Consider the following 115343-nt stretch of genomic DNA (forward strand, 5'->3'; position numbering starts at 1 on the left):
AAGTGAAAGTTTACTCATTTTCCCACCATACCTTATTCATAATAAAGGGTCAGTGGTATGATATTTCCACTGACCTAAATAATTATTCACTTTTCCATTTATATCCGACTTTATAAACGGTTTCTAAATAATCCTCGACTGGAAATCCTTTTTTACGTAATTTATCACGGATATTGCGAATATGCGAATCAATCGTTCTATATTCGATGTCTGTTTCATAGCCCCAAATTTTTTCGATTAAATCATCTCGGCTGTAAGCACGGTTTGTATTTTGTAAAAACAGTCCAAGTAATGAAAATTCGATAGGAGTTAGTGAGATTTTTTCGTCATACACTGTGACAGTATGTTTCGTTTTATCCCACTCAATACCATTGAAGCTAACAAAGCCATCTTTCTTTGTCCGGCGTAATATAGCTTCAATTCGTGCGACTAATACATGCTCATCAAATGGTTTTGTGATATAGTCGTCTGCTCCCATAGTAAGGCCTTTAACCATATCGTAATTTTGATTACGAGCTGTTAGCATAATGATTGGAACGTTGGAAATTTGACGGATTTGATAGCAAGTATCCCATCCATCCATATTTGGCATCATAACATCTAATAAAATAATATCGAATTTTTTTTGCTCGATTAATTCCAGCGCTTCAAGGCCAGATTTAGCTTTCATACAAAAATAGCCGCGAGGGCTTAAGAAAAGATCTAGCAATCGTAACATACGTTCTTCATCGTCTACTAATAAAATTTTTACCATAATCTTGTGCACCCCAAACTATTCATTCTACTTGTATAGTTTACATGAAAATAATAAAAAACTCTTTTTATGTGATTGAATGGATGGCTGATTTTTTCGCTCAGGGCAATTGACATAAAAAATGCACTAGTTTTGCACAACTATTATTTATAATAGAAAACGTAGCGACACAAATACCCTATGTTGCGACATAACGTCATGTCATTTTATTTATAAAATGACAATTCCATTCTATTGTGTATGTGAGATAGAGAGGGTTTTCGTATTCACCTCGCATCGGATAAGAAAAATTTCCTATCTCACACTTTTTTTAAAAGGAGATAATACACATGAATCCAAAAGAAGAAATTTCAAAAAAAGAAAAGCAAGATCGTAATACGGTTGTAATGTGTGTTGCCGTATCTATGATTATTATTATAAGTTGCGTAAATAAAATTTTGGGGATTTTATAATATATAAAAGCTGATTACTTGTTAACAAGCAATCAGCTTTTTTTATTTTATCCGATTGGTGTGGAGTAATAACTAGTGGGGGAATGACTTCCTGGATTAAAGTTCTACTTTATCAAGAGGCATATTTTTATATAATAAACCAAGGTAAAATTGCTAATCCAGAAGTTACCATTGCTGTAGCACATATTAAAAAGATAGCTCGTTTTTTTTGTTTCATGTCACATTCTCCTCTACATATCAATTGAATGCTGTTCGTTCATTTTATATTTTTAGTATAATGAATGGAAAGGATTGGTACGATCGATAAAGGTGACATGAAGATTACATTGTTGTAATGAAAAAAGCATCTTTCTTAATAAGAAGATGCTTTGGGAAAACTATCCCGCTATTTGTGGATTAATAATCAGTGGGGATAGACACCCCCACCAATTAAAGTTTCACTTTATATTGAAGTATTAATCATTTAAGAATAAAACCATATGTTCTTCGTCCCAATATTGACCGTTGTGCTTTAATGAACGTTCTTGCACGCCGTAAGTTTGGAAACCTAATGACTCATATAGTTTTTTTGCGGCATCGTTACCAACTACAACATCGAGCATAAGTTGTTCTACATGTAATTTATCGGCATTTTCAATAATTGCTTTAATTAGAGCTCGTCCTGCCCCAAGGCCACGTGCTTTTGGGGAAACAAAAACGGAGCCGATTTTTGCTTTATGTTCTTGTTTAATGAATGGTTTTGTTTCTAAAGTAGCAATACCAATCAAATCGTTATCGTTGAAGACACCTAGAGTATACTTATCGGGATTGCTTAATCTTTTTGCCATAGCAGCTACAGGATTTTCATGTTTAAGAACATCTTCATAAGAAGAGCTAAAAGCTTCCGGGTTCTTCGTTAAACCTTCCATACAAACTTTTAAATATATTTCTGCGTCCTCTGTTGTTAATAAGCGAATTTCCATAGTTGTAACCTCCTTGGTGGATTTCAAATAAATCCATTACTTTTATAAGATTGAGTATGCGTTTTTTAGCAGTCTCTTTTAATTTGTAAAAGAATGAAAAGATATATGCTACAATGTTTTGATTTAATTGTGTAATGAAATTATATATTAACTTTATTAACTATTCAAGTCCTTAATATATTACATTTTTATAACTAAAATAACTCCTCGATCGAGGAGTTATTTTTTAAACATTCAATTGATAGCCATCAATTCGTTTTGGATGTGTGTAAATATTACAAGAGTCATTTCTAATAAATCCTACGACTGTAATGCCTAAGTCATGAGCAAGTTGCAAGGCTAGTTTTGTTGGAGCGGATTTGGATAGAACAATTTCACAGCCGATTTTTGAAACTTTGAGTAAAATTTCAGATGAAATACGTCCGCTAAATGCGATAATTTTTCCTTTAACAGATATATCATTACGTAAACAATAGCCGTATATTTTATCTAATGCGTTATGTCTTCCGATATCCATTCTTGATATAAGGATATTGTTTCGATCACATAGCGCAGTATTGTGAACACCGCCGGTTTGGCGAAATGTAGTGGAAGATTGTTGTAAGGCATTCATTAAGTAAAAGCATTCTTCAGGAGTAATTTTTACATGTATATCATGTAAATCTTTTGCTTTTGCGGCGTCGTTTACGAAAATAAAACCTTGTCTACCTTTTCCGCAGCAAGAAGTGATGTATCGTTTATTATATAAAGTTTGATAGAGTGGATTCACTTTTGATGATTTTACATGGACAATTCCGTTCTCTTTTTGAACCCATATTTCTTCAACATCTTTATAGGAAGAAATAATTCCTTCAGAAATTAAAAAACCAACTACCATATCTTCAATGTAATTTGGTGTGCATACAACTGTTACGTATTCTTCACCATTTAATTTAATAGTAATAGGAGATTCTGTAACAATCTCATCAACTTGTTTTGAAAATGAGCCAGATTGATAGCGTACAATCGTATATGTCTCTTGCGTAAACTCCATATTAAATTCCCCTTTTATATGTATTTTTCTCCCACATTTATCATAAAACATTGAAAAAATAAAAACACCTATTAGCAGGGAAATCACAGATTATTTTGGTTATTATTGTATATGTACGATATAATAGAACTGTAGAATAGTGACATTTTCAAGCTTTCGTAGTTATACCTTATAACATCAAGAATCGACTTCATAAGAAAAGGATTTCAGCAGAGCGTTTCAAAAATATGTACAGTAACTTGTTTTTTGAAAACGGATTCATAAACGTGTTGTACAGTTGGTTGTAAGGAGTGGGGAAACTATGGCAGAACAGACAGTCCGTGTAACCGTTGATGGTAAAGAATTTGCTGCATCAGGTGAAAAGACGATACTACAATTATTTAACGAGAGTAACTTGGAACATCCTCAAATTTGTCATGTACCAGAAGTAGATCCAATTCAAACTTGTGATACATGTATTGTAGAAGTAGATGGGAAGTTAATGCGTGCTTGTTCAACGCAAATAGAGAACGGTATGCATATTGAAAGACAGTCGCAGCGCGCAAAAGAGGCGCAGACTGAGGCGATGGATCGAATATTAGAGAACCATTTATTGTATTGTACTGTTTGTGATAACAATAATGGTAACTGTAAAGTGCATAATACAGTGCATATGATGGAAATTGAAGAACAGAAATACCCGTATGAACCGAAAGTAAGTGCGTGTGAAGTGGACATGTCACATCCGTTTTACCGGTATGATCCCAATCAATGTATTGCTTGTGGACAGTGTGTAGAAGTATGTCAAAACCTACAAGTCAATGAAACTATATCGATTGATTGGAATTTAGACCGCCCGCGTGTTATTTGGGACAATGGTGTAAGTATAAATGACTCGTCTTGTGTGAGTTGTGGGCAATGTGTAACAGTTTGTCCATGTAATGCGTTAATGGAAAAAACAATGCTAGGTGAAGCTGGGTTTATGACAGGATTAAAACCAGATGTGTTAGATCCGATGATTGATTTTGTAAAAGATGTAGAGCCAGGATATAGCAGTATTTTAGCAGTTTCAGAAGTGGAATCTGCGATGCGCAAGACGAAGGTTAAAAAGACGAAAACAGTTTGTACATTTTGCGGTGTAGGTTGCTCGTTTGAAGTGTGGACGAAAGACCGTCATATTTTAAAAGTACAACCTGTTTCAGATGCACCGGTTAATGGTATCTCTACATGTGTAAAAGGCAAATTTGGATGGGACTTTGTAAATAGTGAAGATCGCATTACAAAGCCATTAATTCGCCAAGGAGATATGTTTGTTGAAGCTTCTTGGGAAGAAGCTCTTGAAGTTGTTGCATCTAACATGCAGCATATTAAATCAGAATACGGCAGCGATGCATTTGGGTTTATTTCTTCTTCGAAAGTAACGAATGAAGAGAATTATCTTATGCAAAAACTAGCTCGTCAAATATATGGAACAAATAATGTAGATAACTGTTCCCGTTATTGTCAATCTCCAGCAACAGACGGCTTATTTAAAACTGTCGGTATGGGTGGGGATGCTGGAACAGTGAAAGATATCGCTGAAGCAGGTCTTGTTATTATCGTTGGTGCGAATCCGACAGAGGGACATCCTGTACTTGCGACGCGTGTGAAACGTGCTCATAAATTACACGAACAAAAATTAATTGTAGCAGACCTTCGTAAACATGAAATGGCTGAGCGTGCGGATATATTTGTTCATCCGAGTCAAGGAACTGATTATGTATGGCTTGCTGGTATTACGAAATATATTATCGATCAAGATTGGCATGATAAAAAGTTCTTAGCTGAAAATGTAAAGAACTTTGATGAATATAGCAAAATGTTAGAAAAGTATTCGCTTGATTACACAGAAGAAATTACGGGGATTTCTAAAGAGAACCTGAAAGAAATGGCTCGTATGGTATATGAAGCAGACGGTACTTGTGTACTTTGGGGAATGGGTGTAACTCAAAATACAGGTGGTAGTACAACTTCAGCTGCAATTTCAAATTTATTACTTGTTACGGGTAACTACCGTCGTCCTGGTGCAGGTGCATACCCATTAAGAGGACATAATAACGTACAAGGCGCTTGTGATATGGCGACCTTACCGAATTGGCTTCCAGGTTATCAAGCGGTATCTGACGATACGCTCCGTGCTAAATTTGAAAAAGCGTACGGTACGACGATTCCGAAAGAGCCAGGATTAAATAATATTGCAATGTTACTTGCGGCGGAAGAAGGAAAACTGCGCGGTATGTATGTTATGGGTGAAGAAATGGCTTTAGTAGATTCAAATGCGAACCATGTGCAACATATTTTAGAGAATTTAGATTTCCTTGTTGTTCAAGATATGTTCTTATCAAAAACAGCTCGTTTTGCTGATGTTATTTTACCGGCAGCACCGAGCTTAGAAAAAGAAGGGACGTTTACGAATACAGAACGTCGTATTCAAAGATTATATGAAGTATTGAAGCCGCTTGGTGATTCAAAACCAGACTGGTGGATTTTACAAAAAGTAGCTCGTGCACTAGGCGGAGATTGGAATTATGAAAACCCAAGTGAGATTATGGATGAAATAGCATCGCTTGCACCGTTATATTCTCAGGCAACATATGATCGTTTAGAAGGATGGAATAGTTTATGTTGGGGTAGCCATGATGGTAGCGATACACCGCTATTATATGTAGATGGATTTAACTTCCCAGATAAACTTGCTCGTTTATCATTAGATGAATGGGTACCACCAGTTGTGGCGCCGGATGAGTATGATTTACTATTAAATAATGGTCGTATGCTAGAGCATTTCCATGAAGGGAATATGACGAATAAGTCGGCTGGTATTTTATCTAAAGTATCTGAAGTATTCGTTGAAATTTCACCTGAACTTGCTAAAGAGCGTAATGTGAAAGATGGTGGTCTTGTAGAATTATCATCGCCGTTCGGAAAGATTAAAGTACAAGCACTTGTTACAGACCGTGTAACGGGAAATGAGTTATATTTACCAATGCATGCGACAGTAAATGAAGAGGCTATTAATATTTTAACAGGAACAGCGACAGACATTTATACGTGTACACCAGCTTATAAACAAACGATGGTGAAACTGCGCGTATTACGTGAAAAAGGAAATCGTCCATTACCATCTTCAAACCCGCGAGATAAAAAACGCCATCCACAAAATGGTGTTGAAATTCAGCAAAAGTGGCAAAGAAAACAATACGTATCACTTGTGGACTAGGGGGCGGAGATAGTGGCAAAAGAAATTACGTTAATTAAAAAGAAAGTTGTAACAGAAGAAGAGAAGAAACAGCAATTAGCAGAGGAACTGTTCACGGAGTTAGCGAATAACCGTGAAGCAGTCGAGGAAACGATGCAATTACTAGCGCAATTACAGAAAGCTGGTATTTTAGATGCGGCAATTAGTTTACTTGCTGCGAAAGAAGATGTTTCGAAAATTGCTGTTGAGCAATTAAATCGTGAACCAGTGAAAAATGCACTGAACAATATGATGGGGGCAGGAGAGGCTTTATCTTCAGTTGACCCAGAGGTAACAAAACAAATCACATCGAGTTTAGTTACTGGATTGCAATTTGCAACAGATGAATTAAATAGTGGTAAAAAAACAAAAGTGATGGATTTCTTTAAAGTATTAAAAGATCCAGATATCAATAGAGCAATTACATTCGGTTTTAGCTTTTTGAAAGCATTTGGGCAAGGATTAGAGAAAAAATAGAGTAGATGAAAAAGTGATGGGAAATAGCCATCACTTTTTTCATTGTATGTATAAGAGTGTTCATGTTAAGCGGAATATATTATTATTAAAAAGATGGATTAGAAATGGAAATGTGGAATCCATCTCAAATATCGTTTTAGAATGTGGAGGAATATATGCAACACCGTAAAAGACTATCTATACCAGGAGTAATGAGCCATTCCTTTCAAACAGTAAAATTTGCTTTTTGGAATGTATTAACCTTTCAACTTGCTTATAAATTGTTAGCAGCGATTGTGTTTGTTCCACTGTTTGGGATCATTTTTAATAAATTATTGTATTTTGGTGGTTACGCAAATGCGACAAATGATGAATTATTAGCATTTTTGAAAACACCATACGGCATTTTGGCAATCGTAATTTTATCCTTGTTAGCACTGTTTCTTATCTTTACGGAATTTGCGGTGCTTATTATTATTTCGTATTTCGCTCATAAAAGACAAAAGGTGAAATTACGCCCGATTTTATATAAAACCGTAACGTACTTACCTACGCTTTTCACATATTGCTTACCAGGATTTATTTTATATGCTGTCGTATTATTACCTCTTTTAAATATGGGATATGAAACGGCATTAATTCCGCAAATCCAAATTCCTAACTTTATTACAGGAGAACTGTTTAAAACGACGATGGGACAAGTAGGCTATTACACGTTCTTTGCCGTAGTTGCGTATTTGAACCTTCGCTGGATTTTCGTTCTACCTATTGTCGTTTTAGAACAAAAGCCGTTTCGCACAGCAGCGCGTAAAAGTGCAGCTTTAGTAAAAGAAAGCTTTTTTAAAGTACTATTCTTTTTAGTAGGATTTTTCATTTCAATAGGGATTGTTTATATTTTGTTTTTTGGAATATATTTATTGTGCCTATGGGGTGTGTATGAATTTACAAACCCGGAAGGAACATTTGCGTTATTAGCCGAATCAACGATTTCTGTATTCCTAACAAGTACATTGTATTTATTTAGCTTTATTGTGACACCATTTTATATTATGGCTATAACAAGATTGTACTTACAAAAGGTTCCGGTTGAAGATGTGTTATTAGAAGAAGGATTAGATTATTCGAAAACGAAAGCAGATAAATGTTTCTTTCAAAAACATCGCTGGAAATTTATTAGTGTATATATTGTAGGGATTATTACGGCCGGAATGGTCGTTGCCTTCATTGTAACGTTTATTTCAAATTCGTATAAAGAACCGATTATTATGGCGCACCGCGGATATATATCAAAAGGGGTAGAAAATACGAAAGAAGCTGTGCAAGGTGCTATTGATGCAAAAGCAGACTACGCTGAAATAGATGTATTACAAACGAAAGACGGTGAGCTAGCGGTTATACATGACTTGAAGTTAAAACGTCTTGCAAATGCCAATGTGCATGTGTCAGATTTAACGATGGATGAATTAAGACAGCTTACTCTTAGTCAAGATGGATTTTCAGGACAAATAAGTACACTTGATGAAATCATTAAGCTTGCAAAGGGGAAAATCAAACTCAATATTGAAGTGAAGCTTCATGGGGGCGAAAAAGACTTTGTAAATAAAGTATTAAAAGCGATTAAAGATAATGAATTTGAGAAGCAATGTGTAATTCAAACGTTACACTATCCACTCATTAAAGAGTTTAAGCGTGCAAATTCAGATATAAAAGTAGGATATATACTGTATGCAAGTAGAGCTAACTTAAAGAATGTAAAAGCTGACTTTTATGTAGCAGAAGAATACATGTTAAATAAGAAATTAGTAAAAGAAGCAAGGAAGTTAAATAAGCCAATTTACGTATGGACAGTAAATGATATGGAGAGTTTAAAGGCATATTATAAGTTAAACGTAGATGGTATCATTACCGATTATCCTGAAGATGCACGTGAAACAATTAAGGAGTTAAAAGAGCAAGAAGCGGAAGAAAGTGATCTGTTTGATAAAATTACTGAAACAACAGATGATTTGTTTTCAAAGTTATTTATAAGTTATCCAGCTGCTGGCTAAATGCCAGCAGCTGTTTTTTGTAAAAAGAATATATTTCTAAAATATTGTGTAAAGTAATAACTGTATATGTATACGTCTTCATTTGGAGTTTTTACATTGTTATATTATTGTCAAATAATAAATGATTACTGCTTATTTTGAAGGGATATAATAAAAATAGAGTAATAGATAATGAAATAGAACGAACTTCCTAATAGAATCAATGTTTTATATATTTACACTATTCTAAATATATAAACTTTAGAAAAATGATATGTTAGCGTTTTCATAAATTTTAAGTTATGCTAGAATAAGGACATAAGTTATTAATTATTACAAAAAGAAAAAAGACTTTCTTTTTTCTGTTAATTATAAGGGGGCATTTCATTATGCGTATTGGGGTACCAGCAGAAATTAAAAACAACGAAAACCGTGTGGCAATGACACCGGCTGGTGTTGTACATTTAATTCGTAACAATCACGAAGTATTTATTCAAAAGGGTGCAGGTTTAGGATCTGGTTTCACAGATGCTCAGTATGTTGAAGCTGGAGCAAAAATTGTTGATACAGCTGAAGAAGCTTGGAACATGGAAATGGTTATGAAAGTTAAGGAACCAATTGAAAGCGAATACAAACACTTCAGTGAAGGTTTAATCTTATTCACATACTTACACTTAGCTCCAGAACCAGAATTAACAAAAGCTTTAATCGAGAAGAAAGTAGTAGCTATTGCGTACGAAACAGTACAATTAGAAAACCGTTCATTACCATTACTTGCACCTATGAGTGAAGTAGCTGGTCGTATGGCTGCACAAATTGGTGCACAGTTCCTTGAGAAAAACAAAGGCGGTAAAGGTATCTTACTTGCAGGTGTTCCAGGGGTTAAACGTGGTAAAGTAACAATTATCGGTGGTGGACAAGCTGGTACAAATGCTGCTAAAATTGCAGTTGGACTAGGTGCGGATGTAACAATCATCGACTTAAGTGCAGAACGTCTTCGTCAATTAGATGACATTTTCGGAAACCAAGTAAAAACTTTAATGTCTAATCCTTACAATATTGCAGAAGCTGTAAAAGAGTCTGATCTTGTAATTGGTGCAGTATTAATCCCAGGTGCAAAAGCGCCAAAACTTGTAACAGAAGAAATGATTAAATCAATGGAACCGGGTTCTGTTGTTGTAGATATCGCGATTGACCAAGGTGGTATTTTCGAAACAACTGACCGTATTACAACTCATGATAACCCAACTTACGAAAAACACGGTGTTGTTCATTATGCAGTTGCAAACATGCCAGGTGCGGTTCCACGTACATCAACTCTTGCATTAACAAACGTAACAGTACCATATGCAGTACAAATTGCTAACAAAGGCTACAAAGCTGCTTGCCTAGGCAACACTGCATTATTAAAAGGTATTAACACATTAGATGGCTATGTAACATTTGAAGCTGTTGCAGAAGCTCACGGTGTAGAGTACAAAGGTGCTAAAGAATTATTAGAAGCAGAAACAGTATCTTGCTAATAGAAGCATTATACAAAACAAAATCGAACAATATATAAAACAACATGATAAGAGCTAAGAGATAATACCTCTTAGCTCTTCTTGGCAAAAGGGGGCATTCATCGTGGCCAACCTATTTAAAAAGAAATCCGTTACGCAATTGTTAGGGGAAAGTAAAAGTAAAACTTTAACGAAAACGCTAGGGGCATTCGACCTAACAATGCTAGGAATTGGTGCGATAATTGGTACAGGAGTTCTAGTATTAACTGGATTAGTAGCAGCAAGAGATGCTGGTCCAGCAGTTATTTTTTCATTTATGATTGCAGCAATTGTTTGTGGATTTGCAGCTTTATGTTATGCGGAAGTTGCATCTACACTCCCTGTTTCAGGTAGTGTGTACACATATTCGTATGCAACAATTGGTGAGTTTGTTGCTCATTTAATGGGATGGACATTGTTATCCGTATATGTCGTAACGACTGCCGCAGTAGCTGGCGGATGGACGGGTTATTTCAATAATTTAGTGAGTGGATTGGGACTTGAAATCCCAAAAGCATTGCTAACGATTCCAGCGCAAGGTGGTATGGTAAACTTACCGGCAGTTATCGTTACGTTAGTGATAACTTGGCTATTATCACGAGGTACAAAAGAAAGTAAGCGTGTGAATAACATAATGGTATTAATTAAAATTGGTATTGTTGTTTTATTCATTGCAGTTGGTGTATTCTACGTGAAACCAGAAAACTGGATACCATTTGCACCTTACGGTTTAAGTGGAGTGTTCGCAGGGGGAGCAGCAGTATTCTTTGCTTTCTTAGGATTTGATGCATTAGCAACTTCTGCTGAAGAAGTAAAAAATCCGCAACGTGATCTACCAATTGGTATTATTGCCTCGTTAGTTATTTGTACAATCATTTATGTTGTAGTTTGTCTCGTTATGACAGGTATGGTTTCTTATAAGGAATTAGATGTACCTGAAGCTATGGCATATGTGTTAGAAGTTGTAGGACAAGATAAAGTGGCTGGTGTAATTGCTATTGGAGCTGTAATCGGTATTATGGCTGTAATTTTCGCTTACATTTATGCGACAACACGTGTATTCTTCGCAATGAGCCGTGACGGTTTATTACCAAAATCTTTTGCGAAAATTAACAAGAAGACTGAAGCGCCAACATTTTCAGTTTGGTTAACAGGAATTGGTAGTGCTTTAATTGCTGGATTTATCGATTTAAAAGAATTGTCGAATTTAGCGAATATTGGAGCGTTATTAACATTCGCCATGGTTGGTGTAACTGTTATCATTCTTCGTAAAACGCATCCGAAATTACAACGTGGATTTATGGTACCACTTGTACCGATCTTACCGATTATTTCAATTGCATGTTGTCTATTCTTAATGGTAAATTTACCATTAACAACATGGATATACTTCGGTATTTGGTTAGCAATTGGAGTAGTTGTATACTTTGTTTATTCGAAAAAACATAGTCATTTAAAAGACGATGGAAGTTCGCAGGATAATTTAGATCAAGCTAATTAAAGGGATATAAAATAGTAAGCCTTGTGCGTCTAGGGAGCGCACAAGGCTTTTTCTTTTGGATAAGGAAGGAAATAAATGTTAAATTGTCGAATTTTTATGTCGGAATATGAAAAAAGGGGAGGAAGAGGAATGCTAGAAACGAAAGTGGTTGTTGGAGCAGAGGAGTATAATAATAACCCTGGTTGGTTACATACGAATGAAGAAGAATTAAATTTATTGCGAAGAGAAACTTGGCTTGATAAATTTCAACCTAATTCTTTATCAGCAATTTTAGCGGAACATGTATGGGAGCATTTATCGTACGAAGAAGGAATCGAAGCTGCAAAAATTTGTTATGAGTTTTTAACGGAGGGTGGATATATTCGTTGTGCAGTGCCAGATGCATTTTTCCCAGATGAAGAATATCAGCAAGGTGTACAAGTAGGTGGACCAGGGCCATTAGATCATCCAGCAGCAAGTCATAAAATCGTTCATAACTATAAAACAATCACGTCCATGTTTGAATCGGCAGGTTTTCAAGTTAGGACTTTAGAATACTGTGATGAGAATGGTAAGTTTCATTATAATGATTGGAATGAGAAAGATGGTTTTATTTATCGCTCGAAACGTTTTGATCATAGAAATCAAGATGGTACATTAGAATTTGCTTCGTTAATTGTGGATGCAGTGAAACTTTAATCAGTGGGGGTTCTTCATCTCCTGTTGATTATTAGCCTTCAACAATCGGGCTTTTACGGGTAGCTAATGTAGGGGAAATAAGAGAAGGATGCACGATAGTTTTCGTGTATCCTTTTTGTATGAAGAGTATGATAGGTGTGGAGAATATTGATATGTATATGTTGAAATATGAATGGAATTGTCAAAAAAATCTTTCGGATTTTATTGACACATATGAGTAGGCGCTCATATAATAAAAATATAAGATATATGAACAGTTGTTCATATGTTCAATTAAAGAGGTGAGCTATAATGGCTGAAAATAAAGTAGAAACACCGCAGGAAACTTGTTTTCAAACGGTAATTCATGAGGAAGTCGTGGATCAAGTGAAGCAAACAATTCCGACTGATGAAAGTTTAAGTAAAGTAGCAGAACTATTTAAAGTATTAGGTGACCGTACGCGTACGAGAATATTACATGCATTATTTGAAGCTGAAATGTGCGTTTGTGATTTAGCTTACTTATTAGGAATGACACAATCGTCTATTTCACATCAGCTACGTGTGTTAAAGCAAGCGAAACTTGTAAAGAATCGTAAAGAAGGAAAGGTCGTTTATTATTCGTTAGCTGACCAGCACGTAATTCATATCTTCGAGCAAGCGTTTGAACACGTAAACGAGGAAGAATAAAAACGCGAGGAGGGAGAACGATGGCAGAAGCATTAGTGAAAAAGAAACTGATGTTAGAAGGTTTAGATTGTGCGAACTGTGCAATGAAAATTGAAAAAGGCGTTGGGAATATAGAAGGAGTAAATTCTTGCTCTGTAAACTTTGCAACAAAGACGATGGTTTTAGAAACAGCACAAAATAAAGAAAATGAAGTTGTGACAGAAGCAAAACAGCTTGTTACAAAGTTAGAACCACATATTAAAGTGCAAGAAGAGCAAAAAAATAAAGCTGCAAAAGAAGTTTTTATATTAGAAGGTTTAGATTGCGCGAACTGTGCAATGAAGATTGAAAATAAAGTTAAGGAAATGCCGACAGTTTCAGAAGCAACTGTTGATTTCGTATCAAAGAAATTACGAGTAGAAGTTGCGAATAAAAGAGAGTTAGAATCGACTGTAGAAGATATAAAGAATGTCGTTCAAAAGTTAGAACCAGATGTGAAAGTTGTTCGTGAAGAAAAGAGCGGCCATGACCATGGACATAGTCACGACCATGGTGAAGCAAATGTGAAAAAGATGATAGGGCGATTAGTAGTCGGTGGAATTTTGACAGGAATTGCTGCCTTAGCTGATTTACCACAAATGATAACAATTCCATTATTCGTCCTTGCGTATTTATTAATAGGTGGAGATATCGTTTGGAGAGCGGTAAGAAACATAACTCGCGGCCAAGTATTCGATGAAAACTTTTTAATGGCAATTGCAACTGTAGGAGCTTTTGCAATTCAACAATATTCAGAAGCTGTTGCGGTAATGCTATTTTATCAAGTAGGGGAACTATTCCAAAGTATTGCAGTAAATCGCTCTCGAAAATCAATTACTTCATTAATGGATATTCGCCCTGATTATGCGAATGTAAAGGTTGGAAATGAAACGAAACAAGTATCACCGGAAGATGTACAAATCGGCGATTATATTATCGTAAAACCGGGTGAGAAAGTACCATTAGACGGAAAAGTAGTCGAGGGAACATCAATGATGGATACTTCAGCACTTACAGGTGAATCTGTACCGCGTGAAGTAGAAGTTGGTAATGACGTATTAAGTGGTTTTGTAAACCAAAATGGTGTATTAACAATTGAAGTTACAAAAGAATTTGGTGAATCTACTGTATCAAAAATTTTAGATTTAGTTCAAAATGCAAGTAGTAAAAAAGCACCGACAGAAAACTTTATTACGAAATTTGCGCGCTACTATACTCCTGTTGTAGTTATTACAGCAGCGATCATGGCGTTTATTCCACCGCTTATTTTAGAAGGTGCTACATTCTCCGAGTGGATTTATAGAGCGTTAGTATTCTTAGTTATCTCTTGTCCATGTGCGTTAGTCGTATCCATTCCTCTTGGATTCTTTGGAGGTATCGGTGGTGCATCCAAAAGTGGGATTTTAGTAAAAGGAAGTAACTATTTAGAAGCATTGAATGATGTGAAATATATCGTCTTTGATAAAACAGGTACATTAACAAAAGGTGTCTTTAAAGTTACAAAAATGGAGCCAAGTGAAGGTACTACTAGTGAAGAACTGTTAGAGTATGCAGCGTTTGCAGAAGTATATTCAAATCATCCAATTGCACAATCTATTCGAAATGCATATGGAAAATCAATCGATGAAAATGCTATTGAAGACTATAGTGAAATTTCTGGTCATGGTACAGTTGTAAAAGTACAAGGAAAAGAAATTTTCGCAGGTAATGCTAAATTAATGAGAAAAGAAAATATTGAATTTAAGCAACCAGAAACAGTAGGTACATTAGTTCACGTTGCTGTAGATGGTAAATACGCAGGTTATATTGTTATCTCAGATGAGGTAAAAGAGGATTCAAAACAAGCGATTCAAAAGTTAAAAGAACTAGGTATCAAGAAGACAGTGATGTTAACTGGGGATGCAAAAGCAGTTGGTGAAGCTGTTGGAAAAGAATTAGGTTTAGATGAAGTTCACGCAGAACTACTACCACAACAAAAAGTAGAAGAGATTGAAAAAATTGATGCGGCTAAGCGTGGAAAAGAAAAAGTTGCTTTCGTTGGTGATGGTATTAACGACACGCCAGTATTAGCACGAGCGGACGTTGGTATTGCTATGGGTGGCTTAGGATCGGATGCAGCGATTGAAGCTGCAGATATCGTTATAATGACTGATGAACCTTCAAAAATTGCAACAGCTGTTAAAATTGCAAAACGCACAAGAAGTATTGTATGGCAAAATATTATATTTGCATTAGGTGTAAAAGGATTAGTTTTATTACTTGGTGCTTTTGGTATAGCGACAATGTGGGAAGCTGTTTTCTCAGATGTGGGTGTGACGTTAATTGCAGTATTAAATGCAATGCGTGTACTACGAGTGAAAGATTTATAAAAAGAGGGCGCAATTGCGTCCTCTTTTTTATCGGTTATTTTGTTGAAAGTGACTCAATAAAATAATATCAAATATTATTTTAGTTTTTAATAACGCAATATTAAATTTTACAAATAAAAAATATTCACCTTGTTATTTTAATATATTTTTTACAAATATTCATATAGTATTGAAAAAACAGAGAAGGAGGAAACTTCTCTGTTTATTTTTGTATGTTTTTTTCAACTTGTTCACGAACAGTTTGAATATAATTCATTTTATGATCCCAGCATTCTTGGCTTAAATCGACAGGATACTCTTCGGGGTTTAAAGTTCGCATGTATTCTTCCCAAAATAGAGCGAGACTCTGTTCGTTATACTTTTGAATATCTAATATACTTGGTAGTTCGTATGTTCTTTCACCGTTAACGAAAATGTCTTTATGCAGTTCACGTGCTTCAAAGTTTGTTACGAATTTACTTATGTATGTGTGAACAGGGTGGAACATTTTTAAGCGTTCTTCTTTTTCAGGCTCTTCAGAATCTAACGCAATATAATCGCCTTCAGCATGATTATTAACCCTGTTGACTATACGATAAATTCGTTTAAGCCCTGGAGTTGTAATCTTTTCAGGGTTAGATGAAATTTTAATCGTGTCATTTAATTTCCCGTCAGTATCTTCAATCGCAACTAGTTTGTAAACAGCCCCTAATGCTGGTTGTTCAAAGGATGTAATTAATTTTGTTCCAACACCCCATACGTCAATTTTTGCACCTTGAGATTTAAGGTGCATAATTGTGTATTCATCTAAATCGCTAGAAGCGATAATTTTTGTATTTGTAAACCCAGCCTCATCTAGTAATATTCTTGCCTTTTTAGACAAATAAGCCATATCACCACTATCAAGACGAATGCCATAGAAATCAATACGATCTCCAAATTCTTTTGCAACACGAATCGCATTTGGAACACCAGATTTTAATGTGTCATATGTATCGACGAGAAAGACACATTTTTTATGAGTTTCAGCGTATTTTTTAAACGCGACATATTCATCGCGATACGCTTGAACGAAAGAGTGAGCATGTGTGCCGGCTACAGGTATCCCGAAGCGTTTTCCAGCACGAACGTTGCTTGTAGATGAGAAACCGCCAATAAAGGCAGCGCGTGTTCCCCAAAGGGCAGCATCAAATTCATGAGCACGTCTTGTGCCAAACTCTAAAAGTTCATCGTTATTTGCAGCATGCTTCATACGAGCAGCTTTTGTTGCAATTAATGTTTGGTAATTCACAATGTTTAAAAGGGCAGTTTCAATAATTTGTGCTTCACCGAGTGGTGCATCAACACGTAATAAAGGCTCGTTATTGAATACAACTTCACCTTCTTGCATACCACGAATGACCCCAGTGAATTTCATATTTTGTAAATAATGAAGGAATTCTTCTTCAAATTGTAATTCTGCTAAATAAGCGATATCGCTCTCGGTAAAACTGAAATTTTCTATGTACTCTACAATTTTTTCAAGACCAGCAAAAACAGCGTAGCCATTCTCAAATGGAAGCTTTCGAAAATATAAATCAAAAACAGAACGGCGATTATGAATACCATCTTTCCAATATGTATAAGCCATGTTGATTTGATATAAATCTGTATGTAAGGCATAACTATCGTCTTTATAATAATTCATTGCGAAAACACCTCCGTAATTTGGTTATAGTATACCAATTTTACGACGTTCGTAGCAAAGAAGAGATATTGATGTGAAGTCAAGAGAGAAAAAAATGAAATAATGCATATTTTTTAGAAAATTAACATTTATCAATTTATATTTCTTTAAATTTTATGTATTATTAGAGTAATGGGGGTAATGAGAATGGAGGAGGACAATGCAACAAACATTAGAAAAAATAGGCAAACAAGTCTTTTATAAACGGCTACAGCAAAAAATGACACAAGAAGAATTATGTCAGGGCATTTGTTCTGTCTCATACTTAAGTAAGATCGAAAATGGAAAGATCGAAGCATCAGAAGAAATTCTACAATTGCTCTGCGCAAGATTAGAGATTGCTGTAACGGATTTAAGAGATGTAGAAGAAGATGTGAAGGGGAAGCTGGATGAATGGTTGAATGCACTAGTTCATTTGGATAAGCAACAAGTAGAACGCATATATGAAGAGTTGCAAGGTGAAATGAAGCATGTTTTGGATTTTGAAATTATAAATTATTATAAACTGCTGTATACACGTTATTTAATGATGAAGCGGGATCTCCCTGCTGTTGAAGAAGAATTGGACGGATTGAAGAAAGTGTATAAGAAATACTCGCCTTTTCAGAAGATGTTATATACGTATAATAAGGCATTATTATATTCTGTGCAGTACAAATATACGCAAGCGTTAGAGTATTTGTTAAAAACAGAATCGATGGCGAAAGAGTTAGGATATTATGAAACAGGAATATATTATAATTTAGCATTGACATATAGTCAGATGGAAATAGATCATATGACATTATACTTTGCTAATGTGGCATTAGAAGGTTTTAAAAGCGAATATAAATTTAGAAATATAATTAATTGTAAGTTTTTAATTGCGTTTAGTTATACTAGAAAAAAACAATATAATGAAGCTATGGAAATCTATAATCATATCATAAGAGAAGCAACTTCTTTTGCTGATAAAGATAATATTCTTTCTATTGCTTTAAATAATATTGGTTATCTGTACTACCGACAAAAAAATTATGCCAAGGCGAAAGAGTATTATATAGAATGCTTAAAATATAAAAAAGAAGAGGATATGAATTATATTGATGCCATGTATGAGCTCTCGTTGCAGTGTATTCAATTAGGAGAACTTGAGGAAGCGGCTGAATGGATTGAAAAAGGTATCCTTGCTGCAAGGAAAGATGAGAGATACAAAGGGATGTTATATTTATTGTTAAATTTAAGATATAAATATTTTGAAGAAAGAGACCTCTATAAAAAATTTCTAGAAACAGAAGTAGTTCCTTTCTTTAAAACAGAGGAAAATATAAAAGATTTAAAGAAAGTATACTTAGAACTAGCTGAATACTTAGAAGAATGCTCAGATTTTAAAGAAAGTAATCGCTATTATAAATTAGCAATTACTTTATTAGAAGAATAAAGAGGAGGGATAGTATGAAAAAGTTAATTGCAGGAACATTTGTAGTTATGGCAATTGCAGCTGTAGTATTGGATATTCAGTATGCTTGGAAGCCGGATACTCTAGGGCAAGAAGCTAAAACAGTTGAACAAATTAATTTATAAAAAAAACCCTTTCCTAACGGAAAGGGTTTTTTCAATATTTGTTCCTCAAAATTCTACAAAACTTGAGAAAATAATTATTTGAATTTTTAGTATATTAATAGTGGAAACATAATGCTAATATGAAACTACTCTTTTTCAAAAAAATTTTTATTAGGGGGAAGGTTCATGAAAAAGAAAAGTTTAGCGTTAGTGTTAGCGGCAGGAATGGCAGTTACTACATTTGGAGGGACAGGCTCTGCGTTTGCAGATTCAAAAAATGTGCTCTCTACGAAGAAGTACAATGAGACAGTGAAGTCGCCTGAGTTTATTTCTGGTGATCTAACTGGAGCAACTGGCAAGAAAGCGGAATCTGTTGTGTTTGATTATTTAAATGCAGCAAAAGGTGATTATAAGCTAGGGGAAAAGAGTGCGCAAGATTCTTTCAAAGTGAAACAAGTGAAAAAAGATGCTGTAACTGATTCAACAGTAGTACGTATGCAACAAGTTTACGAAGGAGTACCTGTATGGGGTTCTACTCAAGTAGCTCACGTAAGTAAAGATGGTTCTTTAAAAGTATTGTCTGGAACAGTTGCACCTGATTTAGACAAGAAAGAAAAGTTGAAAAATAAAAATAAGATTGAAGGCGCAAAAGCGATTGCAATCGCGCAGCAAGATTTAGGTGTAACACCGAAATATGAGGTAGAACCAAAAGCGGACTTATATGTATATCAAAACGGTGAAGAAACAACATATGCATACGTTGTAAATCTAAACTTCTTAGATCCAAGCCCAGGAAACTACTACTATTTCATTGAAGCAGACAGCGGCAAAGTGTTAAATAAATATAATAAACTTGATCATGTAACAAATGAAGATAAGTCACCAGTTAAGCAAGATGCTCCTAAACAGGAAGCAAAAGCTGCTGCAAAGCCAGTAACAGGAACGAATAAAGTGGGAACTGGTAAAGGTGTATTAGGAGATACGAAATCGCTTAATACAACGTTATCTGGGTCATCTTACTACTTGCAAGATAATACGCGCGGGGCAACAATTTTCACATATGATGCGAAAAACCGTTCAACATTACCGGGAACATTATGGGCAGATGCAGATAATGTTTTCAATGCAGCGTATGATGCAGCAGCAGTAGATGCTCATTTCTATGCTGGTAGAACATATGATTATTATAAAGCTACATTTAATAGAAACTCTATTAATGATGCAGGAGCACCATTAAAATCAACAGTTCATTACGGAAGTAAGTATAATAATGCATTCTGGAACGGTTCACAAATGGTATACGGAGATGGTGATGGTGTAACATTCACTTCATTATCTGGTGGAATTGATGTAATTGGTCACGAATTAACGCATGCTGTTACGGAAAATAGCTCGGATTTAATTTATCAAAATGAATCAGGAGCGCTAAATGAAGCAATTTCTGATATCTTTGGTACTTTAGTAGAATACTATGATAATCGTAATCCAGATTGGGAAATTGGTGAAGATATTTACACGCCTGGTAAAGCAGGAGATGCACTTCGCTCTATGAGTGATCCAGCGAAATATGGTGACCCAGACCATTATTCTAAGCGTTACACTGGTACTAGTGATAACGGTGGGGTTCATACGAACAGTGGTATTATTAACAAGCAAGCTTATTTATTAGCAAATGGCGGTACGCATTCTGGTGTAACTGTAACTGGTATTGGTAAAGATAAATTAGGTGCGATTTACTACCGTGCAAATACACAGTATTTCACGCAATCTACTACATTTAGTCAAGCTCGTGCTGGTGCAGTACAAGCTGCAGCGGATTTATATGGTGCTAGCTCTGCAGAAGTAAATGCAGTGAAGCAATCATTTAGTGCTGTTGGTGTAAACTAAGGATTTAAGGGATAGATATTAATAAAATACTTCAAAAATAAAGAAGGAGCATAGGCTCCTTCTTTATTTTTTTCTCCATTTTTTCCACAAATAGAACAATCCAATGCAACCTGCGATTGTTACAATCCACTTCGCTTCATTTGTTCCGTTCATAACATGATATGCCGAATATACTTCAATCAATAAGGCCGGTATTTTACCTATTGTACTGGCAATACTGAAGGAGAGTAATGACATTTTCCCTAGAGCTGCAAATAAAGTCACGATACTTGATGGGATGAAAGGTATCAATCGAAACGATAGAACGAGTAGAAAGGCCTCTCTACCTTCTACATAAAGAAGACGCTCTACCTTTGGATACTTATTTACTTTATCGTGAGTGAACTTTTGAAGGCCTATGCGATAAATATAAAACGAGATAATAGCGCCTAATGCTTCGCCTGCGATCGAAATGAGTGTGCCATTTGTAACGCCAAATAGCTGTATATTAATGGCGGTTAAAAAGATGCTAGGGATAAAACCTAAAAGACTGATGATGATATTGATTAAGATACTAAGTGGAATTGCGATTGAATAGTATTCTGTTAGGAAATTTTGAATCGTTTCTGCCATATTATAAAATCCTTTATCTTTTTTTGCATTACACCATATTTCGAATGGATAGGCAAGGAGAAATTTACATAATGTAGAAAACGTTGACAGAACGGCATTTGTATACGGTATATAGGTATTGGGTATAGAAAAAAGGGGGTATATTTTAATTTGTTGAAAAACACTACATAAACCTTGTTTTTAAAGGGTTTATGTAGTGTTTTAAATGGTATTTTAATTCGGGAAATAATTAGAAAATCACAGGGGTATATTTTAAAGTAGGTGAAAAATAGTGGTTTGATGAAGATAGAGTGGTAAACATAGCAAAATAGCTGAAGGGTTTAAAAAATGTATGTGTTTTTTCGTTGTGAAATTGACTTTTAGTGAAGTTACGATAATAATCATGGAAGAGGTGATATGATGAAACGAATAAGTAGTCTTTTCTTCAGTAGTTTACTGGCATTGATGCTGATCTTAAGTGGATGTGCAGGAAAAGAACAAAAAACTGAGAAACAAACAGGGAATCAAGGTACGTCAGTAGAAAAAATTAGTGATAATATTTTAGATGAAATGGAAGGGGCGCCTAAAAATGGTCATACGATTGAAAGGCATGTAGGTAAATCAGAAGAGGATTTGAAGAATCGTTTGAAGACAGATAAAGTATCAGCGGCAAGTACATATTATGATAAAGAAACAGCGACGAAAGCTGTAAAAGATAGTTTGAAGCAACATGATAAAGAAATTCAAGATTGGTTAAAAAATTCTAAAGAGGCTCGTCTCGTATTAAATACAACTCATTCATTCCCGGTCGGGAAAACGGTAATAAAGAAAAATATGAATGTAAAAGATAAGTTAGTAAAAACTGTTACTGTTTTAGCGAGAGATAAGTCAGGAGATTTAGGATATAAGATTATTACTTCTTATCCATCTGACAAATAAGAAGGGGGAGTACATATGTATACGACATTACAATACTTTCTTAAATCATACTGTACGTTAAGTATTCATGAGGATGAAATAGTAAGCGTGATGGCAGAGTTTATAGAGCAAGAAGATGAAGAAATTGTTTTGAAATTACGCGATGAATTAGTATATATGAAGAACAAGAACGCGTGGGAAGAAGCGTGCGTACTGGCTGCGAAGCAAGGGAATCGTATATGGTCTTTAGAAGAAACGAAGGATCATCTTGAAACTTTTTTACTATTACTGCAAAAGAAAAAGGCGTGAGTAGATCACGCCTTTTTCTTTATGCTTTTTGAAATTTGTCCGTTTGATAGTATCTCATTGTTTTGGGGCACTTTTATATACGCTTTTTGAAATTTGTCCATTTGATAGTACTTCGCCGTTTTGTGTTACTTTTTTATACGTAACCGCTGTTATTTTATCATTAGTTCTACTAATTACTTGAGAAGAAACTTCAACATTTTTACCAGTATTTGTACCGAAAATGCGTGTAGTAATACTCCCTCCATTTGAAAATGCTTGAATATAAATATGATTACCTGTATTGTTTTTAAATTTTAAATCCGGACCATAGTCTGCCACTGCTGCATCTTGCCCAAGTGGTAAATAATTTACGGGCATAGAATGATTACTTCGAGAAACAATTCCTAAATCTGCCCTTAAAGCTGCGCTATATAAAGTACTACTGACTTGGCAAACGCCTCCGCCTGCACTTTGTATAACTTTACCTTGTGAATATACTGCGGCAGATTTATAACCATGTGCAGCATCAGTTACACCAACACGGCCATTAAAACTAAACGTTTCATCAGGTGCTACAATAACTCCACTTAAAGTATTAGCTGATTTATTTACGTTAAAGGATTGATTACCATTACGGCCAGCCATTGGAGTAGAGTACTCAGCAATGACTTCTTTAATTCCCATTTTCTGTATATCTCCTGTAGAACGTTCTGGTTTTATTAATGTAACCGGTAATGTAACATCTGATTTACCAGTAGTAATAGCTTCGTTTGTTAAATCGCGTAGTTTGCCTTTATCAATTTTTTCTCCGTTTTGACTTTGGCTAACATTTACAGTAGAGCCTTCAATACTTAATTCTGCATTAACAGGATTTTTTAATGTTTCATTATATTTATCTTTTATAAAGGTTTCATAAGCTGTTGTATTTAATTGTGGTGTTAATTTATAGTCACGTTTTAATTCATCGTTTTCAGCTTGCTTCCGCATTTTGTAACGACTCATTACGTTTCCTTCTTGTTCTTTAAAGATTTTGTTTACAATATCTTTCTCTTTATAATTTATACCTAAATCTTTCCATATGTAAGTTTGTTTATCATCTTGGAATATGTAGGTAAGAGATTTTTGATCTAATTCATTTATTTTTTGATTAATAATTGCTTGAATATCTGCTTTATTTTTTCCAGCAAGAGAAATACCTTCAAACGTAGTATTTGGTAATGCGGTGTTATTTAATTGATTATTTAATTTGGATACATATTGATATCCACCAATACCGCCTACACAAAGTAATATGCCCCCTGCAATTGCAGAACCGATCAGTATTTTACTTAGCTTCATTTATTTCCCCCCAGAAATTTGTGTATAAATATATGTATTACATTTTTTGTATAAAAATGATGAAAATAACAGTATGTAAGTTCTAGTATACTATTATTTCCACTGTGTGTGTAATGTTTTTATAAAAAATGTTACACTGTTGTAATAATTGTCTCTTTTTGTCATAATATGCATGAAAAATTTGTTGAAAATTATAATAAAAAGGCTGTCTAGAAAAATCTAGCAGCCTTTTTATTATAATTTTTTATGCTCATTTTTATTCGTAACACCGAGATGTTCTTGAAGTGTTGTCGATATATTATTGACGCTTTTTTCGTTTGGAACGTAATAATAAATACCATCTATATATTTATCTGTACCTTCCACTTGAAATTTGTCCATTTTTAAACTTGAATCCATTGAATTTTTTGCAATTGTCATCATATCATCAAAAGTTAAATTTGTTTTTAAATCATTATCGACAGCATCTAGTAGGCCACCGATTTTATTAATGGAATTAAGAGATAGTGCTTTTTCGGCAATAGCTTCTAAAACAAGTTGTTGTCGTTGACCACGCATATAATCGCTATCGATGTGACGAGTTCTAGCTAGTGCAAGTGCCTCTTCTCCGTTTAAATGTTGACGTCCTTTTTTAAGATGAATTGCATTTGCTTCGTCTTTACTATTTTGTTCTGTAAACTCAACAGGAACATCGACAGTAATACCGCCAAGGGAATCAACGATTTTGATAAAGGATTTAAAGTTAAATTTTACGTAGTAGTCAACAGGAACGTCTAAAAAGTTCTCTACTGTATCAATCGTGCTGTCTACACCGCCGAATACGTGTGCATGTGTAATTTTATCGTATTTATCACGTGACTTAATGTAGACGCGTGAGTCACGTGGAATGCTTACAAGTTTAACGGATTTATCGTTTTTATTAATTGTTGCAAGTAATAGCGCATCCGTACGAGTTGCTTTTCCATAATTTTTTTCTCTAATATCACTTTCATCAACACCCATAATAAGTACGGAAATGTTATCAGTCATAGGTTTAACTGCTTTTTCACGTTTGTTGGATTTATCTCCTCGACCTAGTTCAGAATAAGCGTTATTTAAAATGGATTTTGCTTTACTGTATATATGGAAGGAGTAACCTCCTGCTCCAAGTGCTACAATTAGTAATGGAATAAGAAGGAACCAAAGTAGGCGTTTTTTCTTTGAGCGTCCTTTTTTGGCTCGCATATTGTTGTTTGTGTCGGATTTCATCATTTTTTCTCCTTTAAAACTATCAAAGTGTATACATCTAGGTGTATTAAAACACATAAAAAATATTTTACGCTAAATAAAAGCGATTGTACATGTATAAAAAATAGATGTCTTGATTATTTATCCCGCATTAACGGGCAGTAAAACTCCCACCTCAAAGTCCAGCGAATGCAAGGAAGTTAGGTGGGAGTTAACTGCCCGTAAAAGCCCGATTGGTGAAGGCTAATACTCAGAGGGGGATAGTCCCCTCTGAGTAAAGTTTCACTTTATAAGACACCTATTCGTTATTGTATACAAAAGATAGGGATAAGAAAATGATAAAATTTTACCTAATTACAACATAATACTTACGATAATTGCAGATAAAATACTAACGAGAGTAGCTCCATATAGTAATTTAAGCCCAAACCTTGCCACAACATTTCCTTGGTCTTCGTTTAACCCTTTTACTGCACCGGAAATAATTCCAATAGAAGAAAAGTTGGCAAAAGAAACGAGGAAAACAGAAATGATACCAACTGTACGGGGAGAAAGGCTATTGGAAATTTTACTAAGATCCATCATTGCTACAAATTCATTCGTTACAAGCTTCGTTGCCATAATGCTACCAGCTGCGACAATTTCAGAACTTGGTACACCGATAAGAAATGCAATAGGTGCAAATACGTAGCCGATTAATTGCTGAAAAGTGATGCCGAATATAATGAGGAATAGGTCATTAATGCAGCTAATCAATGCTACGAATCCGATGAGCATGGCGCCAACGACAATGGCTACTCGGAAACCATCAAGAATATATTCGCCAAGCATTTCAAAGAAACTTTGCTTTTCACCTTTTATTTCCAAAATATCTTCTTCATCTTTAACGTCGTAAGGGTTAATGATGAGTATGATAATAAAACCGCTAAATAAATTGAGAACGAGTGCGGTTACTACATATTTAGGTTCAATCATCGTCATATAGGCACCTACGATAGACATAGATACTGTTGACATGGCTGATGCACAAAGTGTATAAAGACGGTGTTTTGGAATTTGTGCTAATTGCTTTTTTACCGTAATAAACACTTCTGATTGGCCGACAATAGCGGAAGCGATGGCATTGTAAGATTCTAATTTCCCAAGACCATTTATCTTGCTAAGAAAGAAACCAATCCAATGAATAAAAAATGGTAGTATTTTGAAATGTTGTAATATACCAATTAAGACGGAAATAAAGACAATCGGTAATAATACAGTAAGGAAAAATGACATCTCACCTTTATTTGCAAGACCGCCAAACACAAAGTTTATACCATCAGCAGCATACTCGAGTAGCTTTGTGAAAAGGCTGGAAATGAACCGAATAAGTATGAGACCAATTTCTGTATTTAATAATAAATAGGTTAAAATTAACTGTATAATAAGCATGATGAAAATAGGTTTGAATTTAATGTGTTTCTTATTATTGCTAGCAATATAAGCAAGGAAGAAAACGACGATAAGTCCGACAAAAAAAGTGATAAATTTCATAGTAAGCCCCCTAAAAGAGATGTTCTGCTATATATGTTTTTCATTTCAAGGGAGAATATGCATCTTTGGTAAAGAAAGGAATAGAGAAATCATGAATATATGTAAAGTGCATCACGTTGCAATTATTTGTTCGAATTATGAAGTGTCAAAGGATTTTTATACTATAATATTAGGTTTTAAAGTGATAAATGAAGTATATAGAAAGGAACGCGATTCTTATAAGTTGGATTTATGTGTAGGAGAAGAGTATCAAATAGAATTATTTTCATTTCCAAGTCCGCCTGAGCGCCCAAGTTTTCCAGAAGCAGCTGGTCTTAGACATTTAGCATTTGCAGTTATAAATATAGAAGAAGCTGTGACGCATTTAAATCAATGTGGTGTTGAGACGGAATCGATACGTATTGATGAAATAACGGGGAAGAAATTCGTCTTTTTCCAAGATCCTGACGGTTTACCTTTAGAATTATATGAGGTTTGAAAATTGGTGAATTTTATATAGGGTTGCTTTCTAATAATTGAAGAAACTAAAGTGAAACTTCTTTTTAAAAGGAGGTGTAACTTTAGCTAAGAAAGCTAAAGGGCATATGTGGATATTTTAAAATTATTGATGGTAGCCATTCTTATTGCATTAACAGCTTTTTTTGTGGCTGTTGAGTTTGCAATTATTAAGGTGCGTAGCAGTCGCATTGATCAACTCGTTACTGAAAAACGACGAGGTGCATTGGCTGCTAAAAAAGTAACTGCAAATTTAGATGAGTATTTATCAGCATGTCAGTTAGGTATTACGATTACTGCGTTAGGGCTCGGGTGGTTAGGAGAGCCAACTATAAAACATTTACTCGAGCCATTGTTCTTAAAGTTACAATTATCTCCTGCCATTGCTAGTACAATTTCATTTATTATTGCCTTTGCAGTGATTACATTTTTACATGTTGTTATTGGGGAACTTGCCCCAAAAACATTAGCTATACAAAGGTCAGAGCAAGTTAGCTTATTATTATCAAAGCCACTTATTTATTTTTACCGAGTTATGTATCCGTTTATTTGGGCTTTAAATGGTTCAGCAAGGCTTGTAACAGGTTTATTTGGATTACATCCAGCTTCTGAACATGAAGTAGCTCATTCAGAAGAAGAATTAAGGTTAATCTTATCGGAGAGCTATGAGAGCGGAGAGATTAATCAAAGGGAATTTAAATACGTAAATAATATTTTTGAATTCGATAATAGAGTAGCAAAGGAAATTATGGTACCTCGTACGGAAGTTGTAGGATTATATGAGGACGAGCCGTTTGAAACACATATTACAGTAATTGCGCAAGAAAAATATACGAGATATCCTGTATTTGGTGAAGATAAAGATGAGATTATCGGAATGGTTAATGTAAAAGATTTATTTATTCGTTATATGGATGGTAATCGAGAGGAAGAGTGCTCGATTACACCATATACAAGGCCAGTTATTGAAGTATTAGAAAATATCCCAATTCATGATTTGCTATTACAAATGCAAAGAAGGCGAATTCCGTTAGCTGTATTATATGATGAATATGGTGGTACAGCAGGCATTGTCACGCTAGAAGATATTTTAGAAGAAATTGTTGGAGAAATTCGAGATGAATACGATGAAGATGAACACCCGCCTATCGAACACATAAGCGAAGGATGTAAAATTGTAGAGGGAAAAGTGCTTATTAGTGAAGTAAATGATTTATTTGGCATACATTTGGTTGCTGATGATGTAGATACAATTGGTGGTTGGATCATGGTACAAAAACAAGTCGTTGCTGAAGGGGATGTTATTGAGAAACATGGTTTTTATTTTAAAGTCCTTGAAAAGGATATGCATCAAATTAAACGAGTTGAGATAAAGAAAGTAGAAGAATGATTTTCTATAAACTTTAATAAAAAGGATATATAGAAAATTAAATGTTTGCGCTTTCAAAAAAGGTGCTATATAGTGAAGGTGGATACTGAAAAATTCTTCTGAATAATACTCGTATTTTGAGATGGCGGATTTTTTAGATAAGGATTTAGAATGAAAAAGTATAGGTGATGCAAATGATAGCAACGAAGGATATACGTATAGAAAAAGATTTTTTAGGTGAAAAGGAAGTACTAAGTGTAGCTTATTATGGTGTACAAACATTACGTGCCGTAGAAAACTTTCCAATTACAGGATATCGCATTCATCCGTCACTCATTACGGCAATGGCAATTGTGAAAAAGGCGGCGGCACTTGCGAATATGGATACCGGTTATTTAGCTAAAGATATTGGGCAAGAAATTGCGGAAGCAGCACAAGAAATTGTTGATGGAAAGTTCCATGATCAATTTATTGTGGATCCAATTCAAGGCGGTGCTGGAACTTCCATTAATATGAATACAAATGAAGTAATTGCGAATAGAGCATTAGAACGTATGGGATACGAAAAAGGTGAGTATGCGAAAATTAGCCCAAACACGCATGTGAACATGGCTCAGTCAACAAATGATGCGTTTCCAACGGGAATTCATATTGCAACTCTTATGATGTTAGAAGAGCTTCTTATTACAATGGAAGAACTTCATGCTGCTTTCCGTACAAAGGCAAAAGAGTTCGATCACGTCATTAAAATGGGACGTACACATTTACAAGATGCAGTGCCAATTCGCCTTGGACAAGAATTTGAAGCGTATAGCCGCGTGCTTGCGCGTGATATAAAAAGAATTAAACAGTCTCGTCAACATTTATATGAAGTGAATATGGGGGCGACAGCTGTTGGTACGGGATTAAATGCAAATCCTACGTACATTGAACATGTGGTAAAACATTTACGAACATTTAGCGGATTCCCACTTGTCGGCGCAGAGCATTTAGTTGATGCAACGCAAAACACAGACGCATACACAGAAGTATCTGCAGCATTAAAAGTATGTATGATGAATATGTCTAAAATTGCAAACGATCTTCGTATTATGGCGTCTGGGCCACGTGTCGGATTAGCAGAGATTCAATTGCCTGCACGCCAACCAGGTTCATCTATTATGCCAGGTAAAGTAAATCCAGTTATGGCAGAAGTAATTAATCAAGTTGCTTTCCAAGTAATTGGTAATGATCATACAATTTGCTTGGCTTCAGAAGCAGGACAATTAGAATTAAACGTAATGGAGCCTGTGCTTGTATTTAATTTAATTCAATCTATTAGTATTATGAATAACGGATTCCGTGTATTCCGAGAATACTGTATTAAAGGAATTACAGCAAATGAAGAATTGCTGAAGCAATATGTTGAGAAAAGTGTTGGAATTATTACAGCAGTTAACCCGCACATTGGTTATGAAGCAGCATCTCGCATTGCTCGCGAAGCGATTGAAACAGGGAAATCTGTTAGGGAGTTATGCTTAGAACATGGCGTACTGACAGAAGAAGAATTGGATATTATTTTAGATCCATTCGAAATGACGCATCCTGAAATTGCTGGTGCTTCTTTATTAAAGAATAAGAAGATGTAATGTGAAAAAACACCGATCTATTTGGATCGGTGTTTTATTTTTAAAAGATATTAAATACAGCATTTAATTGAAGTAAGCTAATAATAGCTAAGAAGATTAAACTATATTTCATCACTGTTTTAAATAGAGCAGATTCTTTACCAACTAGTCCAACTGCCGCACAAGCAACTGCTATGGATTGTGGTGAAACCATTTTTGCTATTGTGCCACCAACTACGTTTAATGAAACGAGAGTAGATGGGACGATGTTTAATTGATCGGCAGTTACTGCTTGAAGTGGTGCGAATAGTGAACCACTAGATACTACTGAACCAGTAATGAATACGCCAATCCATCCTAAGATTGGAGAAAGAATAGGGAATACATTTCCAGTAGAAGAGAATGCAAGTCCAAGTGTAGATGACATACCAGAGTAGTTCTCTACGTAAGCTAAAGCGATAACGCTACAAATTGTATATACTGGAACCTTTAATTCTTTTATTGTTTCAATCATTAATTCTTTAATCATTTTGCCGTTTACACGGTAGACGATAAGTGAAACGATAATTGCTAATACAATCGCAGTAGTTGTAGAAGAGAATACATCTAGTTTGAAAATCGCTGCGAAAGGTATATCAGCTTTTGTGATTGGTGCAGTTTTTATAACTTGATTATGAAGACCAGGGAATTGAATGTTAAATACTAAGTTTGCTAATGGACCATCCGGAGCAAATAAAGCTTTAATTGGTTTTAAATTAAAGATTGTTACAAATGCAGTTAAGAATACGAATGGAGACCAAGCATATAAAATTTGATTGAATGTATGAGATTCTTTTTCTTCTTGTTTTTCTTCTTTAGCAGAAGATTTTGGTTGCCAAACACGTAAGAATAATGCAAGAGCGACCATACTTATGACTGCTGCGAAAATATTAGTAAGTTCAGCGCCTAAGAAGTAAGTTACAACGAACTGAGTAATTGCGAAAGAAACACCACTTACAAGAATACCTTGCCAAGTTTCTTTAATGCCTTTAAATCCATCTACCATTGAAACAAGTAAGAACGGTAAAACAATGCTAATGAATGGCAAAATGTAAACTGCTTGACGACCGACAGTTAATGCATCTATTCCAGTTAATTGTGCAGGTACTGTAACTGGAATACCCATAGCCCCCATAGCACCACCAGCGATATTAGCTACTAAGCAAATGCCCGCTGCTTTTAATGGATTAAAGCCCATACCTACAAGTAATGCAGCTGTAATAGCAACCGGAACACCGAAACCAGCTGCGCCTTCTAAGAAAGCGCCGAAAGAATAAGCGATTAATAATACTTGTAAACGTTGATCATTTGTAATACTTGAAATGCTATCACGAATGACATTGAATTGTTCTGTTTTAACAGTTAATTTGTAAAGGAAGATAGCTGCGATAACGATAGTACAAATTGGATAAAATCCAGATAAAACACCAAATCCGGCAGATGCTACTGCTGCAGTTGTAGGCATTTTATAAACAAATATAGCAAGAATAATAGCAACAATTACACTGTAAAGCCCAGCCATGTAACCTTTCATTTTGAATCCCACTAAACAAATAATGAAGCAAAAAATTGGAAGTGCTGCGATTAGTGCAGATAACCAAATGTTGTTTAATGGGTCATAAATTTGTGTCCAAGTACTCATAATAATGACAACTCCTATCTATTATATGTGAAGAAATTCACATTATTTGTGAAACAATTCACAATCAACTTACATGCTTAGTATATTCTCCTTCAACACTATTGTCAACGTAAAAAAGTATAATTATTCTATAATAGTGTTAAAAGAAAGCTTTGTTCATAAAGTAGACAAAAAGCGCACTTAAATGTATTTGAGTGCGCTTTTTAAAGTGAAACTTTATTCAGTGAGTATTTTGTTCATATGTCATTGTCCCAATAGGTGTATAGTAGATGCCGTCTTTTGTATCGAATATAAAGTTTGATATATTGCACTTATCTGTCCTGTTTGATCTAGTTGGGGAAGGAGTGGTTTATTTCATTATGAGGTTTTGAATAACATTCCAGCCAAATGTAATATGAATAAAAAATAAGAAGCAAATTCTTAATACTAGAGCATCTCTTTTTACTGAAAATTCCTTTTAGTGTAACAAAGAGGTTAAGTATACTCCAACTACTTTACGGAAGTTTATCAATTATAGACGGTATTTTACAATATCATTACTTTGCGTTTCAATGAGGTGAAAATATAACAAAAAGCCTGATAAAACAACGTTTGCAAGCAAAGTATTTGTAGCCCTTTGTTTTGCTTTTTCGTTATATCATATAGTATAATATTCAAAATCAGTAAGGATTTTTTCCTGAATTCTATGCTGATAAAGGTGGAAAAAATTTTCAGCGTTATAGGTTGATAAAGTTATGTCGTAACAGGAAATATAAGAACAGATATATAAATAAATAAAAAGAAAATAAAAACGAAAATGAGGGGAACTTTATGAGCCAAAATCAATTCGAATGTCGTATTTCAGAAGAAGATGTACAAATGTTAAGAGCGTTAGCGCATCCGTTGCGTCTACGCCTAGTAATGGAACTAATGCAACGTGGAACGTGTAATGTAACACAACTACAGGAAGTATTAGAAATTCCGCAATCAACGGTTTCACAACATTTAACGAAGTTAAAGCAAAATAAGGTAGTGCGCTTTGAGAGACGAGGATTAGAAGTGTATTATCAAATCCATAATGATAAAGTAAGTGCAGTAGTAAAAACATTATTTTCTTAAAATTTGAATATTATGGAAAAAGACGTGTGGAATATACGTCTTTTTTTATTTGTCAGAAAGGTAGCGAGAGAGTAAATATTAACAAGTGAGGAAGAAATGACTATCAATCAACATGCTGCCTTACGGAATATATTCTAAAAGGAAAAGAAAAAATAGAAAGGAGTGTAGTAAGCAAAAGGAGGGATAGTAGTATGGATGTGCAACGTGTGAAACAAATCTTATCTTCTTCAAGTAAAATTGACGTTACATATGAGGGCGTACCAGTATGGATTGAGAGCTGTGATGAGCAGAAGGGGAGTGCCCAAGTGTATGACGTATCTAATCCTGGTGAGAGCGTTCATGTGGACGTGACGGCTTTAGAGGAGAAATAATAAAAAAGACGCTTCTAATTTTAGAAGCGTCTTTTTGTTATTCCATCATATGTGCAATTTTCTTAGAGAACATAAGAAGTACTAATCCTAGTACGATTACGATAACACCTATGCTTGCAAATACTTCTAAATATCCTAAAGATTGAGTGAAAGCAGCTAATTGTCCTGCTAATAAGTTTGCAAAGCCAGTACCAGCTAACCATACACCCATTAATAATGATGCTAATTTAACAGGAGCGATTGCACTTACCATAGATAATCCAATTGGTGATAAGAATAGTTCACCGATTGTGTGGAACATGTAAGTGAATACAATGAATAGTAAGTTTGCTTTCATTGTAATGTTACCTTCATCGCTACCAGTTTTTAGAACAGCTAAAGTTAAAACTAAGTACCCGACTCCTAGTAAAATCATACCAAAAGCCATTTTTGTAGGGATTTTTAAATCACCATTTTTTGTTTTTGAAAGTTTAATCCATAATGCAGAAACTGGTAATGCTAATAAGATAATGAATAATGGGTTTACAGATTGGAACCAAGGTGTTGGAATTGTAAATCCACCAATTGTACGATCTACGAACTTATCTGTGTAAAGTGTTAAAGAACTACCAGCTTGTTCAAATCCTGCCCAGAAGAATACAACGAAACAAGTTAAAATTAAAATTGCAACAGTACGTTTTTTCTCTTGTGGTGTTAAAGGTTTTTTCTCAACAGCTTTTGCATTGTGTTCTTTAGATTTTTTCCCCACAACTGTTGTTCCAGCTGATCCTAAGTAACGAGGTGCTAATAAGTTAAATGCAATCTGCCCAATAATCATACCGATACAAGCTGTTAAGAAACCGTATCTGTAATCTGCGAAGTAACCGCAAATGAATGGAGCGATAAGAGCTCCTAAGTTGATTCCCATGTAGAAGATAGTGAAGGCACTATCACGACGAGAATCGTTGTCGCTATATAATTGACCTAATAAAGTCGAAATATTTGGTTTGAAGAATCCGTTACCGATAACTAATAATCCTAATCCTAAAAATAGTCCAGTTTTCGTATTCATTGAAAATAGTACGAAGTTACCAATCGCCATAATGATACCGCCAATAGTAATGGCGTGTCGTTTCGTAATGAAATGGTCAGTTAACCAGCCACCAATAATAGGTGTGAAATATACAAGCATTGTGAAAATACCGTAAATTTGAACTGCAACTGCTTTATCAAAGCCTAAACCGCCGCTTACTAAGCTCGTTGTTAAATAAAGAACTAATAAGCCACGCATTCCGTAATAACTAAATCTTTCCCATGCTTCTGTAAAGAACAACAAGTATAACCCTGGTGGATGTTTTTTTGGTGATTGTTGCTCTCCAGCTTTGTCTAATTTTAAAGCTGCATCCATTTTTGTTTCCCCCTAATCCTGTATAACGGATATTTATGTAATCATTTTAATTTACAAAATATTTAGAAGTCAATAGAATTATATGGAAATAGAAAGAAAATTTCTGAAAAAGTTCTATTTTCTTCAACCGTTATTGTATTTTGCCCTGAAAACTCGATAATAAGCGTTTTCAAATGTAGTAATTGAATTCTAAACGAATTTAAAATAGTGATTAATCAGAAAATTTAGATTAAAATATTTATTCTGATATAGAGAAAATATATTCTATTTACTTTTATAATATAACATATTGGGAATAAAAATACAAAATGAAATAATGTGACACTTCAGTGAAATGAAAAAACCAGCTCCATAAAAGAGGGGAGCTGGTTAGAATAAATTTATTTAACGAAGCGTTTTTCAATGTCGTCTAGTAGCAAGTTAGCAGCCATTACACCGCCAGCTGTATTCCAAATAACATCGTCAACTTTGTATGCTTTTCCGTTCTTTACTGCATTTAAGTTTTTAAATAGAGGATCGTTTATATATTCTTTTTCTAGTTCAGAACCTTTTTTCTCATTGCCTTTATCGAATGTGAAGTAGAATAATACATCGCCATCCATTGCCGAAATACGTTCTTTAGATACGTTACGCTCTGCAAAATCATCTTTATTTTGATCACCAGGACGTTTAAATCCAAGTTCTTTTAAAATAACACCAGAGAATGTATCACCGTGATAAATACGAACATCACCAGGCATAAAGCGTACCATAGAAATTTCTTGATTTACTTTATCACCAAGTTTGCCTTTTAAATCTTTCATACGTGTTTCGTAATCAGCTAAAACCTTTTGGCCTTCTTTTTCTTTATTTAATGCTTTTGCATAAAATTTGAAGTTATCTTTCCATTCACCACGTAATGTTTCTGAGAACACAGTAGGTGCAATTGCTTTTAGTTGTTCGTACACTTTTTCGTGGCGCATTTTGTTACCAATAATTAAGTCTGGTTTTAAAGAAGCAATTGTTTCAACGTTAACTTGTCCTTCATCACCAACAACTTTTACATCTTTCATTTTATCCTTAATATGTGGATACCATGGGTCACCAGTCCAAGACTTTACAGCACCAACTGGTTTCACACCTAATTCAAGTAAAGCTTCAGTTCCTTCATTTGTTAAGATAACTACACGTTTTGGATTAGCGGGAACTTCTGTTTTACCCATTGCATGTTCTACAGTAACCACTTCTTTTTTATTATCTTCTTTTGTAGATTCTTCTTTGTTATTTGATTTTCCACAAGCACTTAAAAGCATTGAAAATACTAGTAAAAATACAAATAATGTAAACGATTTCTTCCGCATGAAATTCATTATGTACCCCCTACATGTTGAGAATATTTTTCAATAGCAAGCATGATATTAAGCCTTTATCTTTTGATTGTCAATACATATGGATGAAAATAATTCTCATTTCCGTTGACAATGAGAATTAAGTTGAAATACACTAACAACGTATCATTATACATTGAAGGGGAAACGCTGCATGTTATTAAAAACAAATCGAGCAAAATGGATTGGATTATTTGTTGGAATCATTGCAGTCGTTATTTGTATTTGGGGAAGTATTATTTTTGGATATACAAATACGAGTTGGAAACTAGCATTGGATGCTTTTTTCCATTTTAATGGTTCCAATGAACATATTATTATTCAAAATGTACGTCTGCCTAGGGCGTTAATCGCAGCTAGTGTTGGTGCTAGTTTAGCCATTGCAGGCTGTCTTATGCAAACTTTAACTAAGAATCCACTTGCTTCACCAGATTTTATTGGATTAAATTCAGGCGCTGCGTTCTTCATAGTTGTAGCAATTGTTATCTTTTCTGTGACGTCATTATCGGCTTTCACGTGGATTGCCTTTTTAGGAGCGGCAATTGCAGCTGTACTTGTATTTGCTTCTAGTTCTTTAGGAAAAGAAGGGACGACTCCTCTTAAGTTAACATTAGCAGGTGTCGCGATAAGTGCTTTATTTTCATCATTAACACAAGGGTTGCTTGTTTTAAATGAAAAGGCAATGGAAGAAGTATTGTTTTGGCTTGCCGGATCTGTACAAGGAAGAAAAATAGAAATTTTACTATCTGTATTCCCGTATTTATTAGTAGGATGGATTGCATCTCTTATGATGGCAGGAAAAGTAAATACATTGATGATGGGAGAAGATGTTGCAAAAGGTCTCGGACAACGAACAATTTTAATGAAATCATTCGTACTACTCATTATTGTATTGTTGTCGGGTGGTTCAGTTGCGGTTGCTGGCCCAATAGGATTTATAGGAATTGTAACTCCGCATTTTGCCAGATTTCTTGTTGGAGTTGACCACAGATGGAGAGTGCCATATAGCGGATTGTTAGGTGCAATACTATTAATCTTAGCGGATATAGCCGCAAGATATGTCATTATGCCACAAGAAGTACCAGTAGGGGTTATGACAGCATTTATCGGGGCCCCATTCTTTATTTATATTGCACGTAAGAGAGGGCTTAGCAAATGAAGAAGTATATCCCGTTTCGTATAGGAAAAGATGGATTCTCGTTTTTAATGTATAAACGAGCTAGTCTCGTCTTGGTGAGTTTATTAGTAATTTTAATAGGATTATTTTTTGCAAGTGCAGGTATGGGAGATATGAAGGTTGCTCCTTATGACGTATGGCAAGCGATTACTGGAAATGGCGATGCGATGTCAAATATGGTTGTAAATAAGTTTCGTATGCCGCGTATTTTAATTGCGATCCTTGTAGGAATTGCACTTGCTGTAGCAGGTTGTATTTTACAAGGGCTCGTTAGAAATCCGCTTGCTTCCCCTGATATCATTGGAATTACAGGTGGTGCAAGCGTAGCAGTTGTACTCTTTTTAGCTATATTTAGTGATAAAAACAATGCGTTAACAGTAAGCATTCATTATATGCCGCTCGCAGCTTTTGCTGGAGCGACGATTGTAGCGCTTTTTGTATATTTATTTGCATGGAAAAATGATGGCTTATCACCGATTAGTCTTGTTTTAATTGGTGTTGGATTTTGGGCGTTAACGAAAGCGGCAACAACGTTATTTATGTTATTAGCACCAATTTATCAAGCGAGCCAAGCAAATGTATGGATTACAGGTACTGTTTACGGCTCTTCATGGCAAAATGTGATGGTACTTGCGCCTTGGGTTCTCATTTTAACGGTAATATCCTTTATCGCTGCTAGACATTTAAATGCACAAGAGCTAGGGGATGATATAGCGGTAGGACTTGGTGTTCCTTTAACGAAGTCGCGTGTATTTATGTTATTACTTAGTACAGCTTTAATTGGTGGGGCGGTTGCCTTTGCCGGAGGGATTGGGTTTGTTGGTTTAATGGCACCTCATATTTCGCGAAGATTAGTTGGTTCTTTATACGGTGCATTACTCCCAGTTGCAGCTATTGTCGGTGCAATTTTAGTACTCGCTGCGGATTTAATTGGGCGCACAATTTTCACACCACTTGAAATTCCAGCAGGGGTATTTACATCAGCAATTGGTGCACCTTATTTTATTTATTTACTTTATAAAAGTCGGAATTCATAAAGGGAGATGAATATGCAAAAAGCATTGGAGACAAAACGTTTGACGCTGTCCTATGGTGAAACAATTATTATCGATGAGTTGGATTTAGAAATTCCAAAAGGTGAAATTACAATCTTCATCGGTTCTAACGGTTGTGGAAAATCAACTTTATTACGTTCACTAGCTAGATTATTAAAGCCAACAAATGGTGATATTTTGTTAGATAATCAAGCGTTACAAAGTATGCAAACGAAGCAAATTGCTCGTCAAATGGCAATCTTACCGCAAGGACCCCAAGCACCAGAAGGGCTTACAGTATTGCAACTTGTAAAGCAAGGACGTTATCCATATCAAACTTGGTTAAAGCAATGGTCAGAAAAAGACGAGGAAATGGTACAGAAGGCACTTGCAGCAACAGGTATGACAGAATTTGCTGAGCGGGATGTGCATGCTCTTTCAGGTGGGCAACGTCAACGTGCTTGGATTGCAATGACGCTTGCACAAGATACAGACATTATTTTACTGGATGAGCCAACTACATATTTAGATATGACTCACCAAATTGAAGTGCTAGATTTATTATTCGAATTAAATGAAACAGAGCAACGAACAATTGTTATGGTATTACACGATTTGAATTTGGCATGCCGTTATGCAGACAACATTGTAGCTATTCAAGATAAACGAATATATGCACAAGGTAAACCAGAAGAAGTTATTGACCAGAAGTTAGTTCGGGATGTATTCCGTATGGAGTGTCAAATCAGTACGGATCCGTTGTTTGGAACACCACTATGTATCCCGCACGGAAGAGGAAGACGATTAGTTAAAGAAGTTGCTCAAGCAATGAGATAACGAAAAAAGACGATGGGGATTCATCGTCTTTTTATTTTTTGCAAGAAAATAATAGAAAGAGGGGAATTCGTAAACGTCGTTCATATTCCTCTTCACTTTGAAAATAGGTTTGATTTGGTGTAGCTTCTTTTAGATTTATAATGGTAAATCCGGCTTGCTGTAATAATGTGAAATACTCTTCCGTTGTACGATGATATTTAATAACTTCTTGGTCAATCCATGGTTCAACCCGTTTGCCTAGTTTAAAATAATCATCGACGAACCAGCTCGTTCTTTTACCACTCGTTTGCAAGCTTTCAAATGAAGAGGTAATAACAGGATGTTGAACGCTAAAGATGAAGGTTCCATTTGTTTTTAAAGTTTTGTACACATTTTGAAAAATGATATGAAGATGTTCAATATAATGTAAAGCGAGTCTAGATGTGACTAAATCAAAAGTGGATGGGGAGTATGTATAATCTTTGAGGTTTATCAAATGAACAGATCCATTTTTATTTTCTAGTTGTTTTTTAGCTTTTTCATACATAAGCTGAGAGCCTTCAATGCCAGTGTAAGAGTGGCATCCGTTTTCTAATAATTCCTCGCCAAACTTAGCATCGCCACAACCTAAATCGAGAATTTGTTTTCCTTTTACATCACCAATGAGTTGAAAGAATGCTGGCTTTTCAATGGATTCATTGGGGCTATTTTCGCGGTATCTTCGTTTCATATATTGCTCAAAAAACGCTTCGTTATTATATACATCAGATTCTGTAAATGCCATGTTTGAAGCCTCCCTAAATATTTTTTTAATTCTATCAAATATGGAATGTAAATGATAGATTTCTTGTAATGAATCATATATAATTAAAATTTGTAAGCGGTTTCTTTAAACTATTTTTCTATAATAAATTCTGAAAACGTGTTAAGCTAGTAGAGGGATTATTAGAACTATTAAGACAATAATCCGCTTACATGAACGATGGGAGGCTTCACGATGTCTAGTAAAACACTTGCGAAATTTTTAGAAGAAAATTTAGAGGATTTAAAATCAAAGGGGCTTTATAACGTAATTGATCCGCTTGAAAGTCCAAATGGACCGATTATTACAATTGGCGGCAAAGAATATATTAACTTATCTTCAAACAACTATCTTGGATTAGCGACTGATAATCGCTTACAAGAAGCAGCGATTGGTGCAATTCATAAGTACGGTGTTGGAGCAGGAGCTGTTCGTACAATTAACGGTACTTTAGATTTGCATATTAAATTAGAAGAAACAATTGCAAAGTTTAAACATACAGAAGCAGCAATTGCTTATCAATCAGGATTTAATTGTAATATGGCAGCGATTTCAGCTGTTATGGATAAAAATGATGCAATTCTTTCAGATGAATTAAATCATGCATCTATTATTGATGGTAGTCGTCTATCAAGAGCGAAAATCATCGTTTATAAACATTCTGATATGGAAGATTTACGCCAAAAAGCAATCGCGGCGAAAGAATCAGGTCTTTACAATAAATTAATGGTTATTACAGACGGTGTTTTCTCAATGGATGGAGATATTGCAAAATTACCAGAAATTGTTGAGATTGCAGAAGAGCTAGATTTAATGACATATGTAGATGATGCACATGGTTCAGGGGTACTTGGAAAAGGTGCAGGTACTGTGAAGCACTTCGGTCTTTCTGATAGAGTTGATTTCCAAATTGGTACATTATCAAAAGCAATTGGGGTAATTGGTGGATATGTAGCAGGGAAACAAAACTTAATTGATTGGTTAAAAGTTCGTTCACGTCCATTCTTATTCTCTACAGCATTAACACCAGCTGATGCAGCAGCTTGCATGAGATCAATTGAAATCTTAATGGAAAGCACAGAGTTACACGATCGTTTATGGGAAAATGGTCGCTATTTAAAACAAGGGTTAAAAGAACTTGGCTTTAACATCGGAGAAAGTGAAACGCCAATTACACCTTGTATTATTGGTGATGAAGTATTAACACAAGAATTTAGTAGACGTCTAAATGAAGAAGGCGTATACGCAAAATCTATCGTGTTCCCAACTGTAGCTAAAGGAACAGGACGCGTTCGTAATATGCCTACAGCAGCTCATACGAAGGAAATGCTAGATGAAGCAATTCTTAAATATGAAAAAGTAGGGAAAGAAATGGGCATCATTTAAGTAACGACATCTTTTGAATAGCTTGCAAATGAGGAGTGGGGAAAATGAAAAAAATTCTAGTAACCGGTTCTTTAGGGCAAATTGGTTCTGAACTAGTAATGAAACTTCGTGATGTATACGGCGCATCAAACGTTATTGCAACAGATATTCGTGAAACAGATAGTGAAGTAGTAACGTCTGGTCCATTTGAAACGTTAGATGTAACAGATGGGCAAAAACTACATGATATTGCAAAGCGTAATGAAGTAGATACAATTATTCATTTAGCAGCTTTACTTTCAGCAACAGCAGAAAAAAATCCGTTATTTGCTTGGAATTTAAATATGGGTGGACTTGTAAATGCATTAGAAGCAGCTCGTGAATTAAACTGTAAGTTTTTCACGCCAAGTTCTATCGGTGCATTCGGTCCATCAACGCCGAAAGATAATACGCCACAAGATACAATTCAGCGTCCTACTACGATGTATGGGGTAAACAAAGTAGCAGGAGAACTACTATGTGATTATTATCATCAAAAGTTTGGCGTTGATACGCGCGGTGTACGTTTCCCAGGCTTAATTTCTTACGTAGCTCCTCCAGGAGGCGGAACAACTGACTATGCAGTTGAAATTTATTATGAGGCGATTAAAAAAGGTGCATACACCTCATACATTGCTGAAGGAACGTACATGGATATGATGTATATGCCAGATGCTTTACAAGCGATCATTTCATTAATGGAAGCTGATTCAAGTAAGCTAGTGCATAGAAATGCGTTCAACATTACAGCAATGAGCTTCGAGCCAGAGCAAATTGCAGCATCAATTCGTAAACACATTCCGACGTTTACAATGGATTACGCAGTAGATCCAGCTCGTCAAACAATCGCTGATAGCTGGCCAAACTCTATTGATGCAACAGCAGCAATGAAAGAGTGGGGCTTTAAAGCAGAATACGATTTAGACAAAATGACAACGGACATGTTGGCTAAGTTAAAAAAAAAGCTCACAGCTGAGTTAGTGATGAATTAATAGGAAGGGTCGATTCTTAGGAATCGGCTCTTCATTCTTTTTGAGAGGGGGAAAATAACATGCAAAGAGTTGATGTCGTATATGCACTAATACATGACGAAGAAACAGATAAAATATTAATGGTACATAATGTAGAACAAAACGTTTGGTCATTGCCAGGCGGGGCTGTTGAAAAGGGTGAAACGTTAGAGGAAGCTCTAGTAAAGGAAGTAAAAGAAGAGACAGGTTTAACTGCTATGGCAGGTGGACTTGTTGCAATCAATGAAAAATTCTTTGAAGAATCCGGGAATCATGCACTACTTTTTACATTTCGAGCGAAAGTACTAACGGGCGAGCTACATGCAGAAGATGAGGGAGAAATTTCTGCGATAGAGTGGGTGGAGCGAACAATCGCAAATGAACGATTCCCATTCTACGATGGAGGATTCGAGTCATTGTTAGAAGTAGCCATTCCATACAAGTTTCAACCAGAAACAAAGTAATTGAACGAAAAAAAGGAGCCAAAAGGCTCCTTTTTTCTATTCAATCGTCTTCAGTAATAGCTTTTTCAGTAGTGGTTTAATCTTCAATCTTAAATCTTCAGCATGATTTGCAACTAAGAAGTGATGATTATAAATGTTTTTCATTAATTGATAAGTCGCTTCTTTCGCTTCGCCTTCTTCGATGAAGATACCGATTACTTCCATACCACTTTTACGAGCGAGTTTCACAGCTTCATGCGTATCTAAAATTCCGTCTTGTTGATAGTCTAGGGCAGAAGGTTCACCGTCTGTGAAGACTAATAGAAATTTATGTTTTTCTGGTCTTTTCGCAAGCTTTTCAGAAACGATACGAATAATATATCCGTCGCGGTTATCTTCTTCTTCACGAAGCTGCATAATTTCTGGACCAACGTTTGGTAACGTTGAGTTTTTGTAATTTACAACCTCATGGATAACGTTCGGTTTATCTTCAGGTTTAGCACTAGAAGCATCTTCCCAAAATCCGCTAATAGCGTGCGGGATCTTTAAAGATTTCAACGCTTCATGGAATAAGACAACACTCTTCTTCGTTTCTTCCATTTTGTTATACATAGAACCAGAACAATCCACTAATAGTTGGAATGCAACGTCGAGCTCTTGCGATTCTTGTCCTTTTTTATAAAACATGCGCGGCTGCTTTTCAGTATAAATACGAAGGAATTTCTTCCGAAGTCTTCCGTAGTATTTATCACTATTTGCATTCGTTTTATTTTCAATCGTTTTTTCGATAATTTTCTTTAATTCTTTTACATCTTTATTAACGACTGATTTGATAGCTTGGTAATCTTTTTTCTCGTCAGGATTTGATTTGCGAGCTTCTTTAAATGTATGAGAGGCACCTACATTATACTTACCATATGCACCCTCGCTTTGGCTAGAAGCGTGTGAAGCTCTTGCTTCTTCTGTATCAGCACCATCAAAGTTGGATTGTGTACTTTTTTGAGAAGTACCTTGTACAGAACCAAGTGCTTGATCGCCATCTTCTGATTCACGAGCAGTATCACCCATCATGTTTGTTTTTGTTCCGCTTTCTAATTCAAAGCGTAAAAAGTTCTCGTTTTCGTTATTTTTATTTTCACGATGCCATGTGGAGAAGCTTTCATCCATTTTGTTTTTATTGTCATCGTCATCTATGAGCTGCGTATCATCATTTGCTAAATCTTCAACGCGGCAGTTCTTTTCATCTGCAATGACAGATAAATAAAGCGGAGCATGTCCGAAATAATTGTTAAGCATATCATTTTCAAGAAGCTCCTCTAAGCGGTAGCGAATTTTCTCAACGATATACATAATATCTTCGGTATTATGGGCTTGGAATGTCTCATGCAAAATTACTTCAATTTGCTCGAAATATTCATTAGTAAACATTTCATATTTATCGCTCGTTAATGAAAGGTAACATAGACAAAATAGACGATCACCGTGATAGTTACGAACGCGGTTTATTTCATTTTGTGAGCCGAAGTAATTGCGGTACATTTCTTTTCGGCGTTTAAAAATATGTTTCGTGCCAGGTCGTAAGTTTTTTACGATTTCCTCGACACGTAAATCTTCTAATAGAACAAATAATTGTGTTAAGAACTTCTTTAGGGGCGATTCTTGTAATTCAATCGCGTAAGAACGAATTAAAGCCATGTCCGAGTAATGTTTATTACCAAGTGCTTTTAAGAACACTTCGCTTTTTAATCCGATTACTGTATCTTCTTCTTTTCGATCATCCCAAAAGTGACTAATGACAACCTTTTTTTCAATTTCGTCGTAGTATGCTTTATAGCCATATTCAAGATAGGCATCGTCTTCTTTTAGAAGGGCATACATTAAGTTTTCCATTTGTAGAAACAGCGACGCATCAATTTTTTTGTCACTAAAAATTTGTCTCATGAATTATCCCTCAAAGAAATAACTTTCTGCTAATTCACGGACAGTCATTTGTTCTGTTTCATCATTTAATTTCGCAATAATGCTTCGCTCAATAGCGCGCATAACAGGAATATATACACCTAAATCGCATGCGTCGATAATACCACGAATACTTGCTGCTTCTTCACTTACACGCCCATCACGAGCTAAAGGCATAAGGTCGCTTGCAAATGCAACGAACTTTTCAATTGTTGCAACATCATTTAATTTTGATTCAGATAGTAATAGTTCTTTTAATGTGTCACCTTGAATATAAGGAACTTCAATAATAACAAAACGGTTTTTTAATGCTTCGTTTAGTTCACTTGTCCCAACATAACCTTCGTTAATCGCAGCAATTACGCGATATTCGTCATCACCGTATACAACTTCTTGTGTAAATGGGTTTGTAATCATTTTACGGTAATCTAGTGCACCGTGAAGAAGTGGTAACGTTTCAGGTTTTGCCATATTGATTTCATCAATATATAGGAAGTGACCGTTCTTCATTGCTTTCATAAGAGGACCGTTAACGAACGTAACTTCAGATGCTCCGTCTTTCGTTTGTAATGTGTTGTATCCTAAAATACCTTCCACATCTAAATCGACAGAACAGTTAATGCTATGCATTGGTTTTTGGAATAAAGAAGAAAGAGTTTCCGCTAGTACCGTTTTACCACTACCAGTTGGTCCTTTTAATAGAATATTTTTGCCAAGAAGAAGTGCCGTAATAGCATCTTCGATAATGCTGTTATCAGATGCTTTATATATTTTAGTACCGATTAAATGAGCATTTTCACCAGCTTCTTGTTTATTCTTTTCATGAATTGTAGAAAGCTGCTGTTTTAAATCAGAATGTATATGAAATTGTTCTAACATGTATTTCCCACCTAACATTATTTTCATAAAGTAATACATCTTATGATAACTTGTTTTAATATGGTATGCAAAGAAAAGGAGAAGGGGGAAATATAAAAGAAAAAGCAATCAATATCACATTGATTGCTTATAGTAAAGGAGAAATCAGTCGCATAAAGGACTCTAATATTCTTTTTTTGATACTTCTTTTTTGGAATGAGTTCCATTTAATTTCAGTAGAGTGTTTAAAGTCTTCTTCAAAATCGCGTTTAATATCATGAACGGTTTCTGATTCATAGAGTACGCTAATAATTTCATAATTTAATTCAAAGCTACGTACATCCATATTTGCTGTTCCGATTGTTGCAATTTTATCGTCAACGAGTACAATCTTTGCGTGCATAAATCCATCTTTATAACTGTAAATAGAAGCACCGGCTTTTAAAAGTGGAGTGAAATAGGATTGAGATGCTTGATCGCTAATAATACTATCACTCTTACCAGGATATAAAATGCGTACATCTATGCCAGATATTGCACTTAAGCGTAATAATGTTAAAGTTTCTTGATCCGGAATAAAGTATGGTGTAGCGATCCAAATAGATTTTTTGGCTGAGCCCATAACAGCTAGTAATGTATTACGAATACTTTTATCATCTGAGCTTGGTCCACTTGCTACGATTTGCACCGCACCTGTTGCATCCAGAATTTCTTTTCCTGGGAAGTATTGTCTATTCATAAATTGATCCCAAGAATAAGTATTCAATCCACTAGACGCATAAAGCCAATCTTCTAGAAAGATGGCTTGTAATTTATACAATGCTTTTCCTTCTATTTTTAAATGACTATCACGCCAAACAGGGAATTTTTTTGAGCGACCAAGATATTCATCACCTACGTTAAGCCCTCCGGTAAAACCAATTTCTCCATCTACAATGACGATTTTACGATGATTACGATAATTAACTGTCTCCAGTAACCAAGCTGAAAAAATAGGGTCAAATTCGACAATTTCAATTCCAGCTTTTTTCATAGGTTGTAAAAATCGTCGTCTTAACGTATTACTTCCGAGTCCATCATAAAGGAAGCGTACAATAACACCCTCGTTTGCCTTTTGTATTAAAGCATCTCGTACTTTTGTACCAATCTCATCAGATTTATAAATATAGTATTGAATATGTATGTGATGTTTTGCATTCTCGATTGCTTGCAAAATTTCTGAAAAGGTTTGATCGCCGTTTGTTAAAAGTTTTGTCGTTGTTCTATCTGCGGCAGGCCCGCCTCCAAATTTTTGTACGACTTCTGTTAAATGTATGGAACGTTCATGTAATGGGACTGTGAGTGATAATTCTAGTCGTCTTCCTTCTAATATTTCGCGGAATAATTTTCTTTGTTCTTCTGAACGATGGAGATGTTTTTTTCTTCTCCAACGGCTACGCCCGAAAATAGAGTATAAAAGTACACCTACAACGGGAAGAAGTGCTAATACTAAAAACCAAGCTAAAGTACTTTGGGGAGATCTATTTTCTATAAAAATAACGAATGAAATTCCTACGATTGTGATGGACCATAGAGCACCGACAAACGTATATAACGAAATAACCGATGTATTTAATAGGAAAAGAACGATAGATACGATTGTAAATATTAATAATAATTGAACGATAGGTTTCTTCATTTCTATATAATTCCTCTAATCTTTCTTAAATATAGACTTCTTAAATAGAAGATATAATCTGACATCCTTATTATAAAGTGTTTTGTTTTTTTTACAAAATATAGACATTTGTCCTATACTTTCCGCATTTGTCCTACATACAGTATATTGTTACGTTGTTATCCCATTATTTGCTGGGTAGTAAAAATCCCATCTCAAAATTCGATGAGTGCAAGGAAGTTAGGCGGGAAATGATTGTCCATAAATGCCCGATTGATTTGGGCTAATAATCAGTGGGGGAGGGACAAAGCCCGCGCCGATTAAAATTTCACTTTATATAGCAAAAGGGATGAATAAAATGTATGGTCGTCCAATTGGAGGATTTGGTTATCCATATTACTCGAATTATGCTTATTATCCAGATTACCAACAAGATCCGTATTATTCATACAATATTAAAGTGAGGAAATTGAAAGGGAGAGGTGAATAATGAATTATATAGAAAATAACGGAGTGTATTATCGCAATCATCATGGAGGACACCATCATAATGGAGGACACAACCATTATGATCATCACCATCATCATCACGGTGGTGGATGGGGCTGGGGTGGAGGCGGCTCATGGGGAGGCGGAGTTTTCCCAGGAAGTTTTGCGGGAGGTATGTTAGGTGGGCTTACAGCAGGTGCATTAACGGGTGCAGCAAGTGGAGGTTATTATCCAGCACCGTACCCAGTAACATATCCAGCACCATATCCAGTTCCATACCCAGGTTATCAGCAAATACCATATCAGTATTAAACAAAAAAGAGGTTATCCTCTTTTTTGTTTAATACTATATTTATTTATGAAATACTTCCAAAATAAAGGTAAAAATATGTTAATATTTTATTATTGTAATTCAAAAACATATATACCAATTTAAACTTTTATATTATTATTCGTGAATAGTTATATAGTATGTTCTAATGTCTATTTTGCTATTAAAAAGCATAGAGGTTAGACGCGAGTGGAATGAGTAGGAACAAGGGTTGCATAGAGCAAGTTAAAGGAATGCGGTATAATAAGGCAAGCTAATTAGGGAGATGAGAAGCTACTAATTATAATTGGAACGGTATTATATTGCTTTTTTTTACAAATAATATTATGTTATTTTAATCGGCATAATTCAAAATGTGATGTATGTAAAGGGTTATTATTAGAAAATGAAATATCTCTATTTCTATGAAAAGAAACAAGTTGTGTTTTAGTTAGATAGGAAGCAAGGAGAGATGCGCATGCTAGAACAAAGAGGTCATGCATTATATGACTCTTCATTGCGAGATTTAAAGTTAGCATTAGATGAGTCTTCAATTGTTGCAATTACAGACCGAAAAGGTCTTATTACATATGTAAATGATAAGTTTTGTGAAATCTCCAAATATAAAAGAGAAGAGTTAATAGGAAAAGATCATCGTATTTTAAATTCAGGATATCATCCGAAAACTTTTTTTCAAAACTTATGGAAGCGTATTTTGAATGGGAAAGTATGGAGAGGTGAAATCCAAAATCAAGCAAAAGATGGTACATATTATTGGGTTAAAACCACAATTGTTCCATTTTTAAACGAGAAAGGAGAGCCGTATCAATTTATCGCGATCCGAAATGACATTAGTAGTAGAAAAGAAGCAGAACAGAGATTACGATTGAGTGAAAGCCGTTATAGGGAACTTGCATATCATGATGCTTTAACGAGTTTACCGAACCGATTACAGCTAATAACGACTGTTAATGAACTGATTGCAGGGAAAAAGGAATTTGGCATAATATACTTTGACTTAGATCGTTTTAAATTAGTAAATGATACGTTAGGTCATATGATAGGAGATTTACTTTTAAGCGAAGTTGCTTCACGGTTGCATTATGTGTTAGGAGAGAAAGATGTTCTGGCTAGGCTAGGTGGCGACGAATTTGTGCTGTTAACAAATGAACATACACAAGATGAGATGCGGCAGTTAGCGACATCGGTATTGTCATGTTTTCAGGCACCATTTATGCTTGAAGGTCATGAAGTATACATTTCAGCTAGTCTAGGACTTTGTTCATATCCACAAGATGGACAAGACGTGGAAACACTATTGAAAAATTCGGATTTAGCTATGTATAGTGCGAAAGAACAGGGAAGAAATGCGGCGTGTTTCTTTACAGATGAGTTACGTGCAAAAATAAATCGTAGAATGAAAATCGAGTTTGCTTTGCAAAAGGCAATTCGTGATGAAGAATTAGATGTAGTATTACAACCTATCATTGATTTGAAAACGAAGAAATATACTGGCATTGAGGCTTTAGTGCGCTGTATGACAGAAGAAGGGCCTATTTCACCAAGCGAATTTATTCCAGTAGCTGAAGAATCTGGACTTATTATAAAATTAGGAGATTGGGTATTAGAAAAATCGTGTCGCCTGTTTAAAACATTACCGGATTACCAAGAAGGATTAAGGTTATCTGTGAATTTATCCATACAACAATTAATGCAGAAGCGTTTTATTTTGTCTGTACGTAGCATCTTAAGGAGAACTGGTTTTCCTCCGAATCGTTTAATTTTAGAAATAACGGAAAGTATTGCTGTTCGCCATTTTGATTATATTATCGCTACATTACAAGAATTAAGAAGTATGGGCGTATTAATTGCTTTAGACGATTTTGGAACTGGCTATTCCTCATTGTATTATTTAAAACAATTGCCACTTGATATCGTAAAAATTGATCGTAATTTTATTCGTGAATTTCATTATGATCATGCACAGCCAGAAAGAACGATTGTAAAATCTGTTATTGAAATTGCCCATAGTTTAAATTTAGCAGTAGTTGCTGAAGGGGTAGAAACGGTAGAACAAGAAAGTTTATTACAATCCATGGGCTGTGACTATGTACAAGGATTTTATTATGCAAAACCTTTATCCGTAGGAGAGTTAAAAGAAAAGTTAATTACGGATTTTTAATAGAAAAGAGAAGCTAAAAGCTTCTCTTTTTTTAATTCGTTTTTTGTGAGTTTTTCATTAATACGGGATAAAGAATAAGACCTAATATAAACAATCCAATTCCTAAGAAGAACGTTTTTAAATCAGCAGTTCCCGTTTTGATAACCCAAATAGAGTATACAAATGCTAATGTAGTAATAACCCCGTCTTTTATTCGAGATCCTGGCATTATATCATATGTTTCTCCTGTAATAACCAATTTAAATTGGTACAGAGTAGAAACAAGGTATGGAATTAAATAAGCTAATGTTGCTACAACGATAGCGAAATTATATGCTTCTGAAACAGTGCCAGAAATCGTTGAGAATAAGAAGATTTGTGTCATCACATTTGTAATAAATAATGATTTTGAAGGACTACCCTTTTTATTTGTTTTACTGAAAAACTTAGGGAAAAGTCCATTTTTGGCAGCCTGGTAAGGTACTTCTGAACTAACAACAATCCAGCCAACAGTAGATCCAAATAAAGATACAAGTGCTAGTAACGCCATTATATATGCGCCTTTATTGCCGATTGCTAAATTTAATGCGTCTACTAATGGTTTTTGAGACTCTTTTAAAGCTTCTTGCGAGAGAGCTCCCATTGTAAGTAAAGTAATTGACATGTAAATAATAAGAGCAATAATTAGGCCGAAAATTGTAGCTTTTTTTACATCACGCTGTGATTTTGCGCGGTTAGAAAGCATAACCGCTGATTCGATGCCGATAAACGCCCAAAGTGTTGCAATAGCAGCTGAATTGATTTGTCCACCTAACGAGATGGATTGTCCAGCTTCATTCATAAATGTTTGACCGTCTCCGAAATTAGAGGCGTTGAAAATGAATAATGTAATCACAATAAACATTGTAAATCCGATAATTTTTGCAATGGTAGCAAGAAGATTCATATTTCCAGCTCGATCAATATTTTGAGAAAGAATATATTGAATTCCCCATAACATAAGGCTACATAATAGAAAAGTTAACCCTTTTCCTAGTTCTAGTGAAAATCCATTTATTGAAAAGAGAATTTGCTTACTTTGTAAAACTGGAAAAAATGTTGATAAATATCCAGCAAAGGAAATAATAACAGATGCTGTTGCTGCCCAGTTCGCAGCCCAATATCCCCACGCCATACTATACCCTGCAACTTTACCTGCTTTTTTTGAAGGAAACATCGCTTGAGCGTAACTTTGTGGTCCTGCTTTTAATTCTGGTTTTCGAATTGCTAAATTTCCAAATACGAGTGCAATCATAAATACGCCAAGTCCTGTAATACTCCATGCGAGTGTAGAACCCATTGGACCTGATACTTGTGCTAAATTTGCTGGGAGCATAAATACGCCACCGCCAACCATATTCCCGATAACAAAAGCTGTTAAAACCCATAATCCCCATTTTTTCGTTTCCATTTTTGTTAACTCCTTTGTAGTAAGATTTGCTTAAACATCATTTTTTACTAGCTTTTTGGCAATAAAAAAAGAGCCATGTAGATAAAAAATACCTACATGGCTCTTCGCCAAAGCGTAGGTACAACGGGAATAACCCTTGTACCTACGCGTAAATTTTCCGCTAGGTTTCAAGGGTTACGTATGATGATGATGTTTTTGTGCAAATGTAACTACAATTGTTGTATAAGTAAGCATAGTTCTTTGCTCCCTTTCTCCTCTGATTTTGAAGTTAGTATACTACATGTTTTTTTGAATGAAAAGAAAAATATAAAAACTTTTATAAAAATACGTTTTAGAGATTAAATATTTACCTATATTTTTCTTGTACTGGAAAATAAGTGAGAGATTGGCAGAAGAGTGTAGCATGGTATAATACATATAGAATTAGAAGGTGACAAGGGGCTATTGTAGATGATGAGTAAGTATGAGCAAATTTATATAGAAATCAGTAAGTCTATTGATAATAAGCACTTAAAAGAGGGATGCAAAATCCCATCAGAAACAGAATTAATGAAGCAGTATGAGGCAAGCCGAGGTACTGTAAGAAAAGCAGTAGATTTATTGCAAGAGCGTGGATATGTGCAAAAAATTCATGGAAAAGGTGTTTTTGTATTAAAGCGAAAAAATATTGAGTTTAACTTCGGTGGCATTGTAAGTTTTCAAGAAGAAAATGAGCGTCTAGGACGTCATTGTATTACAGAAGTCGTGGAAATGGAGAAAGAAGAAGCGACAAAAGAGGTTGCAAAATTATTAAACGTGAAAGAAAAAACAGAAATAGATCATATTAAACGTGTACGAAATATTGATGGAGAAAAAGTAATTTTAGATATAAATCATTTTGTATCTGAGTTTATTCCAGGATTAACGAGAGAAATTGCAATGGCATCAATTTATAAATACATTGAGAAAGAATTAGGGCTACATATTAGTTATTCGCAGAGGGTAATTGAAGTGCAGCCGTGTACAGATGATGACCGAAAGTATTTAGATTTAAATGGCACAGATTATGTTGTCGTTGTGAAAAACTTTACTCATTTATATGATGGGAGTCAGTTCGAATATACGGAATCACGTCACCGCTTAGATATTTTTCACTTTTCGGATGTGGCGCGAAGAAAGTAAAGAGGTGAAACGAAATAACGTTTCATCTTTTTTTTTATAAAAAAAACATCAACTCATATATACGAGTGTTGACTAACTTATATATACGAGTTAATATGTAAGTGTAAACGGTATCAAAAAAAGAAAAGAGGGACGGGAATATGGGGAAAGACTATCGTAAAACAGCAGAGGAAGTGTTGCAGTACATTGGTGGGAAAGACAATATTGAACAAGCTGCGCACTGTGTAACGAGGCTCCGTATCGCTTTAAAAGATGAAAGTAAAATAGATAATGATAAATTACAGTCTGTTTCATTAGTAAAGGGAGCGTTTCATAATGCTGGGATATTTCAAATTGTAATTGGTCCAGGGGATGTAGATCGTGTTTACGCTGAATTGATAACGCTTGCAGGTATGAAGGAAGCGACAGTGGCTGACGTGAAAGATTCTGGAAATCAAAAGTTAAATCCAGCTCAAAAGTTTGTAAAAGTATTTTCAGATGTATTTATGCCGATATTACCAGCAATCGTAACAGCTGGTTTACTAATGGGGATTAACAATTTATTAGGGGCAAAGGACTTATTTTTTGATGGTAAAAATTTATTAGATGTTTATCCGAATTTAGGTGGGCTTTGGGATTTAATTAATATGATGGCCAATACAGCATTCGTATTCTTACCAGCACTTGTCGGTTGGTCAGCAACGAAGCGTTTTGGTGGTAGTCCAATACTAGGTATTGTTATGGGCTTAATGCTTGTGCATCCGGCCTTATTAAACGCCTGGGATTATGGAAAAGCAGCGACTGGTTTAGAGGGTCAAAAGATTGAGTACTTCAATATTTTAGGATTGTTCCAAATTGAAAAGGTAGGATATCAAGGTCAAATTTTACCGGTGTTAGTAGCAGCATTTGTATTGAGTAAAGTAGAGATTTTCTTAAAGAAACATGTACCAAATGCAATTCAATTATTAGTTGTACCAATTACAACAATCGTTGTAACAGGTGTATTAGCATTAGGAATTATCGGTCCAGTTACACGTCATATCGGAGATTTATTAACAGCTGGATTAGTAGGCGTATATGAAACAGTACCAGTAGTTGGAGCAGTATTATTTGGAGCATTGTATGCACCACTTGTAATTACAGGTATGCATCATATGTTTATTGCTATTGATCTACAATTAATTGCACAACACGGCGGTACATTTATTTGGCCGATGATCGCTCTTTCTAACATTGCGCAAGGTAGTGCGGCACTTGCAATGTTCTGGATTTCTAAAAATCAAAATGATAAAAGTATGGCATCGACATCAGCAATTTCCGCGTACTTCGGTATTACAGAGCCAGCGATGTTTGGTGTGAATTTACGAAATAAGTTTCCGTTTTATGCAGCAATTATAGGATCTGCTGTGGCAGCGATATTCATTACATTAAATGGTGTATTAGCACCTGCTATCGGAATTGGCGGATTGCCAGCATTTATTTCGATCATTCCGAAATCGATTCCAATGTTTATTGTAGGAATGATTATCGCAGTTGTAATCCCATTTACGTTAACATGGTTATTTGCGAAAAGAGTTAAACAGAAGTAGGAGGAAGTTAAACATGAAGGATTGGCATAAAAGTGTAGTCTATCAAATTTATCCGAAGAGCTTTAATAGTTATTACAATAAAGAAACCGGTGATATAAAAGGGGTTACAGAGAAACTAGATTATTTAAAAAAACTCGGAGTGGATTATATTTGGTTAACACCGATATACCAATCACCACAAAATGATAATGGGTACGATGTAAGTGATTATTATAGCATTGATCCATCTTACGGAACGATGGAAGAGTTTGAAGAGCTTCTAGAAAAAGCGAAAGAACGTGACATTGAAATTATGCTTGATATCGTTGTAAACCATAGTTCGACGGAGCATAAGTGGTTTAAGGAAGCAAAAGAAGATAAAAATAGTCCATATCGCAATTATTACATTTGGCGTGATGAAAAAAATAATTGGCAGTCTAAGTTTGGAGGATCCGCTTGGAAGTACGATGAAAAGACTAAGCAATATTTTTTACATTTATTTGATGAGACACAAGCAGATTTAAATTGGGAAAATGAAAAGCTTCGTGAAGAAGTGTACGATATGATGCGCTTTTGGCTTGATAAAGGGGTAACAGGATTCCGCCTTGATGTTATTAACTTAATTTCAAAAGACCAACGTTTCTTAAGCGATGACGGAAGTACCGCGACAAGTGATGGACGTAAATATTATACGGATGGTCCGCGTGTTCATGAATATTTACAAGAGATGAATAGAAATGTATTTGAAGGGAAAGAGGTAATTACAGTTGGAGAAATGTCATCGACGACAATTGATAATTGTATTAAATACTCAAACCCTGAGCGCAATGAACTGAGTATGACGTTTAGTTTTCATCATTTGAAAGTAGATTATCCGAATGGTGATAAGTGGACGAAAGCTGATTTTGATTTTATTAAATTAAAAGAAATTATGTCTAACTGGCAAATTGAAATGCAAAAGGGCGGGGGATGGAATGCATTATTCTGGTGTAATCATGACCAGCCTCGCATCGTGTCACGCTTCGGGGATGATGGGAAGTACCGAAATGAATCTGCGAAAATGTTAGCGACAGCTATGCACATGCTGCAAGGAACACCTTATATTTATCAAGGGGAAGAAATCGGTATGACGAATCCTAAATTCGAGTCCATCGAGCAATATCGTGATGTGGAATCGTTAAATATATATGATATAAAGCAGGAAGAAGGCTTATTAAAAGAAGAGATTATAGGGATTTTAAAACAAAAATCTCGTGACAATTCTCGTACTCCGATGCAGTGGAATGAAGAGGTGAATAGTGGTTTTACAACAAGTACCCCTTGGATTTCAGTAGCTGAAACCTTTAAAGAAATAAACGTAGAGAAAGCATTACAAGATGAGGAGTCTGTATTTTATCATTATAAAAAGTTAATTGAACTTAGAAAAACTTACGATGTTATTACAGAAGGAGAATATGCTATTTTAGATGAAAATCACCCTAAGATTTGGTCATATACACGTACTGTAAATAATGAAGTATTACTTATTATTAATAACTTCTATGGAGAAGAAATAACGTATTCTGTACCAGCCCATGTTCAATTAGATGGAATGAAACAAGAAGTACTACTGTCGAATTATAAAGATTCCAGCAAGGATATTACAAAACTTAACTTAAGACCATATGAATCAATTATATATCGATATACGAAATAAAAGGTTGTATGCCCACGCGGCATACAACCTTTTATTTTAAGACACCACTATACAAAATATTTACGTCTACTTCTGGTTTGAATTTTACTTTTGCATAATCTTTATTCCAATTTTTTTTCTTCCATAAGTCAGGATGATATGCAATAAGATGTCTTCCAATACCGAAAGCATCACAATTTGCTTTTTGTAGTTTGTTTGTTATTTTTTTCGCTTCTTTCGTAAGTTGTTTCGATAAGTCTTTATTTAGTTTTTTTCGTTCTCCCATTTTATAAATATTATCTCTTGGGGCTTCAAGTGCTATTACTTTTAGTTGGAGCTTAATGTGAGCATAAACATTTCCTTTTTTATCTGTTGTTATTTTTAAGTCTCGTTTTAACTTTCGATTGCTAATTTCCATTGTTAAATAATCAGATGTTTTCTCTGATTCATCGCTAGTAAGTTTTTGGGTTATACGGGCACTTGTTCCCATTTTTCCGGTTAATAATACGAATAAAACAGATTGTTTCAAAGGTAAATGCCCAGTTAATTTATCATTGTTAAATAAAGCTAACCCGTTTGTAATTACTTCTTTTCCTTTTATTTTTATAGAAGGGAGGGTAAAGTCTTTACCGGGATCTAACATTTTTGTAGCAGCTGTTTCTAAAGTTTCTTTTGGAAATACACTCATATCTTCTAAGCTTTTCACTTTTTTCTTTAGAAAATCTCCAATTAGTAAATTTCCTACTTTCTTTTTTTCTAGTATCTCGGATGTTTCACCCTCTACTGCAATAAGTTTTACTAAAGCAGTTGGGTTTGTTGGGTCCCGAAAGCTGACATCTAAATAGGGTAGTATACCCTTTTTTAGAATTTTGGTTCCTAGCAATTGAACACCATATTTGAAGTAGCGAATATTACCAGTCACATTTTTTTTTAGGGCATCGCTTGTATCCCGTATGTTATACCCGTTTGCTGAATGTATTTCATTCTCGAATGAAGATTGCTCTCCGCTTGAACTTTTTACGAGTTCAAGCGTTTGCTGTAGTTTATTCTCTTCCGTAATATCATATCCAATACTATAAGCTAATCTCGCTTCTCTTAATGGTTCTTGATCCCAACAGCCAGAAAGGAATGAACTAGTACATAATATAAAAAATAATTTAACTCTTTTTTTGAACATACTGTTCTCCTTTCTTCTTTCTTATTACTGAATAAAGTAGAAATAAAAGAGGGAGGACAACGATGAAAATATAGGTGAACTTATCAGTGAAAGTTGCAATTACTTTTAATTCTTCAGGTGTATCTATGAATAAGGCTACACTAAATGCAATAACTCCAACGATTGGAACAGCTTGTTTATGATTAGCAAGATTGAATATATGTCCAATTCCGATAGAAGCGGCGCAATAATAACTAGCAATAGAAGCTACAACTGTTATCATCCAAATTGGTATGAATAGTAAATCAGTTCGGTCTATAATCCCGATATGTAAAGAGCGCAATAAGTAAGCAACTGGTTCTGGAATAAGCTCAACTTGCTTTGGACTAAATACGATAAAGCAAATCCAAACAGTAAAAGTATAAAAGAGAGTCACAAATCCATTAGCGATAGAAATTGCCTTTAGTTTTGCCACAGCAGTCCCATTTACTTTTGGGAAAGCGATAAGAATAATTTCAAAACCATACATAGCTGTAATTGTTTCCTTTGATGCTTGAATAATATTCCACCATCCAGCTTCTGTAATGGGAAAAATATAAGAAAAGTCAGCCCGTGAGAGCCCAAGTCCAATTAACAGTGCCATTGGGAAAATAAGAATAGAGGCCATGACATAAAACCGTACGATGACTTTAAATGTGTTATAGGCTATATAGCAACAAGCTATTGTAAATAGTATGAGAATGGCAGACCAAGGAGTTGCTTGTAATATCCATACTTTAATGACATTACAAGCACTTAACATAACCGTCATACCGATAAGGGTAAAATAAAAAACATAAGCAAAACCTAATAGTTTTCCAAATTTATTACCAAATAGCATACAAACACTTTCATACATATCAGCATCAGGAAATCGTTTTAAGAAAAGCCACATAAGTAAAATAATGAGTTGAATCGCAAAACCAGCGATGAGAACAGAAATCCAGCCACCGCCTTTCGCTATCGGGTGAAGACGATTTGGTAGAGAAAGGATACCAACCCCGATTTGGCATTGAATAACGAAAAAAGTAAATTGAACAAGTGAAATTTTACTTTGCGTGTTTGTCACCGTTCTCATCCTCTCTCGTTACATGTTGTCGTTGCATTTTTTTCGGCTTTGGATCATGAGGTCGTTCCCAAAACGACCAAATTGGGAGTCTTACAAAAGAATCTTTCATATCCTTTAGCCGCATTGGTGCAAGGGGAGAAAGGTAAGGTGTATGAAAAGAATGGAGCTGACATAGGTGAACGAAAGTTATAATTAGACCGAATGATATTCCTACATATCCGAATATAGCAGCAAGAATCATTAATGGAAAACGAAGAATTCGAACTGCTGAACTCATATCGTTTGATGGAACGAGAAAAGATGAGATTGCAGTTAAAGCTACAACGATGATCATCGTATAAGAAACAAGTCCGGCTTTTACAATCGCATCACCAATTACTAAACCGCCTACAATACCGATTGTTTGTCCAACGCGGCTCGGCAGACGAATACCAGCTTCCCGTAATAACTCGAAAATTAACTCCATTAAGAGAGCCTCAAAAATGGGGGGAAGTGGTACTTTTTCTAATGAAGCTTTAATTGTATAAACGAGTTCAAGTGGCAACACATCAGGATGAAAAGCAACTGTTGCGATATATATAGCTGGTAAGAGAAAGGCTATTAAAAAACTCACTAAGCGAATCATTCGGACGAATGAACCGACAATCCAGCGATTATTATAATCATCAGGTGATTGATAGAAAGCGAATAACGTAACAGGTACGATGAGCGCTGTTGGATCTCCGTCAGATAAAATAGCAACTCGTCCTTCCATTAAATTAGCGGCGGTTCTATCTGGGCATTCTGTATTTAATTGCTGCGGGAAGGGTGAGAAAGATGTATCTTCTATAAATTCCTGTATGTAGCCTGGTGGCATGAGTGCGTCTGTCTTAATCATTTCCAATCTTCTTTTTACTTCTGCAACGAGATCGTCATTAGCTATATTTTGAATATAAGCAATTGCCACTTTCGTGTGCATTTCTTCACCAAGTGTGAAATATTTAACGACGACATTTGGACTTTTTATGAGTTTACGAATAGAAGCTAAATTGGTTGCTAAATCTTCTACAAACCCGGTATGTGGTCCACGTACAATGCCTTCATTATCCGGCTCTGTTATATCTCTTTTTAAAGATAGAGCTGTTTCGAAAATACAAAAACTATCAACATGTTCATGAAAATATAATGACTTTCCTTGTAATAAAAGCTGCACCCCATAATTTAAATTCGTTTCTTTTTTCATATTTAATGTGGAAAAAGCTTTATCTAAAGCCAAATCCGACCGTGTTAATAAAGGCTCGAGAGCTAATTGATGAATTAAATTTGGATCTGCTAAAGATTCGAGATATATAATGGTTCCTTTTCCGTTTTGAAAAGGGATATCTAATTTTTTTATATCATCTGAATGACAGAGTTTATTTTCAATGTAATTAATATTTTCCGGAAGCGATGGAAACATATGCTTTTGATTTTCACTCTTTTGTTGTTCTTTTTGCTCTGTCATAATTTCCACCTCTTTTAGAATAAAGTCGCTTCTGTTAATTTTTGCTTTTTGTGAGAAATTTATGCTTGTATTATTTGAAAATAAGTAGCTTGAAAGTTACGTTACGTCATCTTTTAAACTAAAGAAAATGAGAAGTAGGGGATGGAAAGAAAGTATATATTAGATTAGCGGTGTTGATATAAATCTTTTGTACTATAGAGGATAAGCCTAGCGGTATAAATAATTACATCATTCGATGAATAGGAAATTTATGAAAGGCAATTTATACTATTAGTATTGTGTCTTGCCTTTTTAGGTGCAGTACACAGCCGGTGATTGGCTAGTGGAGGTTCTTCCATTTTGCCAGTGCCGGTTTTTTATTGGATAATAGAGAAAATAAAGTTCTATAAAGAAAGAAGGGGTTGTTTTGAAAGCTGTAAATTCTATCTTTATGAGAGAAAAGATTGCTAGTTCTTATCTTTATTTTATTTCTTTTCTTGGTTTGATTACTATAACTATATCTTTACTTGAAATTAAAATCCCTTCTCATCCAACAATACTAATATTGTTATTAATATTTATGGGGATTGCAGAGTATTTTCCTGTACGATTTTGGAGAGGGACTAGCTCGCTTACCTTTCCGATAATTTACGCTATGAGTTGGCAGTTTGGAATCCATATAACTATTATTTCTATTGTACTCGTTACGCTAATTATTCACCTGCACCGCCGTTCACCGATACAAAGAATGTTATTTAATAGTACTCAGCATGCACTTAGTTTAATCTTGGCCGAATGGTTTTCAAACAAATGTATGTCCTTATTAATTAACAAAATAGATATATCAGTTCTGTATGGAAATTTAATATCTTTGTTATTATTTTGCGTGTTTTTTTGTTTTTTCAACAATCGTTTTTACGATTTGTTAATGATACTCCTTCCGCAGCCATATTCAATCTATCAGTGGTATAAAAAAACTGTAACGGTATTTCTTTGCGAAACTTTTGGTTTCTCTTATGCGGCACTGATGCACGTATTAATTAGTACATATAGTGTGGAAGTAAACGAGATTACAGTACTGTTTTTCTTTTTTCCACTTGTAGCAACTTCCGTTATTAGTTCTTTTTCTGTACGGATAAGGATGGAGAAGGAACGATTATATGAGTTATTTCTTATTACGACCGAAATTAGTCGAGGATTAACCGGAGGAAACTTGAAACATATTAAACAAGCACTTAAAGGTTTTTTTGGTATACAAGCATATGTAATATGGACAAAAGATGATGGGAACTGGAATATTCTATTAAAAGATGGGAAAGTCCGCCTAGATTTATCTGATGATTCAGAAAAGTATGGGGCGTTTGAGGAACTTTCTAAAAATCTTGTATTTAATGATTGGAAAATTGGTACGGCTCCTGGAGATGAAATATTTGATAATGTTATACGCTCACTTGTATATTTTCCTCTTATAGTAAATGATGAATTAGTCGGAATGTTTGTTGCAGGGAAAAGTAGAAATGCGGGTTTCTTTCCGGAAGATGTACAGTCGTTAGCTACATTTTCTAACCAATTAGCTAACGTTGTTAAAACAAGGATATTGATTTCTGAACAGGAAAAAAGAATGATCTTAGAAGAAAGAAATAGAATCGCCCGTGAAATTCACGATGGTATTGCGCAAACATTAGCCGGGGTGATATTCCAACTAGAATCCGCGCAGAAAAAATACCGTGATAAACCAAAAGATATGCAGCAAATAGTAGAGAAAAGTATAAAAGATTTAAGAGGAAGCTTAGGAGACGTTCGCTATTCTATTTATGCTTTAAAACCATATCCGACACAACAATTAGGGCTAAAGCAGGCGATAGCAAGTAAAATAAAATCTTTAAAACAAGAATATGAACTAGATATTACATATCATGAAAGAGGTCATGCACGTGCGCTTAGCTTTTCAAAAGAAAGGGTTATTTTTGATACATTACAAGAGAGTTTGCAAAACATTGTAAAACATGCACAAGCAGACAAGACTGATGTTTTACTTAGCTATCAAAGTGAGCACGTGCTTTTAAGGGTTAAGGATAATGGGATTGGCTTTTCACTATTTGAGTCTATGGTTAAAACGAAGAATGAGCCACATTATGGTATATTACATATGAATGAACAAGCTGAACAATTAGGGGCTACTTTACAGATTGATAGTTCTGTAGGGAAAGGGACAAAAATTACACTATTAATTCCAGATTCACAAACAAGGGGTGCGTAAAATGATTAAAATATTAGTAGTGGATGATCATGCTTTTTTACGAGACGCAATTCGGAACATACTAGAGGATGAATCTGATATGAAAGTGGTTGGAGAAGCTAGCTCTGGGGACGGAGTATTGGGAAAAGTAGAAGAATGCAGACCAGATTGTATTTTGATGGATATTAATCTTCCGGGGAAAAATGGGATTGAAGCTACAGAGTTGGTGAAAAAAAATTATCCGAATTGCCGAGTACTTGTGTTTACAATGTATGAGCATGATGAATATTTAATGGATGCACTCCAGGCTGGTGCTGATGGTTATTTATTGAAAGATTCATCATCGGAGCAGGTAGTAGCAGCAATTCGGATGTTATATCGAGGGGATTCAGTTATTCATCCGCGTATGACTAAAAAATTAATTACATATCATCAGCAAAAAATGAAATTAGAATCAAATGAAAATGAACTGACGGAACGTGAAAAGGAAATTCTTTTTGAATTAGTAAAGGGACTTAGTAATAAAGAAATCGCTGAAGCTCTATATATTAGTGATAAAACAGTTAAAATTCACATCAATAAAATTTTTAAAAAACTAAATGTGAAAAGTCGATCGCAAGCGGTGATTTATGCTGTTCGAAATCAATTGGTTCCGTTGGATTAAATAGGAAATGTTTAAAAGAACTATCATGTTTATTTATTCTTTATTACAAAGTATAAAGAGCAAGATAGTTCTTTTGTACTATGTAGGTATAGAATCCTTAGAGAAAAGATACTCCTTTTGTTCAATTTTCAGAATAATCAAAATGTGAAATAATAAAAATAGAATTACATTTTAATCGTGTTAATAATTCATTTCGTGAAAATCCTTTGTTGGAAATAAATGATGGAGGGCTCTTATAGAAAGAGAAAAGTGAGTAATTAGCTATATGAGGTATGGGGATGGTAGTAGTGATGGAAATCTTTCATGATACACAAGATTAAGATTAATAGAGTTTCCAATGCTAAATAGGAAGTTAAGAATCAATTTGTTTCAAAAAATAATATTAATAATGGGGAGATGCAATATGAAACGAGGGAAATTTGGAAAGATTCTTATTGGAACGTTAACAGCTGGAATGTTATTGTCTCAAGGAATTCCATATAACGTCTTAGCTGAAGAGGTAAATACATCTACTTTAACTGGAATTGATGATGCAAATGCTATCTTGAAAGGTCTTACAAAGGAACAACGTAATGCCTTAAAAACGTTAGATACAAAACCAGGTTTTGTTATTTCGCCAGGTATCAATACAGCAAGTCCTAATAATGTGAATGTGATTATAGAGTTTAAGCAAGCACCTAGCAAAATTGAGGTATTAAAACAAGCGGCTAAAGGGAAAAAGGTAGCTCTTTCAAATGCGGAACAAAAGGTAGAGGCATCACATAAAGGGTTTAAAGCAGAGCTTGAACAGCTTCAAAAGAATAAAGAGAAAGGGACAAATTTAAAATCTGCAAAAATAACAAGAGAATATAAGAATGCTTTTAATGGTGTAGCGATTTCGTTACCTGCGAACATGATTGAAGACTTAGTTCGTACCGGTATCGTTAAGCGTGTATGGGAAGATCATGAGGTTAAAATTGATTTGCCGAAAGAAACAGCTAAGACTGCTGTTGAACCAAAAATGGCAGATAGTGTACCGCAAATTGGTGTAGACAAGCTGCATGATGAAAAAATAACAGGTAAAGGAATTAAGGTAGGTGTACTGGACACAGGTATTGATTACAATCACCCGGATTTGAAAGATGCATATAAAGGATATCGTGCAAAGCAAGGTGAAGATCCAAGCAAAATAGATCCGAACTCAATAAAAGGATGGGACTTTGTTAATAATGATGCTGATCCAATGGAGACAACGTATAAGGATTGGCAAAATTCTGGAGGATATCCTGAGATTTATGAGGGGAGTGCATATTATACATCCCATGGTACGCATGTAGCTGGGACAATCGCTGCAGACAAAAAGAATAATGTTGATTACGCGGTTACGGGAGTTGCTCCAGATGTAGATTTATATTCATATCGCGTATTAGGTCCATATGGAAGTGGACAAACAAGCGGTATTCTTGCTGCGATTGATAAAGCAGTAAAAGACGATATGGATGTTATCAATTTATCACTAGGTGCGTCTATTAATGATCCTTTATATCCTACTTCTGTGGCAGTAAACAATGCGATGTTAGCTGGTGTTGTTACAGTAGTAGCGGCAGGTAATAGTGGTCCGGAAGAAGGTACCATTGGATCACCTAGTGCAGCGGCACTTCCAATTACAGTTGGAGCCAGTGACGCTGCAATGAAGATCCCAACGTTTTCCGTCGATGCAGGTGATTTACATGTGGATAAGATGATGCTACTTGGAAAAAGCTTTACTGATAAGATTGAAGATTTGAAAGGTCAATCCGTATCAGTTGTATATGCAGGGCTCGGGAAATCAGATGATTTTACAGGAAAAGATGTAAAAGGAAAATTAGCTCTTATCCAACGCGGTGAGATTACATTTGATGAGAAAATTAAGCATGCTAAGGAAGCAGGCGCAAAGGCGGTAATCGTATATAACAATGTAGATGGTGAAATTACAAGTTATCTTGGGGAAAGTACTTCATCTATTCCATCGTTCCGCCTAACAAAAGTAGATGGTGAGAAATTACAAGCAAAAGCTGTACAAGGAGATGTGTCGTTAGCGTTTGGGGAACTAAGTAATATAAAAACAGAGGGAGATCACTTAGCTGATTTCAGCTCCCGTGGTCCTGCAACTAAGACAGATGATATTAAGCCAGATATTGTAGCACCAGGTGTGTCTATTTTCTCAACTGTTCCTGAATATATTAATGATCCAAAAGATGGAGAAAATTATCCGGTAGCGTATGGACGTATGTCAGGTACCTCTATGGCAACTCCTCATACTGCAGGGGTAGCGGCACTCATTTTACAAGAACATCCAAACTATAGTCCATTTGAAGTAAAAGAAGCACTCATGAATACCGCAGTTGACTTAAAAGAAGAGCGTTCTGTATTTGAGGTGGGCTCAGGGCGAATTGATGCATATCGTGCAGTTCATGCAGATACATCTATCGAGGTTGTTGATAAAACATCAAACGTTGTAGGTGATGAAGAAGTAGAAATTGAAGAAAAAACAGGTTCTATTGCATTTGGGTATAAAAATCAAATTGAAAATGGGCCTATTAAAGATAGTCGAAAAGTTTTAATTAAGAACAGCAGTAAAACAGATGGGAAAGAGTTTAAATTAGAGGTGGAATTTTCACCTACAAGTGTAGGTGTGCAAGATGCAGCGAAGAATGGTGTGAAGCTAAACGTACCAGATTCTATTAAAGTAGCTCCTGGTGCATCAGAGGAAATTAGTCCTGAAATTATCATTCCAGAAAACGCTGAGTTTGGTAGATATGAGGGCTATATTCATATTTCAAATAAAAACAATGAAAAAGAAGTATATCAAGTACCATTTGCAGTTAAATTCACAGAAAAAGGGATTGCGTCTGTAGATTTACTGAGAGATACAATGGCAACAGATGCTTCTAAATTCCATCCATTTATGGAAAGACCAAGTTCGCCGTTGACATTTAAATTAAATAGTCCTCTTGAAACCATTGATGCAGTTGTGAAGGACCGAAAGACAGGGAAGGCATTAGGAGTCGTTGGTACACTTAATGCAAGTAGTTTAACACCGAATGTTGAATATATGATGTTTTCTGGTATGGGAGGGTATGTACTTCCATTCACAGGAGATCCAGCTCATCCAATTGCGGATAAACCTGTTATGTTGCCTGATGGAGATTACGAATTGAACTTCGTTGGATATGATAAAGAAGGAAAATCTTATACAAAAGGCGATAGCATTATCATTGATAATGTAATACCTGAAATGAAATTTAAGGATGTACAACCTGGTATACACGAAGTCAATGATTCTATGTTTAAAGAAGAAGACGGCCAGCGTGCATTATGGGTGCATGGTAATATTTATGATTCTACAGTAGATGCATTAAAGGCAAAAGGCTTGCAGTATGATCAAAAAGCGAACCAAATTGTATATTATCAAAACTCAGCCTTTCCATCAGGTTGGCTGAATACAATTCAAGCAAATGGTGATTTTAAATTTGGAGTACTTCCAGAGGAAATAAACGAGCCGTTAAATCTAAAATTATTTGGATATGATCTTGCAACTGCAGGGAATATGGCAACTGGATATAAAGATTACGTCTTTGTAAAGGAAGGGACAGAATACGCTGTTCCAAGTTATGACAAAGATAAAATCAAATTAGGAGAGAAAATTACGTTAACTTTGAATCTTAATAATGTAAAACAGCTTATGTCAGGTACATTTGAAATTCCTTATTACAAGCAGCTATTTAAATTTACAGATGTGAAACCAAATCCAGCACTTACGGAATATGTAAAACAACATGGACTGAACCTTAAATTAGAAGATCCGAAGATAAGTGAAGAAGGAGCTTGGGAAAACAAGGTGAAAGTTGGCGCATCATTGGAAGGAAAAGAATTTAAAGGATTAGATGGAGATACACCATTTTTAGATGTTACATTCGAGATGGCGAACGATGAATACTTTAATGATTTAACTGCATTTGGAGTAGATAAGTTCTCTTATACAAAAGCTGGTGCATCTGAAGGCATTGAGATTCCTGCGTTTAAAGATAAATCTTTTGCTATTGTTTCGAAACATTCAACGGTTACAGGATATATTGGCCCGGAAGCTTTCTTGAATGAAGAGGGGTATTTAGGTAAGAAAGACTATACAAAACTAGGAGCAAAAGTGTACGCAGTTGGCAAGGATGGAAAGAAATATACAGGAACGATTGGTGATAACGGGCAATTTGAAATTCATAGTGTCCCAGTAAGCGATAAAGAATATGATATTTTCGTAGAAATGCCAGGTCATTTAAATAGTAAATTAACAACAAAAATAGGGAAAATGCAGGATGGAGAATTAGTGGGACAAAACTTTAGAGCTGACATGGATGATAACCTTGCAGGTGATGTAAACGGCGATAAAATGGTAGATATTCAAGATGCTAGAATAGCAGCTTTATCGTATGGAAAAGGAAAAGTATCTGTAAAAGATGGAGATATAAATCAAGATGGTGTTGTAGATGAAACAGATATTCGTTTTATTGAGAAAAACTTCTTGAAAAAGGGTCCAGATGCTAAAGAAAATCAGAAACCGAAAGAAAATGTAGGGCCAGTGACGTTAGAGAAAATCTTACGCTCGATTGGTTTAGAGCCAAAAAAATAAGGGGATACACTTCTAAGGGAAACTAAACGATAAAGCAATGAACACAGAAAAAATGGTTTTTGCTAACAACGGACCGGTAATGATTTACTGTAACATTACCGGTTATTTAAAAAATAGCTTTTTGAGTACATGAAGAAAATAGTTTAAAGCTAGTTTGCTTTCGTTATGGGGCAAGGTAGTTGCTTAATTAATATTGTTTGTGGGATGAAAATAAGGTTGTTGTTTGAACTTTAAAATAGGGGGGCTTGTGAAATGAGTATTAAGAAAAAACTTGGTATGGGTGTTGTAACTGCAGCGCTTGGTCTATCTTTAATTGGTGGGGGAACATATGCGTATTTTAGTGATAAAGAAGTATCACAAAACGCGTTTGCAGCGGGTACTTTAGATTTGAGTGTTAATCCTGAAGTTGTTATTAATGTCGACAATATTAAACCGGGTGATGAAATGGAGCGCGGTTTTCAATTAGTTAACAAAGGAACCTTAGCGATAGGAGACGTGAAACTTCTTACAGATTATAGTGTTATTGATGCTAAAGGAGATAATGGAAATGCTGATTTTGGTGATCATATCCGTGTTGATTTCTTATGGAATTTGGATAAAAATGAGGTTCCAATTTGGTCTACTACATTATCTGAGTTAAAGGTAGCTACGCAAAATGGAAGTATTCCTGATCTTGTACAAAAAGGTGTTGTAGACCGGGAAGGAAATGGACTTGCTCCTGGTGATGATGATACTTTCTATGTAATGTTTACATTTGTAGATAATGATGAAGAACAAAATGTATTTCAAGGAGATTCATTGAAATTAAATTGGACCTTCAATTCAATGCAGACAAACGGTGAAGAGAAATAAAGGTAAATGTTATATATAAGAATGAATTGAGAAATAGTATTTTTAATAGTGTAAAGGTTGATTTAGTGAATCAACCTTTTTTGTGTTTAGATTTTTTTATGTGTAGGGGTCGCATTTTTATAGTAGTCATAACAGAGCTTTTCACATTCATAGCAGTACTTCTAACATTTATGTCGAATTAAGAAGATATATAGGAGGGATACATATGGAAATAGCTGTAGAACGAGTTTTTACAAAGGAGATTTTAACAAGAGCTGCAAGTTTGTTTCATGTAACGGTGGAAGAAAAGCCACTTGGAGATTTTGAAAATTACATTTTTAAGGCGAAGGGTGATAGTGATGAAGATTACGTATTACGTTTAACGCATTCTTCCCATCGTTCTAAAAAAGAGGTAGAGGCTGAACTAGATTTTTTACGATATGTTGCGGAGAACGGTGCAAAGGTAGCGGGACCTCTTTACTCAACATCTCAAAATCTTGTAGAAGAAATTGTAGTAGAGGATGGAACTTTCTTTTTTGCTTCCTTATTTACATACGCAAAAGGTGAGCAAGTAAAAGGAGAAGGATCGCCATATTGGGGAAATGCTTACTTTGAAGCGTGGGGAAAAGCGATTGGACAATTGCACCGCCTTACAATGAATTACCCTAAAACTGACTACCGTGATACGTGGGAAGAGGATGAAAGTAGTATTGTTAATGAATTAGAAGATGAGAACGTGAAAGAAATTGCAGCTGTATTAATGGAGGAAATAAATGCTCTTCCAATTGAAAGAGAAACATTCGGCCTTATGCATGGTGATATTCATCCAGGCAATTTTCACTATGATGGAAAAGAGTTAACAATCTTTGATTTTGATGATGCGGCCTATAATTACTTCATTCATGATTTGGCAATGGTTCTTTATTACTCTGTTCTTTTTACACCGTGGACAGTGGAAGAAAAGACGACATTCGCTCGTAAACAGTTACAAGTGTTAAGAAAAGGGTACGAATATGAGCACAGGCTGGCGGATAGTTGGTATGAATCGTTACCTTTATTTTTACGTTTACGTGATATAGGTTTGTATGGCACGCTCCAAAAGAAATTTAAAGGGAAAGATATGCCAGATCATTTCAGAGAATTAGCTGAACAACTCTATGAAAGAATTATAAAAAGAGAAGCGATTGTGAATATATAATACATTCATATTAAAACAAAGTATATAAAATAAATATATACTTTGTTTTTTTATACAAAAATATGTTTATTTTATTAAAATAATATTGTTATAGATTCGGTATGCACGTATAATTTTATGTATATTCTGAATATTCTTTAAAAATGAGGAGGGGGAATGTTGGAAGCAATCGTAAGTTGGATCAATAATATTGTTTGGAGTCCAGCACTTGTTTATTTATGTTTAGGAGCAGGTTTATATTTTTCTATTCGAACGAGGTTTTTACAAGTAAGGCATGTAGGAGAAATGGTGAAGCTTACATTTCAAGGAGAAAAATCGGATGCTGGTGTTTCTTCTTTCCAGGCGTTAGCACTTTCATTATCAGGGCGCGTTGGAACAGGAAATATTGCGGGTGTTGCAACGGCTGTTGCATTTGGTGGTCCAGGAGCTGTCTTTTGGATGTGGGCGGTAGCTTTTCTAGGAGCAGGTTCTGCTTATGTAGAATCAACACTTGCACAAATATATAAGACGAAGCATCAAGGGCAATTCCGTGGTGGTCCGGCTTATTACATTGAAAAAGGGCTAGGAGTTAAATGGTATGCATTAGTATTCGTTGCGGCAACAATTCTTGCAACGGGGATGCTGTTACCGGGTGTTCAGGCAAATAGCATTGCTGTAAGTTTGGAAACAGCTTTCGGTATTAATACTTCTGTATCTGGAGCGGTATTAGTAGCAGCGTTAGCGCTTATTATTTTTGGGGGAGTTAAGCGAATTGTTAACGTAGCACAAGTTGTAGTGCCGTTTATGGCACTTGGTTATATTTTAGTAGCTTGTGTAATTGTAGCTATGAATATTGAAAAGTTACCAGATGCTTTCATGTTAATTTTAAAAAGTGCATTTGCATTAGAAGCAGCTTTTGGTGGGATTATTGGTTTAGCGATCTCTTGGGGAGTAAAACGTGGTATTTATTCCAATGAAGCAGGGCAAGGAACTGGGGCACATGCGGCGGCAGCTGCTGAAGTATCACACCCAGCTAAACAAGGGTTAGTACAAGCATTTTCCGTTTACATTGATACATTATTCGTCTGTTCAGCAACAGCATTTATGATGATTATTACAGGCATGTATAACGTATTTGATGCAAGCGGAAAAAACTTTATCGTCAATAAATTAAACGGTGCACAGCCGGGTCCTGGTTATACACAGGCAGCAGTAGAATCTGTTTTCCCTGGATTTGGAAACGGTTTCGTCGCAATCTCGCTATTATTCTTTGCATTTACAACAATTATGGCGTATTACTACATTGCAGAAACGAATATTGCATACTTAAATCGTGATAAAGACCGTCCTTGGATGTCCATCGTACTAAAGTTTGTATTCTTAGGAGTCGTATTCTATGGTTGTGTAAAAACAGCTGCAACAGCGTGGGCTTTAGGTGACATCGGTGTAGGAATTATGGCATGGGTTAACATTATCGCGATTTTACTACTACAAAAACCAGCATTGATCGCCTTAAAAGACTATGAAAAGCAGAAGAAAGAAGGGAAAGATCCAGTATTTGATCCGCAGGAATTAGGAATTAAAAATGCTGATTTCTGGGAGCATGAATATGGGAAAGATAAAAAAGAAGAAGTATCTTAATAGGATAGGAACGAAGGAGCAAAGGGAACGACCTTTGCTCTTTTTTTATGGACAAAATGAAGCTGAAAGTTATTTTTTTGCCTATTTTTGAATATAAAAAGAATGTACATGCTTTGTTAGAGGAAGGGGGGAGTATGGTGATTGAGTTTCGTAATGTAAATAAATATTATGGTGACTTTCAAGTTTTAAAAGATATTAATCTGCAAGTACAAAAGGGTGAAGTGGTAGTAGTTGTTGGACCTTCAGGGTCAGGGAAAAGTACATTGCTTCGGTGTATAAATCAATTAGAGACAATTACAGATGGAGAATTAATTGTACAAAATACAGAGGTACACAATAAGAAAACGGATATGAATGAATTACGCCGAGATATCGGGATGGTCTTTCAACATTTTTATTTATATCCACATAAAACGGTTCTTCAAAATATTACACTAGCGCCTATTAAAGTAAATAAAGCTTCAAAAGAGGAAGCTGAGAAAACAGCGATGTTTTATTTAGGGAAAGTAGGAATCCCGGAAAAGGCTAGTGTATACCCGCATCAATTATCCGGAGGTCAACAGCAAAGGGTAGCGATTGCTAGGGGACTTGCGATGCAGCCTGAAATTATGCTATTTGATGAGCCTACGTCTGCTCTTGATCCGGAGATGATTGGAGAAGTGCTTGACGTTATGAAAACGTTAGCTAAAGAAGGGATGACGATGGTTGTCGTCACGCATGAGATGGGATTTGCGCGAGAAGTAGCAGATAGGATTTTATTTATGGATGAGGGCCAAATTATTGAGGATACAACACCAGCAGCATTTTTTGCAGACCCAGAACAAGAAAGGGCGCGTCTATTTTTAAGCCGAGTGTTAAATCATTAAAGGAGGAATTTCATGCTTAAAATGAAAAAGTTGTTTACCTTAATCGTATTCTCATGTTTATTCGTACTTGTCGTTGCCGGGTGCGGAAGTAAAAAAGATGAGGCGAAAGAAACGAATACGAAGCAAGGCGGAGCCATAGAGCAAATTAAGAAGCGTGGGAAATTAGTAGTTGGAGTGAAGAATGATACGAATTTATTTGGATTGAAAAACCCTTCAACAGGGCAGGTAGAAGGATTTGATGTTGATGTTGCAAAGGCACTTGCGAAAAAAATTCTCGGAGATGAAAAGAAACTAGAATTAAAAGAAGTAACGTCTAAAACGCGTATTCCACTATTGAAAAATGGTGATATTGATGCAATTATCGCAACAATGACAATTACGGAAGAACGTAAAAAAGAAGTTGATTTCTCAGATGTATATTTTAAAGCAGGGCAATCGTTACTTGTGAAAAAAGGAAGCAATATTAAAGGTATTGATGATATAAAACAAGGTGTGAAAGTATTAGCCGTAAAAGGCTCAACATCTACAAATAACATTCGTCAAAAGTCACCAGAAGCGACTGTATTAGAATTTGAAAATTATAGTGAGGCATTTACGGGGTTAAAAGCAGGGAAAGGTGATGTTTTAACGACAGATAATGCAATTCTTTACGGAATGGCAAAACAAGATTCAAATTATGAAGTTGTAGGGAAAATTTTCACGGATGAGCCGTACGGAATTGCTGTGCAAAAAGGTGCAGATGATTTAACGAAAGAGATTAATAGCTTACTAAAAGATATGAAGGCGAGTGGGGAGTACGACAAACTGTATGAAAAATGGATTGGCCAAAAACAAGAGTAGTAAAGTGAAACTTTAATTAGTGGAGCTTAATCCCAGTGAATAGTAAGAGTGAGGGGATGAGGGATGCTCATCCTCTTCTTGTAAAGAAAGAGGGGAGAATATGTGCCTGATTTTTCTATATTAACGAATAACATTGATATGTATTTAGAAGGCTTTAAGTATACAGTTATGTCTAGTGTAATTGCGTTAATAGGCAGTTTTATTTTAGGAGTAATTTTGGCAGTAATGCGTATTGCACCGATTCGTATTTTAAACTGGATAGGATCAGCTTTTGTGGAGTTTGTAAGAAATATTCCACTCGTATTAATTGCATTTATATTTTATTTCGCTTTACCTGTAATAGGAGTTACTTTAAATGGTTTTGTAGCAGGAACACTTACGCTTACGGTATATACTGCAGCGTTTATTGCCGAGGTTATTCGCGCTGGTATTTTATCAGTCGCGAAAGGTCAAATGGAAGCAGCGCGTTCCTCAGGATTGACTTATACGCGAGCGATGTACCATGTCGTTTTACCTCAAGCGATGAAAATCGTAATCCCTCCTCTAGGAAATCAATTTCTTAATTTAGTAAAAAACTCTTCCATACTCGGAATTATCGCTGGTGCTGATTTAATGTATCAAGGAGATTTAATTTCAACGAAGACGTTTGTTACGTTTGATGTTTATATATTTGTCGGGATGTTTTATTTAATATTAACAATTCCGCTCAGTATGCTAGTGCGTTATTTAGAAAAACGCTTGGCAAAGGAGGCGGTGTAAATGGATTTTAAGGGAGCTATAACAGGGGATCATATCCTCTTTTTGTTAAAAGGATTACTTATAACGTTAGAGGTAGCGCTCGTAGCAATTGTACTTAGCTTTATTATTGGTAGTGTAATAGGAATATTGCGCTATACGAAAATACCTGTCGTTTCACAAATATTAGGAGTTATCGTGGAAGTGATTCGAAATTTACCGCTACTTTTAATTATATTTTTTACGTATTTTGCACTTCCAGAAGCGGGATTGAAGTTAGAAATTATAACAGCTACAATTGTTGCTTTAACAATATTTGAAGCGGCAATGATATCTGAAATTGTTCGAAGCGGTCTATTATCTATCGAAAAAGGGCAGATTGAGGCTGCAAGGTCTTCAGGATTAACGTATGTGCAAGCGCTTTGGCATATTATTTTGCCGCAAGCATTAAGAAGAATGGTCCCCCCGCTTGTTAGTCAGTTTATTTCATTGCTAAAAGATACGTCGCTCGCAGTTGTTATATCATTGCCAGAGCTTATGCATAATGCTCAAATTATTAGCGGGCAAAATGTAAATTATATGATTCCGACTTTTATAGTAGTGGCTTGTATGTATTTTATAGTGAATTATAGTTTATCAATTTTATCGAGAAGATTAGAGCTTCGTTAACTCTTACAATATATGTAAGGGTTTTTTCCTTGTTTCTCCTTATTTTCCTCTAAATAGTATCTAAATCTTGCAATAATTCGATTTTTTATATTATTTTATCAGAAAAGTGTTAATTTTATATAGAAATTGTAATCGCTTTCGTGTATATTTTTATTATCAGAAAATTTTAAAAAGAGATAGGGGTACTTGTAGGGGGAGGATTAAGATGCAGCAACCAACAAATGAGAAATTACATCGTACGATGAAGAGTAGACATTTATTTATGATCGCACTTGGTGGTGTAATCGGAACTGGTTTTTTTCTAGGTTCAGGTTACACTATTAATCAGGCTGGACCAGGGGGGGCCATCCTTTCATATTTAGTGGGCGGATTTATTATGTATTTAACAATGCTTTGTCTTGGAGAACTAACGGTAGCAATGCCAGTTTCAGGGTCTTTCCAAAAGTATGCGACGAAGTTTATTGGACCAGGAACAGGCTTTATGATCGGCTGGCTATATTGGCTTGGCTGGGCAGTAACAGTAGGACTGGAATTAACATCGATCGGTTTAATGATGAAAAGATGGTTTCCAACTGTTGATGTTTGGGTATGGTGTCTTGTATTCGGAGTTATTTTATATGCTTCAAACGCTATCTCAGCGAAAAGTTACGCTGAATTAGAGTTTTGGTTCTCTAGTATTAAAGTAGTTACAATTATTGCATTCGTTCTACTTGGTGGTAGTGCATTACTAGGATTTTTACCATACGACGGAAAAGAAGCGGCACCTCTTTTCTCTAACTTCGTAAGCGATGGCGGGTTATTCCCGAATGGACTAGCTGCCGTATTACTTACAATGATTACGGTTAACTTCTCATTCCAAGGAACAGAGTTAATCGGGATTGCAGCAGGAGAAAGTAAAGATCCAGAAAAAACAATTCCACGCGCAATTCGTAATACAGTATGGCGCATTATGTTATTCTTCATTTTAACAATGACGATTTTAGTAGGATTAATTTCTTGGAAAGAAGCAGGCGTAATTGAAAGTCCATTCGTAGTTGTATTTGATAAAATCGGTATTCCGTATGCAGCTGATATTATGAACTTCGTTATTATTACTGCTTTATTATCTGTAGCGAATTCAGGATTATATGCAGCAACGCGTATATTATGGTCACTTGCAAATGAAGGAATGGCACCAACTTCTTTCAAGAAAGTAAATAAACGTGGTATTCCAATTACAGCGCTAGTCGTAACGATTGCGGTAGCTGGATTATCTCTATTCACAAGTTTCCTTGCAGAAGATACAGTGTACATGTACTTATTATCGATAGCTGGTTTATCGGCTGTTTCAAGTTGGATCATTATTGCGCTATCGCAACTTCGTTTTAGAAGTCAGTATATAAAAGGCGGAGGGAAATTAGAGGACTTAAAGTATAGAACACCACTATACCCGATTGTTCCAATTTTAGCTTTAATTACAAATAGCATCGTTGTTATTAGTTTAGCGTTTATTCCTGAACAAAGAATGGCGTTATATTGTGGTATTCCATTTATCATTTTCTGCTACATATATTATTATATGAGTAAGAAACGGAAGAAACCGATGAAAGTGGAGATGGAAAAAACAAATGAAACTAACAATCAAACACGATGATATAGAAGCAGATTTATCGTACGGTCAATTAGCGATTGGAAAAGAAAATGGGTATTCACCGTTACAATTACTCGTTTCTTCTATCGCAGGATGTAGTGCAATTGTCTTCCGAACAATTTTAGAAAAGAAACGTATTACATACGATACGTTTACAATTGAAACCGAAATTGGTAGAAGTGAAGCTTTATCAAAACCAGTTGAAAGTGTTCATTTGCACTATAAAATCAAAGCACAAAACATTACAGAAGAGCAGTTGGACAAGGCGCTGCAACTTGCAGTGAAAAATTGTACGATTGTTCAATCTGTAAAAGATAGTATAAAGGTTACGGAAACGATTGAATTAATAGGGTGAAACATAAAAACGTGAGACTACGGCTCTCACGTTTTTATGTTTTAGAAAGAGGAGAAATTTAATGGAATGTTTAGGGTGTAAATTAGCAAACAAAGAGGAAAAAATATATAAAGTATATGAAAATGAATATGTAACATGTTTTTTAGATCATGCCCCTTTCTATCCAGGACATATTTTAATTGTGCCAAAGCATCATGTTGTAGAAGTGGACCGAATTAGATGATGTTGTAGCAAAATCGATTATGGATGCTTCTAAGCTTATTGTAAAAGCGATTAAGTCATTATATAAACCAGATGGAGTTACAATTTGTCAAAATGGTGGAATCTTTAATGAGTTAACGCATTACCATATGCATGTCGTACCGAGATATAAAGAGCGCTCGTTTGCCGAGTTTTATACGGTACAACCTGGAGAAAAACAGAATCATAACTTTGAAGAAACAAAGACATTGTTAAAAGAAGCAATAGAGAACATACTGCATCCCGAAAAGGCGTAAGAGTGATATTCTTAAGGGGACAGTCAGGAAAATTCTAATAAACAAAAGCCCGATTTCTCAGTTAAAATAGAGAAATTGGGCTTTTGTTTATTCTATTATTAAATTTTATCTATTAAAGAATGCTGCAGTGTCACAAAGTATATCGCTCATTCGTTATATAGAATGAGAGGAGGAATTATATGAAAGTTACAAACAACGATTATGAAAAGATGGAAGAGCTATATGAGTTGTACGAACAAAAAATTTATTATGTGGCTTATTCTATTTTAAATAATATTCAGCAGGCTGAAGATGCGGTTCAAGAGACGTTTATTACTCTTTATAAGAACTTGGAAAAGCTCCATAGCTTGGCTACTCAAGAGCTTAAACGCTACATTTTGAGGATCGCGAAAAACAAGGCGATTGATAGTTACCGGAAAAATAAACGACATGAAACATTTTTAGAAGAATATGAAAGAGAATCAATAGAAGCAGTAGATGAAAATATTGAAGAGTGGGAAAAACGTAAAATGTCTGAGGTTCAAATTGATACATTGCTAAAAGAGTTAAATGAATCGAACAGACAGGTGTTTAAGTACAAAGTCTTCTATAACTTAACGTATCAAGAAATTTCAAGTGTCATGGGGATAACGGAGGCCAATGTCCGTAAGCAGTTTGAACGCGCTCGAAAACGAGTTCAAAATATGATGGGAGGTATACAACATGACGAATTCAAAGAACTCCAAAGAAATATATGAACTTGCTGAAAAAATTGCTTTAGATGATTTTGATAAACTCGAAGAACAGCATGAATTTTCACATACATATACGCGCAAAAAGAAATTGTTTATGGAGGAAATGCAGCTGAAAGACGGACAACCGCAGAAAAAGCGTAAAAAACATCGTATGTTAATCGCTGCTGCTTGCTTATTGATTGGCATGCCGACAACAGTTTTTGGTGCAGTGAAAGTCTATAATATGATTGTCCAAAAACAAAATTATGAAGTAAATGTTTCAGTAACAAATAAGGATTCGAAAAAGAGTGATAAGTGGTATAAGTTAAAGATTGGTAAATTGCCAGAAAATATGGAAGCAATTGATGATAGTGCTATGAAATATTCATTTAAAGATAACTACGCAATGGGGGGATTTTCATTCGCTCTTCGGAGGGTAGGGGAAAATACAGATTTTCAAACTCTGTATTCGAAAAGTTATGAAGAAAAAGAGATAAATGGTAGGAAAGCAGTAATTGTCCATAAAGAAACAGGAAACAACAATGTAATGTTTGACAGAAAGGTCTTTCTCTTTTTTGAGAAAGAAGGGATTATGTTAGAGAGTTATATTGGATCCGATATAAACGAAGAACAAATGATGGAAGTGTTAGGGAGCATTTCACTTGAGCCTACGTCAAAAGAAAAGGCATCACATATAGTAGAATATGATGAAAGTCGTTTTAGCAAAGCAGATGAACCTAAAAAAACTAAGGTGATTCCTTTGAAAAAAGATAGCAAACGGCTATTTCATATAGGGAAAAAAGTTCCAGTCACGATAACGATGGATGACAGCCAAGTTGAATATGTGATAGAAAAAGTTGAAGTCTTTGATTCAATCAAAGATTTTAAACAAGAGAACTTTAATGAACTTGGCTTAGAAATACTAAGCAAGAATAAGGCTTTAAATCAGATAGGAGAATTGCTACCATACAGACGGGATGAATATAAACTCGGAAATGGTAAAGATTCAATTGATAAACTAGTAGAATCAAAATTAGTTAATCCTAAATTTGTTTACTTAACAACAAAAGTGAGAAATATTGGTAAAAAGTCGACGGAAGAAATTTATATGCACCCATCCATAAAGTTGCTTAAATCTGAAGGTAATGCATGGAACTACGCTGAAAGAGATGGAATTGCGGAAAAAAATATTATGACAGGCGAAGTTGATTATTTAGAACCTCACGGAGAAGGGAAAAGCTTTTACAATATTGGCAGTATCCGACCAGGACAAACGGTAAAAGTTAACTTAGGTTATTTTGTAGATGAGGATAAGCTGGATTCAATTTTCCTTGATGCTTTCCGTTACAGTGGGTTTAGTGGGACGGAGAATATGAATGCGAAAAATCGTTGGTGGTTCGATATTCGTCAATAATAAAACAATAGGAATAACTAGACTAAAAAGTTGCTTATATTTAGCAGCTTTTTAGTCTTCATACATATTTAAAATTTCTTTCGCACGTATACGTAAACCATCTATCAATTCTCTCGGTTCTAAAACTCGTGCATCTTTTCCCAGTCTATAAAATAAAGGCGTAATAAAATGGATTTCACCTTTATCAATTGTTGAATGTATATATCCTGTCCCATCTTCGTTTACTTCAACGAATTCCTCAAGATAAGGAACGCTTTTACATTGGCGTACGCCTTCTGTTGTCAGTAAAACATGTAACTGAGTAGGACTGTGTACTACGTTAGAGTTAGAGGCAAACCACTCTTCTAAATTCATGAATGTATCCTCATTTTCTTCCGTTGATAATATAGAAAGAATACGATCGATGCGATACAGTAATACCTTTTTCCTGTCATAGTCATAGGACGGTAAGTACCATAGCCCATCATGAGCATATACACCGATAGGATGAACATGTTTTGTTTTTATCCCCGATTTAGATTCGTATTGAAAGTGTAAATTTTTATTTTCAATAGCCGCTGTTAACACTTCGTTTAAAAGTGGTGTCTCAATTGTTCTCTTCGGATTCCAAAAGGCGATATAAGAACGTATTTTATCAACTTTCGCTTTCGCCTCATTTTGTAGAGAGCTATATAGTTTATGAGTAACAGAATTGATTTCTGTATTAAAAGGCAAGTCTCTGTAGTAGCTTAAAGATTGAAAGGCAAAAAAGATGGAGACTGCTTCTTCTTCGGTAAATAAAATAGGCGGAATTACTCTATTCGTTAATACTTTATATCCTCCGTTGCGACCCTGTTCAGCGTAAATGGGTAATCCCATATCACCTAAATCTAAAATGTATCTATGGACAGTACGAACAGAAATATTAAATTCATCAGCTATTTCTTGAGCTGTAAATGTTTTTTTCGCAGAAGCAAATATAAGAATATCTAATAAGCGTTTAGCTTTTGACAAATGTATCACCTTTTTTCTTTTTAAACATGACATAAATTGTCGTGTTTTATTGTTAGTATATTGTTTACATCATAATGTTATCAAGATGAGATGTAAGGAGGAAAAAATATGTCACGTGAAATAGTTTTATTTATTGCGGCGAGCTTAGATGGATATATTGCGAAAGAAGATGATGATTTAGAGTGGTTAATGGAAACGGAAGGAGAGGGAGATAACGGTTATACAGAAATGTACGAAACGATTGATACAATAATTATGGGAAAAAGAACGTATGATTATGTAGTAGAGCATATGGAAACATTCCCGTATGTAGATAAAAAATGTTATGTTTTTTCTAACTCAGAAAAAGGTTCAAATGAACACGTGGATTTTGTAAATGAAGAGGTAGTGGAGTTTACGAAAAGGTTGAAAGAGCAAGAAGGGTCTAAAATATGGATGGTCGGTGGAGGGAGTCTACTGAGAGAATTCTTTAAGAATAATCTAATTGATGAATATGTTGTCACGATTACCCCTCACATATTAGGTTCTGGAGTTCCGTTATTTCAAGCGAAGAATCCGGAAATTAATTTAACTTTAACGGATACGAAACGTTTTGGGCAATTTGTAAATTTATATTATAAAGTAAAGTGATAAAAAAACACGACTATTGATGGTAGTCGTGTTTCTTTATAGATGGTAATGAAATTATAAAGCAAGACCCGTAATCGACTTCGCTCGTTACAATAATATTTCCGCCGTGTAGTTCTACAATTTCTTTTACGATAGATAGCCCTAAACCAGTTCCGCCTGTAGATCGTGTTCTTGCTTTATCGACACGGTAAAAGCGGTCAAAAATGTGAGGGAGGTCTTCAGGTGGAATACCTTCGCCTTCATCTTCAATTGTAATGGAGATACGTTTATGTTCTTCTGTAATAGAAATGTTTATATGAGAATGTTCTTTTGAATGTCTATAAGCGTTATTTAAAATGTTTACTATAACTTGTTCAAATCGCTGTTCATCTAAGTTTACTAGCAGTGTAGGAGGACAAGAGAAAGAAACCTTAATATATCTTTCTTTATACATGGCGTTTACTTTTTCAGCTATGCGAGTAAGGAAGGTGTGTAAATGCACTTCCTTTACTTGAATAGAAAAGTTATGTTGTTCCATTTGTGCGAGTGAAAATAAATCTTGAACTAAGTTTGTAATGTAATCAGACTCATCTTTTATAATTGATAAATATCGCAAACGTTGTTCAGAAGGGGTGCTTTCTTTTAAAGCAATGTCAGCATAACCTTTTACGTATGTTAACGGTGTTCGTAATTCGTGAGCAACATTTGCTAGAAATTCACTTCGCTCTGTTTTCATATAATGTAAATCATTTGCGAGCGTTTGAATAGATGATGCTAGTTCACCAATTTCATCATTTCGAGTAGTCGTTAATGAAACGGACAAATCGCCTTTACTCATTTTTTCAGTTGCATGTTTCATGTGTAACAATGGTTTTGTTAATAAACGTGATAATAGGAAAATTGTGATGACTGTGAGTAGAAACGTGATGGCACCAGCAATAATGAATTGTTTCGTTAATCCATTAACTAACTTTTCAATTGATTCTGTTCCAAGAAACATGTATACATAGCCTTCATGTTTTCCATCTACTACAATGGGGCTAACTGTACATATATAATTAGATGTTTTCCAATGATTTTCTATAATCTCTCCATTATGGTCTGTTCGAGTTTGCATTTTACTAATATGATCGTTTATAGTCGTGTTTATTTCGTTAGATTTAGCTAGTATTTCTTTATTTGCATTTGTAATAACGACAGTTGTTTCAGCTTCAGATTCCATTAATGCTACGTGAGAGATGGTTTGCTCATCGTAATATTTTTCAAGTACATCTCGATGACTATTTCCTCGCTTTAATAAAGCTGTCATTTCTTCATTTACTCTAGTGTTTACAAGACTATAATAGAGCAAAATAAAGAGAACACTTTCAATTAAAAGTGTAACAATTAAAAAATAAAATCCGAATTGAATTGAAATTCGTTTCATCGTTTTGCCCCTTACTGTTCAGTATCAATCCATCGATAACCTACTCCATACACGGTTTTTAAATGATGATCAATAGGGAAATTTGCTTTTCGCAATTTATCACGTAAATTACGAATATGTGAATCGACTGTGCGATCTTCTGTATTTGTGTTTAACCCCCAAATTCGTTCGATGAGCTGATCACGGTTTAATACGTAGTTCACATGGCGTAAAAATAATCCGAGTAAAGAAAATTCAATTGGTGTGAGAAGGAGTTCTTCATTATGGACAGAAATGAAGTGTTTTGTTTCATCCCATACAATACCGTGATATTGGATTTGTTTATGTTCATTTGTACGTCTTAAAACGGCTTCAATTCTTGCGAAAAGTTCTTCTTCATGGAAAGGTTTCGTTACGTAATCATCGGCTCCAATTTTTAATCCTTGAACGACAGCTACTGTTTGATCACGAGCTGTAACCATAATAATAGGAATGTTACTAAATGAGCGGATTTTTTTGCACGTTTCCCATCCGTCCATCTTTGGCATCATAATATCGAGTAAAACAAATTTAAAGTTTCGATTTTCTATATGTAAAATAGCTTCTTCTCCTGAAGTCGCACATACGCAGTTATATCCAATTGGTGTAAGATAAAGCGTTAATAATTCAAGCATTCTCGGTTCATCGTCTACGAGCAGTATATCAATCATAGAGAGCCCTCCATATTTATAATCGTTACTTAAAGTGTAATGCAAAATCATGAAGAAATGGTGCAGATTATCATGCATCTGCATAATTTCTTCAGAATTGCTTGTTATTGTAAAGGTGAAATTCTAATTTAGGTAATCATATTGGCTCGAAAACGATTGATACGGAGGCGGTATAGTGAAAAAAGTGACCCGAGTTTTTGGGATAACAATAATTACAGCGGTTGGTCTTGCAGCATGTGGGCAAACGAATGATATGGAACATAAAAATCATGAATCTACAAAAGAGAAGAAAACAGAGCAAAAAGAGATGAAAATGAATCAAGAGGTAACTGCGCCGAAAGAAATGAATAAAGGGGCATCTAATGATTTATTAACAACAAGTTTAAAAAATATAACGAGATTAAATACAAATGATCCATTGCAAATGGCAGTACTAACTTCGCAAACGATATGGCCAGCAACGCATAAAGAGAATCAGCCAGGCGCTATTATTTTAGTACCAGTAAATGAGTGGCAATTAGGTATTGCGAGTGCGGATCTTATTCACCATCCGAATAATGGGCCGATTTTATTTATAGAAAAAGAAAAGGTACCTGAAATGACGTTAAAAGAAATAAAACGATTAAATCCGCTCGGAACGAAAGATGGAACACAAATTATGGTGATGGGGGATGTAGGTGCATCTATCCTTGAGCAATTAAAAGAATATAAAGTAAAGCAAATAAAAGAAACGGATCCAGCTATATTTGCTAAAGATGTTGATAAAGAATATGCCGATATAACAGGAAGCTATCCAAATAGCGTTATTGTCGGTTCGTCTGAAGAAGAAGGACGTTTGTATACAACACCAGCTGTAAACTGGATTTCTCATATGCCAGAGCCACTACTCTATACAGAAAAGAATAAAGTGCCAGAAGCGACAATTGAGGCGTTAAAGATGAGAAAAGATAAAGTGAATATATATGTGTTAGGACCAGAGAAAATCGTTTCAAAAGAAGTAGAACGAGAGTTAAGTAAATATGGGAAAGTAACGCGTATTAGTGGAGAGACACCAGTAGAAAATTCTATCGCATTTGCGAAGTTTAAAGATGAAAAAACAAAATTCGGCTGGGGATTCACAAAACCAGGTCACGGTTTGTCATTTGTTTCAAGCGAAACACCAGACTTAGCAATTGCAGGAGCACCTTTTTCACATATGGGTAAACACGCACCTGTTGTCTTGCTGGGGGAAGGTAAAGCTTCACAACCAGTTTATGACTTCCTTGCTAGTATTCAGCCGAAGTTTAAAGATGACCCAACACTGGGACCATATAACCATGGCTTCCTTTTAGGTAGTACGAGTAATATTTCATTTGAAACACAAGGAATATTAGATGAGAGATTAGAGATTATCCAAGAGAGTGGTCAAGGTCACGGTGGACATTAATGAAACGAGAAAAGACGCTATGAAGATAGCGTCTTTTTTTAGGAAACTTTTACATAGCATAATATCCTTTACTCGTTATATAATAGCCTTCGTGCAGTCGGCTAGATTTTCTTATGGAGAAAATCAAATTATAAAGGAGTAGAGGAGTGGTATTTTGTTTCAAACGATAAAAAATGACTGGTTTTCTAATGTGAGAGGGGACGTGTTATCAGGAATTGTCGTTGCTTTAGCATTAATCCCTGAAGCGATAGCCTTCTCTGTTATTGCAGGCGTGGATCCGACAGTTGGACTATACGCCGCCTTTTGTATTGCAGTTACCATTTCATTTGTTGGCGGAAGAACTGGAATGATTTCAGCTGCAACAGGTGCAATGGCATTATTAATGGTAACGCTCGTTAAAGATCATGGTTTGCAATATTTATTTGCTACAACAATATTAACAGGTATTGTCCAAATTATTTTTGGCGTGTTCAAACTGAGCTCATTTATGAAGTTTGTTCCGAAATCTGTTATGAGTGGTTTTTTAAATTCACTTGGAATTTTAGTTTTTACAGCGCAATTGCCACATTTTAAAAATGCAACTTGGCAAATGTATGCACTCGTTGTATTAGGACTTGCAATTATATATTTATTTCCACGTATTACAACGGCTGTGCCGTCTACGCTTATTTCAATTATTATTGTGACGAGTATTGCACTTATGAGCGGATTACAGTTGAAAACAGTAGGAGATATGGGAAGCCTGCCGAAAGAATTACCGTTCTTTAGTATTCCTGACGTGCCTTTTACACTTGAGACATTAGGGATTATTTTACCTTATGCAGTTATGCTTGCAATTATCGGTTTACTAGAATCATTATTAACAGCTTCAGTTTTAGATGATATGACGCATACGGAAAGTAATAAACATAAAGAGGCACGTGGACAAGGGATTGCGAACATTGTTGCTGGATTTTTCGGAGGAATGGCAGGATGTGCAATGATTGGCCAATCTGTTATTAACATTAAGTCAGGTGGACGAGGGCGTTTATCAACATTTGTAGCGGGCGGATTTTTAATCGTATTACTATTTGTTTTAGGTGATTATGTTGTTCATATTCCGATGGCAGCTTTAGTTGCAGTTATGATTATGGTTTCAATTGGAACATTTGATTGGAACTCTGTAGCGACGATTCATAAAGTGCCAAAAGGAAATGCGTTCGTCATGATCGTAACGGTTGTCGTTGTTCTTATCACCCACAATCTAGGATTAGGCGTGATCATCGGGACAGTAATTAGTGCTGTTTTATTTGCATTCAACATGGCAAAGATTCACGTGAAACATTTATATATTGAAAATAAGAAAATATACGAAATTCATGGCCAACTATTCTTCGCATCTACGGCAGATTTTATAAATGCTTTTTCATTTGATGAAGATGTAAAAGAAATTGAAATGAACTTTACTCATGCACACGTATGGGATGATTCAGCAGTGGCCGCAATTGATAAAGTTATCATGAAGTATGAACAAAGTGGTGTGAAAGTAAGTATAACGGGATTAAATGAACGTAGCTCAAAACTTGTTGCAAATTTAGCAACTTATAATAAAAGAATTGCTAGTTAAAAGCCTCCTTTTTAGGGGGCTTTATTATATAATACGAGTAGGATAACGAAAAGGGGATTCAGCATATGTACAAACAAATTATATTAGCATGTGATGGTTCTGAACATGCACTTCGGGCAGCGGAGCATGCAATACATATTGCGAAATGTAGTGAAGAAGCAAATGTTGAAATTGTATATGTCGTAGATAATAGAACAGCAAAATCAGATATTATACACGGACAAACAGATTTTGAAACAATATCAGCTAGTCGGAAAGATAAATTAAAAGAGATTGAAGGATTATTAAAGGAAGAGAAGATTTCTTATAAATTTACGATTCTGCATGGTGATCCTGGTGATACGCTCGTTCAATATGTAAATACAGGGGATATAGATCTTGTTATTGCTGGGAGCAGAGGATTAAATACATTACAAGAAATGATGCTTGGTAGCGTAAGTCATAAAATAGCAAAACGAGTGAAATGTCCAGTAATGATTATAAAATAAAATGAAATAGCACGTAACTAAGACTTTGGGGTACCCGAGGTCTTTTTTTATGTATAAATGACATCCTTTTGTGGAAATACTAGATATATAAGTTGAAAAGATGTTAACTTACAAATTTGTAAGTTTTTTGTTAGGAAAATCGATGTTATGAAAATTTTCCCATTGGTAAAATAAAAGTATCAAAGGGGAGATAGGGAGGATGGAAGGTATGAAATCATTTCAAAATTTATCATATAGTCAAGGGGTAAGCTTAATTTGTTTAGGGGGATTTGCTGCATCTGTTACGTTAGCTGTATTAATAAAGGTATTTCATCAAATTTTTTAATTTTATAGTAGGGAAGGAATTGATTGTTATAGCTAGTAAGAAAAGTGCTGTAAATAAAGAATAGCTCTTAGCATATAGAATAAACGCTAAGAGCTATTTTTATGTTTGTTTACATATTTATATTTTGTTTAAGCTTGTTTTGACTTTGCAGATCCTGTATTTAAAGTAAGGGCAAGGAAGAACATTGCAAGTACGCAAGATACAAGTAATAAAATGAATCCGCCATCCCATCCGAATGCATCTACAATAAAGCCCATAGCTGCGCTAGCAAAAGTAGCTCCGCCTAGGTAACCAAAGAAACCAGTTAGGCCTGCTGCAGTTCCAGCAGCTTTCTTTGGTGCTAAGTCAAGTGCGTGAAGACCAATTAGCATAACAGGTCCGTAAATTAAAAATCCAATGGAAACAAGTGCGATACTATCAATGATTGGGTGACCAGCAGGATTTAGCCAGTAAACAAGAACGGCAATGAATACACCGACCATAAATAAAATACCAGCAGGTGCGCGGCGTCCTTTAAATAGTTTATCACTCATCCATCCGCAAAGAAGTGTACCTGGAATACCAGCCCATTCATATAGAGCGTAAGCTGTACGTGAGCTACTATGAGTAAAGCTTTTTTCCTCTACTAAATAAGTAGGAGCCCAGTCTACAACGCCGTAACGTACGAAATATACGAAAACGTTCGCGATAGCGATGTACCATAAAAATTTATTGTTTAGTACGTATTTAAATAAAATTTCTTTTACCGAAAGTTCGCGTTCGCGATCTTTCACTTTTTCACCTGATGGATATTCGCCAGTATGTTCCTCAATAGAAGGTAATCCACAAGATTGGGGTGTATCTCTCATCGTAATTAATACATAAATACCAACTAAAATTGAAAGAATACCTGGGAAGTAAAATATACTTTTCCAGTCATTTGCAAAGAAGTATAAGCCTAATGTAACGAGAGAAGGCATAAGTGCGCCGCCGACGTTATGAGCGACGTTCCAAATAGACATTTTTGTACCACGTTCACTAATAGAGAACCAGTGAACCATCGTACGACCACAAGGAGGCCATCCCATCCCTTGTACCCATCCATTTAAAAATTGAAGTACAAACATAAGTATAATGCTCGTTGTAATGAAAGAAAATGAGCCGAAAATAATATTAATGATACCTGATAAAAATAGCCCAGCTGCTAAAAAGTAGCGAGGATTACAACGGTCGGATACGATACCCATAAGAAATTTACTTAATCCGTAAGCGATAGATACTGCTGAAAGGATAACCCCAAGTTCCCCTTTACTAAAGCCTTGTTCAATTAAGTATGGCATTGCTAGTGAAAAATTTTTTCGAACAAAGTAGTAACCTGCATAACCGATGAAGATACCTAAAAATACTTGTAAACGTAATTTACGGTATTCGCTATCAATGCGATCAGCTGGTAAGCGTTCTGCATGGGGCGCAGGTTTAAATAATTGTGTGAAAAACATAAAATGAAAATCCTCCCCTAATTAATTGGAAGCGTTTAAGACAGAGAGAATATAAAAAGGCCATGAAATATAAAAAAGTTCCCTTTTTTATGATTCATAGCCGTATACTCCGATTCTCCGTGACTGTCAATATTAACTTCGACGAAAATTATACAACTTTGTGACAAAAATGTAAACGTTTTTATGAATAAAAGGTATTGACGGATTTTGTTCGTGGGATTAATATTTAAATACGTTAAATATTTTATTGTTTAAATAAGAGGTGGATAACATGCCAAATGATATGACTCATATTGATAAGATTCAAGCTCTTACATTCGCTATAGGAAAGAAAATGCAAACAGAGCTATTGGAACAAATGCAAGCATCAGGACTTACACCACCGCAATTTTATATTTTAAAGATTTTAGATCATTACGGAGCTTCAAGAGCGACACAATTGGCGGAGAAAATGTATGTAAAACCGAGCGCCATTACAGTAATGATCGACCGTTTAATTGATCATGAGTTAGTAGAGCGTTATCACGATGATAATGATCGCCGTGTTGTTGTCATTGAGCTAACGAAAAAGGGGAAAAATACAGTAAAAGAGGCGATGGCAGCTCGTAATGAGCATATCGCAAAATACTTTTCACAATTAGAATTACAAGAACGAGAAGATTTGTTGCGCCTCTTTGAAAAGTTAGAAACCATTATTTGCGGGACACAAGAGAAAAAAGAGAATAAATAAGAGGAATTGAGGAGATTACATGGAGCAACAAGGCAATACAAATAGAAAGTTGTTGTTAATTGGTTTAGTAATTGCGATGCTATTTGCTGCGTTAGACGGAACAATCGTTGGTACAGCGATGCCGCGTATCGTTGGTGAACTTGGCGGACTAAGCTTAATGACATGGTTAACAACAGCTTATATGTTAACATCAACGACAGTCGTACCAATTGCAGGTAAATTAGCGGATTTACTTGGGCGTCGTAACGTATATATAACAGGGCTAGTTATTTTTATGATTGGTTCAGCGTTATGTGGTATGGCAAATGGTATGACAGAATTAATTATTTTCCGTGGTATTCAAGGTCTTGGTGGCGGTATTATGATGCCGATGGCTATGATTATTATTGGAGACATGTTCACGGGAAAAGAACGTGCGAAATGGCAAGGTATTTTTGGTGCGTTATACGGTCTTGCTTCTGTAATTGGACCACAAGTTGGTGGTTGGATTGTAGACGCAGTGAACTGGAGATGGGTATTCTACATTAACTTGCCAGTCGGTATTTTAGCAACAATCTTTATCGCAATGGGATTAAAATCACATAAACAAACGGGACCAATTAAAATTGATATCGCTGGAATCTTTACGATGATTCTTGGTGTTGTAAGTTTATTACTTGCGTTAACGTTTGGCGGAAAAGATTACGCATGGGATTCTTGGCAAATTATCGGTTTATTTGCACTAGCTGTAATTGGTATCGTTAGTTTCGTTATCGTTGAAACGAAAGCTGAAGAACCAATTTTACCGATGCATTTCTTTAAAAACCGTACGTTTACAATACTTAATGCGATTGGATTCTTTATGAGTATCGGAATGTTCGGTGCGATTATGTTCGTACCATTCTTCATGCAAGGTATTGTAGGAGTAAGTGCTGCTGAGTCGGGAACGATTATGACACCGATGATGATTACAATGATTGTTATGAGTATTATTGGTGGGCAACTTGTATTAAAAGTCGGTGTAAAACCACAAATTATCGCAGGTATGCTTATTATGGCTGGTGGTTTCTGGTTATTAACAACGATGGATATGCACACAACTAAACTGACTGCAACTTCTTATATGATGGTTATCGGTTTAGGAATGGGTCTTGTAATGCCGACATTAACATTAGCGTTACAAGAAAGCTTCCCGAAAAAAGACCTTGGTGTCGTAACATCATCAAGTCAGTTTTTCCGTCAAATCGGTGGGACATTCGGTATTACAATTTTAGGATCAATTATGAATAACACGTCAGGTACAACATTAACAAATAAGTTAGTACCTGTATTAGATACATTCCCGAAAGAAGCGGGACAAATGGTAACAAAATTTAAAGATATGATTCATACAGACCCACAAGGTTTATATTCGATGCTATTTAGTCCAGAGGCATTAAAACAAATGCCAGAAGCATTTGCTAACAGTATCGTACCAATTTTGAAAAATTCTTTAGTAGACTCACTTCATACTGTATTCTTAACAGGATTAGTATTTATCGTAGTAGGCGCTATTTTTACGATTTTCTTACAGAAAATTAAACTGTCGGATCGTAAAAAAGATGCTGAAAAGCCTGCTGTAGAAGAACAAGAAAAAACTGTATCATATACGTAATGAAAAAGCATCGCCATTAGGCGATGCTTTTTTGAGTATAACCTTAAAAGCTTTTTTGTGAGAAATGATTGACGTATTTTTATAAATGCGTTATATTATTTTCTGTAAACGGTTACATGAAATGAGGAGAAAAGAGAATGAGTACGATTAAAGACGTTGCGAAATTAGCGGGAGTATCTGTTGCGACCGTTTCCAGAGTGTTAAATAAAAATGGATATGTTCATGAGGATACGTTAAAGAAGGTAGAACGAGCAATTGAAATGCTAGATTATAAACCTAGTACAGTAGCGCGTTCTTTATATAATAAAAAATCTCGTTTAATTGGGTTAGTAGTTCCAAATATCGTGAATCCATTCTTTCCAGAAGTTGCACGTGCCGTAGAAGATGTAGCACATAAACAAGGTTACACAGTTGTCCTTTGTAACTCTGATGAAAGTTTAGAAAAAGAGAAACAATACATTGATGTACTTAGACAAAATAATGTAGATGGATTTATTGTAGCAACGAATCCACAAAATAGTATAAATTACATGAATTTATCAGTTCCAGTCGTTGCGATTGACCGTATGTTTAATGAGCGTATTCCTACTGTATATGCTGATAACTATGCAGGAAGTCAGGATGCGACAAGGTTGTTAATAGATAAAGGATGCAAACATATTGCACATATTCGTGGACCACGTGATGTAAGTACAGCGAATGAGCGTTTTGAAGGTTTTGTAGATATCATTACGCAAAATAATCTTTCATATATGATTGCAGAGAGTACATTTGACCCAGCAAATAGTGAGCGTGTAGCAATGGAATTATTAGAAGAATACCCGCATATTGATGGTATTGTTGCTGGGAATGATTTAATTGCAATTGGTATTGTAAAGGCTGCACTTCAAAAAGGAATGGCTATTCCTGACGATTTACAAATTATCGGATTCGATGGAATTTCTTTAACAGAAATGATGTATCCATCTATTACAACTGTTGCACAGCCAATATATGAGATGGGGAAAATTGCAACAGAGTTGTTGTTAGAGCAAATGGAAGGAAATGCATTGGAAGAGAAACACTATCGTTTACCGATTAAAATTATAGAAAGAAATACAACGAAGTAAGGAGATGAAACAGATGCCAAATATTGCAGTAGTAGGTAGTATTTCAATGGACTTAGTGGCTGTTTCAAAGAAACGGCCGAAAGCAGGAGAAACAGTAATTGGTGAAGCATTTCATACGATCCCAGGAGGGAAAGGGGCGAACCAAGCAGTTGCTGCAGCTAGATTAGGTGCCAATGTAGCAATGGTTGGAGCAGTAGGAAATGATGATTACGGAACAGTAGTTAGAAAAAATTTAGAGAACGAACGTGTTTTTATCGACTATGTGGTACCGGTTACAGATAGAACGACAGGAATTGCTCATATCGTTTTAGCAGAAGAGGATAACAGTATTGTTGTCGTACAAGGAGCAAATGCTCTTGTGAATGAATCGGTTGTAAATCGTTCAAAAGATCTTCTCGTAAAAGCTGATATGGTTGTTCTACAATTAGAGATTCCGCTTGAAACAGTAAAGTATGTTCTATCTATTTGCGAAGAACATAAAATTCCAGTTATGTTGAATCCAGCGCCAGCACAAGTGTTATCAGAAGACATATTAGAAAAGGCAACGTATATTACGCCAAATGAACATGAGTGCCGCATTGTATTAGATGATTTTACATCACCAATTGAAGATTTACTGGCGAAATATCCAAATAAACTATTGATGACAGAAGGTTCTAACGGTGTTCGTTTCCATAATGGTACGGAGATTCTACATATTCCTAGCATTGCTGTTGATGTAGTGGATACGACTGGAGCTGGTGATACATTTAATGGTGCGTTAGCAGTTGCACTTTCTGAAGGAGAAACGCTTCAAAAAGCAATTCGTTTTGCGAATATTGCTGGAGGCCTTTCTGTAACAAAACTTGGGGCACAAGGCGGTATGCCGACGAGAGATAGAGTACGTGAAGTGCAGGTGATTGTCGGATGAAAAAGCACGGTGTATTAAACAGTGAGATTGCGGCAGTCCTGGCTTCACTCGGACATACAGATACGCTTGTAATTGCTGATTGCGGATTACCGATTCCTGATGGAGTAAAGCGAATTGATTTAGCTGTTGAACTTGGAAAGCCGAGTTTTTTAGATGTATTACAAGTTGTAGCTGATGATATGGCAATTGAAAAAGTGACGTTAGCAGAAGAAGTCATTATCAATAATGCGGAAGTAAATAAAGAGATTGAGCTGCAATTAAAAGAACCAGCATTTGAATATGTATCACATGAACAATTTAAAGAAAATACAAAAAAAGCGAAGGCAATTATCCGTACAGGAGAGGCTACGCCTTATGCCAATGTAATTTTGCATGCAGGCGTGATTTTTTAATAAAGGGAAGTGATGAGAATGCGTATTGAAATGAAAAACATTTCAAAGGCGTTCAGTGGAAATCCTGTTTTGAAGAATGCACAGTTTATGATTGAAGCAGGAGAAGTCCATGCATTGATGGGGGAAAATGGAGCGGGTAAATCGACGCTCATGAAGATTTTAACAGGTGTATATACAAAAGAAGGTGGAACAGTCACGATTGATGGGCAAGAACGCACTTTTAAAAATGCGAAAGAAGCGGAAGAGTACGGCATTGCATTTATACATCAAGAACTGAACATATTGCCAAATTTAACAGTAGCTGAAAATATGTTTCTCGGTAAAGAGTTAATGTATGGGAAAACAGGTGTTTTACGTACTCGTCAAATGAACGCGATTGCGCAGCAGCAATTGGCGGAGCTAGGATTACATGTAAAAGGTGCTATGTTAGCAGGAGAGCTATCAGTTGGACAACAGCAAATTATTGAAATTGCGAAAGCATTGATGACAAGCGCAAGCGTTATTATTATGGATGAACCAACTGCGGCACTGACGGATCGTGAAATTGAAACGCTCTTTACAGTTATAAATAAGTTACGTAAAGAAGGGGTTTCATTCGTTTACATTTCACACCGCATGGAAGAAATATTCTCAATATGTGATGCTATTACAATTTTGCGTGATGGAGAATATGTAGGGAAAAGATTAATTCCGGAAACGTCATTTGATGAAGTAGTGAGTATGATGGTGGGGCGCAGCATTGGTGAACGTTACCCAGAGCGAAATAGTCAAATTGGTGAAGTAATTTTTGAAATGCGTAACGGAACGAAAAAGGGGAAATTTGAAAATGTTTCGTTTCAAGTTAGAAAAGGTGAAATTCTTGGTGTAGCTGGCTTGATGGGAGCTGGTCGCACAGATATTATGAAAGCGATATTTGGATATGAACCTTTAGACTCTGGACAAATTTTTATAAACGGACAAGAAGTAAAGATTGATAGTCCGATAGATGCAATTAGACAAAGAATTGCTTTCATTACAGAGGATAGAAAGTCTGAAGGATTAGTGTTAGATTTCTCAATTCGAGAAAATTTAGCGTTACCGAATTTAGAAAGTCTTTCAAAGGGAAGTGTCCTTAGTAACGAACTAGAACAACAGTTTACAGAGGACATGATGAAACTTCTTAATGTGAAAGCATCTAGTGGAGAGCAAGCGGTGAAATCTCTTTCTGGTGGAAATCAGCAAAAGATTGTAATTGCGAAATGGTTAGGTATTCATCCGCAGTTACTCATTTTAGATGAGCCAACAAGAGGTGTGGATGTTGGAGCGAAAAAAGAAATTTACTCTATTATGAATAAGCTTACTGAACAAGGAGATGCCGTTATTATGGTATCATCTGAGCTGCCCGAAGTTTTAGGGATGAGCGATCGAGTTCTTGTTATTCATGAAGGAAAAGTCGGCGGTATTTTAGGGAAAGATGAGGCATCACAAGAGTCTATAATGGCACTAGCTACAGGGGGAGAGTAAGGATGGCTAAGAAGGGGAATGTATTACAACAACTCGGTTCTTTAATCGGTTTAGTATTAATTATTGTCGTAATTACAGCTTTAAATCCAGCATTTATTGAAATTCCAAATTTATTTAATATACTGCGTCAAGTATCGATTAATGCGCTTATTGCATTCGGAATGACCTTTGTAATTTTAACAGGGGGTATTGACTTATCGGTAGGTTCTATTTTAGCATTATCAAGTGCACTTGTTGCTGGAATGATGGCAAGTGGCATGGACCCGTTCCTTGCAATGGCAGTTGGATTACTTGCTGGTCTTGTAATGGGAATTGTAAACGGTATCATCATTGCGAAAGGAAAAGTAGCTCCATTTATTGCGACTTTAGCAACAATGACTATTTTTCGTGGGTTGACGCTTGTTTATATGGACGGACGTCCGATCACTGGTCTTGGTGATCATTTAATGTTCCAAATGTTTGGCCGCGGTTATTTTCTTGGTATTCCGGTACCAGCTGTTACAATGATGATCGCTTTCGCAGTGCTGTACTTCATTTTGAAGAAAACGACATTTGGTCGCCGTACATTTGCAATTGGTGGAAATGAAGAAGCAGCAGCACTATCAGGTATTAATGTTACGAGAATTAAAGTAATGATTTACGGTCTTTCCGGAATCTTGGCAGCGCTTGCAGGTATTGTCTTAACATCACGATTAGATTCAGCACAGCCGACTGCGGGTACTTCTTACGAATTAGATGCAATTGCAGCAGTTGTATTAGGAGGGACAAGTCTTTCTGGAGGAAGAGGATGGATTGTTGGTACATTCATCGGTGTACTTATTATCGGTGTACTAAATAACGGTTTAAATTTATTAGGTGTATCTTCTTTCTTCCAACAAGTTGTAAAAGGACTTGTAATCTTACTAGCTGTATTAATTGATCGTCGAAAAGAAGCGTAATGGAGGGGCAGTTCATGAAGAAATGGTTACTTATACTCGTTGCATGTATTATGGTCATTACTGCTGGTTGTTCAATGGAACCACCAGAATGGGCAAAGGATTCTAGCGATAAAGGTCGAAATAAAACTATTAAAGTTGGATTCTCTGTTTCAACTTTAAACAATCCATTTTTCGTGACTTTGAAAAAAGGTGCAGAAAAGAAAGCGAAAGATAGTGGCATTGAATTGATTGCTGTTGATGCACAAAACGATGCAGCAAAGCAAACGAACGATGTTGAAGATTTAATTCAAAAAGGTGTGGACGTAGTTGTTATTAATCCAACCGATTCAGATGCTGTTGCTTCAGCAGTAAGTGCGGCAAATGCAGCGAATGTTCCTGTTATTACAGTAGACCGCGTTGCGAATTCAGGTAAAGTTGTTTCGCACATTGCTTCTAACAATATCGAAGGTGGTCAAATGGCTAGTGATTACATTCGTGAATTAGTTGGCGGGGGAGCGAACGTTGCTGAGTTAGAAGGAATCCCTGGATCCTCAGCTGCTCGTGAGCGTGGGAAAGGATTCCATAACGTAGCTGATAAGTCTTTAAAAGTAGTAGCAAAACAAGCAGCTGATTTCGATCGTGCAAAAGGTTTATCTGTTATGGAAAATATTTTGCAAGCGAATAGCGATATTAAAGCGGTATTTGCTCATAACGATGAAATGGCATTAGGGGCACTTGAGGCATTAAAATCTGCTGGGAAAACGGATGTAGTAGTTGTTGGATTTGATGCAACAGACGATGCTGTGAAAGCGGTTAACGATGGGCGTATGGCTGCAACAGTCGCTCAAAAACCGGAATTAATCGGAGAGAAGGCGATGCAAACAGCAAAAGAAATAACACAAGGTAAAAAAGTGGACAAATCTATTCCGATTGAATTAGAGCTTATTAAAAAAAATAAATAAATATAAAATGAAAATTAGGAAGGAAGAATAACAAATGAAATTCTTTATTGATACAGCAAACATTAACGAAATTAAAGAGGCAAATGCATTAGGCGTAGTAGCTGGAGTAACGACAAACCCATCACTTGTAGCAAAAGAAGGCGTAGATTTCCATGAGCGTATTCGTGAAATTTGCAGCTTTATAGAAGGACCTGTAAGTGCAGAAGTAATTAGCTTAGAAGCTGATAAAATGATTGAAGAAGGAAAAGAATTAGCGAAGATTGCTCCAAACGTTGTTGTAAAAGTACCGATGACAACGGAAGGTTTAAAAGCAGTAAAAGCATTTTCAGATTTAGGAATTCGTACAAACGTTACATTAGTATTCTCAGCAGTTCAAGCATTACTTGCAGCTCGCGCTGGTGCGACATACGTTTCACCATTCTTAGGTCGCCTAGATGATATCGGTCATAACGGTATGGACTTAATTCGCCAAATCGCAGAAATCTTTGCAATTCACGGCATTGAAACAGAAATCATTGCAGCATCTGTACGTCACAGCGTTCACGTAACTGACGCAGCACTAAATGGTGCACATATTGCAACAATCCCAGCAAACGTAATTGCTTCATTAGTGAAGCACCCATTAACAGATCAAGGGATTGAGAAATTCTTAGCTGATTGGGAAAAAACACAAGAGAAATAATATGAAATCGAGAATCCTAGTTTAATTGACTAGGGTTCTTTTTTTATTTGAAGGAATTTTCATGCAATTTTGCATATTGTCTTTTAAATTTTTAATATAAGCTATTTAATATATACAAATCACTCTTTGTTTTTTATATTTCGATATAAAGTAAAACTTTAATCAGTGGGGGGGTCATCCCCCATCGGGCTTTTACGGGAAGTTATCTCCCGCCTAACTTCCTCGCGTTCGTCGAATTTTGAGGTGGGAGTCTTACTGCCCAGCAAATAGTGGGATAAAAAGATAGAGGGTCTGACCAGAAAACTGGAGGGCATGATTCTATAACAGAAAGCTTAACGTTTATAGAATTATGCCTTTTTATATAGGGAGGGTAGAAAGCGGGGATTTCGATTTAAATGCACTTATTTATCTGAATTTTAAGTTTTATAAAAGGAGAGACAGAGGATGAAAAGAAAAGCTCCATTTAAAGTACTATCAACGTTAGCAATTGCGGCAATTATCGGATGTACATCTGTAATGAGTGCTCCGTTAGCATACGCAGAAACGCCAGCGAAAGAAAAAGATAATGTGTCTACAACACCAATTGATTACAATTTAATTCAAGAAGATCGTTTAGCGGAAGCGCTGAAAGAAAGAGGAACAATTAATCCAGCATCTTCTAAAGAAGAGACGAAAAAAGCTGTCGAGCAGTATATTGAAAAGAAGCAAGGAGATCAAGCGAATAAAGAAATTCTTCCAGAGGATACGGCAAAAGAAGCATCTGATTTCGTGAAAAAGGTAAAAGAGAAGAAGATGGAAGAAAAGGAGAACGTAAAGAAGGCTGAAAAAAATGTTAGCCCTGAGCAAAAGCCGGAACCAAATAAAAAGCAATTGAATGGACAAGTTCCAACTTCTAAGGCAAAGCAAGCTCCATATAAGGGATCTGTTCGATCTGATAAAGTATTAGTGCTACTCGTTGAATTTAGTGATTATAAACATAATAATATTGATCAAACACCAGGTTATATGTATTCGAAAGACTTTAGTAGAGAACATTATCAAAAGATGTTGTTTGGTAATGAGCCTTATACATTATTTGATGGTTCGAAAGTAAAAACGTTTAAACAATATTATGAAGAGCAGTCTGGCGGTAGCTATACGACAGACGGATATGTAACGGAGTGGCTAACTGTTCCAGGAAAAGCATCTGATTATGGAGCTGATGGTAGCAGTGGTCACGATAATAAAGGACCAAAAGGTGCACGTGATTTAGTGAAGGAAGCTTTACATGCAGCTGCTGAGAAAGGGTTAGACTTATCTCAGTTCGATCAATTCGATAGATATGATACAAATGGCGATGGGAATCAAAATGAACCTGACGGTGTAATTGATCATTTAATGGTAATTCATTCTGGTGTTGGTCAAGAAGCTGGTGGCGGTAAATTAGGTGATGATGCAATTTGGTCACATCGTTCAAAATTAGCTACAGATCCAGTAGCGATTGAAGGGACAAAATCAAAGGTAGATTACTTTGGTGGAAAAGTAGCAGCGCATGATTACACAATTGAACCAGAAGATGGCGCTGTAGGTGTGTTTGCACATGAATTTGGACATGACCTTGGTTTACCGGATGAATATGATACGAAATATACTGGAAATGGTTCACCTGTTGAAGCTTGGTCATTAATGAGTGGAGGCAGTTGGACAGGAAAAATTGCAGGAACAGAGCCGACTAGTTTTTCACCACAAAATAAAGACTTCTTACAAAAGAATATGGGTGGCAACTGGGCGAAAATTTTAGAAGTAGATTACGATAAAATTAAGCGTGGTGTAGGAATTCCTACATATATTGATCAAAGTGTTACGAAATCAAATCGTCCAGGTGTTGTACGTGTTAATTTGCCAGGTAAGAGTGTTGAAACGATTAAACCTGAGTTTGGAAAGCATGCATATTATAGTACAAGAGGAGATGATATGCACACAACACTAGAGACACCATTCTTTGATTTAACAAAAGGAACAAATGCAAAATTCGATTATAAAGCAAATTATGAGTTAGAAGCAGAGTGCGATTTTGTTGAAGTACATGCAGTAACAGAAGATGGAACAAAAACATTAATTGATAGACTTGGAGAAAAAGTAGTACAAGGAGATAAAGATACAACAGATGGGAAATGGATTGATAAATCATACGATTTAAGTCAATTTAAAGGGAAGAAAGTGAAACTACAATTCGACTACATTACAGATCCAGCTGTAACATATAAAGGTTTCGCGATGGATAATGTAAGTGTAACTGTTGATGGACAAGATGTGTTTTCTGATGATGCAGAAGGACAGTCAAAAATGCAGTTAAATGGATTCGTTGTTTCTGATGGGACAGAGAAGAAAGCTCATTATTATTATTTAGAGTGGAGAAACTACGCTGGATCAGATAATGGATTAAAAGCAGGAAGAGGTCCGGTATACAATACAGGTCTTGTCGTTTGGTATGCAGATGATAGTTTCAAAGATAACTGGGTTGGGGTGCATCCAGGTGAAGGATTCCTTGGGGTTGTAGACTCTCATCCAGAAGCGTTTGTTGGTAATTTGAACGGGAAACCAGCGTACGGTAATACAGGCATGCAAATTGCAGACGCTGCATTTGCATTTGATCAAACACCAGCATGGAGTGTAAATTCATTAACACGTGGACAGTTTAATTATGCTGGATTACAAGGTGTTACAACATTTGATGATTCAAAAGTATACAGTAACAAGCAAATTGCTGATGCAGGACGAAAAGTGCCAAATCTTGGTCTTAAATTCCAAGTTGTTGGACAAGCAGAGGATAAGTCTGCAGGTGCTGTTTGGATTAAGCGTTAATAAAATAAAAGCACATTCTTCATATGGAGAATGTGCTTTTTAATTTGTACAGTAAGTTATTATTTTAGTTTATGTAATACAAGTGTCTGTTCATATGTAGTGTATCAAATTATGTGGGGAAAGGAAATATTTCCGAGGAAATTGTCGAAGTATCGTCGGTATTTATTCAGTTTCTTTTTTTAAGGAAGAAAGTAGTATTGCTTTTATACATAAGCTTATTTACAGTATTACTTGGTTATACGCAAAAGTAATCTATATTAGGCGAAAAAAGAGCTCTATTCGATAGAGCTTTTTTTTGTGAGTAGAAAGGAGAAGTTATAAATGAAAGAAACAATTGTATGCCCACAGTGTGAAGGAAATATTACTGCATAACATATTATCGACATCCCACATCTTTTTTCATTAAGGTGTCCACATTGTAAGGTGAAGCTGAAAGAAATAAGGATAACGCCATGTTTAATATTAGCGGCAATTTGTATAATCCCACTGTTTATTATGATTGGTGAGAGCATTAAAGAATTGCTAGGAAAATATTTTTCTATTATAGACAATGTACCAACCGTACTTATTTTCTTCTTATTTTGTTATCCGTTGTATTATTTCTATGAAAAATATAATGCCAGCTTATTTATTAAGTATGGTTTATTGAAAGTGAAAAATTGAACAGGAGCTTATCATTATGTTGTGGAAAATTTATTTAGTAATTGTAGCGATATTAACTATTACTTCATTAATAAGAGGGATGTTTCAAACACCAATTCAAAAATTTGATTTTGTAGTGTCCATTATTACGTGGATAGGGCTATTTGGTTTTGTCTTCGATGTAGAAATATTAACCTCAATCGTTTGGAAATGCATCTTCGTGTTTAGCATTATTTGGACTTTGAGTGCCGTTTTTATTTTACGTTTATATGAAGAGAAGGATGAACCGCTACCTTTTATATTCAAATTAATTGGTGTGATCCCAACTTTGCCGTTATATTATGGGTTATATCAATATGCATTTTAAAAAAAGACAATGATGGAATTAACCCATCATTGTCTTTTTTACTTTGCTTCTTACGTAAATCATACTGGCAAAGGTTAATAAGAATGCAGTTCCGATAATGAAGCTGACGCTAGGTGATGCCCCGATTGCTCCAACTGTAAAGGAACCAGCAACAACTCCTAATGAGAAGAATGCATAAAATAATCCGAAGGCTTTCCCGCGATTATCATCTGTCGTATTTTCAACAAGTAATGCATTTATCGATGGGAAAAGGATAGCGAATCCAATGCCATAAATCATCATAACGATAAAGAGCATGCCTTTTGTTGCGAATAATCCAAGTAAAGATAACGCTAATGCCATTACTGCAATACCAATTAGCATTAGTTTTGAGCGATTAAATCGATCGTAAATACGATTTGTTGGAAGTAAGAAGAAGAGGATAGCGGTAATTCCGAATACACTTAGCATCATACCTGTTGTAGATGCTTTAAGTGCTAATGCCTCAACTTTTACTGGTAACATATATGTGACAATTCCTTGTGAAAACATTAGAGTGAAAGCACCAATATATGCCTGTAATAACGGTTCTGATTTCAATAGTTCAAACATATCTTCTTTGTTCATCATTTGTGTTCTTGATGTATTTTTTCTTGACACGTTATTTGGTAAGAAGAATAGAGATACGATTGTACCAAGAACCATTAAAATAGAAATAGTAATGAAAACCCATTCTATTCCAGCTGTCGCTTTCATAATGCCACTGAAAGCAGGACCTACGATAGCCGCTGTTCCAACAGCAGCACCAGATAGAGCCATTGCCTTACCTTGCTTTGCTGAATTTGTTTGTTTTGATAAAAATGTAAAGGCAGCAGGAATTAAAAATCCGTCACTAAAACCGTGCATAAAGCGCACAACTAATAGTTGTTCACCACTTTGAACAACGGTATATAACAAGACTATGAAACTCGTAAATCCCATGCTTATATAAAGTATTTTTTTTGCACCAAATTTATCGACGGCAGCTCCAGCAATAATATTACCAATCATATTAGCAAATGAGTACATACCGACAACTAGCCCAATAATAAGAGGAGTTCCTCCAAGGCTTTGAGCGAACGTACTCATAATAGGTAATTGTGAAAATGTATCTAAAAAAGCTACGATAACAATAAAGTAAATAAAATATTTCAAGCGATATTCACCTCTCCTATGCTATTATGGCATACTGCTAATTTCAACTGCAATGAAATTGAATTAACAGATGTGGAAAAAAGTACAAAGTGACAAAATATTGAACGTTATTTGTTAAAATTTAGTGAAAGTGAGATTGTTTTTTTGAAATATATGGATATAAGTATTATAATAGATTTGTAAACTTCACCAGGTTAAGTATATACATAGAGAGGGATGTTTAAAATGAAAGCATTACTTTGGCATAATCAACGTGATGTACGAGTAGAAGAAGTACCAGAACCAACTGTACGACCAGGAGCAGTAAAAATTAAAGTTAAATGGTGTGGTATTTGCGGGACAGACTTGCATGAATATTTAGCAGGGCCAATTTTTATTCCGACAGAAGAGCACCCATTAACACATGTGAAAGCACCTGTTATTTTAGGTCATGAATTTAGTGGTGAGGTAGTTGAAATTGGTGAAGGTGTTACATCTCATAAAGTGGGAGACCGCGTTGTTGTAGAACCAATTTATTCTTGTGGTAAATGTGAAGCTTGTAAACATGGACATTACAATGTTTGTGAACAGCTTGTTTTCCACGGTCTTGGTGGAGACGGCGGTGGCTTCTCTGAATATACAGTAGTACCAGAAGATATGGTTCATCATATTCCAGATGAAATGACGTATGAACAAGGTGCACTTGTAGAACCAGCAGCAGTAGCAGTTCATGCAGTACGTCAAAGTAAATTAAAAGAAGGGGAAGCTGTAGCAGTATTTGGTTGTGGTCCAATTGGACTTCTTGTTATCCAAGCAGCTAAAGCAGCAGGAGCAACTCCTGTTATCGCAGTTGAACTTTCTAAAGAACGTCAAGAGTTAGCGAAATTAGCAGGTGCGGATTACGTATTAAATCCAGCAACTCAAGATGTATTAGCAGAAATTCGTAACTTAACAAACGGTTTAGGTGTAAATGTTAGTTTTGAAGTAACAGGTGTTGAAGTTGTACTACGTCAAGCAATTGAAAGTACAAGTTTCGAAGGACAAACAGTAATTGTTAGTGTATGGGAAAAAGATGCAACAATTACTCCGAACAACCTTGTATTAAAAGAAAAAGAAGTTATCGGTATTCTTGGATACCGTCACATCTTCCCAGCTGTTATTAAATTAATTAGCTCTGGTCAAATTCAAGCAGAGAAATTAATTACGAAAAAAATTACAGTGGATCAAGTTGTTGAAGAAGGATTTGAAGCACTTGTAAAAGATAAAACACAAGTGAAAATTCTTGTTTCACCTAAATAATAAAGAATTGAAAAAAGTAGCCCTTTTCTAGAAATAGAAGAGGGCTACTTTTTTTCTATACGGAAAGGTGATAGACTTTCCTTTGACTAAATGTACTTTTGTTTGGGAGGGAAAGTTGGATGCTTTCGTTTTTTTTAACATTGAAACGTATGCTAAGAGCCTGTTTGCGAGCGTGGAAGGATAAAGAATTTCAAGTTTTATTCGTATTAACAATTTTGACTTTAATATCGGGTACAATCTTTTATAGCACAGTGGAGGGATTACGTATCCTTGATGCTTTATATTTTAGTGTTGTGACACTGACAACTGTAGGCGATAAAGATTTTAGTCCTCAAACTGATTTTGGGAAGATATTTACGATACTATACATATTTATCGGGATTGGATTAGTGTTTGGATTTATTCATAAGTTGGCGGTTAATGTGCAACTACCAAGTATATTATCGAATAGAAGAAAAGAGTAAAGCATGTAATTGCTTTACTCTTTTTTTACATTAGTTTAGACAAGTATTTGCAGTAGCTTAACAATAATTTATTACAATGTAAGTGCATTCATTCATTATATTCACTATGTATAAAGTTATAATGATATGAACATTTGCATATTTTAATTTATTGATAGAATTTTTATGAAAGGTGGGATATTCTAGTCATAGGTTAACCAGATGACATCGTAGGATCCTAGCAAAATGTTTACAATAATTTAATTATAAAATGGAGGATTTCAGATGAAAAAGAAAGTTCTTGCCTTAGCAGCAGCTATTACGTTAGTAGCACCGTTACAAAGTGTTGCGTTTGCTCATGAAAACGATGGAGGACAGAGAGTAGGCGTTATTCCGCGCTGGTCTGCTGAAGATAAACATAAAGAAGGTGTAAACTCTCATTTATGGATTGTAAACCGTGCAATGGATATTATGTCTCGTAATACAACACTTGTAAAACAAGAGCGAGTTGCACTATTAAATGAATGGCGTACGGAGTTAGAGAACGGTATTTATGCTGCTGACTATGAAAATCCTTATTATGATAATAGCACATTTGCTTCACACTTCTATGACCCTGATAACGGGAAAACGTATATTCCATATGCAAAGCAGGCGAAGGAAACTGGAGCTAAATATTTTAAATTAGCTGGTGAGTCATACAAAAATAAAGATATGAAACAAGCATTCTTCTATTTAGGATTATCTCTTCATTATTTAGGAGATGTAAACCAACCGATGCATGCGGCAAACTTTACAAATCTTTCGTATCCACAAGGGTTCCATTCTAAATATGAAAACTTTGTAGATACGATAAAAGATAATTACAAAGTAACGGATGGAAATGGATATTGGAACTGGAAAGGTACAAATCCAGAAGATTGGATTCATGGAGCGGCAGTAGCTGCGAAACAGGATTACGCTGGCATTGTAAATGATAATACGAAAGATTGGTTCGTGAGAGCTGCTGTATCGCAAGATTATGCAGATAAATGGCGCGCTGAAGTTACACCAATGACAGGTAAGCGTTTAATGGATGCACAACGTGTTACTGCTGGATACATCCAGCTTTGGTTTGATACGTACGGAAATCGTTAAGTATTTAAAAAAGGTCAAATCTCAGAATAGAGTATTTGGCCTTTTTATCACTATACACATGGAGGTATGAAACGTGAAAAGTAAATTGCTAAAAGGTGTACTTAGCTTTGGAATTGGTTTAGGAGCTTTATATAGTGGATCTTCAGCTCAAGCAGAAACGCCTACAAATCAAAATAATACATTAAAAGTAATGACGCATAACGTGTACATGCTATCAACAAACTTATATCCGAATTGGGGACAAAGTGAGCGTGCTGATTTAATTGGAGCGGCAGGTTATATAAAGAATCAGGACGTTGTTATATTAAATGAAGTGTTTGATAATAGCGCCTCAGATCGTTTGTTAGGAAATTTGAAGAGAGAATATCCAAATCAAACGGCGGTATTAGGTCGTAGTAGTGGAAACGAATGGGATAAAACATTAGGGAACTATTCATCTTCGACTCCTGAAGATGGGGGCGTTGCGATTGTGAGTAAATGGCCAATCGTTGAAAAAATTCAATATGTATTCGAAAAAGGCTGCGGACCAGATAATTTATCAAATAAAGGATTTGTATACACGAAAATTAAGAGAAATGATAGTTTTGTTCATGTAATTGGGACGCATTTACAAGCTGAAGATAGTATGTGTGGAAAAACTTCACCTGCATCTGTACGTACAAAACAGCTACAAGAAATTCAAGAATTTATTAAAAATAAAAATATACCAAATAACGAGTATGTGTTAATTGGTGGAGATATGAACGTAAATAAAATAAACGCTGAGAATAATAGTGATTCAGAGTATGCATCTATGTTTAAAACATTACATGCTTCTATTCCATCTTATACTGGACATACAGCGACTTGGGATGCGACGACAAACAGTATTGCGAAATACAATTTCCCCGATAGCCCTGCCGAGTATTTAGATTATATTATTGCAAGTAAAGATCATGCGAACCCATCGCATATAGAAAATAAAGTGTTACAGCCGAAATCTCCACAATGGACTGTTACATCATGGTTTAAAAAATATACGTATAATGATTACTCTGATCATTATCCAGTAGAGGCTACTATTTCTATGAAGTAGTCAAAAAAGTTTCTTCGTAAAGAAGAAACTTTTTTTATTTGCAAACAGGAAAATCACTCTTTCTTTCCAATATGTATAAGACATATATAGAAGAGGAGCGAAAAATGTGGATCGAGGAATTTTTAAAGAAGTTCCATTACCGTGTGCATTTTTAGATGAAGTAGCTTTAGAAAGAAATATTCAATCGGTTATAGAGCTAAGTGGCGATAAAAAGATTCGAATAGCGAGTAAATCATTACGATCCGTTCCAATTATGAAACGGATTTTAGCTACAAACAACCGATTTCAAGGTATTATGTGTTTTTCACCTAGAGAGGCTTTGTTTTTAATTGAACAAGGATTTAATGATTTATTATTAGGATATCCAGCTTATGATGACAGGGCTTTATATGAAATTAGTTTGCTAACAAAGAAAGGGCTTATTATAACTTGTATGGTGGACTGTGAAGACCATATTGTTTATTTAGAAAAAATTGCTGAGAAGTCTAAAGGGTGTTTTCGTGTTTGTTTGGATATTGATATGAGTAGCCGTTTTTTTCAATTTCATTTTGGTGTAAAAAGATCCCCGGTAAAAGATGTGCGGAGCGCTCTGGAAATAGTAGAAAAAGTGAAGGACTCATCATTTTTAATACTAGATGGTGTAATGGGATATGAAGCTCAAATTGCTGGGGTTGGAGATTATATACCGAATCAATGGATAAAAAGTAAAGTAATTTCTTATTTAAAGAAGAAATCAGTGTTAGAAGTTAAAGAAAGAAGAGGACGTATCGTGAAAGAAATACAAAACCTTGGTATTGAACTTAGGTTTGTAAATGGGGGGGGAACAGGAAGTATAAAAACAACTGAGCAAGATAACTCAGTTTCAGAGATTACAGTAGGTTCTGCTTTTTATGCCCCTAGACTGTTTGACTATTATAAAGAAGTACAATTTCATCCAGCTGTCGGATTTGCTTTACCAGTTGTACGTAAACCAGCTCCGTTTATCTATACTTGCCTAGGTGGTGGATATATTGCTTCAGGCGCAGTTGGTAAAGATAAAGAGCCTGAGGTTTGGAGACCAGATGGTGCAAAACTATTAGATTTAGAAGGTGCTGGTGAAGCACAAACTCCCGTTCATTATAACGGCGAGGAGCGAGTGGATATAGGAGATTCTATATTGTTTCGTCATAGTAAAGCTGGAGAATTATGTGAGCGTTTTCCAATTCTGTATCGTGTGAAACAAGGGAAGATTATTGGGGAGTATTCAACATATCGGGGGGATGGCCAATGCTTTCTATAGAGGGGAAAAAATGGAGAAATTGGACAGGGAATGTAGAAGGAACGCCGCATTATACGATGTATCCAGAAACTATACAAGATGTAGTAGAAGTTGTAGAGCTTGCACAAAAAAAAGGGAAGAAAATTCGTGTTGTCGGTTCAGGGCATTCGTTTACGCCTCTCGTGCAAACAGAAGAAATTTTAGTCTCTTTAGACGAATTGAAGGGCATTGTGAATATTGATGCGGAGAAGATGGTTGCCGAAGTATGGGCAGGAACAAAGCTACATGACCTAGGGAAGTTACTTGAAGAAAAAGGTTATGCACAAGAAAATTTAGGGGATATTGATTCACAATCTATTGCAGGAGCAATTAGTACGGGGACGCATGGGACGGGTGTTAACTTTGGGAGTTTATCAACACAAGTTATAGAGATTACGACAGTTTTATCAACAGGTGAGAGTATAGTTTGTTCAGAAACCGAGAACGTCGAATATTGGAAAGCATTTCAGTTATCGCTTGGAATGCTAGGTATCATCGTAAAGATAAAATTAAAGATTATCCCATCATATTCGCTCGTTTATGAAAGCGAAAAACAGTCACTATCTACTGTAATGAACAAGCTAGAAGAATATAAGAAGAATCGTCATTTTGAGTTTTTTGTTTTTCCTTATTCAAATGAAGTACAGGTGAAGTTTACAAATGAAACAACGAGTAAAGGAACTGATTTAAAATGGCATAAACTAAAGGTGGAGTTACTTGAAAATAGGATGTTCTCTTTGTTATCTAAAGGGTGCAAATGGTTTCCTTCCATAAGTAAAGGAGTAAGTCGATTATCAGCTAAGGCTGCACCAAACACAAAAATAATTGGCCCAAGCTATGAAGTGTTCGCTACATCACGTACGGTTCCATTTTATGAAATGGAGTACAGTGTCCCTTCAAAGCATATGAGAGCTGTTGTAGAAGAAATTTCAAGTCTTATTGAAAAGAAAAAGTATAAGGTGCACTTCCCGATTGAATGTCGCTACGTGAAAGGTGATGATATATGGCTTAGTCCAGCGTATGGAAGGGACTCGGCATATATCGCCGTTCATATGTATAAAGGTATGAAGTATGCCGCTTATTTTGGTGAAGTGGAGAAAATTTTTCTGAAATATGAAGGTCGTCCACATTGGGGGAAAATGCATACGTTAACATACGAAAAGTTACAAAACATATATCCAGAATTGCATTCGTTTCTAAAAATGAGGAAGTCGCTAGATGAAACAGGAATGTTTTTAAACCCTTATACAGAAAAGTTATTTACGATTATGAAAAAAAGCTGACAAAATATTACTTGTCAGCTTTTTTTAGTATAATCGCATTTCTTGTTTGACTAATATGCTCGTAGAATAGTAACTTATCACGGCTAAATACATGTAAGAAAACATGAATAATAAATATGCCGTTAATTACGAATTGGAATAACAGTATAACTAGTAATACTAAAGGCTCTGTAAAATTTAAGATAGAGCTACTAGAAAGAATATAATTGATTCCACCTAAAACGAAATAGAATATACCGTAACGGATGAATAGTTCCTTCATCGTAATACGATCTGATTTTCCTTTAATGTAAATACGAAGCAACGCTTTTCCTATCGTTCTTCCATTTGTAAAGTATGGAATGATAATAAAGTAAATAAAGATTGAACATGTAATGAAAAGGAGTTCGTATACATTTGTGTAAGATTGGATATTAGAAATAAATAGAGAGTTTCCTTTATTTTTAATGACAGGAACGACGATAGATAAGAACAGCCAATCAATTTGCATAGCGATAAGACGACGAACGAATCCAACTGGTTTCGTTTCTAAATCAATATGACTATCTAATTCGCTTGTTTTCGGAAGGAAGTACGTAAATATTGGTGCAATGATAAAACCAATTACGCCGCCTAATGTGTTTAAAAATAGATCATCGATATCGAATAAGCGATATGCACAATTGTATATACCGTATAGTCCAGTTACCTGTGTCAGTTCGAAAAATAGTGAAAGACAAAAAGAAATACAAACTGTTTGTAAGAAACTACGTCGGAAATAATAACGTAAATAAACACCGAATGGAACGGTTAATAGAACGTTAAATGCTACTTGTAAGAACGCAGATTCTTTTAATAAATAGAAATAAGTAGCTGGTTTCGTTAAAATTGCCGAAGTATGATTACTAATTTCTTGTATGAAATAAAATGGTGATAGTTGCATGTGCTGCGTATTAGCCGGTTGTAGGCTACAAGTATCATATGTTTGTGGTAACGGCAAAATCACAAGAAAATAGGCATTTAATAAGTAAAGTAATAATGAGTACAAAATAAATGAACGCCATTTATTTAAATAACCATACTTTCGGTAGTTAAATATTAAAAAAGGTATTAAGAGAAACATTGCTAAAAAAGGAAATAAAATAAATGCTGTTTTTACTGGAAATAAATATGCAGTCAAAATGAGGCTCCTTTCAATGAAAATTCGTTTATCATTATAACGTTAAAAGAACCTTAAAACAAAATTAAAATATTTTGAAATAGAAAAAATTATAAATTTTAATGGAATTAAGTTATACTAAATTTAATATAAGGATATTGTGATTATTATAAGTTGAGAGAGGGTACAAGATATGCGATATGAGCTTTTTTCTGTAAGTGGGGATCATATTACAACTTTTGAAAGTGTGTGGCGTTTTCAAGAGGGAGAACAGGTTTTTGTTCATGATGATCAAACAAAACGAAATTTTATTATTATCCGCCTAACGCATGATGTATTTCAACAAAATAAACATGTTATTCGTTTGTATTGTCAAGAAAAGAAAGTTTATAAATAAGGGAAGCCCTCTTACTGGATGAGAAAAGGTAAGAGGGTTTTATCATTTTATATTAGGAAAAGCTCCTTAGGAATATCGAGTGAAGTTTAATGCATATAAGTAGCATTGGATGTGGAAGAAAGGATATAGTTTTGCATTTTGTGCTTCCAAGTTTCATTTTCGTTTCTTTGAGAAAGCCACGCATGGTAATCTTGTTGTGTTTTCCATAACATACGGACCATATATTTTGCTCCATCATCTGTACGATGCATATGTGAAAATTCTATGTTAATAAAACCATTTGTTCCAGTTGATGGATAATATTGTTTAAGTGAATATAGTAAATCATTCTCATAGCCATATTTAATATGAATTAGTTTAGTAACAATAAACATAGGAACACCTCTTTTATAATAGTAGTAAAGAAGACGGATTTTTATTAGTAGGAACATAATTAATATTATACTATTCTGAAAATTTAAAGTAAATAAGGCACTTCAACTTAATAGAAGTATAAAAAAGCGAGCCATCTTAGTGTAGTAGAATGACTCGCTTTAAATTTGTAAGTTTACTTTATAAGAAAATGATAGTAAGTACCCCTACGATAATACAATAGAAAGAGAAATATTTTAAATTTCCTTTTGCCATAATGTTCATAAACCATTTTAATGAAATATATGTCATGATAAATGTTGCTATAAACGCAACGATATATGGTACGAATAATGTGTCTAAATTAGGATCTTTAGCAATATCTGTAATACTTAGCAATAACCCACCTAAGCTAACAGGAATATATAGTAAGAATGAGAAGCGAAGAGCGGTCTCTTGCTTCATACCGAGTAACATCGCTGCTACAATTGTAGCGCCAGATCGGCTAATTCCAGGGATAAGTGCACAAGCTTGAGCTAATCCGATAATGATTGCATCTTTCATAGAAAGGTCACCATCATTTTTACGCCCGCGTAAGTTTCTAATAATCCAAAGACCGACAGCGGTAATAAGAAGGGAAATCCCAACCATTTTCACGCCTTTTAAGTACTGGTCGATATAATCTTTAAATAAAACGCCAATTACACCTGCTGGAATAGTTGCAATTACAAGGTAAATAATGAAGAAGAAATCTGATTTTGCATCTTCTGCTCTTGTAAATATATAAGATAGACCATTCTTTGTTAGACGAATTAAATCATTTCTATAAATAAGTAATACAGCTAGTAATGAAGCTGAATTAACAAGTAGTTCAAAGCTAAATCCTTCTATTTTTAGTCCTAGCAAATGTTGTGCTAAAACGAGGTGACCACTTGAAGAAATCGGAATTGGTTCTGTTAGTCCTTGGAACAGACCAAGAATTAAGTATTTTAAAATGTAGTAAAATTGTTCCATAACATCCTCCTTGTTAATTAGTCTAAAGAAACAACTTTCCCATTATAACAAAGATATAGATGAATATTGGGAAGAAATAAATATTCGAAATATAATAAAAACCCCTTATAGCGATATAAGGGGTTTTTATTGTTAATGAGAAGATACTGTTTCTTGAAGACCATTAGTCAATTGAACATCGACTTTTTCTGCATCATGAATATGGTTCATAATAGTAGTATTTAATTTTTGGAACATTTGTTGAGTGTTTGCAAATTCTCTTAATATATCATCATTACAAGATTTTTGGTTTTCAATTGCTTGAATAACATTTGTAGCACCATTTTGTAACGTTTGAATCATAATTAAAATGTTTTCGATTCTAGCGTTTGTATCGGCACTCATTTCTACACCTTCATCGACTAAATGTAAATTATCTTTTGTGTTTTCGTATGCTTTTTCAATTTCTTCTTGAATTTTTTTCGTTAAGTTGCCAATATTCTTTGTACTCTCTGCCGTACTTTCTGCTAGTTTTCTTACTTCATTGGCAACAACCGCAAACCCTTTACCGTGCTCTCCAGCACGCGCTGCTTCAATACTTGCATTTAGCGCAAGTAAATTTGTTTGTGCTGCAATGTTTTGAATGACTTCTACAATTTGTTCGATTTCTTTTGAGCGTTCACTTAAATGATTCATACTGTTAGACGTGCGCTGAGATTGTTCACCTAATTTATTAATTACAATAAGTAAACGGTGAACAGATTCTTTTCCTTCATTAGAGCAGTCAATAATCTCTTCAATAGACTGAATTAAGCTTTGTTCTTTTTGTAACATTTCACTATTTAATTCATTAGAATTTGTTGTACGTGTTGAAACATTTTCAAAACACGAGTTTAATTGCTGAATTAAATTTTGGAGTGTATGGTGCTGGTTATTTACAAGTTGATGCTCTTGAACGACGTTTTGCACACGGTCATGGATAGAAGAAATCATATTTTGTTTTTCAATATCTTTTTGTTTTAATTCTGCCTCTAATTCTTTTATACGATCTTCTAATTGATCAATTTTATGTTGGAGTGATTTCTTTTGAGTAAACATGTATTTATTTCAACCGCCTTTGGAAGTTATATTTTCTCTATATTTGGATTTTAGCATCTTTTATAATTTTTAAATATAGGAATTGTTAAATATTTAAGAATCTATTACATTTTATTTATAATTCCCTATTTTTTGTCATGAAAAATAAACTGTATTTAATAGTATTGTAAACAAACTGTAAAATAAATCATGTATAACTGTATAAGAAGGGAGTCGGATTATGAACTATTTTAAGCGAATCAGTAGTCTAGTATTAGCAGGAATTATCGGTCTTTCTAGTACAGTCGCTGTAAAAGCAGAGTCAAACGACGAGAAACTTAACAACATGCAACAGCAATTGCAGCAAAACGATGCAGATATGCAGAAGAAAGAGCAAGAGAAGCAAGCTGTTAGTAAAGAGATTCAAGGTATTGAAAACGAACTACATAACTTAAATAATACAATTGCAAAAAATAAAGAGGATCAAGCTGCTATTCAACGTAAAATCGATGAAACACATAAGCAGATTGAGCAAAAAAAGAATGAAATTGTCGTTTTAGAGGATAAAGTCCTTGCTCGTAAAGATATTATGAGAAAACGTATGGTTTCTGTTCAAAACAGTTCAAATACAAGTTTAGTAGTAGAAGTTGTTGTAGAGTCAAAAAACTTTGCAGATTTCTTACAACGTATGAATGCAGTTTCTACTATTTTAGAAGCTGATAAAGAAATTTTACGTCTACAAGAACAAGATCTTCGTCAAATTGAAGAAGATAAGAAAACAATTGACGAAAAAGAAGCATCTTTAGTAGTAGACAAACAAAAATTAGCAAAAGCGCAAGCTGATTTGCAAGATAACTTGAAAAAACGTCAAGATAACTTACAGACAGTTCAAGCTAAATACAATCAGATTGCAAGCCAACTTAATTTAGCAGCAGAAGAAAAAGCTAAAATTGAGTCAAATATGAAGGCAGTACAAGAGACGATTGCTCGTGAGCAAGAAGCAGCAAGAATTGCAGCAGAAGAGCGTGCAAAAGCAGAAGCGGCTGCAAAGGCTGAGCAAGAAGCTTTAGTGAAAGCACAAGCAGAAATTGCTGAAAAACAAAAGCAAGAGAAAGCTAATAAACCAGCTGAACCTGTTGCGAATAATAATTCGAAGGTAGAACCTGCACAACCTTCGAAGCCAACTGCTGGTGGAAGAGAAATATATGTACATGCAACAGCTTATACAGCAGATCCAGCTGAAAATGGTTATGCACCAGGCCAACAAGTGTATTCTGCATGGGGAGGCTATAATCTAACTGCAAACCCAGGAATGAAATTAATTGCTGTAGATCCAAGTGTTATTCCATTAGGTTCTACTGTATATGTTGAAGGTTATGGACAAGCAATTGCAGCAGACACTGGTGGCGCAATTAAAGGTCACAAAATCGATGTTTTAATGCCTGATAAAGCTTCATCTAGTAATTGGGGCAGAAAAAATGTTAAAGTTACAATTTTAAACTAACACGTAATCCAACTTTACAATACGTAAAGTTGGATTTTTTTGTAAAAATTATGTTAAGTTGAGTTTACATTTTGTTAAGGATAGCATACAATGATGGTGAGAGGTGGTAAAATTGACCATTTTAAATAGAGTGAAAGAATTAAGGGCTCGCTTCAATTTTTCGCAAAGTGTATTAGCAGAGAAGGTTGGAGTGACGAGACAAACAATTGCTGCAATTGAAAAAGGGGATTACGTTCCTTCGTTGTTATTGGCACTTACGATTTGTGATGTGTTCCAGTTAAAGATGGAAGATGTGTTTGTTTTAAATAAGGAGGGGAAAGAGGATGAATAGACTTGTATTTTCTTATATGCTAAATGTACTTTTAATGGTATTAGCAGGTTGGGCTTTTATTGAGTTGTATTATTTTACTATTGAAGTCGCTAATTTTATTCAAACGAAGAGAGTACCATTTGAAGTTTCAATAAGTTTAATACCGCTCGGATTACTTTTAACATTTGGTATTGTATCGACGGTTCTTTATAAAATTCAAAAGAAAAAATATAAAGAGCTCTCGTATTGGATGTTTCCACTATTATTTCCTCAAGAAGATGAGCGTGAAAAGGCAATTACAGAAAAGGCTTGTCGTACTACATTTATGTCATTATGGTATGTGTTGCCTTGTGCGGTTGGGTTTTTAACTCTTTCTCCAATTGTTATTCTATATGTTCCTGCATATCCGATATATATTGCATTTAGTATCTTCTTTATTCAGATGACGATTTTTCACGTGTCTTTATATCGAAATAAAATTGCTTAAAAAGAAACCTTCTTGCATCGGCAAGAAGGTTTCTTTTCAGCTTATACTTGTACATATAGCAATATTATTTTATCATTTTATATAGAGTAAGATTTTGTAAGGGAAAGGAATTGTATATGAATAAGCAAAGAATTTATAGTATAGTAGCAATCCTTCTATTTGTTGTAGGTGGGGTTTTAATTGGAAAGCCATTTTATGATGGATATAAGGCTGAAAAGAAACAGACTGAAAATGTGCAAGCTGTTCAAAAGATGGATTATGAAAAGCATGAGACAGAATTTGTAGATGCGTCAAAAATTAATCAACCAGACTTGGCAGAAGTAGCGAATGCATCGTTAGATAAAAAACAAGTAATCGGTCGTATTTCGATTCCAAGTGTTTCATTAGAAATTCCTGTTTTAAAATCTTCTACTGAGAAAAACCTGTTATCAGGTGCAGCGACAGTAAAAGAAAATCAAGTAATGGGAAAAGGGAATTACGCACTAGCAGGGCATAATATGTCTAAAAAAGGTGTTTTATTTAGTGATATAGCATCTTTGAAAAAAGGCGATAAAATTTATTTATATGATAATGAAAATGAATATGAGTACGCTGTTACTGGTGTATCTGAAGTAACTCCGGATAAATGGGAAGTTGTAGAAGATCATGGGAAAGATGAGATAACGCTTATTACATGTGTATCTGTAAAAGATAATTCTAAGCGTTATGTTGTAGCTGGTGATTTAGTAGGAACGAAGGCGAAGAAATAAAAAAGAAGGCCAACTCTTTAAAGAGTTGACCTTCTTTTTTACTACTTTTGAGAAATAATAGAATATTTTAGTTTGTATTTAAAAATCCTTCTATTTATGTATAATAAAGTTAAAATTCTAAATTTTGGGAGGAACAAGAGTGAGACAACAGGTGAAGAAACTTTTTTTAACAACAAGTGTAGCGTTATTGATAGCTCCAATTTCA

103 protein-coding genes and 1 pseudogene (2 of these 104 cut by a window edge) are annotated in these 115343 nt (G+C 35.2%); 75 read left to right on the forward strand and 29 right to left on the reverse strand.

All coding sequences use genetic code 11. The features are described from left to right. Nucleotides 1-18 carry the 5' portion of a HAMP domain-containing sensor histidine kinase gene (locus MHB70_RS02135; protein ID WP_000041010.1) on the reverse strand. It extends 1428 nt beyond the left edge of the window, so 18 of the gene's 1446 nt are visible here — the first part of the coding sequence; it begins with the start codon at nucleotides 16-18; its stop codon lies beyond the left edge, outside the window. A gap of 64 nt (nucleotides 19-82) precedes the next feature. Further along, on the reverse strand, nucleotides 83-754 hold the full coding sequence (locus MHB70_RS02140; RefSeq protein WP_000238941.1) for a response regulator transcription factor: 672 nt from the start codon (nucleotides 752-754) through the stop codon (nucleotides 83-85). 329 nt (nucleotides 755-1083) lie between these two features. On the opposite strand from MHB70_RS02140, the gene MHB70_RS02145 reads away from it, so the two are divergent. Next, nucleotides 1084-1206, forward strand: a complete 123-nt coding sequence (locus MHB70_RS02145; RefSeq protein ID WP_001068390.1) for a hypothetical protein — start codon at nucleotides 1084-1086, stop codon at nucleotides 1204-1206. Nucleotides 1207-1661: 455 nt separating this feature from the next. Here MHB70_RS02145 and MHB70_RS02150 read toward each other — a convergent pair whose 3' ends face one another. After that, the gene (locus MHB70_RS02150) at nucleotides 1662-2168 is read right to left on the reverse strand and encodes a GNAT family N-acetyltransferase (protein WP_000405887.1); all 507 of its coding nucleotides are present in this window, start codon (nucleotides 2166-2168) and stop codon (nucleotides 1662-1664) included. A gap of 226 nt (nucleotides 2169-2394) precedes the next feature. After that, nucleotides 2395-3201 carry a formate dehydrogenase accessory sulfurtransferase FdhD gene (gene fdhD, locus MHB70_RS02155; RefSeq protein WP_000397291.1) on the reverse strand — a complete coding sequence of 269 codons (807 nt, stop codon included), beginning with the start codon at nucleotides 3199-3201 and terminating at the stop codon, nucleotides 2395-2397. A gap of 301 nt (nucleotides 3202-3502) precedes the next feature. On the opposite strand from fdhD, the gene fdhF reads away from it, so the two are divergent. From fdhF to MHB70_RS02195, 8 genes are all read left to right on the forward strand, one after another. After that, nucleotides 3503-6439: a formate dehydrogenase subunit alpha gene (gene fdhF, locus MHB70_RS02160; RefSeq protein ID WP_000840632.1), complete on the forward strand. Its 2937-nt coding sequence runs from the start codon at nucleotides 3503-3505 to the stop codon at nucleotides 6437-6439. Between the two features lie 12 nt (nucleotides 6440-6451). Continuing rightward, nucleotides 6452-6934 carry a DUF1641 domain-containing protein gene (locus tag MHB70_RS02165; RefSeq protein ID WP_001040512.1) on the forward strand — a complete coding sequence of 161 codons (483 nt, stop codon included), beginning with the start codon at nucleotides 6452-6454 and terminating at the stop codon, nucleotides 6932-6934. Nucleotides 6935-7089: 155 nt separating this feature from the next. Then, complete coding sequence (locus MHB70_RS02170; protein ID WP_001164746.1) at nucleotides 7090-8961, forward strand: glycerophosphoryl diester phosphodiesterase membrane domain-containing protein; 1872 nt, start codon at nucleotides 7090-7092, stop codon at nucleotides 8959-8961. A gap of 368 nt (nucleotides 8962-9329) precedes the next feature. After that, nucleotides 9330-10463 carry an alanine dehydrogenase gene (gene ald, locus MHB70_RS02175; protein WP_001219740.1) on the forward strand — a complete coding sequence of 378 codons (1134 nt, stop codon included), beginning with the start codon at nucleotides 9330-9332 and terminating at the stop codon, nucleotides 10461-10463. A 103-nt stretch (nucleotides 10464-10566) separates the two neighbouring features. Then, on the forward strand, nucleotides 10567-11982 hold the full coding sequence (locus MHB70_RS02180) for an amino acid permease (protein ID WP_001284896.1): 1416 nt from the start codon (nucleotides 10567-10569) through the stop codon (nucleotides 11980-11982). Nucleotides 11983-12111: 129 nt separating this feature from the next. After that, complete coding sequence (locus MHB70_RS02185) at nucleotides 12112-12660, forward strand: class I SAM-dependent methyltransferase (protein WP_000894487.1); 549 nt, start codon at nucleotides 12112-12114, stop codon at nucleotides 12658-12660. A gap of 291 nt (nucleotides 12661-12951) precedes the next feature. Further along, nucleotides 12952-13329, forward strand: a complete 378-nt coding sequence (locus tag MHB70_RS02190; protein ID WP_061530685.1) for an ArsR/SmtB family transcription factor — start codon at nucleotides 12952-12954, stop codon at nucleotides 13327-13329. A gap of 20 nt (nucleotides 13330-13349) precedes the next feature. Then, complete coding sequence (locus MHB70_RS02195) at nucleotides 13350-15716, forward strand: heavy metal translocating P-type ATPase (protein ID WP_016107506.1); 2367 nt, start codon at nucleotides 13350-13352, stop codon at nucleotides 15714-15716. Nucleotides 15717-15918: 202 nt separating this feature from the next. Here MHB70_RS02195 and MHB70_RS02200 read toward each other — a convergent pair whose 3' ends face one another. Beyond that, the gene (locus tag MHB70_RS02200) at nucleotides 15919-17382 is read right to left on the reverse strand and encodes a nicotinate phosphoribosyltransferase (RefSeq protein WP_001110354.1); all 1464 of its coding nucleotides are present in this window, start codon (nucleotides 17380-17382) and stop codon (nucleotides 15919-15921) included. A 199-nt stretch (nucleotides 17383-17581) separates the two neighbouring features. Between MHB70_RS02200 and MHB70_RS02205 the strand changes: the two genes are divergently transcribed. From MHB70_RS02205 to MHB70_RS02215, 3 genes are all read left to right on the forward strand, one after another. Continuing rightward, complete coding sequence (locus tag MHB70_RS02205) at nucleotides 17582-18841, forward strand: helix-turn-helix transcriptional regulator (RefSeq protein ID WP_001187940.1); 1260 nt, start codon at nucleotides 17582-17584, stop codon at nucleotides 18839-18841. Nucleotides 18842-18855: 14 nt separating this feature from the next. Then, nucleotides 18856-18984, forward strand: coding sequence for an NprX family peptide pheromone (locus tag MHB70_RS02210; protein ID WP_000733136.1), 129 nt, complete (start codon nucleotides 18856-18858; stop codon nucleotides 18982-18984). 165 nt (nucleotides 18985-19149) lie between these two features. Further along, nucleotides 19150-20850 carry a M4 family metallopeptidase gene (locus tag MHB70_RS02215; protein WP_000730354.1) on the forward strand — a complete coding sequence of 567 codons (1701 nt, stop codon included), beginning with the start codon at nucleotides 19150-19152 and terminating at the stop codon, nucleotides 20848-20850. Between the two features lie 63 nt (nucleotides 20851-20913). On the opposite strand, the gene MHB70_RS02220 is transcribed toward MHB70_RS02215, so the two are convergent. After that, nucleotides 20914-21462 carry a TVP38/TMEM64 family protein gene (locus MHB70_RS02220; protein WP_000852219.1) on the reverse strand — a complete coding sequence of 183 codons (549 nt, stop codon included), beginning with the start codon at nucleotides 21460-21462 and terminating at the stop codon, nucleotides 20914-20916. Between the two features lie 399 nt (nucleotides 21463-21861). On the opposite strand from MHB70_RS02220, the gene MHB70_RS02225 reads away from it, so the two are divergent. Together MHB70_RS02225 and MHB70_RS02230 are read left to right on the forward strand one after the other, a co-directional pair. Continuing rightward, nucleotides 21862-22380, forward strand: coding sequence for an RNase A-like domain-containing lipoprotein (locus MHB70_RS02225; protein WP_061530686.1), 519 nt, complete (start codon nucleotides 21862-21864; stop codon nucleotides 22378-22380). 15 nt (nucleotides 22381-22395) lie between these two features. Beyond that, on the forward strand, nucleotides 22396-22668 hold the full coding sequence (locus MHB70_RS02230; RefSeq protein ID WP_000288801.1) for a hypothetical protein: 273 nt from the start codon (nucleotides 22396-22398) through the stop codon (nucleotides 22666-22668). A gap of 54 nt (nucleotides 22669-22722) precedes the next feature. Here MHB70_RS02230 and MHB70_RS02235 read toward each other — a convergent pair whose 3' ends face one another. The 3 genes from MHB70_RS02235 to MHB70_RS02245 form a co-directional block, all read right to left on the reverse strand. Next, nucleotides 22723-23985, reverse strand: a complete 1263-nt coding sequence (locus MHB70_RS02235) for a VanW family protein (RefSeq protein WP_061530687.1) — start codon at nucleotides 23983-23985, stop codon at nucleotides 22723-22725. 234 nt (nucleotides 23986-24219) lie between these two features. Further along, a complete protein-coding gene (locus MHB70_RS02240; RefSeq protein WP_002105716.1) occupies nucleotides 24220-25236 on the reverse strand; it encodes an LCP family protein in 1017 nt (338 codons plus the stop codon). Between the two features lie 330 nt (nucleotides 25237-25566). Beyond that, nucleotides 25567-26745 carry a NupC/NupG family nucleoside CNT transporter gene (locus tag MHB70_RS02245; RefSeq protein WP_000668851.1) on the reverse strand — a complete coding sequence of 393 codons (1179 nt, stop codon included), beginning with the start codon at nucleotides 26743-26745 and terminating at the stop codon, nucleotides 25567-25569. A 91-nt stretch (nucleotides 26746-26836) separates the two neighbouring features. On the opposite strand from MHB70_RS02245, the gene gloA2 reads away from it, so the two are divergent. The 3 genes from gloA2 to aspA all read left to right on the forward strand — a co-directional run bounded on the left by gloA2 (nucleotide 26837) and on the right by aspA (nucleotide 30237). After that, nucleotides 26837-27223: an SMU1112c/YaeR family gloxylase I-like metalloprotein gene (gene gloA2, locus MHB70_RS02250; protein WP_001017657.1), complete on the forward strand. Its 387-nt coding sequence runs from the start codon at nucleotides 26837-26839 to the stop codon at nucleotides 27221-27223. A gap of 108 nt (nucleotides 27224-27331) precedes the next feature. Continuing rightward, complete coding sequence (locus MHB70_RS02255) at nucleotides 27332-28630, forward strand: hemolysin family protein (protein WP_000353290.1); 1299 nt, start codon at nucleotides 27332-27334, stop codon at nucleotides 28628-28630. A 173-nt stretch (nucleotides 28631-28803) separates the two neighbouring features. Further along, entirely contained in the window at nucleotides 28804-30237 is a 1434-nt protein-coding gene (aspA, locus tag MHB70_RS02260; RefSeq protein ID WP_061530688.1) for an aspartate ammonia-lyase, read from the forward strand. A gap of 40 nt (nucleotides 30238-30277) precedes the next feature. Here the strand turns inward: aspA and MHB70_RS02265 are convergent, their stop codons facing one another. Next, a complete protein-coding gene (locus MHB70_RS02265; protein ID WP_000109129.1) occupies nucleotides 30278-31897 on the reverse strand; it encodes an L-lactate permease in 1620 nt (539 codons plus the stop codon). A gap of 810 nt (nucleotides 31898-32707) precedes the next feature. On the opposite strand from MHB70_RS02265, the gene MHB70_RS02270 reads away from it, so the two are divergent. Together MHB70_RS02270 and MHB70_RS02275 are read left to right on the forward strand one after the other, a co-directional pair. Next, nucleotides 32708-32995, forward strand: coding sequence for an ArsR/SmtB family transcription factor (locus MHB70_RS02270; RefSeq protein ID WP_000081428.1), 288 nt, complete (start codon nucleotides 32708-32710; stop codon nucleotides 32993-32995). Nucleotides 32996-33186: 191 nt separating this feature from the next. Beyond that, nucleotides 33187-33366 carry an acid-soluble spore protein H gene (locus tag MHB70_RS02275; RefSeq protein WP_000383122.1) on the forward strand — a complete coding sequence of 60 codons (180 nt, stop codon included), beginning with the start codon at nucleotides 33187-33189 and terminating at the stop codon, nucleotides 33364-33366. A gap of 37 nt (nucleotides 33367-33403) precedes the next feature. Here the strand turns inward: MHB70_RS02275 and MHB70_RS02280 are convergent, their stop codons facing one another. Beyond that, the gene (locus tag MHB70_RS02280; protein WP_000338301.1) at nucleotides 33404-34753 is read right to left on the reverse strand and encodes a peptide MFS transporter; all 1350 of its coding nucleotides are present in this window, start codon (nucleotides 34751-34753) and stop codon (nucleotides 33404-33406) included. Nucleotides 34754-35133: 380 nt separating this feature from the next. Further along, nucleotides 35134-36102 carry an ABC transporter substrate-binding protein gene (locus MHB70_RS02285; protein WP_001010251.1) on the reverse strand — a complete coding sequence of 323 codons (969 nt, stop codon included), beginning with the start codon at nucleotides 36100-36102 and terminating at the stop codon, nucleotides 35134-35136. A 172-nt stretch (nucleotides 36103-36274) separates the two neighbouring features. On the opposite strand from MHB70_RS02285, the gene MHB70_RS02290 reads away from it, so the two are divergent. From MHB70_RS02290 to MHB70_RS02300, 3 genes are read left to right on the forward strand one after another with little or no spacing between them, the layout of a single operon-like run. Next, the gene (locus tag MHB70_RS02290) at nucleotides 36275-37279 is read left to right on the forward strand and encodes a FecCD family ABC transporter permease (RefSeq protein ID WP_000925227.1); all 1005 of its coding nucleotides are present in this window, start codon (nucleotides 36275-36277) and stop codon (nucleotides 37277-37279) included. Further along, nucleotides 37276-38334: a FecCD family ABC transporter permease gene (locus tag MHB70_RS02295; RefSeq protein WP_000760042.1), complete on the forward strand. Its 1059-nt coding sequence runs from the start codon at nucleotides 37276-37278 to the stop codon at nucleotides 38332-38334. The genes MHB70_RS02290 and MHB70_RS02295 overlap by 4 nt, the downstream gene beginning before the upstream one ends. Before the next feature lie 12 nt (nucleotides 38335-38346). Then, nucleotides 38347-39168: an ABC transporter ATP-binding protein gene (locus MHB70_RS02300; protein ID WP_001167946.1), complete on the forward strand. Its 822-nt coding sequence runs from the start codon at nucleotides 38347-38349 to the stop codon at nucleotides 39166-39168. Between the two features lie 31 nt (nucleotides 39169-39199). Here MHB70_RS02300 and MHB70_RS02305 read toward each other — a convergent pair whose 3' ends face one another. Then, nucleotides 39200-39931, reverse strand: coding sequence for a class I SAM-dependent methyltransferase (locus tag MHB70_RS02305; protein ID WP_000885937.1), 732 nt, complete (start codon nucleotides 39929-39931; stop codon nucleotides 39200-39202). Nucleotides 39932-40144: 213 nt separating this feature from the next. Between MHB70_RS02305 and MHB70_RS02310 the strand changes: the two genes are divergently transcribed. Genes MHB70_RS02310 through MHB70_RS02320 form a run of 3 tightly spaced genes read left to right on the forward strand, consistent with a single transcriptional unit; the run spans nucleotide 40145 to nucleotide 42827 of the window. Then, the gene (locus MHB70_RS02310; RefSeq protein ID WP_000095899.1) at nucleotides 40145-41335 is read left to right on the forward strand and encodes a glycine C-acetyltransferase; all 1191 of its coding nucleotides are present in this window, start codon (nucleotides 40145-40147) and stop codon (nucleotides 41333-41335) included. Between the two features lie 44 nt (nucleotides 41336-41379). Continuing rightward, on the forward strand, nucleotides 41380-42345 hold the full coding sequence (locus MHB70_RS02315) for an L-threonine 3-dehydrogenase (RefSeq protein ID WP_000723133.1): 966 nt from the start codon (nucleotides 41380-41382) through the stop codon (nucleotides 42343-42345). A 59-nt stretch (nucleotides 42346-42404) separates the two neighbouring features. Further along, a complete protein-coding gene (locus MHB70_RS02320) occupies nucleotides 42405-42827 on the forward strand; it encodes an NUDIX hydrolase (protein WP_001189948.1) in 423 nt (140 codons plus the stop codon). 36 nt (nucleotides 42828-42863) lie between these two features. On the opposite strand, the gene MHB70_RS02325 is transcribed toward MHB70_RS02320, so the two are convergent. The 3 genes from MHB70_RS02325 to MHB70_RS02335 all read right to left on the reverse strand — a co-directional run bounded on the left by MHB70_RS02325 (nucleotide 42864) and on the right by MHB70_RS02335 (nucleotide 47301). Beyond that, a complete protein-coding gene (locus tag MHB70_RS02325) occupies nucleotides 42864-44747 on the reverse strand; it encodes a vWA domain-containing protein (protein ID WP_001248838.1) in 1884 nt (627 codons plus the stop codon). 3 nt (nucleotides 44748-44750) lie between these two features. Continuing rightward, nucleotides 44751-45644 (reverse strand): ATP-binding protein, encoded by an 894-nt coding sequence (locus MHB70_RS02330; RefSeq protein WP_000892990.1) that lies wholly within the window; start codon nucleotides 45642-45644, stop codon nucleotides 44751-44753. A 127-nt stretch (nucleotides 45645-45771) separates the two neighbouring features. Continuing rightward, nucleotides 45772-47301: a cardiolipin synthase gene (locus tag MHB70_RS02335; RefSeq protein ID WP_000743022.1), complete on the reverse strand. Its 1530-nt coding sequence runs from the start codon at nucleotides 47299-47301 to the stop codon at nucleotides 45772-45774. A gap of 337 nt (nucleotides 47302-47638) precedes the next feature. Between MHB70_RS02335 and MHB70_RS02340 the strand changes: the two genes are divergently transcribed. The 3 genes from MHB70_RS02340 (at nucleotide 47639) to MHB70_RS02350 (ending at nucleotide 50261) form a co-directional block, all read left to right on the forward strand. Then, complete coding sequence (locus MHB70_RS02340) at nucleotides 47639-47770, forward strand: hypothetical protein (RefSeq protein ID WP_000274356.1); 132 nt, start codon at nucleotides 47639-47641, stop codon at nucleotides 47768-47770. Then, a complete protein-coding gene (locus MHB70_RS02345; RefSeq protein WP_061530689.1) occupies nucleotides 47770-48081 on the forward strand; it encodes a hypothetical protein in 312 nt (103 codons plus the stop codon). Before MHB70_RS02340 ends, MHB70_RS02345 begins: the two co-directional genes overlap by 1 nt. A gap of 476 nt (nucleotides 48082-48557) precedes the next feature. Next, on the forward strand, nucleotides 48558-50261 hold the full coding sequence (locus MHB70_RS02350) for a putative bifunctional diguanylate cyclase/phosphodiesterase (protein WP_000893352.1): 1704 nt from the start codon (nucleotides 48558-48560) through the stop codon (nucleotides 50259-50261). Between the two features lie 31 nt (nucleotides 50262-50292). Here the strand turns inward: MHB70_RS02350 and MHB70_RS02355 are convergent, their stop codons facing one another. Next, nucleotides 50293-51690, reverse strand: coding sequence for an amino acid permease (locus MHB70_RS02355; protein ID WP_061530690.1), 1398 nt, complete (start codon nucleotides 51688-51690; stop codon nucleotides 50293-50295). 450 nt (nucleotides 51691-52140) lie between these two features. Between MHB70_RS02355 and treR the strand changes: the two genes are divergently transcribed. The 3 genes from treR to treC all read left to right on the forward strand — a co-directional run bounded on the left by treR (nucleotide 52141) and on the right by treC (nucleotide 56094). Further along, entirely contained in the window at nucleotides 52141-52851 is a 711-nt protein-coding gene (treR, locus tag MHB70_RS02360; RefSeq protein ID WP_000987222.1) for a trehalose operon repressor, read from the forward strand. Between the two features lie 140 nt (nucleotides 52852-52991). Next, entirely contained in the window at nucleotides 52992-54419 is a 1428-nt protein-coding gene (treP, locus tag MHB70_RS02365) for a PTS system trehalose-specific EIIBC component (RefSeq protein ID WP_000513928.1), read from the forward strand. Nucleotides 54420-54432: 13 nt separating this feature from the next. Next, entirely contained in the window at nucleotides 54433-56094 is a 1662-nt protein-coding gene (gene treC, locus MHB70_RS02370; protein WP_000656134.1) for an alpha,alpha-phosphotrehalase, read from the forward strand. A 31-nt stretch (nucleotides 56095-56125) separates the two neighbouring features. On the opposite strand, the gene gerKC is transcribed toward treC, so the two are convergent. The 3 genes from gerKC to gerKA are packed head-to-tail and all read right to left on the reverse strand — an operon-like array spanning nucleotide 56126 to nucleotide 59820. Continuing rightward, nucleotides 56126-57250, reverse strand: a complete 1125-nt coding sequence (gerKC, locus tag MHB70_RS02375; RefSeq protein ID WP_000474021.1) for a spore germination protein GerKC — start codon at nucleotides 57248-57250, stop codon at nucleotides 56126-56128. Then, a complete protein-coding gene (locus MHB70_RS02380; protein ID WP_000185800.1) occupies nucleotides 57231-58337 on the reverse strand; it encodes a GerAB/ArcD/ProY family transporter in 1107 nt (368 codons plus the stop codon). The genes gerKC and MHB70_RS02380 overlap by 20 nt, the downstream gene beginning before the upstream one ends. After that, nucleotides 58318-59820, reverse strand: coding sequence for a spore germination protein GerKA (gene gerKA / locus MHB70_RS02385; RefSeq protein WP_061530691.1), 1503 nt, complete (start codon nucleotides 59818-59820; stop codon nucleotides 58318-58320). The genes MHB70_RS02380 and gerKA overlap by 20 nt, the downstream gene beginning before the upstream one ends. A gap of 406 nt (nucleotides 59821-60226) precedes the next feature. Between gerKA and MHB70_RS02390 the strand changes: the two genes are divergently transcribed. From MHB70_RS02390 to MHB70_RS02460, 15 genes and pseudogenes are all read left to right on the forward strand, one after another. Further along, the gene (locus tag MHB70_RS02390; protein WP_000648904.1) at nucleotides 60227-62059 is read left to right on the forward strand and encodes a GAF domain-containing sensor histidine kinase; all 1833 of its coding nucleotides are present in this window, start codon (nucleotides 60227-60229) and stop codon (nucleotides 62057-62059) included. Between the two features lies 1 nt (nucleotide 62060). Continuing rightward, complete coding sequence (locus MHB70_RS02395; protein ID WP_000590661.1) at nucleotides 62061-62702, forward strand: response regulator; 642 nt, start codon at nucleotides 62061-62063, stop codon at nucleotides 62700-62702. Nucleotides 62703-63105: 403 nt separating this feature from the next. Then, nucleotides 63106-67347, forward strand: coding sequence for a S8 family serine peptidase (locus MHB70_RS02400; RefSeq protein WP_000820218.1), 4242 nt, complete (start codon nucleotides 63106-63108; stop codon nucleotides 67345-67347). 252 nt (nucleotides 67348-67599) lie between these two features. Then, nucleotides 67600-68199 carry a TasA family protein gene (locus tag MHB70_RS02405; protein WP_000023361.1) on the forward strand — a complete coding sequence of 200 codons (600 nt, stop codon included), beginning with the start codon at nucleotides 67600-67602 and terminating at the stop codon, nucleotides 68197-68199. Between the two features lie 205 nt (nucleotides 68200-68404). After that, the gene (locus MHB70_RS02410) at nucleotides 68405-69376 is read left to right on the forward strand and encodes a phosphotransferase enzyme family protein (protein WP_000401664.1); all 972 of its coding nucleotides are present in this window, start codon (nucleotides 68405-68407) and stop codon (nucleotides 69374-69376) included. A gap of 159 nt (nucleotides 69377-69535) precedes the next feature. Beyond that, nucleotides 69536-70996 carry an alanine/glycine:cation symporter family protein gene (locus tag MHB70_RS02415; protein ID WP_000387486.1) on the forward strand — a complete coding sequence of 487 codons (1461 nt, stop codon included), beginning with the start codon at nucleotides 69536-69538 and terminating at the stop codon, nucleotides 70994-70996. A 137-nt stretch (nucleotides 70997-71133) separates the two neighbouring features. Further along, nucleotides 71134-71862 (forward strand): amino acid ABC transporter ATP-binding protein, encoded by a 729-nt coding sequence (locus MHB70_RS02420; protein ID WP_195911805.1) that lies wholly within the window; start codon nucleotides 71134-71136, stop codon nucleotides 71860-71862. A 12-nt stretch (nucleotides 71863-71874) separates the two neighbouring features. Further along, a complete protein-coding gene (gene glnH, locus MHB70_RS02425) occupies nucleotides 71875-72702 on the forward strand; it encodes a glutamine ABC transporter substrate-binding protein GlnH (protein ID WP_000916471.1) in 828 nt (275 codons plus the stop codon). 102 nt (nucleotides 72703-72804) lie between these two features. Continuing rightward, nucleotides 72805-73461 carry an amino acid ABC transporter permease gene (locus MHB70_RS02430; RefSeq protein WP_001112673.1) on the forward strand — a complete coding sequence of 219 codons (657 nt, stop codon included), beginning with the start codon at nucleotides 72805-72807 and terminating at the stop codon, nucleotides 73459-73461. Beyond that, the gene (locus tag MHB70_RS02435) at nucleotides 73462-74106 is read left to right on the forward strand and encodes an amino acid ABC transporter permease (RefSeq protein ID WP_000345979.1); all 645 of its coding nucleotides are present in this window, start codon (nucleotides 73462-73464) and stop codon (nucleotides 74104-74106) included. Nucleotides 74107-74311: 205 nt separating this feature from the next. Next, entirely contained in the window at nucleotides 74312-75739 is a 1428-nt protein-coding gene (locus tag MHB70_RS02440; protein ID WP_001187119.1) for an amino acid permease, read from the forward strand. Further along, entirely contained in the window at nucleotides 75714-76091 is a 378-nt protein-coding gene (locus tag MHB70_RS02445; RefSeq protein ID WP_000778840.1) for an OsmC family protein, read from the forward strand. The genes MHB70_RS02440 and MHB70_RS02445 overlap by 26 nt, the downstream gene beginning before the upstream one ends. Before the next feature lie 61 nt (nucleotides 76092-76152). Then, nucleotides 76153-76588 (forward strand): annotated as a pseudogene (locus MHB70_RS02450) (HIT family protein). Between the two features lie 179 nt (nucleotides 76589-76767). Beyond that, complete coding sequence (locus MHB70_RS02455) at nucleotides 76768-77325, forward strand: RNA polymerase sigma factor (RefSeq protein WP_061530692.1); 558 nt, start codon at nucleotides 76768-76770, stop codon at nucleotides 77323-77325. Beyond that, complete coding sequence (locus MHB70_RS02460) at nucleotides 77291-78715, forward strand: DUF4367 domain-containing protein (RefSeq protein ID WP_061530693.1); 1425 nt, start codon at nucleotides 77291-77293, stop codon at nucleotides 78713-78715. Before MHB70_RS02455 ends, MHB70_RS02460 begins: the two co-directional genes overlap by 35 nt. Nucleotides 78716-78766: 51 nt before the next feature. On the opposite strand, the gene MHB70_RS02465 is transcribed toward MHB70_RS02460, so the two are convergent. Then, entirely contained in the window at nucleotides 78767-79741 is a 975-nt protein-coding gene (locus MHB70_RS02465) for a helix-turn-helix transcriptional regulator (RefSeq protein ID WP_002047189.1), read from the reverse strand. 75 nt (nucleotides 79742-79816) lie between these two features. Here MHB70_RS02465 and MHB70_RS02470 point away from each other — a divergent pair, with 75 nt between their 5' ends. After that, nucleotides 79817-80338: a dihydrofolate reductase family protein gene (locus MHB70_RS02470; RefSeq protein ID WP_000085758.1), complete on the forward strand. Its 522-nt coding sequence runs from the start codon at nucleotides 79817-79819 to the stop codon at nucleotides 80336-80338. Between the two features lie 13 nt (nucleotides 80339-80351). On the opposite strand, the gene MHB70_RS02475 is transcribed toward MHB70_RS02470, so the two are convergent. Both MHB70_RS02475 and MHB70_RS02480 read right to left on the reverse strand, forming a co-directional pair. After that, nucleotides 80352-81743, reverse strand: coding sequence for a sensor histidine kinase (locus tag MHB70_RS02475; protein ID WP_061530694.1), 1392 nt, complete (start codon nucleotides 81741-81743; stop codon nucleotides 80352-80354). A gap of 11 nt (nucleotides 81744-81754) precedes the next feature. Next, the gene (locus tag MHB70_RS02480) at nucleotides 81755-82432 is read right to left on the reverse strand and encodes a response regulator transcription factor (protein WP_000565470.1); all 678 of its coding nucleotides are present in this window, start codon (nucleotides 82430-82432) and stop codon (nucleotides 81755-81757) included. A gap of 175 nt (nucleotides 82433-82607) precedes the next feature. On the opposite strand from MHB70_RS02480, the gene MHB70_RS02485 reads away from it, so the two are divergent. From MHB70_RS02485 to MHB70_RS02500, 4 genes are all read left to right on the forward strand, one after another. Next, nucleotides 82608-83858, forward strand: coding sequence for a cell wall-binding repeat-containing protein (locus MHB70_RS02485; RefSeq protein ID WP_000758141.1), 1251 nt, complete (start codon nucleotides 82608-82610; stop codon nucleotides 83856-83858). Nucleotides 83859-84012: 154 nt separating this feature from the next. Further along, complete coding sequence (locus tag MHB70_RS02490) at nucleotides 84013-85464, forward strand: SulP family inorganic anion transporter (protein WP_000487910.1); 1452 nt, start codon at nucleotides 84013-84015, stop codon at nucleotides 85462-85464. A 65-nt stretch (nucleotides 85465-85529) separates the two neighbouring features. Beyond that, nucleotides 85530-85952 carry a universal stress protein gene (locus MHB70_RS02495; RefSeq protein WP_000277986.1) on the forward strand — a complete coding sequence of 141 codons (423 nt, stop codon included), beginning with the start codon at nucleotides 85530-85532 and terminating at the stop codon, nucleotides 85950-85952. Between the two features lie 208 nt (nucleotides 85953-86160). Further along, on the forward strand, nucleotides 86161-86277 hold the full coding sequence (locus MHB70_RS02500) for a DUF4027 family protein (protein ID WP_000834733.1): 117 nt from the start codon (nucleotides 86161-86163) through the stop codon (nucleotides 86275-86277). Between the two features lie 128 nt (nucleotides 86278-86405). Here the strand turns inward: MHB70_RS02500 and glpT are convergent, their stop codons facing one another. After that, the gene (glpT, locus tag MHB70_RS02505) at nucleotides 86406-87755 is read right to left on the reverse strand and encodes a glycerol-3-phosphate transporter (protein ID WP_000466380.1); all 1350 of its coding nucleotides are present in this window, start codon (nucleotides 87753-87755) and stop codon (nucleotides 86406-86408) included. 271 nt (nucleotides 87756-88026) lie between these two features. On the opposite strand from glpT, the gene MHB70_RS02510 reads away from it, so the two are divergent. The 12 genes from MHB70_RS02510 to MHB70_RS02565 all read left to right on the forward strand — a co-directional run bounded on the left by MHB70_RS02510 (nucleotide 88027) and on the right by MHB70_RS02565 (nucleotide 100446). Then, nucleotides 88027-88485: a MarR family winged helix-turn-helix transcriptional regulator gene (locus MHB70_RS02510; RefSeq protein WP_001132370.1), complete on the forward strand. Its 459-nt coding sequence runs from the start codon at nucleotides 88027-88029 to the stop codon at nucleotides 88483-88485. A gap of 19 nt (nucleotides 88486-88504) precedes the next feature. Continuing rightward, on the forward strand, nucleotides 88505-90118 hold the full coding sequence (locus MHB70_RS02515; RefSeq protein ID WP_000437659.1) for an MDR family MFS transporter: 1614 nt from the start codon (nucleotides 88505-88507) through the stop codon (nucleotides 90116-90118). A 137-nt stretch (nucleotides 90119-90255) separates the two neighbouring features. Continuing rightward, nucleotides 90256-91227, forward strand: a complete 972-nt coding sequence (gene rbsR / locus MHB70_RS02520) for a ribose operon transcriptional repressor RbsR (RefSeq protein WP_000104025.1) — start codon at nucleotides 90256-90258, stop codon at nucleotides 91225-91227. A 13-nt stretch (nucleotides 91228-91240) separates the two neighbouring features. Then, nucleotides 91241-92137: a ribokinase gene (rbsK, locus tag MHB70_RS02525; RefSeq protein WP_001132876.1), complete on the forward strand. Its 897-nt coding sequence runs from the start codon at nucleotides 91241-91243 to the stop codon at nucleotides 92135-92137. Then, complete coding sequence (gene rbsD, locus MHB70_RS02530) at nucleotides 92134-92529, forward strand: D-ribose pyranase (RefSeq protein WP_000716145.1); 396 nt, start codon at nucleotides 92134-92136, stop codon at nucleotides 92527-92529. Before rbsK ends, rbsD begins: the two co-directional genes overlap by 4 nt. Nucleotides 92530-92547: 18 nt before the next feature. Further along, nucleotides 92548-94032, forward strand: a complete 1485-nt coding sequence (rbsA, locus tag MHB70_RS02535) for a ribose ABC transporter ATP-binding protein RbsA (protein ID WP_061530695.1) — start codon at nucleotides 92548-92550, stop codon at nucleotides 94030-94032. Between the two features lie 2 nt (nucleotides 94033-94034). Then, on the forward strand, nucleotides 94035-94970 hold the full coding sequence (locus MHB70_RS02540; protein ID WP_001074641.1) for an ABC transporter permease subunit: 936 nt from the start codon (nucleotides 94035-94037) through the stop codon (nucleotides 94968-94970). A 14-nt stretch (nucleotides 94971-94984) separates the two neighbouring features. After that, nucleotides 94985-95911, forward strand: coding sequence for a ribose ABC transporter substrate-binding protein RbsB (rbsB, locus tag MHB70_RS02545; protein WP_000758982.1), 927 nt, complete (start codon nucleotides 94985-94987; stop codon nucleotides 95909-95911). A 34-nt stretch (nucleotides 95912-95945) separates the two neighbouring features. Then, the gene (gene fsa / locus MHB70_RS02550; protein ID WP_000667666.1) at nucleotides 95946-96593 is read left to right on the forward strand and encodes a fructose-6-phosphate aldolase; all 648 of its coding nucleotides are present in this window, start codon (nucleotides 95946-95948) and stop codon (nucleotides 96591-96593) included. Nucleotides 96594-97037: 444 nt separating this feature from the next. Then, nucleotides 97038-99437, forward strand: a complete 2400-nt coding sequence (inhA2, locus tag MHB70_RS02555) for a M6 family metalloprotease immune inhibitor InhA2 (protein WP_000822999.1) — start codon at nucleotides 97038-97040, stop codon at nucleotides 99435-99437. Between the two features lie 375 nt (nucleotides 99438-99812). Continuing rightward, nucleotides 99813-100100, forward strand: coding sequence for a hypothetical protein (locus MHB70_RS02560; protein WP_225988027.1), 288 nt, complete (start codon nucleotides 99813-99815; stop codon nucleotides 100098-100100). Nucleotides 100101-100116: 16 nt separating this feature from the next. Beyond that, nucleotides 100117-100446: a hypothetical protein gene (locus tag MHB70_RS02565; protein ID WP_000964464.1), complete on the forward strand. Its 330-nt coding sequence runs from the start codon at nucleotides 100117-100119 to the stop codon at nucleotides 100444-100446. Nucleotides 100447-100464: 18 nt separating this feature from the next. On the opposite strand, the gene MHB70_RS02570 is transcribed toward MHB70_RS02565, so the two are convergent. Beyond that, nucleotides 100465-101619 carry an MFS transporter gene (locus MHB70_RS02570; protein WP_000873261.1) on the reverse strand — a complete coding sequence of 385 codons (1155 nt, stop codon included), beginning with the start codon at nucleotides 101617-101619 and terminating at the stop codon, nucleotides 100465-100467. 225 nt (nucleotides 101620-101844) lie between these two features. On the opposite strand from MHB70_RS02570, the gene bdhA reads away from it, so the two are divergent. The 6 genes from bdhA (at nucleotide 101845) to MHB70_RS02600 (ending at nucleotide 108132) form a co-directional block, all read left to right on the forward strand. Then, nucleotides 101845-102897, forward strand: a complete 1053-nt coding sequence (bdhA, locus tag MHB70_RS02575; protein ID WP_000645832.1) for a (R,R)-butanediol dehydrogenase — start codon at nucleotides 101845-101847, stop codon at nucleotides 102895-102897. A 119-nt stretch (nucleotides 102898-103016) separates the two neighbouring features. Next, nucleotides 103017-103361, forward strand: coding sequence for a potassium channel family protein (locus tag MHB70_RS02580; protein ID WP_000947914.1), 345 nt, complete (start codon nucleotides 103017-103019; stop codon nucleotides 103359-103361). Nucleotides 103362-103625: 264 nt separating this feature from the next. Continuing rightward, the gene (gene cerA / locus MHB70_RS02585) at nucleotides 103626-104477 is read left to right on the forward strand and encodes a phospholipase CerA (protein ID WP_000731002.1); all 852 of its coding nucleotides are present in this window, start codon (nucleotides 103626-103628) and stop codon (nucleotides 104475-104477) included. Nucleotides 104478-104550: 73 nt separating this feature from the next. Then, nucleotides 104551-105552 (forward strand): sphingomyelinase C, encoded by a 1002-nt coding sequence (gene sph / locus MHB70_RS02590; RefSeq protein WP_000837526.1) that lies wholly within the window; start codon nucleotides 104551-104553, stop codon nucleotides 105550-105552. 106 nt (nucleotides 105553-105658) lie between these two features. Beyond that, nucleotides 105659-106831 (forward strand): amino acid deaminase/aldolase, encoded by a 1173-nt coding sequence (locus MHB70_RS02595; protein ID WP_000373788.1) that lies wholly within the window; start codon nucleotides 105659-105661, stop codon nucleotides 106829-106831. Beyond that, nucleotides 106819-108132 carry a D-arabinono-1,4-lactone oxidase gene (locus MHB70_RS02600; protein ID WP_000948669.1) on the forward strand — a complete coding sequence of 438 codons (1314 nt, stop codon included), beginning with the start codon at nucleotides 106819-106821 and terminating at the stop codon, nucleotides 108130-108132. Before MHB70_RS02595 ends, MHB70_RS02600 begins: the two co-directional genes overlap by 13 nt. A gap of 7 nt (nucleotides 108133-108139) precedes the next feature. Here MHB70_RS02600 and MHB70_RS02605 read toward each other — a convergent pair whose 3' ends face one another. Then, nucleotides 108140-109291 (reverse strand): VanZ family protein, encoded by a 1152-nt coding sequence (locus MHB70_RS02605; protein WP_000128033.1) that lies wholly within the window; start codon nucleotides 109289-109291, stop codon nucleotides 108140-108142. A gap of 172 nt (nucleotides 109292-109463) precedes the next feature. On the opposite strand from MHB70_RS02605, the gene MHB70_RS02610 reads away from it, so the two are divergent. Further along, nucleotides 109464-109667: a hypothetical protein gene (locus MHB70_RS02610; protein WP_001268335.1), complete on the forward strand. Its 204-nt coding sequence runs from the start codon at nucleotides 109464-109466 to the stop codon at nucleotides 109665-109667. An 86-nt stretch (nucleotides 109668-109753) separates the two neighbouring features. Here the strand turns inward: MHB70_RS02610 and MHB70_RS02615 are convergent, their stop codons facing one another. The 3 genes from MHB70_RS02615 to MHB70_RS02625 form a co-directional block, all read right to left on the reverse strand. Beyond that, entirely contained in the window at nucleotides 109754-110041 is a 288-nt protein-coding gene (locus MHB70_RS02615) for an antibiotic biosynthesis monooxygenase (protein WP_000471244.1), read from the reverse strand. Between the two features lie 178 nt (nucleotides 110042-110219). Further along, nucleotides 110220-111032, reverse strand: coding sequence for an undecaprenyl-diphosphate phosphatase (locus tag MHB70_RS02620; RefSeq protein ID WP_000434781.1), 813 nt, complete (start codon nucleotides 111030-111032; stop codon nucleotides 110220-110222). Between the two features lie 132 nt (nucleotides 111033-111164). Next, nucleotides 111165-112109: a methyl-accepting chemotaxis protein gene (locus tag MHB70_RS02625; RefSeq protein WP_000495005.1), complete on the reverse strand. Its 945-nt coding sequence runs from the start codon at nucleotides 112107-112109 to the stop codon at nucleotides 111165-111167. 220 nt (nucleotides 112110-112329) lie between these two features. On the opposite strand from MHB70_RS02625, the gene MHB70_RS02630 reads away from it, so the two are divergent. The 5 genes from MHB70_RS02630 to MHB70_RS02650 form a co-directional block, all read left to right on the forward strand. Next, complete coding sequence (locus MHB70_RS02630; protein ID WP_001105800.1) at nucleotides 112330-113592, forward strand: 3D domain-containing protein; 1263 nt, start codon at nucleotides 112330-112332, stop codon at nucleotides 113590-113592. 112 nt (nucleotides 113593-113704) lie between these two features. Further along, nucleotides 113705-113923, forward strand: coding sequence for a helix-turn-helix transcriptional regulator (locus MHB70_RS02635; RefSeq protein ID WP_000154014.1), 219 nt, complete (start codon nucleotides 113705-113707; stop codon nucleotides 113921-113923). Beyond that, entirely contained in the window at nucleotides 113916-114389 is a 474-nt protein-coding gene (locus tag MHB70_RS02640) for a hypothetical protein (RefSeq protein WP_001081109.1), read from the forward strand. Before MHB70_RS02635 ends, MHB70_RS02640 begins: the two co-directional genes overlap by 8 nt. 116 nt (nucleotides 114390-114505) lie before the next feature. Beyond that, the gene (locus MHB70_RS02645; protein WP_001041715.1) at nucleotides 114506-115138 is read left to right on the forward strand and encodes a class A sortase; all 633 of its coding nucleotides are present in this window, start codon (nucleotides 114506-114508) and stop codon (nucleotides 115136-115138) included. Between the two features lie 139 nt (nucleotides 115139-115277). Further along, nucleotides 115278-115343: the 5' portion of a YHYH domain-containing protein gene (locus MHB70_RS02650; protein WP_061530696.1), read on the forward strand. 978 nt of this gene lie beyond the right edge of the window; only the first 66 of its 1044 coding nucleotides appear in the window; it begins with the start codon at nucleotides 115278-115280; its stop codon lies off the right edge, out of view.

This window comes from Bacillus sp. FSL M7-1020, assembly GCF_038050415.1.
Lineage (GTDB): Bacteria > Bacillota > Bacilli > Bacillales > Bacillaceae_G > Bacillus_A > Bacillus_A toyonensis.

What these genes read in the sequence shown, in the direction of transcription:
- MHB70_RS02295 (WP_000760042.1), top strand. Translation starts at nt 37,276, where the DNA reads ATGAAGAAGTATATCCCGTTTCGTATAGGAAAAGATGGATTCTCGTTT.
- MHB70_RS02475 (WP_061530694.1), bottom strand. Translation starts at nt 81,743, where the DNA reads ATGAAACGAATTTCAATTCAATTCGGATTTTATTTTTTAATTGTTACA.
- MHB70_RS02285 (WP_001010251.1), bottom strand. Translation starts at nt 36,102, where the DNA reads ATGAATTTCATGCGGAAGAAATCGTTTACATTATTTGTATTTTTACTA.
- MHB70_RS02410 (WP_000401664.1), top strand. Translation starts at nt 68,405, where the DNA reads ATGGAAATAGCTGTAGAACGAGTTTTTACAAAGGAGATTTTAACAAGA.
- glnH (WP_000916471.1), top strand. Translation starts at nt 71,875, where the DNA reads ATGCTTAAAATGAAAAAGTTGTTTACCTTAATCGTATTCTCATGTTTA.
- MHB70_RS02565 (WP_000964464.1), top strand. Translation starts at nt 100,117, where the DNA reads ATGTTGTGGAAAATTTATTTAGTAATTGTAGCGATATTAACTATTACT.
- MHB70_RS02630 (WP_001105800.1), top strand. Translation starts at nt 112,330, where the DNA reads ATGAACTATTTTAAGCGAATCAGTAGTCTAGTATTAGCAGGAATTATC.
- inhA2 (WP_000822999.1), top strand. Translation starts at nt 97,038, where the DNA reads ATGAAAAGAAAAGCTCCATTTAAAGTACTATCAACGTTAGCAATTGCG.
- MHB70_RS02345 (WP_061530689.1), top strand. Translation starts at nt 47,770, where the DNA reads ATGAATTATATAGAAAATAACGGAGTGTATTATCGCAATCATCATGGA.
- MHB70_RS02620 (WP_000434781.1), bottom strand. Translation starts at nt 111,032, where the DNA reads ATGGAACAATTTTACTACATTTTAAAATACTTAATTCTTGGTCTGTTC.
- gerKC (WP_000474021.1), bottom strand. Translation starts at nt 57,250, where the DNA reads ATGTTCAAAAAAAGAGTTAAATTATTTTTTATATTATGTACTAGTTCA.
- glpT (WP_000466380.1), bottom strand. Translation starts at nt 87,755, where the DNA reads ATGTTTTTCACACAATTATTTAAACCTGCGCCCCATGCAGAACGCTTA.
- MHB70_RS02195 (WP_016107506.1), top strand. Translation starts at nt 13,350, where the DNA reads ATGGCAGAAGCATTAGTGAAAAAGAAACTGATGTTAGAAGGTTTAGAT.
- MHB70_RS02480 (WP_000565470.1), bottom strand. Translation starts at nt 82,432, where the DNA reads ATGATTGATATACTGCTCGTAGACGATGAACCGAGAATGCTTGAATTA.
- MHB70_RS02265 (WP_000109129.1), bottom strand. Translation starts at nt 31,897, where the DNA reads ATGAGTACTTGGACACAAATTTATGACCCATTAAACAACATTTGGTTA.
- MHB70_RS02325 (WP_001248838.1), bottom strand. Translation starts at nt 44,747, where the DNA reads ATGAGACAAATTTTTAGTGACAAAAAAATTGATGCGTCGCTGTTTCTA.
- ald (WP_001219740.1), top strand. Translation starts at nt 9,330, where the DNA reads ATGCGTATTGGGGTACCAGCAGAAATTAAAAACAACGAAAACCGTGTG.
- MHB70_RS02350 (WP_000893352.1), top strand. Translation starts at nt 48,558, where the DNA reads ATGCTAGAACAAAGAGGTCATGCATTATATGACTCTTCATTGCGAGAT.
- MHB70_RS02220 (WP_000852219.1), bottom strand. Translation starts at nt 21,462, where the DNA reads ATGGCAGAAACGATTCAAAATTTCCTAACAGAATACTATTCAATCGCA.
- MHB70_RS02455 (WP_061530692.1), top strand. Translation starts at nt 76,768, where the DNA reads ATGAAAGTTACAAACAACGATTATGAAAAGATGGAAGAGCTATATGAG.
- treP (WP_000513928.1), top strand. Translation starts at nt 52,992, where the DNA reads ATGGGGAAAGACTATCGTAAAACAGCAGAGGAAGTGTTGCAGTACATT.
- MHB70_RS02580 (WP_000947914.1), top strand. Translation starts at nt 103,017, where the DNA reads ATGCTTTCGTTTTTTTTAACATTGAAACGTATGCTAAGAGCCTGTTTG.
- MHB70_RS02280 (WP_000338301.1), bottom strand. Translation starts at nt 34,753, where the DNA reads ATGGATGCAGCTTTAAAATTAGACAAAGCTGGAGAGCAACAATCACCA.
- MHB70_RS02215 (WP_000730354.1), top strand. Translation starts at nt 19,150, where the DNA reads ATGAAAAAGAAAAGTTTAGCGTTAGTGTTAGCGGCAGGAATGGCAGTT.
- MHB70_RS02235 (WP_061530687.1), bottom strand. Translation starts at nt 23,985, where the DNA reads ATGAAGCTAAGTAAAATACTGATCGGTTCTGCAATTGCAGGGGGCATA.
- fdhF (WP_000840632.1), top strand. Translation starts at nt 3,503, where the DNA reads ATGGCAGAACAGACAGTCCGTGTAACCGTTGATGGTAAAGAATTTGCT.
- MHB70_RS02140 (WP_000238941.1), bottom strand. Translation starts at nt 754, where the DNA reads ATGGTAAAAATTTTATTAGTAGACGATGAAGAACGTATGTTACGATTG.
- MHB70_RS02640 (WP_001081109.1), top strand. Translation starts at nt 113,916, where the DNA reads ATGAATAGACTTGTATTTTCTTATATGCTAAATGTACTTTTAATGGTA.
- MHB70_RS02210 (WP_000733136.1), top strand. Translation starts at nt 18,856, where the DNA reads ATGAAAAAGTTAATTGCAGGAACATTTGTAGTTATGGCAATTGCAGCT.
- MHB70_RS02405 (WP_000023361.1), top strand. Translation starts at nt 67,600, where the DNA reads ATGAGTATTAAGAAAAAACTTGGTATGGGTGTTGTAACTGCAGCGCTT.
- MHB70_RS02515 (WP_000437659.1), top strand. Translation starts at nt 88,505, where the DNA reads ATGGAGCAACAAGGCAATACAAATAGAAAGTTGTTGTTAATTGGTTTA.
- MHB70_RS02290 (WP_000925227.1), top strand. Translation starts at nt 36,275, where the DNA reads ATGTTATTAAAAACAAATCGAGCAAAATGGATTGGATTATTTGTTGGA.
- MHB70_RS02610 (WP_001268335.1), top strand. Translation starts at nt 109,464, where the DNA reads ATGCGATATGAGCTTTTTTCTGTAAGTGGGGATCATATTACAACTTTT.
- MHB70_RS02315 (WP_000723133.1), top strand. Translation starts at nt 41,380, where the DNA reads ATGAAAAAAATTCTAGTAACCGGTTCTTTAGGGCAAATTGGTTCTGAA.
- rbsK (WP_001132876.1), top strand. Translation starts at nt 91,241, where the DNA reads ATGCCAAATATTGCAGTAGTAGGTAGTATTTCAATGGACTTAGTGGCT.
- MHB70_RS02330 (WP_000892990.1), bottom strand. Translation starts at nt 45,644, where the DNA reads ATGTTAGAACAATTTCATATACATTCTGATTTAAAACAGCAGCTTTCT.
- treC (WP_000656134.1), top strand. Translation starts at nt 54,433, where the DNA reads ATGAAGGATTGGCATAAAAGTGTAGTCTATCAAATTTATCCGAAGAGC.
- MHB70_RS02270 (WP_000081428.1), top strand. Translation starts at nt 32,708, where the DNA reads ATGAGCCAAAATCAATTCGAATGTCGTATTTCAGAAGAAGATGTACAA.
- MHB70_RS02200 (WP_001110354.1), bottom strand. Translation starts at nt 17,382, where the DNA reads ATGAATTATTATAAAGACGATAGTTATGCCTTACATACAGATTTATAT.
- MHB70_RS02305 (WP_000885937.1), bottom strand. Translation starts at nt 39,931, where the DNA reads ATGGCATTTACAGAATCTGATGTATATAATAACGAAGCGTTTTTTGAG.
- MHB70_RS02205 (WP_001187940.1), top strand. Translation starts at nt 17,582, where the DNA reads ATGCAACAAACATTAGAAAAAATAGGCAAACAAGTCTTTTATAAACGG.
- aspA (WP_061530688.1), top strand. Translation starts at nt 28,804, where the DNA reads ATGATAGCAACGAAGGATATACGTATAGAAAAAGATTTTTTAGGTGAA.
- gloA2 (WP_001017657.1), top strand. Translation starts at nt 26,837, where the DNA reads ATGAATATATGTAAAGTGCATCACGTTGCAATTATTTGTTCGAATTAT.
- MHB70_RS02510 (WP_001132370.1), top strand. Translation starts at nt 88,027, where the DNA reads ATGCCAAATGATATGACTCATATTGATAAGATTCAAGCTCTTACATTC.
- treR (WP_000987222.1), top strand. Translation starts at nt 52,141, where the DNA reads ATGATGAGTAAGTATGAGCAAATTTATATAGAAATCAGTAAGTCTATT.
- rbsD (WP_000716145.1), top strand. Translation starts at nt 92,134, where the DNA reads ATGAAAAAGCACGGTGTATTAAACAGTGAGATTGCGGCAGTCCTGGCT.
- MHB70_RS02495 (WP_000277986.1), top strand. Translation starts at nt 85,530, where the DNA reads ATGTACAAACAAATTATATTAGCATGTGATGGTTCTGAACATGCACTT.
- MHB70_RS02615 (WP_000471244.1), bottom strand. Translation starts at nt 110,041, where the DNA reads ATGTTTATTGTTACTAAACTAATTCATATTAAATATGGCTATGAGAAT.
- MHB70_RS02320 (WP_001189948.1), top strand. Translation starts at nt 42,405, where the DNA reads ATGCAAAGAGTTGATGTCGTATATGCACTAATACATGACGAAGAAACA.
- cerA (WP_000731002.1), top strand. Translation starts at nt 103,626, where the DNA reads ATGAAAAAGAAAGTTCTTGCCTTAGCAGCAGCTATTACGTTAGTAGCA.
- fsa (WP_000667666.1), top strand. Translation starts at nt 95,946, where the DNA reads ATGAAATTCTTTATTGATACAGCAAACATTAACGAAATTAAAGAGGCA.
- MHB70_RS02445 (WP_000778840.1), top strand. Translation starts at nt 75,714, where the DNA reads ATGAAACTAACAATCAAACACGATGATATAGAAGCAGATTTATCGTAC.
- MHB70_RS02335 (WP_000743022.1), bottom strand. Translation starts at nt 47,301, where the DNA reads ATGAAGAAACCTATCGTTCAATTATTATTAATATTTACAATCGTATCT.
- rbsB (WP_000758982.1), top strand. Translation starts at nt 94,985, where the DNA reads ATGAAGAAATGGTTACTTATACTCGTTGCATGTATTATGGTCATTACT.
- MHB70_RS02400 (WP_000820218.1), top strand. Translation starts at nt 63,106, where the DNA reads ATGAAACGAGGGAAATTTGGAAAGATTCTTATTGGAACGTTAACAGCT.
- MHB70_RS02190 (WP_061530685.1), top strand. Translation starts at nt 12,952, where the DNA reads ATGGCTGAAAATAAAGTAGAAACACCGCAGGAAACTTGTTTTCAAACG.
- MHB70_RS02240 (WP_002105716.1), bottom strand. Translation starts at nt 25,236, where the DNA reads ATGATGAAATCCGACACAAACAACAATATGCGAGCCAAAAAAGGACGC.
- MHB70_RS02465 (WP_002047189.1), bottom strand. Translation starts at nt 79,741, where the DNA reads ATGTCATGTTTAAAAAGAAAAAAGGTGATACATTTGTCAAAAGCTAAA.
- rbsR (WP_000104025.1), top strand. Translation starts at nt 90,256, where the DNA reads ATGAGTACGATTAAAGACGTTGCGAAATTAGCGGGAGTATCTGTTGCG.
- gerKA (WP_061530691.1), bottom strand. Translation starts at nt 59,820, where the DNA reads ATGACAGAGCAAAAAGAACAACAAAAGAGTGAAAATCAAAAGCATATG.
- MHB70_RS02225 (WP_061530686.1), top strand. Translation starts at nt 21,862, where the DNA reads ATGAAACGAATAAGTAGTCTTTTCTTCAGTAGTTTACTGGCATTGATG.
- MHB70_RS02645 (WP_001041715.1), top strand. Translation starts at nt 114,506, where the DNA reads ATGAATAAGCAAAGAATTTATAGTATAGTAGCAATCCTTCTATTTGTT.
- MHB70_RS02245 (WP_000668851.1), bottom strand. Translation starts at nt 26,745, where the DNA reads ATGAAATTTATCACTTTTTTTGTCGGACTTATCGTCGTTTTCTTCCTT.
- MHB70_RS02185 (WP_000894487.1), top strand. Translation starts at nt 12,112, where the DNA reads ATGCTAGAAACGAAAGTGGTTGTTGGAGCAGAGGAGTATAATAATAAC.
- MHB70_RS02340 (WP_000274356.1), top strand. Translation starts at nt 47,639, where the DNA reads ATGTATGGTCGTCCAATTGGAGGATTTGGTTATCCATATTACTCGAAT.
- MHB70_RS02600 (WP_000948669.1), top strand. Translation starts at nt 106,819, where the DNA reads ATGCTTTCTATAGAGGGGAAAAAATGGAGAAATTGGACAGGGAATGTA.
- MHB70_RS02170 (WP_001164746.1), top strand. Translation starts at nt 7,090, where the DNA reads ATGCAACACCGTAAAAGACTATCTATACCAGGAGTAATGAGCCATTCC.
- MHB70_RS02275 (WP_000383122.1), top strand. Translation starts at nt 33,187, where the DNA reads ATGGATGTGCAACGTGTGAAACAAATCTTATCTTCTTCAAGTAAAATT.
- MHB70_RS02625 (WP_000495005.1), bottom strand. Translation starts at nt 112,109, where the DNA reads ATGTTTACTCAAAAGAAATCACTCCAACATAAAATTGATCAATTAGAA.
- fdhD (WP_000397291.1), bottom strand. Translation starts at nt 3,201, where the DNA reads ATGGAGTTTACGCAAGAGACATATACGATTGTACGCTATCAATCTGGC.
- rbsA (WP_061530695.1), top strand. Translation starts at nt 92,548, where the DNA reads ATGCGTATTGAAATGAAAAACATTTCAAAGGCGTTCAGTGGAAATCCT.
- MHB70_RS02540 (WP_001074641.1), top strand. Translation starts at nt 94,035, where the DNA reads ATGGCTAAGAAGGGGAATGTATTACAACAACTCGGTTCTTTAATCGGT.
- MHB70_RS02435 (WP_000345979.1), top strand. Translation starts at nt 73,462, where the DNA reads ATGGATTTTAAGGGAGCTATAACAGGGGATCATATCCTCTTTTTGTTA.
- MHB70_RS02310 (WP_000095899.1), top strand. Translation starts at nt 40,145, where the DNA reads ATGTCTAGTAAAACACTTGCGAAATTTTTAGAAGAAAATTTAGAGGAT.
- MHB70_RS02300 (WP_001167946.1), top strand. Translation starts at nt 38,347, where the DNA reads ATGCAAAAAGCATTGGAGACAAAACGTTTGACGCTGTCCTATGGTGAA.
- bdhA (WP_000645832.1), top strand. Translation starts at nt 101,845, where the DNA reads ATGAAAGCATTACTTTGGCATAATCAACGTGATGTACGAGTAGAAGAA.
- MHB70_RS02395 (WP_000590661.1), top strand. Translation starts at nt 62,061, where the DNA reads ATGATTAAAATATTAGTAGTGGATGATCATGCTTTTTTACGAGACGCA.
- MHB70_RS02355 (WP_061530690.1), bottom strand. Translation starts at nt 51,690, where the DNA reads ATGGAAACGAAAAAATGGGGATTATGGGTTTTAACAGCTTTTGTTATC.
- MHB70_RS02145 (WP_001068390.1), top strand. Translation starts at nt 1,084, where the DNA reads ATGAATCCAAAAGAAGAAATTTCAAAAAAAGAAAAGCAAGATCGTAAT.
- MHB70_RS02230 (WP_000288801.1), top strand. Translation starts at nt 22,396, where the DNA reads ATGTATACGACATTACAATACTTTCTTAAATCATACTGTACGTTAAGT.
- MHB70_RS02150 (WP_000405887.1), bottom strand. Translation starts at nt 2,168, where the DNA reads ATGGAAATTCGCTTATTAACAACAGAGGACGCAGAAATATATTTAAAA.
- MHB70_RS02460 (WP_061530693.1), top strand. Translation starts at nt 77,291, where the DNA reads ATGACGAATTCAAAGAACTCCAAAGAAATATATGAACTTGCTGAAAAA.
- MHB70_RS02470 (WP_000085758.1), top strand. Translation starts at nt 79,817, where the DNA reads ATGTCACGTGAAATAGTTTTATTTATTGCGGCGAGCTTAGATGGATAT.
- MHB70_RS02500 (WP_000834733.1), top strand. Translation starts at nt 86,161, where the DNA reads ATGAAATCATTTCAAAATTTATCATATAGTCAAGGGGTAAGCTTAATT.
- MHB70_RS02440 (WP_001187119.1), top strand. Translation starts at nt 74,312, where the DNA reads ATGCAGCAACCAACAAATGAGAAATTACATCGTACGATGAAGAGTAGA.